Below are 115343 nucleotides of genomic sequence, written 5' to 3'. Positions count from 1 at the left end.
ACGAAGGAGTTGACCTTTAATGGTCAAACCTATACTGTACCAAAGGATCCACAAAAAATTGCTGTATTATCTAATTCTGTTTTATCTATGCTTTATGCTGTCGATGGTAAAGCCATTAGCCGTGCCAATACAACGGATAAATTAGCCCCAGAATTAGAAGCTCTACCCGCTCTTGGTCAAACTGCAAATATCAACATGGAACAACTATTAGGCTTGAAGCCAGATGTGGTATTGGGTTTAGTAAATCAACATAAAAAATATGAATCCCAATTACAAGCTAATAATATTCCAACCGTACTTTTTGATTACGATGGTATTAAAGATAATGTACCAATGTTAACATTCCTTGGCGAGTTAACCAATCATCAAGATAAGGCTAAATCTGTTATTAATACCTATGAAAGCAATATTACCAAGGTAAAAGATGCTGTTAAGAATCAACAGCCTGCACGTGTTGCCGTATTACGTGCCACAGGAAAAGGTGTAACTGCCGAAACTGATGAAGCAGTTACTGCATCTATGGTAAAAGAACTAGGCATGACAAATGTTGTTGCCTCCCACTTAGAAGGCACAACTAAGGATAAAACTGTCCCTTACTCTCTTGAAACATTGACTGCAGATAACCCTGATATTATCTTTGTTGTTACAATGGGTAAAGAAGAAGAAATTACAAAAGCTATGAAACAAGCTATGACAGATAATCCTGCATGGGCTAATTTAAAAGCCGTACAAAATAACCGCGTAATATACTTACCATCTAAACTATTCCTATTAAACCCAGGACTACAAACACCTGAAGCTATGGCACGTTTAGTTAAAGAAGCATACGGTATTAATGTTACATTCTAACATATTGTATCATGCGAAAGAGGGCATCCCCCAAATAGGGAATGCCCTCTTTTTCTATTAGTATCAAGCTACTCAACTAATCCTTTTACGCGCACATATTTTTTATTATCAAATGTATCAAGTTGTACATCTACAGAGAATACATCTCTAAACAACTCATCCGATATAATTTTACTTGTCTCTCCTGATACTACTAAATGGCCTTCTTTTATAACAGCCATATAATGTGAATATTGAACCGCCTGTGTTAGTTCGTGAAGTACCATGAGAACGGTTAAATCTTGTTCCTTATTTAATCGTTTCAATAACTCCATAATTTCTAATTGGTGATTAATATCTAAATATGTTGTTGGTTCGTCTAAGACTAATAATTTTGGTTGCTGTGCTAGCGCCATAGCAATCCAAACGCGTTGCCGTTCACCACCAGATAGGAATGGGATTAATTGTTCTCGCAAATGATTCGTTTTCGTGATATGTAACGCATAGTCAACAATCTCACGATCTTCTTTAGCCGTGTTTTTCCACCATGTTTGGTATGGATACCGTCCACAATATACCAATTCTTCTACAGTCATATCCTTTGGCATATTCGGTACTTGTGGCAAAAATGCCATTTGCCGTGCCAGATTGTTTTGAGAATATGATTGTAACGGTTTATCAAATATGGTAATACATTCATGAGGGCTATGAATATATCCGATCATAGATCGTAAAAGCGTACTTTTACCACAGCCATTAGGCCCTATTAATGTCGTAATTTTACCGATAGGAACCGATACATTAATGTCATGTAGAATATGACGATTGCCAAGAGTTACGGATAACTGTTTTACATCAATAGCGGTATTCATTAGTTATCCCTCCTCAATAGATACAAGAAGAACGGCGCTCCAAAGAATGCCATAATAATGCCCACTGGTACCTCTATAGGGCTCCACATAACACGTCCTATTGTATCACTAACAACAAGAACTAGAGCGCCTAATAATGCGGATCCAGGCAGTAAATATGCATAGTCATTACCGATTATAAGACGTAACATATGGGGAATAACCAAACCTACAAATCCGATAAGCCCAGCTATACTTACAGCACCAGCCGCTAAAAGAGCAGCCACTGCAGTCATAATAAACCGTGTTTGTTCTACCTTAAGGCCTAATCCCTTTGCAGTTTCATCACCCAAACTTAAAATGGTAAGTCGTTTAGCTCCTAAACAGGCAAAAATAAGGCCAACTATAGCATATGGAAACAGCACTTCTACCTGAGGCCAACTGCGTGCAGCGAGTCCTCCTACCATCCAAAGCAATGCCCCTTGTACACGATCACCGAAGAATACAAGTAGTGCTGAAATACCTGAGCCTAAAAAGGCTGCGACCGCAACACCAGCTAAGATAATACGACTAGGTCGCACTCCATTTTTCCATGCTAGTGCATACACCATGAGTGCTGCAGCCATAGCACCTAAAAAGGCTACCAACGGAACTATATGATCATACCCAGGGAATAAAATAAATATGATAACACCAGCCAGCCCTGCACCAGAGGATACCCCTACAATCTGTGGATCTGCTAGAGGATTTTTCATAACTGCTTGCAAAATTGCACCAGATACAGCTAGACAAGCCCCCACTAACGCAGCTACAATATTGCGAGGCAATCGAATATTCCAAATAATTTGTGAAGATGTATCAGTTAGCTCACTAGACCATAATGTATGCCAAATCTCAGCTAATGATACGGGTGTTGATCCCCAAATAAGAGATATAATCATGCTCATAATAACGGCGATGATTAAGATACAAATCACTGATACACGAAATAATTTTCGTTCATTACTAGATGCCATATGAACCCCCTCTCAAAACCTACCTAATGTAATATAAGTCTCTTATAAAATGAACTCTATTTTACAGATACTACATTATAAGAAATTTAATATAGCATAATTACTGTGTTTATCTAATTTATGTTTAGCAATTATTGTGAAAAATATATACAGTAAAACCCGAATCGCAAAACTACTAAAACACGATTCGGGTTTTGTACTATTTAGATTCTTTGCCTTCTACGAAGAGCATGTCATTGCGTTTTACGTCTGTGTAAAGCAATGCATTACATACGGAGGCAGCGATTGGGCTACCACCTTTGTTGCCTTTTACAGTGATGTAAGGAACCGGAGATACTTCCATCAGATAGTCTTTGGATTCTGCAGCACCTACGAAGCCTACAGGAATACCAATGATAAGAGCTGGTTTAATGCCTTCTTCTAAAGCAAGGCGCAATACTTCGTACAATGCAGTTGGCGCATTACCAATAGCTACGATTTGGCCTTCTAATTGTTTGCCAAATGTACGCATAGCTGCGATGGAGCGAGTCACGCCTAACTCTTTAGCCATTTTAGCTACGTTTTCGTCTTTAATTAAGCAGTGCACTTCATTACCGCGAATTTTAAGAGCTGGCTTAGAAATACCTGTGCGAACCATTTCTACATCTGTATAAATATCTGCACCATTATCCAATGCTTCAATACCTTTTTGAACAGCATCAGGGCTCATTTTTACGAGTTGAGCATATTCGACATCACCAGACGCATGTACTGTACGAGATACAACGCGCACTTCATCATCTGTTAAACCTAAATCCTTTACATAATCGTAAATGATTTCCATGCTTTTATCTTCAATAGCTTTAGGATTTTTAACGTAATCCATTAGTGTCCTCCCATAATTTAAAAAATTCATCATTTGACGATACCACGTGGCTTTCAAGTTTAACACGCGGACGATCGATAACTATAACATGGATACCAAGATCCATAGCTGCTTGTAATTTTGTATCAGCACCACCTACAAGTCCAGAGTTCTTCATAACTACAACACTAGCCTTTGTATCGTGGAACATGATACGATTCATATCATAAGAGAATGGACCTTGAACAGCAACGATACGCTTAGGACTCACGTTGAGGTCTTCCATCATTTGTAACACCTCTGCAGTCGGCAAAATACGTGTCCATACTTCACAATCTTGTAAAGCATCAGATTTAGCAAAGATGTGCATTGTCTTACTACCTGTGGTCAAATACACATGTTTATTGTTTTCCTTTGCCAATTTGCCAGCTAAATTAGCGGCTTCTACCTCATCCACTACAATATGTAATTTATCATAGTCTGGCAATGGCACCTCTTTACGTTCAAAGCGAACAAAAGGAATACCTTCAGCTTTTGCTGCATCTTGGGCCGTAGCTGTAACAATAGCCGCATACGGATGGCTTGCATCGATTAATAAACGTACGTTGTGTTTCTTAATCAAATTTTGCATAGCCTCTTGATCAAGACGGCCCGTATGAACAGTAATGCCTTTATGGGCAGCAAGCTCTGCCCCATATTGACTCACAACAGTAACGAGAACCTCTTCACCTGTCCGTTCTTGGATGTCTACCGCTAAGGTACGACCATCTAAGGTACCAGCGATGACCCAAATCATAATTTGTAGCCTCGAGGTGTAATCATGCGACCATTTTCAACATAGGTTTGACTATTGCCGATAATAACAAGTGTTTGCATATCCACTTCTTCGTTTGTGAAATTCTCAAGGTCAGAAATTACCATGTGTTGCCCTGGACGACCTGCTTTTTGCACAATGCCAACAGGTGTTTTAGGGTCGCGGTATTTAAGAACGATTTCACGAACTTCATCTAGATGTGTTACGCGTTTTTTACTGCGTGGGTTATATAAAGAAATAACCATATCCCCTTGCGCACAAAGATCAGCACGTTTTTTAATTAAATCCCATGGAGTCATCAAGTCACTAAGAGAAATAACTGCAAAGTCATGCATCAACGGAGCGCCTAAAACAGAAGCCGCTACGTTTACAGCACTTAGGCCAGGTACGATATCTACGGAAGGACGTTTTTCTGCTGGTACTTTATTAGCAAGTTCCAACACAAGACCTGCCATGCCGTATACGCCAGAGTCACCAGATGATACAACTACGACTTGATGGCCTTCTACCGCTAAATCAACAGCTTGTTGGCAACGATCTACCTCTTGCATCATGGCAGTGCCTACAGTTTCTTTACCTTCAATAAGGTCTTTAATCAAGTCAAGATAAGTCAAATAACCTACAACACGGTCAGCCGCTAAGATGGCTTCGCGCGCTTGAGGTGTCATGAACTCTTCATCGCCAGGGCCAATGCCAATTACTTTGATGTTACCTGTGCAATGGCTACCGTTGTTTTGGGATAAATTGTTTTGTGCTGTATTAGTGTTCGGCTCTTGGCCGCTAGTAATGCTGTTGTCTCGCATACGTTTCCTACTCCTATAGTTCCTTTTACAAAATTAGATTCTTTTAATTTTTCTTCTTCAATGAGTGGTGCCATCTCGTCCTGTGTATAGAACACGATAGGCCACCCCATAATTTGCATAGCCTCTAACAGGCCTACTTCATCTTGTTTAACGATGACCGATGCCGCCGTTACAATGCTCTTTGGTGAAAGCTTATGCTCTGCCAAGGATTGTTGAATGGCGTCAAGGATCAATTCCTTTGGCGTATCTCTACGACAACCAATGCCCACCGTATATGTACGAGGGCGTAAAATCAATTGATGCCCATGCTCAGTAATCACCTTATCGGTAATTACAACCCGAGATGAACCCGCTTTAGCACTATCATTTTTACATGGGATAGACTCTAGTTGCTCCAAAGAAACAACGTGAACTATGCCATGTTCACCAATATGAGCTTTCGCAGCTTGTTCTAGTTCCTTTGCATTCGGTAAGCTTTCATCGATATAATAATCAATACGCTCTCCCCCAACAATGGCAGAGTTCACATTGATTAAGGTTTGAAAATCATCTACCAACAGATGCTCGTGGCGCGCCAACACGTCAGGCGCAGGCAATCCGTTTACATCCGTTGCAGTTGTAATAACAGGGTCCGCATCGATGGCCAGTGAAATGGACTGTGTCCATTCGTTGGCACCCCCAAGGTGACCAGATAATAAACTGATTACATGGTGCCCTACTTCGTCCATTACGACTACCGCAGGATCCTTAGATTTATGCTCAATATACGGTGCAATCATGCGCACTACAATACCGAGTGCCATGATGCATAATACTTGATCGTAATCCTTAAAAATCTGTCCGATATGGCTTTTGAGGGAATCAAAATAAATAGCCTCACCACCAGAGGGACGGGTTTCCTTTTCAAAGCAATCTGCATGAGGTGCCACCAAAGACTTGATACGTTGACCTAGCTTTGCACCTCGTTCAGATACAGAAAGAATAGCCGTTCTATTCTTCTTAGTTCCCGTCATAGGCACAACAGTTTCTAGTTCTTTCATCATATTAGTCCTTAGCACTGCGGTACATGTGAGCGAAGCCTTTGTCATAGAGTTTAGATAATTCATATTCACTATCTAACACATGGCTTACTACGATCATAGCTTGGCGCAATACACCTTCTTTAGCTACGATGTCCGCAATGGTCTCCAATGTGCCACGAATAATGCGTTGGTCTGGCCAAGAAGCTTTTACCACGATAGCCACTGGAGTCGTTTTGTCATAACCGCCCTCGATGAGTTCGGCTACAACCTTATCTAACATTTGAACGCTAAGGAAAATACACATTGTCGCTTCGTGGGATGCTAACATGCGCAATTTTTCCTTTGGAGGCATCGGTGTACGGCCTTCCATACGCGTAATAATAACTGTTTGAGATACATTAGGCAATGTATACTCTTGTTTCAAAGCAGCAGCTGTAGCAAGGAAAGAGCTTACACCTGGCACAACTTCATAAGAAATACCCATGCCAGCCAATGCATCCATTTGCTCTTGAATAGCACCATAAATAGCAGGATCACCTGTATGAAGGCGAACTACACGTTTACCAGCCTCAACGGCAGCTTTCATAACAGCTAAAACCTCATCAAGGTTCATCGTAGCACTGTTATGAATTTCACAGCCTGGTTTACAAGCCTCTAAAATGGCAGGGTTTACCAAGGAGCCAGCGTAAATAACAATGTCTGCCTCTTGCACTAAACGATACCCTTTGCGAGTAATTAACTCGGGATCTCCAGGGCCTGCGCCTACAATATATACGTCAACCATATTACTCTCCTTCTGCGATACGCGTTGCAGATACAATGAAAATTGGACTCAATGGGTCTAACAAATGATAAGGCCCAGCCTTGCGGTAACGACTGATGGACATTTGGTAACCTTCATACGTGAAAGGACGACCTTTCAACTCTTTAAGGATTGTATAGCCAGTTTCCATTGTTACAGCAGTTACAACTAGACGGCCACCTACTTTTAACAGACGTTGCGCCTCGTCCATGATGCCTGTCATGCCACCAGCGCTACCACCGATGATAACCGCATCAAGCTCAGGCAATTCTTCCATGCCTTCAGGAGCTTTAGACTTGATGACAGTCATATTATTAACATTGAATTTCTTCATATTCTCATTGATAAGATCGATGCCTTTATCAAATCGCTCAATCGCATATACATGCCCTTTAGGAGCTGCCAAGGCTGCTTCAATAGAAATAGAGCCCGTACCAGCACCTACGTCAAGGACAATGCTATCTTCCTCGATGCGTGCCTCGTTCATAACGGCTTTGCGAATCTCGCATTTCGTCATCGGCACGTCGCCGCGGATAAATTCCTCATCAGGAATTCCGAAAAAATGTCTCATCCTAGTACCACCATTACAGAGTGACCAAATCCTTCGAGCTCCGTTAACACCTCTAACGTAGAGTCTACAATTTTTTCATCATCATAACTCAAACGCTCTAGCGCTGCCGCTCTCGTTTCTTTTGGCCAACCTGCATCTATTAAAATACGCGCAATATGCGCTGGATTATATTCAGGATCCGTTAAGAATCCCATCTTTTTACCTGCTTCATATACGAGTTTTTCGGGCGCCGGTTGACGACCGTGAAAGCTCATTAAATCCGCATCATGCCATACCTCATTAAGACGGGCAAAGGCAAAGGTCATAGAGCTAATGCCTGGCACCACCTCAATAGGGTTAGCAGTAAATTTTTTCTTTAAATAGGGCAATAAGCTATAATAGCCTGTATCGCCACTAACCATAACTACAACGTCATGGTCGTTGAGTTCACGCTCAATTTGCTCCGCTAATACGCCAAGCTTACCTGTTACAGGATATGTAGTTTGGCCAGGCTCTTGAAAGTCCTCTAAGGACCGTTCACTGCCTACCAATACTGTAGCATGTTTAATTAAATTAAGGCCTCTAGGCACCACATAATCAGGATTACCCGGACCAATGCCTACGATATACAAGGTATGTGCCAATGTTCAAGTTCTCCTATCTCTTTTGCATGCTTATCCATTGCTAAAATCTCGCCTTTTAAGGTCGTTATAATGATGCCTACCTCTGCTTCGTTAGCAATATAGCGCTCACTACGTAGAGATGCACGATCTACAACACGTTGGTACACACCAGTCAATCCTTCTCGCTTCAAGATAGGGAATGTAGACTCTGTGGTTTGGCAATTAAATAACTCTTCACACACCGCTTGGGATGCCCCTTCTAGAGCGGCATAGGCCACGATACTTTCCATACGGCCATCACTCATGCGATTATGAGTATGGAAGCTACCACTAGCTAGTTTGATTAATTTACCGATATGACCGATGATTAATATTCGTTTGAATCCAATCTGTACAGCCTTTTCTAGCATAAATCCAATAAAATTACTCGTTTCTGCCATTTGGTTCTTATGGATACCCAATACTTGCTCTGCCAGATCTTGACCGATACGCCCAGGTACGAGAACAGCTGTTTCACATCCGTTAGCCTTCATAACTTTCAACTGTGGCACCAACGAGTTCTTAAACCCTTCTTCACTCATAGGCTTAACAATACCGGTAGTACCAATAATGGAAATGCCACCTTCGATACCAAGTGTATGATTTAATGTTTTCTTGGCTAATACCTTACCATTAGGAACACTAACGGTTACCGTTACACCTTGACCATGGACACAATGTTCTTCAAAAACTATTTTCATCATTGCCCGGGGCCCTGGATTGATAGCCGGTTCTCCAGGCGGCATAGCAAGACCCGGTTTTGTTACGGTACCTACGCCAAAGCCGGCTCGGAATCGCAGTTCACCAGTATTATCAAGGGTCACTGTCGTTTCCACATCATTACCATGGGTTACATCAGGATCATCGCCGCCGTCTTTCATAACGGTCACCTTCGCCTCTGTATCGGATATAACCTCTACCGCTTTAATAGGAACCTCAATATACTGACCTTGAGGGTTCTCAATGACCACTTGGTCCACAATATTCTTATCTAAGAGAGCCAATAAACCAGCTTTCATACCTGCCGTAGCACATGAACCTGTGGTATAGCCACCCTTCATGTCCTCCACTTTCATAAGGCCTCCTACACTGATAGTATTAGCGACTCAAACGAGTCTAACTAACCCTATCCTATGAACATATGTTATTAGGAACGGAAGTTAACGAATTGCAATTCTACAGGGATATCCAATTGTTTTAACATTTGGATTACTGCTTGCAAATCATCTTTATCCTTACCAGATACGCGCACTTGATCCTCTTGGATAGATGCTTGTACCTTAATTTTCATGTTTTTAATTGCTTTTACTACTTCTTTAGCATTTTCTTTAGTAATGCCTTTTTTAATAGTAATGATTTGGCGAACTGTTGCACCTGCTGCTGGTTCAACCTTACCGTAATCAAGATTTTTAATCGCTACATTACGTTTAACCATCTTGCCTTTTAATACATCGATAATGGCATTCAATTTGTATTCATCATCACCGATGATTTTGATAGTGTCGCCTTCAAGACTAATTTCTGCTTTAGAGCCACGAAAATCATAGCGCGTACCAATTTCTTTTTTTGCTTGGTTTACAGCATTATCTACTTCCTGCATATCCACTTCAGACACAACGTCAAAGGAACAATCTTTAGCCATTTTATACCTCCTACACCTGAACCTGTTGGGCATAAGGTTCATAGCATTACTTTCATCATCCTCATATTCCAAGTGAAAGTGTAAAACTACACCAAATCGGAATACATCTCTATAATTATACCTTAAAATAGGCTTATTTTCTAGGTAAATCGATTTTCTTAATTATAATTGTTAGCTATGTATTAATGAAGCTTTTATAAGTATAGTGAAAGTTCTCTAATACGGTTATGCAACGCAATACATAAGACAAATAATATAAAAAACTAGCAACATACATAATATATGTACATTGCTAGTTCTATATAACGCTATTCTGTTGTATTTAGTCTATAGCTAAGAACTATAACTAAAAAAAACTAATTAAGCCAGAACTAAAGGCAATACAAATTCAAAAGAATTCTACAACCAATTATATTATAAAACGTTTACCGCATCATATGTAGGTTGTACAAGCCATTCGCCTTTGGAGTTCATGATTCCCCATTTGCCTTTAGACTTAACAGAGCTGAAACCATGGTTAAAGGACTTAGCGTCTTCAATAAGTTTGTTTGTATCTCTAAATAAAATATGACCATTATTATCTATGATTGTATAGCCCTCTTTACCAGTATGAACCCATGTTACAGTATCGTTGTTGAATGGTTCAATAGTTGCTTCTGTTTGAGCAGAATACAAGGATTTACCACTATTCATATCGATAAGGTTTTTAACATGATCTTTCACAACTACTAAACGATCAGTCCCTGCAAAGGAAATAGAATCATATTTGAAGGTTACTACTTGCTTACCTGTTGATACATCGAAAATGCCCCATTTCTCAGTCTTATTGTCTCTTAACGCTAATAGACCATTTAATTTATCCATTTCACCTGTATCGTAATCGCCTGGTTGAATAACAACTTCACCTTTACGGTTCACAAAGTATAAGTTACCAGCATCTTTAATTACTGTGCCATAGGCTGTGATAGGCCATACTTTATCTTTTTTGCTGTCGATTACAATATTACCAGAGCGATCGATATAGCCACGTTTTGCACCATCATAAGCAAAACCACCTACGTGATAATGTTGACCACCTAAAAGCGCACCTCCAAGGATACCGCCCACGATGAAGCCACCTACAAGGCCACCTAAATTAAAGCCACTCACGGAGCGGCGGTATTCAGCAAGACCATTACGGTATCTATATACCTCTTTAGATGGAGCATTAAATAATTCTTTACCAGTACCATCAATAGCTACAATTTTACCTTTAGCATTCTTAACAAAAGCACGGTCTTCGCTAAAACCAGTCACAATTTGACGGAATTGTGGAGCAATCACTACTTTGTCGTCAGTAGTCTTAAAGCCGTATTTTCCTTTTTCTTTAAACTCTACATAGGAATCGCTTGGATACTCTTGAGTTGCTTCTTGTTTAACACGTTCTTTTAAAGCTTCCTCTTCAGAGATTTCCACACCCTTAGGTGTAACCCAAGTTTCTGTTTTCTTATCTACTTGAGCTAACACATTGCCTGTTTTATAATCAACATCTTTAATTTCTTTGTACTTAGGTTCAATAGCAACAGTACCATCTGGACGAATAATACCCCATTTACCTCCTTGTTTCATAGATGCTAATACACCATGCTCAAGAACTTCATCATTTTTGAAAGTAGTACCTTTACCAGATTTCAAAGATTTTGGTGCATCACGATAAGGGTTTAATGCACTTGATACATCAGCCGCGATATAACCAGAAAGTGCACTACGTTCTTCAAGTTTTTGAGGAGTCATTACGCCTACACTAGCTTTAGTTCTTTTAGTGGAGCTAGAGCTTTCTGTGCGCACAGTAGAAGTTGATGTAGTTGTTGTATGTTGCTCACGGGTTACACGTGTACTAGTCGATGTTGGTGTATCGTGGTTTGTTACCGTTGTACTACTAGTAGATGTTGTAGTAGATGCCGCGAAAGTTGTTGTAGACATAGCCGCTAACACACATGCAACTAATAAAGATTTCTTGTTAATATTCATAAACCTCTCCTTTTATAGAATAAGCTATAACCATACAGTCATTAACATACATATATAGTTCATAAAATATACTGTTAGAACTAAACACACAGTATTATAGTAAAAAGTTCACACATAAATAATGTATAAAATTCAGCAATTCAAATTATACTATATCGACCTTCACAAATACAACGAATTATGAAAAATTCTTCATTTTTATTTTATTTGCTATAATAATACGTATGAAAACAGCAACAATAATCGACTTAATTGTAGATTCTGATGTACACACACAATCTATAAATCATATTATAAAACAACAGCATATCTCCCAGCGCATGAGACGCCGTTTACGAAATGAAGGCATCATAACAGTTAATGGTAAATTTGCTACCTGGAATACGCTCATTCACGGTGGCGATCATCTCGTTATGAAGTTAACTCCAGAGCAAGAGTTTAGCCTAAGCCCTATGAGTTTAGATATCATATATGAGGACGAATATATTTTAGTCATTAATAAAGCGGCTGGTATTCTTATGCACCCTACTTCTATCGTCCGAGATCATACGCTGGCAAATGGTGTACTTCATTACTACCAAGAAACAAATCAGCATTATGATTTCCATCCTGTACACCGATTAGATAAGGATACCTCAGGTATTGTCATCATTGCTAAAACATCGGTGGTCCAACATGCTTTTGATAAAAAACACACCCATTTTTACAAAATCTACGACGCCATTGTAGAAGGGCATCTCCCTTCTATGCGTATAAGCATTAACTGGCCTATAGGTCGTAAACCAGGCAGTATCATTGAGCGCTGTTGTACAGTCCAAGGAAAGCCGGCTCGCACGGATATAACTATTATTAGTAAAAATACAAGCAAAATCAGTAGTGGTAAGATTAATTCTGATGATGTAATTACGATGAATAATAATAGTAATGTATGTTCAACTGACAGCTCGCTTACATCTTATAATCAGTTTACCCATGTACGGTGCTTATTGCACACAGGACGCACCCATCAGATTCGAGTTCATTTATCTCAACTAGGGTATCCACTAGCTGGTGATGACTTATACGGTGGTCATCTAGAATCTATTCAACGTCAAGCACTGCATGCATCGCGCATAAGCTTTTATCATCCCATAACAAATGAATGGCTCGAACTGCATGCAGAAATGCCAGAAGATATGAACGTATTGCTAAACGATTGAGCTGATATAATACCCTAAATAAATGCTCCTACACAGAAATAACCCACATGGGTCACAAAACAAGACGAAATTTATGCATAAGTTATACAAAAAATATTGGCCCTTTATAGTGTTTCTTGATATACTTAACTTGAATTGATATATGATTGCAATAACACTAGTTTTTTTATCTAGCTCATATGCGCTAGAAATACTAGCAGTCACAGTATTAATAACATGATATGACAGGCTCTAGAGCCAAGGAGGACAACATGCCATTAGTTACTACTACAGAAATGTTCAAAAAAGCCTATGAAGGCGGCTATGCTGTTGGCGCTTTCAATGTAAACAACATGGAAATCGTACAAGGTATCGTAGATGCAGCGAAAGAGGAACAATCCCCTCTTATCTTGCAAGTATCTGCAGGTGCTCGTAAATATGCTAAACATATTTACCTTGTTAAACTCGTAGAAGCAGCTCTTGAAGACAGCAACTTACCAATCGCTCTTCACCTTGATCACGGCGATTCCTTTGAAATCTGTAAAGACTGTGTAGATGGTGGCTTCACATCCGTTATGATCGACGCATCTCACTATGATTTCGATGAAAACGTAAAAATCACTAAACAAGTTGTTGAATATGCTCACGCTCATGGCGTTGTAGTAGAAGCAGAATTAGGCCGTTTGGCTGGTGTTGAAGATGATGTAAACGTATCCGATGCAGATGCTCGCTTTACAGACCCAGAACAAGCTGCTGAATTCGTACACCTAACTGGCGTAGACTCCTTAGCAATCGCTATTGGCACTAGCCATGGTGCTTACAAATTCAAAGGCGACCCTTACCTCGACTTCAATCGTTTGAAAAAAGTTGGCGAATTATTGCCTAACTTCCCTATCGTATTGCATGGGGCATCCTCCGTATTGCCTGAATTCGTAGCAAAATGTAATGAATTCGGTGGCAACATTCCTGGTGCTCAAGGAGTTCCTGAAGAAATGCTTCGCAAAGCAGCTCAAATGGCGGTTTGCAAAATCAACATCGATACAGACCTTCGTCTTGCTATGACCGCATCTGTACGTGAATACTTGGCTCAAAACCCATCCGAATTTGACCCTCGTAAATACTTAGGACCTGCTCGTGATGCTATTAAAGGCATGGTAGCTCACAAAATTAAAAATGTATTGGGTTCTTCCAACAAACTATAATCAATGGCTAGTGGATTTTTAAAAGGAACCTTAATTTTAACCATTGCCGGTTTCGTAGTAAAAGCCATCGGTAGTATCAACTGGATTCTTTTATCCCGCATCTTGGGCGGTGAAGGAATCGGCATCTACCAGATGGCCTTTCCTATCTACTTGTTACTATTGCAAATTTCGAGCGCAGGTGTGCCGATTGCCATCTCTATTTTGACGGCAGAACGATTAGCCTTACACGACTTTAGTGGTGCTAAGAGAGTATTCAATATTTCTTTTACAATGTTGACTATTACAGGTTTTATCGCCAGTCTTGCCATGTACTTTGGTGCAGATTGGTTAATCTCTAGTGGTCTCATTGCTGAAAGCCGTGCCTACTACTCTATCATCGCGCTCGCTCCGGCAGTATTCTTTGTAACATGGATTTCCTGTTTCCGCGGGTATATCCAAGGCTATGAAATGATGACGCCTACAGCGATTAGCCAAATTGTAGAACAATTGCTACGGGTTATCGTTATGCTTGGTGCTGCTGCTATTTTATTACCTTACGGCTTACCGGCCGCGGCAGGTGGAGCTAGCTTAGGTGCTGGCGTAGGTGCCTTTGGTGCCTTCCTAGTGCTCTTGTACTACTACTATAAATTACCTAAGGCAAGTAGTACTGGTGAAAGCTACGATGGGCCTCGTGAATCAGCTAAAGAAATTTTGTCACGACTCTTAACCTTGTCCATTCCAATTTCCTTAGCAAGTATCATGTTACCGTTGACGGCGAATCTCGACTTACTTATCGTACCACGTCGCTTATTAGATGCTGGGTTCCCAATGAACGAAGTAACAGAACTCTTCGGTTACCTTACTGGGATGGCGGTACCGCTCATCAACTTGGCTACCATCATTACCGCAGCCCTTGCGACAAGCATTGTACCAGCTATCTCTCATGCCTTTGCAAAACGCGATCATCAAGGTATATATGATCGCACTGCTGGCTCTATGCGTTTAACATTTATGGCAACCGTACCATTTACAGTGCTATTATATGTACTTGCTGCCCCAACTGTTACACTGATTTACAATGCGCCTAAGGCAGAACTAGCAACGCAAATCACGGCATTCTCTATATTCTTCCTAGGTGTACATCAAGTAACAACAGGTATTCTACAAGGTCTCAACAGACCACGTATTCCAGTCATAAATATGGGGATTTCCCTCATAATCAAGGTCATCCTTAACTGGACACTGACTGCTATTCCTTGGCTTGGCATCGGCGGTGCCGCTTGGGCAACCGTTGCTGATATTGGCTTTGCCGCATTACTTAACTTGATTTATATCAAAAAATACACAGGCTACTTCCTTGATATTTCCCTGCTTTGGAAAAACGTGGTCAGTGCCGGTGTTATGGGTATACTTATTTTCATGAGTTACCATTACTTAATAGACATCCTACCAATGTGGGCTAACTTTATACTCACAGGTATTGAAGGATTACTACTATACGTAATTATCATGGTTCTTTTAAAAGGCCTTAATAAAAACGATGGTGCTAGCATGCCACTCGTTGGTAGATTCTTTAGATAAGCTGTATATACTTACATAAAAATAGGTTCCTAATAGTCACCTATATGACCATTAGGAACCTATTTTTTATTTACTTATTTTAATCTTTTTCTTATTTTAAGCTTGTATACCTATCATTGTTAAAATTTCCATTATGATTGGAATTACTACAACAAATAATATGGTACTAATCATAACTAGACCTGTAGCAAATGGCAAATCAGCTTTTGATTCATTAGCTACGATTGGCAATACTGCAATGACAGGTCCTGCTGATTGTACAACAAAGGTAATGATTGCAATTGGTTCTAGAACTATGCCTGCTCCATATTGTAAAGCCATAATCAAACAGAACATGATAATCGGGGAAATGACAAATCGTCCTACAATCCCACCGATGGAGTCTTTATTTAAACGCATGCTTTTTAAGCCCGCATCATGAAGTACAATACCTATATAAATCAAGGATAATGGGGTTACCATATCACCTAAGTAATTCAAGGTAGTATGCAAAATTGGAAGTAAAGGAATTTCAAAAAACAAGAAGATTAAGGCCACAAAAAAACCTATCAATGGTGGTGGTAATAACTTCTTCCAATCAAATTTAGGTTTCTTGCTTTTACCTTCAGTAGATTCTGAACTATTATTTATACTATCAATCTTATAGGAGCCATTATTAAAATCTACTTCAGAATTTGGCAGTGGATCTAATTCTATAAGGAATACTCCCACCATCCATACGGAAATAGTGTTACCGATGTAATATAACAGGAAATACGGCAGCGCATCTTGACCAAATAGTGCAATTTGCACTGGTAACCCAATAAACAAGCAGTTATCATTTACTACCATATTGATAAAAATACCACGTCGCCCTTTAGGAACTTTCAACACTTTCATCATAATGAACGCTACGATATATGCAATAACATATGTTAGGACAACCACTAACATGCCATATCGTAAATTCCATATATCTGAAGTATGTAGGTGATGTAATACAGATATAAATACTCCCGCTGGTAATGCAACAGACATAATAAATCGCGATAAGTTACCGCTAAAGGTAGGATTAAACATACCCCGACCTTTTAATATATATCCTAACAAAATAAGTAGCACAATAGGGATGATACTTTGTAAGGATGTTAGAAAAACCATAGTAAACCTCCCGCACAGTTCATTCGTAGTCTATCATACCATGATTCGCAATAAACATATACAACTATATCTTGAAAGAAAATATAAAAAAATGTATCAACTTTAACATATTTTCTCTATATTAAGTCTTATAATTATATCTATTAGTAATGTTTTTATCCATAAAGATTTGATACACTAACATCAGGTTGTACAGATTTTTACACATATGAGGTGATATTATGACGAAACCATTTATTGGCATATCTGGCAATATCTTACGAGACAATGGTGGTCCTTACGTAGATTTATTGCGTTCTTACGTAAACCAAGACTATCCTCGTTCTATTGAGGAGACTGGTGGCATTCCTGTTATAATTCCATTTACCCAAAATCTTGATGTAGCTCGCGAAACGGTAGCAAAGCTTGACGGCTTATTATTATCCGGCGGTCATGATGTATATCCTCTCCACTATGGAGAAGAACCTTTGCAAGGTCTTGGCGATGTATTTCCGGAGCGAGATCAATTCGACTTTGCTTTAATCAAAGCAGCAGAAGAAAGACAAATTCCTATCTTTTGCATCTGTCGTGGCTTACAAATCTTAAATGTATATCGTGGCGGCTCTTTATTCCAAGACTTAAAATATGATCAAAACTGTACAATAAAACACTCTCAGAATCAAACACCTTCTCTTGGTACCCATACTGTAGAGATTGAGACCAACTCAAAACTAGCTAGTGCTATAGGTTACAATACTTGGATTACGAATTCCCATCATCACCAAACAGTTAAAAACGTCGGTAAAGGATTACAAGTTGTAGCAAGAGCTAAGGATGGTACTGTAGAAGGTTTAGAGGACCCATCCTATCCTTGGTTAGTCGCCTGTCAATTCCACCCAGAAATGATGTCTACAAATGACGAAAATGCAAAACGTTTATTTACTGCATTCGTAAAAGCAGTTCGAGAAAATATAACTAAATAGTAGGAAGATTATATCATGAAAGAAACAGGAAAATTTGACTTTTGGAGTATTGTACTCCTTGGCATCAATGGTATTGTAGGGACAGGTATTTTCCTACTACCAAACAAAGCATATTCTATAATTGGTTCCGCTAGCTTAGGCGTCCTGTTATTTGACGCCATTATCGCAGGTTGTATCGCCCTTTGCTTTGCAGAGGCAGCCAGCCTATTTACACGTAATGGAGGTCCTTATCTATATGCAAAACATGCATTAGGTGATTTCTGGGCCTTTGAAGTGGGCGTTTTAAAATGGATCGTAACCGTTATTGCCTGGGCGGCTATGGCCGTTGGCTTTGCTACAGCATTAGGTGCTGCAGTACCGGCGTTAAGTGGTGATTTTGCAAAGGATGTCATTTCATTTATCTTAATTGTAGGTCTTACCATTGTAAATATTTTTGATGTTAACGTATCAAAATTCGTTAACAACTTAATCACTATTTCTAAGTTAGTTCCTCTTGCCCTATTCATTGCAATTGGCATTTTCTTTATAAATGGAGCTAACTTTACGCCAGTCTTCCCGCAAGATACTTATGTGGATGGATCATTTGCACAAGCAGCAGTACTTCTATTCTTTGCGTATACAGGATTTGAAGTTATTGCCATTGCTGCAGAAGATATGAAAAATCCAAAAAAGAATTTACCACGTGCTATTATCATGTGTATGCTTCTCGTATCCGTTCTGTATATGGCAATCCTCGCCGTATCTATTGGTGTACTCGGTACTGACTTGGCAAATACCAAGGCTCCAGTACAAGATGCATTCAACGTAATTGTTGGACCTATTGGTATGTATATCGTATTAATAGGCACATTGATCTCTATGGGTGGTATCAACTTTGCCGAAGCTTACTATGCTCCTCGTGTGGCAACATCCATGGCAGCGGATGGTATGTTACCAAGTGCTTTGGCAAAACGTAATCGTTACAATGCACCATATGTAGCAGCTATCGTTACTGCCATTGCCAGTGTATTACTTGCCTGGTCTGGTTCCTTTACAACACTAGCAGCAATCAGCGCGGTATCTCGTTTTACACAATACCTACCAACATGTTTGGCTGTTATTATCTTCCGTCGTAAATGGGCAGACAAAGCTCGCTCCTACACAATCCCTGGTGGCTACTTAATCCCAGTCATCGCTATCGGCACATCCCTTTGGATGTTGGCACAAGCACAAACAAACCAATTATTATGGGGTCTAGGCGGTTGTATTGTAATCTTGCCATTCTACTATTCCTACTGGAAAAAGAAAAAAGCTGGTCTCATTAAAGACCATGACGAAATGTAAATAATACAAAAAAACTACCAGTTATTCATAATATCTAGTGGCTTATCCTTCCATAGTAGAAGGTCTGTTTAAAAGATATATGTTTAATTGGTAGTTTTTGTTTTATATATTAATCCTAATTAGATTAGATATATTAAATGAGTAGTATCGACTAATATAGATCCTCTTCAATAATAGTTTCCTTCGTTAAGTCCTCTTCAATATAACCAACCTCATCAGTCGCTTCATCTTCATCGCGTATATCGATATAGATACTGATAAGTGCTAGTGCTCCCTCTTCATTGAGGGTAGCAATGGCACTCATAGGGCCGTAGGTTAAGATTAATCCATCTTCTTCATCTCGAATGATATGAGGCACCGCATCAAAGTGTTGGTTCATTAATTGATCAAAGTAATCCTCTACATCAAGACCGCTTTCAAGGGTAATGGATTCAGCATCCCCCTTTTGGAATACAACACGTGTGTCTTCATCGATGTATTGATAAAAATCATCGACATCAATATTCGCGGTTTCAAGCCAAATGCTGAGGGCTGTAATCCAGTCTTTCACAGTGGTTGGTGCAGAAATAAAAGCATATTCGCTTTCATCAGTGCCAAAACGAAGATCATCATACTCAATACTATAATTTTCTTGGCTTGAAATGATACGATCTACAAGGCCTTCATCATTTACATCTACAAAAATCATGTACACATAGTTATCGCCACTTTCATAAGAAACGGTTAAACCATGACGACCCTCGTGAAATAGCGCATCCTCCTCATACACATCGGTAATATGCATGACCTTGCACGTAACAGGCACATTATCAGCCTTGATGGACTCAGTCATAGAGGACAAAAACTCAACAGTTTCATTGCGGTTTCGCCCAATAATACCACGACCTGTAGACATATATTCACAATCGTCAGCCAAGATAGATTCGATGCCGTGAATATCAGCGGCTTCTAGGGTAGCTTTTATTAATAAAAGAGCTTGTATTTCAGTCATAAATTACCTCGCATAATACAACAGCCAACTACATTACATTATTGTAACATAGTCGGCTGTGTATAAATACAGAAAGCTATATTAAAGATCTAATTTAGCCATCATTTTATTAATTTGTTCTTGCATGGTGTTAATTTTTTCGTCTTGTTGCTTAAGCTTTTCATCTTGGTCGTTAATGACCTTAATAAGCCCTGCCTTGGAATACTCCGCATAAGGATTACCTTTGCCAAATTTCAGACTAACACCTAGATTAAGGAGATCTTCGCCTCCGCCAAAGCTTCCACCAACAGAGAATAAAGCTTTACTATTAGGGCGATAGAAAACACCAAGAGCCATCGCGTTAGCACCACGATAATTGCCATAACCGGCAGCAATATTCCATTTATCATAAGGATCAAACTCTTGCGGATGTAATGCAGCCAATGCTGCCGCACCTGCCCCTACACGCTTAACTCGACTATCCACCTGATTAATATGAGTATCCACTTGACTGAATCGGTGTTCCATAGTAGATGCAGATTCTGTGGCAATCCGTTTTAATTGAGCTACATTGACCGCATCTGTATCTTCAGTACCGGCTGCAACATTCGTAATTTGACGTGTCAAAACCGTATTCCCTGTTGAATCTCCTACCGAAAGGGCTGCTGCTGTGGACTTCCAAGTTGGGGAACCTTCTGTAGAGGTAGCATTTCTAGAAGGATCATAGCCAGCAATCCCTTTACCTCTAGAAGCTACCGAATCACTACCTAACGCTACACCACCATTATTTTTAACATCCGTATTATATCCGAGCATAACAGCATTTTCAATATTAGCCGTATTGCGTCTCGTAGGAACTATTTCTTTAACAGTATATTTAGTTTCACTACCATCCCAAGAATTTTTAAGTGTCTTTGTTACTTCTTTTTCCTCTGAAGCCATAGAGCCTAGCACGATATTATGTTTGCCACCATCAAGCTTATGAAAGTCACCGATAACCACATTGTCTTCGCCATTTTTTAGACTATTACCTGTACCAACTACTGTAGTTCGGCTGATGTTACTACCTTCATTGCCATATCCACTCATGTTATTATAAACATTCATGTGCCCGTCTTGGCCTTTTAACGCATTATTAGTACCCGATATTTGGGAACGCATCGTATAATCAACGCTATTACTATTCCCTAAAATAGATACGGCTCCGGCATGACCCGCCATATAGGCCTTCATGTTTTTACGACCAGCCTCTACGGTGGTTCTCTCATGATTTCCATTTATCTTATCCATACCGGCTATTTCAGTACTTTCAAGATGAAAGTTTCCCAAAGTAGTCCCTAATTCAGGAAGAGGTATCACAGAGGCCTTAGAATTCGTTACTTCATTCCCAGAACCTACAATCATGGTTCCCGTTGATCCGGAGGCTCTATTCAAACTACCAGTTATCGTATTACCGATACTATCAGCTTCATCATTTTCAGTTGAAGTACTTTCAATACTATTAAAACTACCATATGATGATGAAAATGCGCCCGATGAACGACTCATTTCCGTTCCGCCCTCTATAACGGAACCATGACCGGTTAGGGTTTGAAAAATACTATTTGCCTTTGAGTAATTACCAATGACTACACTGCCTCCTGAAGAATTGGCTGAGTGATACCCAATAATAGTACTACTTCTACCTACTGTATATTTTTTATCCCTCGGATCACTTTCTGATTTTTCGGCCTGTTCCGCCGGAGACATACTGCCTATAACAACAGAATCTCTGATGGTATCAAGATTTTGATTGTCTCCGATAACAATACCTGCTGCAGGACCACCAGCAGACTCTACACTATACTCAGCTTTGTTATTATTCCCAATAACGGTCAATGAATCCCATTCATTCCGATAAGTATCATTACCCCGAAGGAAATTGCCTCGACCGATTGTCAGATCGGAGGTATTAGGTTCTCTTCCTGTTTTATGCTTATAATCCGTAACAGTCCCCTTATCACGAGCAATTAATGTATTATTGTCACCAATAACATGCTGTCTGCGACTACCTTGAACGGTATTGTTTGAACCTACAATTCGCACATCTTCACTGCCCATGGAGTTAACTGGTTTCCCTTTCTCATTAGGAAAGGTCTTACTGATCGTATTATTATCGCCTACAATAGTAGCATTTTTACCACTAGTTACCGTATTCTTTTTACCGGTAATATTGGTATTATCACTAGCTAAATACTCATTACCATTACCATCAGTAACAGGAGTTTCGCCATAAACAGGACTACCCCATAAACAACCGCACGTACTTGTTACTAAAACAGCAGTCAAGAGAGCTTTATATCTGCTTGGCTGTTGATCCATTTTCTTTTCCATGTTCTACGCCCCTTTTACATAACAACACAAAAAATACATCACATAATAACAAACGTTTCTAATTAAAGGGTACGCCTATTACATAGGGCTTGTCAAAATGTTAAAAATTATGCGCTAAGCCTTTTGATTTTCTCAGCGTACATCATATATCAACACATCATTTATCACTAATTCTAATAAATGATTATGTGAATATAATTTCATAATTGAACTCAACTAGGAAATACCTAACATCTATGAGCTAAATACATCGACATGTACCGGATAGTAACCTAAATATTATTATGAGCCTTAATCTATAACAAATTCATATACATTAGATACAAAATCTAATAAAAGCGTAGAAATATATAAGATTAAAATATTATTCCTCATTATTTCTACGCTTTTTATATTTTTTTAGCATATTTCTTTATATGTGTTTTAGGCATATACCTATGACTCCCTCTATCGTCTTAAAACTGTGATATATGTTACATTTATGGGGCAGTACTTTCACAATGGTTATCTGTCAATTCAATACACACAGTATTTAATAGGAGATGACAATAGTTGTAATCATGTGAAGATTTGGCTGTGTAGTTGTAGTTAGTTGACGGAGAAATGAGGAACAAATGGAAAACGAAGTAAGAAAAGTTGAAATGAGCGAAAATGTAGCGGATCCTACTGGTCTTGGTCTACTCGGTCTCGCTGTAGTATGTTTTGTGGTATCCACGTCCCGCGTAGGCTGGTCTGGTCCAACAACATCCGTTATTATACCTTGGGCAGTTTTATTAGGTTCATTAGCCCAATTAATGGCAAGTTATTTTGATTTCAAAAAAAACAATCCATTCGGCTCCGTTGTATTCGGTGCGTACGGTTTATTCTGGTCTGCTATGGCTGGTGTTTGGTTGATTCAAATGGGCGCCTTCGGTCCTGAAATTCAAAAAGATTTCGATGTAACACAATTAGCATTCGCTTTTGTGGGCTTCTTAATCTTCTCTATTTTCGGTACCATCGTATCTTTGAAAACAAACAGAGTTGTATTTGCTATTATGGTTCTTATCTGCTTCCTATTCTTTAGTCTTTCAACAGATCTATTCTTGGGTGGTCGCACAGACTTCTTTGCTCTTGCAGCATGGTCTGAATTATTCATCTCCCTATTGGGATTCTACGATTCCGGTGCTGTACTTGTTAACAAAGTATTCGGTAAAACTGTATTCCCTTTAGGTAAAAGCATTCTATAATAGTTTAATAACTATATAAATTACTTGCACAATAAAAGAGGTTCCTATAAGTCACTACTGTGACCATTAGGAATCTCTTTTATTATTGTCTTTAGACTGGTTCACGACGTAGTCGCGAATCATTAAACCACCCGCTATGCAGGTACGACAACGAAAGTTATACAAAAAAATCACCTTGCTTAAGTATAATGTAGCTGTTCAAGCCGCATTATATGCAAAAGAAAGGTGATTTACTTTTACGTTTGACATCGCTATATTGAACTTAAGGCCTATAAAATGGGGCCAGTCTTAGCTAATCTTATAGAGATTGGCGGTGAGGTTTCCATCAACTGAATCATCAGTATGATATAATATTAAATGTTTACTAAGTTATGTATTTGGAAGGAGAAATATATAATGCACCAATCATGGAAAATTGCATTTGCCTACATAGGTGTTATTGTAGGTGCAGGACTCTCGAGTGGACAAGATCTTCTACAATATTTTATAAGTTTTGGCCAAATAGGTCTCATTGGTGTTCTATTACTAGGTCTATTAAATGCCGCATTTGGTAAAATCATGCTTACTTTGGGGAGCTACTATCGTGCAGACAATCATGAAGAAGTTTTTACACAGATTTCCCATCCTATTATTACAAGAATACTTGATTTTGTACTAATCTCTGGTAGCTTTATTATGGGATTTGTTATGATTGCTGGCGCAGGCTCAAACTTAGAACAACAATTTGGATTTCCTTTTTGGATTGGTGGATTAATTTGCTCACTTTTAATCATAACCGTATCATTTATGAACTTTGACAAAATAACCAATATTTTAGGTGTTTTTACTCCTATCATGATTGTTATGATATTCATTATTACAGGCTACTCTTTTATTGGTAAAAGTCATGATTGGACTACATTAGAGGCTATAGCCCACACAATCAAACCAGCCACAAGCAATGTATGGTTTTCTGTCATTAATTATTATGCTCTATGTGCTATGACAGCTGTTTCTATGGCCTTTATTTTAGGTGGTTCTGTTGTTCGTATTGGTATTGCTGAAAAAGGTGGCACTCGTGGCGGCCTATTAGTCGGATTAGTTGTTTTTATAGCTGCTATCTCTATTTTTGCAAATCTAGATACAGTAAAAGATGCAGATTTGCCGATTCTTGCTATTGCCAATCAAATTCATCCTTGGCTAGCATATATATATGCAATCACAGTCTTTTCACTTATTTTTAATACAGCATTTTCTCTTTTTTATTCTATTGCTAGACGTTTTGCCAACGGCAGCACAAAAAGAATGAGAATTATTATTATTTCTGTAGTAATCATAGGATATATATGTAGCTTCTTTGGTTTTAAAGATTTGATTAGTATCCTCTACCCAATTCTCGGTTATATGGGACTATTACTCCTAATTATTCTTATTTATGGCTGGCTCCGTGATCGTAAAGATATCATTATGGAAAAACTCTTCCGAAGAAAGATGCTCCATTTATCATTAAAAAAACATAGTCCTCACAAAAATCTTTCAGAAAAAGAACGTGAACTATTCCATACATTAGGTGATATTAGTCAAGCAGATACAAAATCTCTTAAAGAAGATATTCATAATGAAGCAAAAGAAATACTTTCAAATACGGAAACAGTTCAAGAGCTAAAAGACTATGTGGAAGAGCATCTCTTAATAGACGAAGAGGTTATACATCAAAATATCAATATTCTACAAGAACAAAAGGAAGAATCAAAATCAACTGAATCTTCTAAAGATAGACCTATCAAAAAGTCCAATATAAATAACAATGAAGTAAAATGAATAACGAGGAAATAATGACAGATGTGGAATTAGAAATTATACTAAAAGCTGGAAAAATATTACTTAGTAGTGGCGCCGAAATCAGTCGTACAGAGGATACTATGAATTACATAGCAAGAGCTATGAATTTTAAAGATTTAGAAGCCTACGTATCAAATAGAGGCATTTTTGCAACTGCTAAGAAAGATGATAATACTGAAATTACTCGTATTTATAATGTTCCTGAAGTCGATATTAACCTCAGCAAAATTGAATCAGTTAACGCGCTCTCTCGACGCATTACACAGAAGAGCATTACTATTGAAGAGGTTATAAATGAACTTGAAAAAATTGATACTATGCCTGACTATTTAATTTTTTGGAGATTAGTAGCTTATACAATAGGAGCTTCTGGCTTTAGCTATGCAATTGGTAGTTCAATAACAGACTCTATAATTGCAGGTATTATAGGCTTAATATTAGGCGCCTATATGTGCACGATTAAAAGAATACTTAACTCAGATGTATTAATCACTATTTTAGGTAGTATTCTTATCGCCTTATTTGGGAATCTTTTCATACACTTTAATATAGGATCTAATCTTTCTGTAATACTACTAGGAGCTATGATTGACATTGTTCCTGGAGTTCCATTTGTTAATGCTATCAGGGAGTATAGTCAAAATAATTATAATACTGGAATAACACTCATGATGGGAGCTTTACTTACCTGTATCTCCATGGCTGTAGGGGTCGCAGTAGTACAATCACTACTCTTCAACACACAAATAATTCCCCTTTATACATCTAATTTAGATTCTAATTCATTCACTTCTATGTTCATGAGAAGTATAATGGCTGGCATTGGTACGACAGCATTTGCAATCCTATTTCGTGTACGAAAACAACATATTCTAGATACTTCAATATTAGGATTTATTTCATGGTTCTTATTCTTAACTTTATCTGAACTACAATTTAATGTTATGCTTTCAATATTTATCAGTGGTTTTATCATCGCCATAGCATCAAGAATATTGGCTGTTAAACGGAAATGCCCTGCTATAGTTTTCCTAATGACTAGCTTATTCCCTTTACTACCAGGCCTCAGCTTTTATCGATCCATTTATTATATGCTAATGGGACAAGAAACTATTGCCATTAGCTTCGCAAAAGAATCCTTTTTGATAGCTTTTACAATTGCTATATCTATCGCAATTGTAAAATATATAAAACCACCACTAATCCAAAAAAACACTTATAAATAATATAACCCTATAACAAATTCATGTAAATTAAAGCATTTACAACGTAATTTCCAAATCTATTACCTGTAAAAATATGATATATGTTACGTTTATGAGGCGGTACTTTCACATAGATGCGGCATCAAAACTGTATTCCCTTTGGGTAAAAGCATTCTGTAATAGTTTACTAACTATATAAATTATTTGCACAATAAAAAAGGTTCCTATAAGTCACTACTGTGACCATTAGAAACCTCTTTTATTTATAACTATATTGTGCTAATTAGATATCACTTATTTATAACTAAACTGCGCATCCATAATCATTTGGCGCAACTGCTCCATACGAACACCTTCAGGTAACTTATGTCGATAAAACTGTAAATTATAGTAGTATCGAGTATCTTCATAATCTGTCACCAATACCATATCCGTGCGATACTCTAATGGCCACCCATACATAAATTCAGCTAGTAAACTACGCACACCATCATTGTTGACCTCTATTACATGATGCTTAATAGGCAATACCATCTTTACGGTAGGTTCAGGAACTGTTCTGTCCTTGATAAGCTTATTAACCTCATTATCAAGAGTAGGGCTAGTACTATCGATAGATCTAGCCTTTACATGCATAAAAACACCATCAGAGGTTCTAAAGGCTCTGCCATCTATATCTTTAGTTTCCCCTTTAGTCTCCACAGAGTCCTTTAATACACGGAACTGATACGGACCCAAAAACTTGATTTCTGTAATAGCATCTAAGGCCTCATCAAATTGTCCATTATGTACATTCGTAACATGTATGATAGGTTTCATATCTACTGCTTGTGAAAGAATTGGTGCTACTAAACATAAACCTAGAGTTAATAGCATAATATAACGTTTCATATAAGTCTCCCTCTCCCTAAAAACTATTATCTTATTTGTATTGTAACATAATTTATCTATCCTATAATAATAATTACAAAACGAAAGAGGTTCCTATTGGTCACCTAGGTGACTATTAGGAACCTCTCATCTATTTACTTTTATAATTGACAACACTATATTGAACTTGAGGCCTCTAAATGGGTCCAGCCTTTGCTAATCTTCTAGAGATTGGCGGTGATCAATATGAGTACATTCAAAGTGTTATCACTCATGATTTCCTTTGGCATACTTGTAGCGACCATTATCATGGCAGCAAAGTGATTGACCTCTAGCTGAAAGCTAGCTTTCTAATCGTGGTATGAAAAAAGGCCCGACATAGAAGTCAGACCGTTTCTTCAATTCAATAAATCTAGAAGCGAAGTCTGGCGTCGAAACCATTTATGCCTCACTTTGATATAAATTATATCATATTTAAATAAGGAAAGGAATCTAAGGATTTCTTTCCTTGTTTTCTTTTATAAATCCTCATAGTGCATACGATAGTGACTTATATCACCGACAAGATGTCCTTTCAATTGCTATATTTATAATATATTCCTACTGGGCTGACGGATACGTAGAATTAACTACATGCACAGTAGCACACATTGTGTGATAGCCGACCGTCTGGGCAAGCTTTTGTTCAGATGGTCTTTTTTATTGCCTTCCCGTAACAAATGCTTCTTTATCTATATCTGAATATCTCACCTATATGAAAGGAGTTTTCTTATGAGAAATCGTTGGTTAATTGCATTAGCAGCCATTGGTCTGCACATATCCATTGGTAGCGTATACGCATGGAGCGTACTCACACGTCCCATTATGGCAGATATGGGTTTTACCTTATCGCAAACAACATGGACATTCTCATTAGCTATTTTAATGCTCGGACTATCTGCGGGCTTTCTTGGATCCTTTGCAGAAAAAATTGGCCCTAAGAAAAGTGGACTTCTCGCTATGTTATTCTGGGTAACCGGATTATTGGGTACGGCCTATGCACTTAGCATACACAATCTTACCTTACTCTATCTCTTCTACGGCATCATTGGTGGTATTGGACTAGGCATTGGTTATATAACACCAGTGTCTACGCTCGTAAAGTACTTTCCAAATCGCCCAGGATTTGCTACCGGCTTAGCCATTATGGGTTTTGGATTGGCTTCACTCATTGCGGGGCCTCTTATGCAATACCTTGTAGCTCAGGTTGGATTGGTGGATACTTTCATTATCCTCGGTGTAATCTATCTTGTAATTATGGGCGCCTCTTCTCTCTATTTGAAAGCACCCCAACCAAAACATCCAACTCGCCCTACGAAAGATAAATCCACCATGTACGTTCATAACCATGGCATGCTAGCCAATGATGCCATGAAAACTTGGCAATTCGGTGCCCTTTGGTGGGTATTCTTTATTAATATTACCTGTGGTATAGGTCTTCTATCCTTAGCATCCCCTATGGCACAAGAAACCATTGGTATGACACCTGCAGCAGCTGCATCACTAGTTGGTATCATCGGTATCTTCAATGGTGGAGGTCGCATTGCGTGGTCTACTATCTCCGACTACTTTGGCCGTGCACAAACGTATATGCTATTCTTTATCATACAAATCATCGCATTCTATCTACTTGCCGAAACCAATAATGCTCTAATATTCCAAATTTTAATTCTTCTCATTATCACCTGCTATGGCGGCGGATTCGCCTGTATGCCAGCATATCTTGCGGATCTCTACGGTATACGTCAACTTTCTACTATTCATGGCCGTATTCTAACTGCTTGGGGATTAGCGGGCATCGTTGGTCCTATGCTCGTATCATACTTTCACGAAGCAGGATATGGCTATACTACTGCTTTAGAATGTTTTGCCGCTCTATTTGTGTTAAATACAATTATTGCTATAGTCCTGAAATTATACGGAAAACGAGAGTTACACAACTAATAACTCCATTTAAACATGAAGAAACGGCCTGACATGATGTCAGACCGTTTCTTCAATTTTAAATACTAGAAGCGAAGTCTGGCGACCAAACCATTTATGCCTCACTTGGGTATAAATTATATCATATCTAAACAGGGAAAGAAATCTAAGGATTTCTTTCCCTATTTTGCTTTATAACCTAAAGGTTTTCCAATCAAAAGATATAACTACCTCTTTAAGCTTATTATCAATAGCTCTAACTAAACCTATAAAAGGTTCTCCATTATTATCATCCCAAGAATCTAATACTCTATCAATGCCAATATGAATCAACGTGTTTTCATAATAATTTCCATGCCGAGGACAAGCGACACAGTTTTCATAAGTAATATTTAATCGATCTAACTCATCAGTGACAGTATCATTAATCAAAGTATTAAGTTGACTATATATTCTTTTGCGTATTATCTTTCCCTGATTAGTAGAATCATTATTATAATATCGTAAAGATAAATACGCTCCTTTTGAATCATGATCTATCCGCCAAAATATCCTGGGATTAAAGCTTCTAGGTGGCTCGGACCAAATAGCATCTGACTCTGTTCGAGTCCAAAAACGGCGATTAGTCCATGGACTACCACCCTGATTTGTACCAGTACTATATGGATTCGGATAGATACTCATATCCTTCCATAACCAGGAACCATCTATATTTTCATTATCAAATATAATCTGTAATAAGCCATGCTGTGTGACACGTTCCCATTTTATATAGTGACATCCATCATCATATTGTCCATTTATTGTAGATACAATTTGATACCAATCTAGTTGCTTTTTTAAATGCTCACAATAACTTCTTAAAATATCACTTTCACAGTCATCATAATTTTTTAGAATATCCCAAAACATAGGTCCAGTTAGATAATTATGTACTGATTCACTATGAGCTACTTGCCAATCATAATCAAAGTAATAACCCGTCTTGAAGTATACGGTATGGATATGATAATTAGCTAAGTCGGCATTCTCTATATTAAGATCTACTAACTTAAAAGCTTTTTCCAATTTAGTATAGGCATTCCAAGGTTTATGGCATTTAAACACAACTTCTAAAGAATCTTTATAAAAGCTAATTTGATTACCATGTTCACTAGTGCTTGTTTTGTCTTCAATAATAATAGCTAACCTATATTTAGGAATTATAGCTAACACATCAATATTTAAAACCTGCTGCACCAAGATTACTTTATCTATTGATTTGATGTCTACCTTTAAAAGTTTATCACAATTTGATGGCTTATCTATTAACTTTGCTAGTAAATCTAAACCAAGTTGACGATATCTATGTGTAGCTACAGTATCTGGCTCATTAATCCAATTTAAACACCAACAAATAAAAGCATCTTGAGATAACTCACCGGTAGCAAAAGAAAAAATATTGTTCATAATAACCTCTAACATTATAGCCAAGAATCATTTAGAAACTTTGGCTATACATGTTACTAAAAATAATTAAAATGGATCATTAACAGCTAACAAACTATCAACATAATTAGTCAAAATAGGATTATCAACATTCTGTACAATTTGCTCTACAGATGATTTAACACTAGGAATAATATATTCATCAGCAAAATCAAAGCCACTTAATTGATTAAATTCAAAATATTGTTCTAATGCAGTATCTAACATAGTATTTTCAACTAATAATTGTTGATGTAAAGATAAAATAGCTTCAATTGAAAGATCTAATGCTTTTAGTGCATTATCTACTTCATTATAGGAAAGCCCCTCTTCTAGTTCATTTTCAATAGTATCCTCATCATCGTTAGATTCACCCGGATTAATGGCCTCCTCTACAGCTGAAATCATATTTGCTAGACATTCAACAACCCTATTAACATCCCCTAGAGTTTGATTAATTTGTAATGCTTCATACTGGAATTTGAGTTGCAATACAAGTTGACTTAATTCTGGAATCTCATAAATAGATTCTTCCCCAAAAATATCTACGAGTTCTGATAAATCAACCTCTTCAAGTTCATCAATATAATTTGCAATACACTCACATATATCATCTATTTTAGTTTCTGCATATTCATTGTTTTTCATTAAATAATAAGCAGGTACATATAATTTTAATCCTTCAATAATATCAGAATCTTCTATTTCCTCATCAGATTCATAATCTGATAAAAGTGACTCTGCCTGATTAATTAGTTTTTCAGCAGTAATAAATCTAGAAAATTGATCCTCTCCATTATATGAAAATAATTCAAGATTACTCTTATCTAAACACTTTTCATTTTCTTTATTTTCTAATTCATCTATCTTAAGAGTTAGTTCATCGGATAATAATTTAGATGCATATTTTAAAAGATTTCTAGCCTCATGATACTCGCTATATTCCAAACAAATATCTACTGCTAATCTAATATATTTATTACAATCTACAAGTTTCTTAAAATCATTAATTTTTAATAATATTCCATCAACCAATTTTACTACAAACAGATTATTTCCTAAGGCTTTGATTGTTTCTTCTAATGAATGAACAACTAAATCTGCTAAACCACTACTTGGTTTTAGTTCATAATAGTCACGCCACGCAGCTATATTAATTTCATACCGACTTATATTAGATACTATTTCAGTTGAATTCATAGACTCTATAAATAAATATTCTATATGTTTACTATCAATATACTCAGGCCAGCTAGTTAAAAAGTATCGCAATATGGAGTCCCTTTCTTCTATATATAGTCCACTTTTAATCTGATTATAAAACCAGTTATAAATAGCCTGTAAATCAATATTATGCTTATTAACTTCTAAAATATTAATCGCTTGTGATTGTAACTCTAGAGCGCGGCCTTTATAAACCGATTGAATATATTCATCATCCGTATGATTTTGAATAGCAACATTCGGCTTTAATCTTAAAAAACTATAAAGCCATGATAAAAGTGCCAATGCCTCCTCTACAGTGATAGACATTGAGTCCTCATCTAATGATTTAATTTCTTTTAACAAGATTGGTAAAAATAAGTTACATACATTCAAGCCCCATTGATAATCTTTTTTTAGTTTATAATTATATTGAGCATTCCAATCATCAGCTAAAAGCTCTAACTGTTCATCAACATCTTTTGGAATCTTATATAAACATAATGTACATATTTGAGTGCCTAAATAATGGGCCCAGTTTATATCTGAATGTGTGCTTTCTATTTGTATTATTAATTCTTTGGCTCTCTCAAGATCATTATGACGCAAATAAAATTCAAGCTCTGCAAACTGTGCATCAATAATACATTCAGACTTTAGTGTAATAGCAACTGAAGTCATTTTAGATATATATTTGGCCTGTAAGGAGGAATCAATACTAATTAGTAATAATAGATCCTCAATTATATCGTCATATTGTGATGGCTCCCAAGAATTCCCATACTCCTTTAAATAGTCTAAAAGCCTTCCTATTATCTGTCCTGCTTTTGTAAAATTACCACTATCAATATTAATCTCTGCAACAGCTAACATTAACTCTGCGTCATCTATCTCTGACTCAGTAAAGCTGGTTAACATAAGAGCCGTATTTAAATATTGACTAGCTTTAGAATATTGACCAAAGCAGCCATAAAATTGAGCATAGATTTTTAATGCACGTATTTTGAGATGTTGAATTAATTCATTATCGTTATGTTTAACTAAAATCAATTCATCTATCACCTTATCAAAAAGAGTATCATATAAAGAAATCTGAGACTCAATAGTCTTATATAATCCATCCAACTCTAAAGGCGACGGTGTTTGTTCTTTAGTTTCTTTATATCGCTCTACTAGTCGTTCAATGCCAAATAAACCATGTTCTATCGCTTTTAGTGAGTTTTTACCTTTCATATAATGATAAGAAGCCATTTTATGATAGAAATCTCTAACTTTATTAATCTTACTATACTTATCAGAGATAACTGGTTTAGCAACTATATCAGATAAGTCTAAGCTATCAACAGTCTCTTCCATATAGTCAATATCTTTTATTTTAGAAGAATAATACTCACCTAAAGAATCCTCATAATAAGTAATTTGATGAACAGACATATCATTTCGAAGTGCTTCAATTAAGGCTTTAGATTTAATTTGGTAGCGATTTTGGACTTCTAATCCATTATCTACTTCATCTTGTTCAACAATAAAGCCCATTTTAATTAATCTATTAATTGGCCAGTATAAATCTGATTCAATAATCTTACAAACATGAGCTAAGCTTTCAATAGTAAAATATTCCTTAAAAATAGAGGCTACATATAGAATCTTCAATTCTGTATCTGTTAAGTTGCGCAATGCCTCAAGAGCGACTACAGACTTACTTCTAAAGGCTCCTTGCTTTTCAAGACGTAACATTCTACCTTTTAATACAGGACCATCAGATACATAACTAACTTCATTAAAATCGATCCATCCAGTGGACGTACTTTCAACTGCACCATTTTCGCGTAATACATCTATAAGATTGGACAATAACAACGGATTACCATTACTAGACTCACATAACCAACGTTTCAATCCGTCAGAAAGTTTTTCATCATTATCAAAATTATAGGTAATAAGAGCTTGAACTGATGCAGCATCTAGTTCTTGGACCTCATGTTGAATCATCAATTTTTGAGTTCGGCCAAAATTGTAACGATCCATAAAGCTAAACATTTCATTAATACCATTATGAAGTGAATCAGCCTTAGCTTCTGAACCTCGTAATGAACCAATTAATAACAAATTAAATTTTTTATTATTTAATCCTTGTCGAGCCTCCAACATAATTTGAAATATATGTTTAAACACATTGATAGTCCCTCGATCTGCCCAATGAAGATCATCAAAAACTACAACTAACGGTTTCTCCATACTAAGGCCCAATATAATATCTGAATAGAGCTTAACTTTATCATTTTTATAGGTCTCGGCTAACACCTCCGGATTTGTATCCCCTGCATAGGCAGAGATAGCTAGGTCAATAATTGCACTCGGTAATTCCAATCCAGGAATAAATCCCAGAATCTTACCACCTACATCAAAAACTTTTTCCATATTAAAAGAGCCAAAGAACTTTTTCACTTTAGATTGTTCTTGCCATTTAATCGACTCTATACTATTCAAAAGATCCGAACAAGGCTTATACAAATCATCTGCATCAGTCAAAGCTGAACATTGTACATACAGGGTTTGTACTTCTGGATGTAGGGTAGCAAACTTATTTATTATTGCACTTTTACCAATTCCAGCATCACCATGTAATAAATCAATGCAACCTTTCCCTTTTAAGGCAATCTCAAGACGGTTTGATAAAGAATCTAATATACTCTCTCTACCAAATAATTCCCCTACATAACTAACACTCATAATAAATCCCCTTTCAGGAAAACTATATATAATGATATTTATATTATACGTCTTTACTATAATAAATGAAAATAAAATGAAGTCAAAATTTATATAAAATAAAATAGAGATAATTACTATGGTTAATCCATCCGTAATCATCTCTATTTATTATTGACTATTTATTTTCTAGAGCTTCAATGAGCTCATCTAAAACTATTAAACGAGCATCATAGTCTATTATTTTATGGTAAATAAAGTATGCAATCGGTAAAAGAAAAGATAATAAACTAAAGATAAAAATTAGAATAGCAACTAGCGCATTACTCGTTTCTATTCCAATAGCTAAAAGTAGTACTACTACCGACAAGAAAAAATAAGGTACAAGATAATAAATTTTATGTTTTTTCAACTTATAATCGAACCACATTGTTATCGAATATAAAATAATCATGGCTCCAACTAATACAATTGTTGTTACCGTTATATAATTTTGAAAATTTATACCTATAACTCCATTCGTAATACTAGGATTAACATTAGAGGTCACCGTGGTAAGGAAGACCATCAATATTGTAAATAAGCCACCAGCTTTAAAATAATTTCTTCTTAATTCAACTACACGCTTTTCCATTTTTGCATCACCTAAAGAAAGCTCAACTGCCTTATAGCATTTTTTATAATTATTTTTCTGTTCTAATATCCATCCATTACTTTGGCATAGTGAATTACCAAGATTTTCCATAACTTAGTGCATTCCTTTCAGGTAATATTAATCTATAAATTAAACACCTAGGAGATTTATTTTTTTAATCATATATTATTTTTATTTCTAAATATGATGCTTCCAATAATCTTGAATTACACCACTATATATATCACTGTGTTTAATCATCTTTAAGTTAAAATCAAGTTGATCTTTATCAATTATTCTACTTATTGGATATCTACTTATTTCAGGAATTAATCCTAGAGAATAATCTAATTCTATCCATGGAATATTAACGTAATATGGAATAAAATCGCTTTTATTAGTAACAAGTAATTTTCGTCCAGCTTCAACACTATCAATTTTATTATATTCCATTTTCTGCTTTCTATAACCTTCTAATTTAGAGATATGCACTTTATTAGTAAAAAACTCAAAATTATTGCCAATCAGTAATTGATTAGCATTTATATATTGATATGAATTAATGCTATTAATTTCTTCCTTATTAATAATTCTATAATTCATAAGCTTCAGATTTACCGATTTTCTATCATAAAGTAATAGTAAACGCTTTGGAGAAATTGGGATAAAAATAATAGTTCCGATTAATTTAAGACCAATAGCAATATTGGTAAAAATATTTGTGCATATACATGGATTATCAGATATAATAAAGTCAACATCAGTTGTATTATCAATAATTACCGAATTTAAATCTCTTATTGCTTCATATACTTCATCAGGCATACTAAGTAGAATCTTAATATCTTTCTTTAAAGGTTGTAATTTTATTCCTTTATATCTTAAAAGATCTTCTAATCCTGTTATACTGTCATCTAAGTATTTCTTTGCACTTAAAGTCCTTAGTAATTGATAAGCTATAAATTTATATATGGATACTTTTATCTTAGGTAAAAGAGTATGTCTTCTTCCATCTATAACCCTCCTAAAATTACTAGCCCATTCAGTCTCTAATTTAGCTAAATCAGTCTCGATTATACCATCTTCTCCATAAAAATATTCTTCTCGACAAATATCTTCAACGCATACATTCTCATGATTTATTAAATTCTGTATGTTATATATATTAATAAGATATTTTTTCTTGCCCTTCCAACCAAAAAATCTTAAAAAAAACTGTGGCACATAATGTTGCTTAATAACCGGCATCAAACTACTCCTTATATAAATAAAAAAAAATACAAAAAGCGGTAGAAAAGTCCTATTTGGTCTTTTCTACCGCTTTTCCTTACATTTTGACGCCTAATAGGGCTAATTGTTCGGCTATTTCTTTTTCAAGTTGTGCAATTTCTTGGTTATCTTGTTCAATCATACGATTGATTTCATCAAGATCAAGTTCTTCTTCTTCCTCAAATGTGTCTACATATCTAGGAATATTTAGATTATAGTCATTCTCTTTAATCTCTTCGATAGATGCAACGTGTGCATATTTATCAACATCTTGTCTATTTTGATATGTTTCAATAATTTTAGTGATATTTTTTTCGCTTAAATTATTTTGATTTTTACCTTTTTCAAATTCATTGCTGGCATCGATAAATAGTACATCTCGAGTCGTACGATTTTTCTTAAACACAAGAATTGTTGTAGGAATACTTGTGCCATAGAACAAGTTCGTAGGCAAACCAATCACCGTATCAAGGTAATTCTTTTCTATAATAGTTTGGCGAATCTTACCTTCTGCTGCGCCACGGAATAAAACACCATGAGGTAAAACGATTGCCATTGTACCTTCATTATTTAGATGATATAAGCTATGTAATATAAAAGCATAATCTGCTTTAGAGGCTGGTGCTAATTTACCATATTCACTAAAGCGTGGATCTTTAAGTTTACTTTCATTATTATCCCATTTAGCAGAATATGGAGGATTCGCAACAACCGCATCAAAGGAACGTGGTCTATCGATACCATCACGATCAGGACCATCTGGCCAATCACTTTCAAGAGTATCAGCATTATTTAGTGTCATATTATTATACGTAACACCATGCATCATCAAGTTCATACGAGCCAAGTTATATGTTACCGTATTTAATTCTTGCCCATAAAAGCTAACCGCACCTTGACGAGATCCATCAGGCAATTCATTTCGAACCGTCAATAGTAATGATCCAGAACCCATTGTTGGGTCATAGACTGTGAAAGTATCATTTTGAGATTGTATATTACCAGTAACAATTTTAGCCAAGATTTGACTAACTTCATGAGGTGTATAGAACTCCCCACCTTTTTTACCAGCATTAGCTGCAAACTTACCAATTAAATACTCATAAATCTCACCAAGTATATCCTTACCATTTTCATCTTTATACTCGATTTCATCAATTTTAGTAACAACTGCATTTAAAGTCTTGGTTCTACCTGCTGTTGTTGATCCAAGTCCAGAGTCACCAAGGTTAATATAGTTAAAAATACCTCTAAAATCTGCTGCAGCTTCTTTATTAATTTCAGCATTCTTATTAAAGTTTTCAAATAATCGTTGGTAATCACTAGGAATAACGGAACCATTATGAATACTTTCAGTTAAAGAAGCCCATGTATCCTCAGGATTAATGGCATACCCTAATGTGCCAGCAATATCAATTAAACAAGCCTCTAAACCTGCATCTTCGACAAGTTCCTTATATGCCTCATTAACAGATTTGCCGTCTGAAATATCAACCAAATCATTATTAACTAAATACTCTTCTTGATGAATGGAAAGATATTTATAAAATAAAAATGGAAGAATGTAATCTTTGAAAGAACCTGCATCCATTGTGCCACGCAAATCATTGGCAATAGCCCATAATTGGCTTGAAATATTCTGTGCTTTTGATTCTGCCATACAAAATCTCCTTTATTAATTTATTACTTTTGTAGTACTAGCAATCATTTTATCGTCTGTTAATGGATTAATATAATAACGCCCCAATGCTAACTTAAGGAATTGCGACAAATCAGATTCATTACGAATTATAAATCTATTATTATCAACTTGGAGAGTAATCGATTCGAAAGAGTTAGCCTGATTGATCATGCTACTAATATAATCAGAATCATCTAGTCTAATTTTCGGATTATCTTTTATTAATGCAATCATTTTTAAATTGCGGATTCCAATATCGCTTGTATAACCTGATAAATCTAAACAAGTATTATTTTTGAATTCTTCTACTTCTTCTTTATTTGCTTCACGATAAAATATATCAAGACCCATAAAGATTTTATGTATCTTACTAAAATCCTTAAAATATAATTTCCCCTCCCCATCATAGTAAGCATCAATAGTACCATCTAATTGAATCCCATTAGGAATATTAAGTACTTTTAATTTTCTCGGGCCTACTTGATTACCATTAATCTGTAAAATTGACATATTCTCAACACGTTTAGAATTTGTAATTTTTTTCAAAATAAACTCATTAGTTTCACTAGGTTTACTGAGTAAAAACTCCACAGTTTTAAAGCTATCATTATCAAATATATTTAAATTTGCTGTTGAATCAAATAGCCTTATAAAAGGAGTAATAATTTCATCTTTATAATTTGAAAGATTGATAAACAACCATTCATCATTTTCACATTTTGATTCTGCATTAAACTCAATTAAGTGCATTTCATTTGTTATAGGCGAAATATATAAATGATCAACATCTGATTTCTTTAAATTTAATACTTTATATTCCCTCTTACATTTTGCTATTATCATACTACTCCTCAATTTCTATAAACGAAAAATTATTAATACGAACTAAGTTAAATTTCTCCTCAGGTTTGACTCTTGTAAGCTTTAGATCTTTTCTTTTCGTATAAACACTATAGATATTTCCTTCTAAATCTTTAACTTTATATAATCGATATTTAGTTAACCAAAAAATATTAAAATAGTAAGACTGTTCTAAAAGTTTCCACCAAATAGTAAATAAAACCAAAATCAATAAAACTTGTAAGTCAATTGAAAGGTTTCCAATACTAAGCATTATAACAAATAAGCCTATATAAATTGGTATAATATCTTGCTCCATTGGTTGAATTTCTTGAACTATTAATGTGTCATTTTCATCTTGATAAAAGATACGATAACAAGACTCTAAACAAAGTGCAACTAAAAGGAACATAAAAAATGCTAATAATACTATCAACCAATAATATTCCAATGATAAATTTAATGGATTGGTAAACAGATACAATATGCCTCCAGCTGAAAAAGAGCTTAAGCTAAGTAAGAATCGATACATCTAGTCGCTCCTAAATTTAAACAAATAATTGCTGCAATAAAGCTTTCTTCTGAAGTTGTAAGTGTTCTAACTTACGCTGATGAAGGGTAATCATTAATTCAAATTTATTTAATACTCTCCCAATACAAATTTGCTCTTGAAGGGAAGGTATACATATATTCCACTCCGTAAACATAGGCAATCTTAATGACGGAACAGTACCTTGGGCATTTAAACGTAATGCGTGTTCTTTAAATCTGCAGTGAAATAAATATAATAAGTAAAATGCATCTACCCCTTTGAAATTATCTACCTTATATACACGTTGATGAAGAGCAAACTTACCATTATAATAGTGAAAAATTTCACCAATTCGACCATCACCAGGAACAAGTATTGCTTCAGTATTAAAATCATATGTATCGAGTTTCTCAATTTTTTCAGATCTTATAAAAAATGGAAATTGACCATTTGTGACAGAATCTTGTTGATTTCGAGACCCAGTTTTTATATTTGCAACATCCCCCAACTTACACTGTTCCCAATCTTCAGTAAATTCAGGAAAACGAAGCTCAGGATATCGCTCTCCATTTTTAGGAAAAAGTTTCTGAAGCAACGCTTTTTTCTTCATATTTAGATGATCAAGCTTACGCTGATAAAGGGTAATAGTTCGATCTAATGCATAAATTAACTCGCCTATTTTCTCCTGTTCAGGAATTGAAGGTTTATTTACTATCACTTTACTAATTTCATTCTTATTAATCTTTTTAGGAAATGCAATATGTAAAGTTCTTCTCCAAATCTCTGATTGCACTGAAGATGAAGCTAATAATGCTAATAGAAATAAAGAATTTATATCTTTCGGTTTTAACAATGCAAGACTTACATAATAGGCACGTTTTATATTATCTAAAATTATATTAGCACTACCAACATCACCAATACGAGTTAGTAGAATATCACCATACTCCGGAAAAATTTTAAATTCACTCTTAAAATCCTCCTCAGAAATATATTTATCTGATTCTAATGTTTTAATATTTTCCACACTAACAAACATCACACCACTATTCGTATATCTTGGAGTTTGATGTGTGCCATCATAAACATTACAAAGTTCTTCTAACTCACACTGTTCCCAATCTTCAGTAAATCCTGGAAATCGTAATTTAGGTACTCTCCGTTTTTCTTTACTCATTACAATCTCGCTTCCCTTTTATCATAACAACACTACCTTTCATTAACATAAGAATCTGCAAATTTATATAAAGCTTCCACAAGTTCATTACCATATTTGATTTTATTAAGGCTTACAATATCTGCATCTTGTGCTTTTACTTTATATTCCGCACGAGCATCTTTTTTTAGTTTACTAATTCTACCCGTACTATCTAAATCCTGTTTTCCAGCTGTATGTCGAGAAAATAGATCTAATATTTCGTCATTACTAATAACATCAATAATCCCCCATTTTAAGCGGAAATCAAAAATATCATCCTTCATAATCATTGTATTTACATCTTCAATGACTTCTAAACTAGTTAACTTTACAGGATATTGGATTTCCTTTCCTTCTGGTGGGTACGTACCTTTATAAATTGCATCAACTGCATTATTAATTTGTTTTGCATATTGACGATCATCTAAAGCCATTGCAAAATCATTAATTTTTTCACGATAATCCGCAGCTGCATCCATACGTTTTTCATGAACAGCATTCATTAACGCTTCGATTAATTCAGTAAGATAATCATAGTTAACACTAATTTGCTTTACATGTATCATACGTAGTTCAATTTGAGCAACTGGTACATCATGATTTTCAGCAATACGTTCTTTCAAGTCGTTATACAGAGATGTGGTTAACATTTCTTCTTGTTCAGGTGTCATCCCGAGCAATGTAACAAGTTCATCTGGATTATCATAGTCAAATCCGATGTCTTCTCCATTAACAACATCTGGATCATATTGTTTTAGCTTTGACATTCCAGCGCTATATATACGCATAAGATTAAACATTTCTTCTTGCTTAGCTTCACTAGCAGGAACCTCTGTAAAGTTATCCGTCATATCTGCAAGACGATCTACCATTTGTTTTACTTCTTCAAATTGTTCTTTGAACGGTTTGGCTAAAACACCACTATCAACTAAAACTTTTGTATCTACTAATGTGTCTTGTACATCAGCAGAGTGTTTATTCGCATAAATACTCAAAGCTCGGTTCATGAGCTCTTCGTTCTTAGTTGGCCATCTGTAATTGACTACACGACCCCATGGCTTGTCTTGATTATCGGCAATACGATTTGTTCTTGAGTAAGCCTGAATTAGCATTGCATCCTTTAATGTACGATCCACGTAAAGTGTATTTAGCTGCGGTGCATCAAAACCAGTTAATAGTTGATCCACAACAATAACTATATCTAAATACTGCCCATCTTGTGCTGTACGATTTAAACGTGTTGTTAAATCTTGAGTATAACCAGATACATCATCTAGGCCAAAACTAGTACCAAACATTTTATTGTAATGTTTCATAGCACGTAACAGACCATCATTTGTAGTTAATTGGTTATCGCTATTGTTAGTACTCATGCTGAAAGTAATACCAACTTTTAACGTAGGAAGCCCTTGCTCTTTGCGTTCTTGATTCACTCGTTCAAATTCTTCAAAGTACATTAGTGCCATTGGTGTGCTTGGTCTATTCCCACCTACATGAGTAGTGAGCATAGCGTTATAGGCACCATCATTAGAACGGTTTCGCCAATTTTTAAATATATCTTCCACTACCAATCGTACATGATTAGGATTATTATCATAGAAACTTGGTTCAATCATATCATCCATATCATTGTCGGTAAGGTTAGCGATTTTACGTTCAATATCTTGTTCATTCCAATCAGGATATTGTGCCTTATAAAATTTGGGTAAGTACTCTTGTTTCATTTGATCTTCGGCAATAGTCGTTTCAAAATCCACTTTAAAACCTAATACATTTTTATCTGCAATAGCTTCGCGAATAGTATACGCATGTAACAACTTACCAAAGACCTCATGTGTCTTAGTGCCTTTTTTACCGACCACCTTATCAAACATAGGTGTTCCTGTATAGCCAACCCAAGCAGCACCTTTGAATACTTTTTGTAAGTCCTCAAAGCTTTCACCACCGGTAGACCTATGTGCCTCATCGACAATAAACACAAAGTTCTTATTAGGTACTACAAAGTCTTTACGATTAATGAGAGTATTTAGTTTTTGTACAGAGGTAACAATGATGCCATACCCTTTTTCATTTAATTTTTTCTTTAACGCTGAAGTATTTTCTGTTCCACCAACAGTATCAAATTGTTTACCATCAATATCAATAGAACCTTCAGGGTCATATGCCTTATAATTTGCTTCAGTTTGTTTCGTTAACGCTATACGGTCAACTACGAATACTACCTTATCAACATTTGGCATGCGACTCGCCAACCAGGCAGTTTTGAAACTAGTAATCGTTTTACCTGATCCTGTTGTATGCCAGACATAACCTAATTTATTAATTGGCAAATCGAAATCAGCCCGTTTTAATTCATTTAAAACTGCTTTTGTTGCATATACTTGATAAGGACGCATAACCTTAAGCATTTGTTTATTCTTAGTACCGTCAAGAATAGTAAACAATGTAGACATTTGATGTGCCATTGGTATGCTAAGGAACATATCTGCAAAGGTGGTCCAATTGCGAACAACCTTGTTATCATTAGGATTTTGCCATTCAAAAGCAAAGTCTTTATTAAATAAATCCGCCGTAGTATTCGCCATATATTTAATTCTATTTGGCGTCATTGCAACTAGAATTTGAACTGTTGAGAAAATATCACTGTATTGTTTCTCTTGAATATATTGATGCATTTGATTTAATGCTTCATCTACATGATGTTTAACAGATTTTTCCTCAATTTGAATAATAGGTAAACCATTAATAAGTAGCGTTGTGTCAAAACGGCGTTCTGGACGACCTGCAATTAGCGGCTCTCGCTTAATTTGACTAACTACTTGATAGACAGTATTACCTGCCCCAATTTGTTTTTGATCAAATACTGTTAAAAATACATGACGGCCATCATCTAGGTCAACCTCTACTTGGGATACGCCATTGATACCATATAGAAACTGCCCTGCTTGATATGGTGTATACAGTTCATTAATCACCTTTTGAACTTGTTTAAATTCCGTATCACTTAATGGTTGTGTCAGTTGATTTTGATTCAATTGGTACAAAATTTTGCGGAAGTTATCCCAAAGTGCCTCTGTTGTTTTTATAGTTGGCTCATACTTCCAGAGTTTGCTTTTATAAACCTTCATATTTCCATAAGCATCTATTGTATCGCCTATTTGATTAGACTTAGCTGCATTAGTAACAATCCCCGTCGATAATTGCTCAATTAATTTATTTTCAAATTCTAGCTCTGTCATATTATTTTACTCCCTGTAACATAGTAATTGCTTTACGATATGTATTATCTGCCACACGCTGTTTTAATGATCTCAGTCGTAATTGTTTAAAATAAATATCCCCCATAATACGTTGTGTTTCAATAGATGGTAATTTTGGTAACTGGATTTCTTTTAATAAGCTAAGACTATATCGTACAACCTGACTCCCTTGTAAGTTCTGTTTGAACTGCTTTTTAATTTTAGGATTTTCATTAATTAAATAAGCCATAAACTTTTTATCTATAGGCGTATTTAACGGCTCCATCCTAACATAGTTTTGAGTAAAAAGATAACCTTCGTGATCACTGGTAACAAGGGTAGCCATGCCAGATATTGTACTAAATATTAAATCTCCTGCTTTAAGAGTAGAGCCTTTATATTCTGTACGAATTTGTTTTCTATCACTCATAGCGCCAGGTACACCAGTTAAATCTTCATATAATTCGTTCTGCCCATACAAGGTATATAGCACTGCATCTTTACTAGTGCTTTCCTCTAATCGATATTGTGATACCCCTGTATTACTATGAAACATATCTTTAATATACACTATGTCACCTCTTTCTCAAAAATAGTTTTCATTTTATATTTATTTTTGCATGTAAAAAAATTACACTGTATAACTTTTAACTTAAGTATACAGTGTAATTCATATAAAAGCAATGATAAATTTGTAATTTTTAAAAATGCAGGATAGTTTTTTTTAATTCTAAATAATTAACTAAACTATTTTATATTCTTAATATCATAAGTAACCATTTCTTTTGGCATCTTAGCCCCCAGTCCACTTTGGAATGTATGATAGTAGTCCTTATTGTTATTAGTATCCACATATTGCACAATATCACGATAGTCTTTTACCAATAGATTACTATTATTAGACATAATAAAATGCGTATATACAAATTGTTTGTCATGAGATATTAACATATACAAAGTTGTTTTAGGGCGCTTAATTTGTAAGTATACTGATGGCATAGCATCATTCCATACAGTAGCAAATTGAATTGGTTGTCGCATCGAATATTTGTCAGACATAATGATACTTCGTACAACTTTTGGGAATATATTCTCTAGATGCTGCATATCAGTATCTGCTATTGGCATCACCATAATCCCCTCTTTATAATGATCGCTATCATGTATGTACATATACGAATCGCTTTTATCTACCCGTACCATTTTACTTGTTTTTAGTGTTAAAAATATAAAATCATTAATTTTTAATGTCTTACTTTTAGAAAGGATATCCTTAGCTGGCTCAATAGATGGTAGAACATAGTTTACCAAAGGTGACATTATAATTTCTTTAGTCTTATCTACACCTTGTTTCTCCAATGAATTCAACTGTTTTTTAGGTGTCAAATTGTAACCGATATGATAGGAAATTGTAGGTGTATCCTTCATTGTAAAATTGATACTCCCTACCATCGGAGTCCCCTTAGCATATGTTACATCCCATGTGGCTTTTTCTATAGTAGGATACATAAATTTATCAGCATATAAAGAAGGATTAGGCGCTTTATACACTCCAGCTGTTTTCTCTGCAATAGCTTTCATATCATCAATAGTCAACTTGTTATATGGAATCTTACTATCTTCCCAATTATTTCCAGCTGGTTGATGTCGTAATTCATAGGCCATAATTCCATTAGGACTCATAATTATTGCCTGTTCGAAAGCAGAGGTGCCATCTGAAATTTTTTCAGTATTACCATACCTACTTGGATATGGCATAGTAAATTTTATATTTGCTCCACCCTCCTTTAAAATAAATACTGTTGAAGAAAAATTTAACGAATGGTTTAACTCACGATTTGAATAAATTACCTTATCTAAATCTATATCACCATTACCTACCACAGCTTTGGGCATATAATCTTTTATTTCTGCTTCAACCTCACGTTCCATCTTGTGTACATCTAAATCAGTCTTGCGATAATTTTGATATGCATCCTTTGATATTGTAGGATCCGCACCTGGTATATTAATATCAATCGCATGACTTCCTAACGTAACACAGCTAAAACATAGTGTAGCCATCAATATACGTTTCATAATAGACTCTCATCCTTTCACATAATGCCTCTCAAATAGTATATATGTATAGAATATCATATTTTAGTTGACATTTAGTAGTACAATATAAGTATAGAAATGAGGAGGTGATACCTATGAAGTTTACAAAACGTATGATTGTCATGACTCTTTTAGCCGTGACAGCGGCTGTATCTACAGGATTTGCTTATGATTATGTATGCAATGGATCACAAGCAAATTGCAATACCAATGCTCAGTATAAATGTAATGCAGATACTCAATACAATTGTAATACAAACGCTCAATACAACTGTAATAATAACAATACAGTTTGTAACAATACTAGCCAAGGTTACTGTGGTCAAAACTCTAATACTAGAGGATGTGGCGGATATAGAAGATAATATGATAAGTACACTAAAAGCCTATAGTACTGTATATGTACTATAGGCTTTTATAGAGTTTATAACAAGAATACTATTTAATGCATCAATGTACTGATAAGACACAATTTAAAGCTACACTTGTATTAGGAGTTCATGCGGTTAAAGTATTCAATGGCTTTTGGTGTAAAACCAATATAAGTATTACCAGCTGCGTACGGTCCTAGTTCATATGGTTGGTAAACTAGATCAATGTTCCCCTTACCACGTAAGCAATAGTTATCGGTTACATATTTTACACTCCATCCACTTGGAATATAGCTCTTTGTATGATTACCTGTATAATAACTTAATACATGGGATCGTAAGCCGTTATCCAATTGTGCTGCATTCGCAATTTTTATATAGTTATATAATGGAATGCGTTGACCTGTTACTTTATTATATACAAGACCTCTTGTATTATACATACCATGAGCAGCTCCGGCGTAGTAATAATAGGTAGTTAGTAGGATTGAAACAACTTGACTATCCTCATAGGTAACCTTATAGTTTTGAGAAACTTGATAAATATGTTGGTTGTAATACATATCCTTTGCTTCGAGTACATAATTTGCAATATCTGTATTAATAACTCTTTGAGCATAAGCATGATCTGTATAAACTAAAGGATACTTTAAATCTAAATTTACATCTGATTGACTGCCTGTAACAACAGTTGCATACGTTGGTACAGTTAACATAACACCTAACATAGAGGTCATACATAGCTTTTTAAAGATTCCCATAATAATGTCTCCTTTTACAAGCACCTTAAATAGGTTTATTACTATGTTAGTTCTACAAGCTATAATAAAACTCCTCTTTTATATTTTACTTTTTTGATAGTTTATTTCACTTTATAAAACAGCTAAAATGATTTAGTATTTTACACTAAAATATAAATGTAGCTATATCATACTTTCACCATACAAAAAGGACCCTCCAAAGAGAGTCCTTAATCTGTATTATTATGCTATTAAGCGTTTTTAGCTACTTCCATAAACTCATTTATCTTATTTCTTATGAAGAGTCATATTTTCAAAAGCTGTACCATAAGCTTCTTTAAAGATATAGTTACCTACAACATATTTAGGATCACGCAAAGCTACATCAACGTATTGTTGTTGAATATTACCGAAATTCCCCAAAGCCACACCTTCATAATTAAAATCTTCCACACTATTTATCGTTAATTTCATACCAGAGCTAGCTTGTTTAGCATATATGAGGAGTGAATAGTCTTGTGCATACTGTGGAGTACGTAATACGCTGGCTACAGAATGGTTTATATCATAACGATAAGTAACTAAAACCTTGTGAATATATGAGTTATTTCTACTACTATTATTATTTTCAACCTCATATACAACTGCCTGTACTTTATAAATAAACTGGTTCTCTTCTATTCTTTTAATAGAACTCTTGTCTACAAAATACGTAATGGCATTTTTCCCTGTAAGAATAGGAATATTATTCTTATCATTTTTAATAGCTTCCATCGATATAGCTTGGATTTGTAATGGTATTACTATACATGCTAACAATAACATAGAAAATAACTTTTTCATTAATTTAAATCCTCTCTTTTAATATTATCACACACATTATATGTATAGGATATCATATTATAAAAGTATTGATAATCTATTACTTTCACCACATAAAAAAGGACCCTCCAAAGAGAGTCCTCAATGTATATTGTTATGTTATTAAGCGTTTTTAGCTACTTCAACAAGTTTAGCGAATGCTGCTGCATCGTTAACTGCCAACTCAGCCAACATTTTACGGTTAACTTCAACGCCTGCTTTAGCTAAACCAGCGATGAAACGGCTGTAAGTTGTACCGTTGATGCGAGCCGCTGCGTTGATACGAGCAATCCACAATTGACGGAATTCGCGTTTTTTCGCACGACGGTCACGACGAGCGTAGTATAACGCTTTCATTACTGTTTCGTTAGCTTTTTTGAACAAACGGGAACGTGTACCACGGTAACCTTTAGCTAATTTTAAAATCTTTTTATGACGTGCATGAGCTGTAACGCCCTTTTTCACTCTTGCCATTGTATATTCCTCCTAAATTACGATGTATCGATCTAATAGTTAACGATTAAGCGTATGGTAAGCATTTAGCTACGCGTTTATGGTCAGCTTTTGCAACCAATGTAGCTTTACGTAAATTACGTTTACGAGCTGGAGATTTTTTCTCAAGAATGTGGCTTTTGAAAGCTTTCGCACGCTTGAATTCACCAGTACCAGTTACTGCGAAACGTTTAGCCGCTGCGCGACGAGTTTTAATTTTTGGCATAATATAATCCTCCCAATACCTTATTTACTTACTAAAATCATGGTCATGTTACGACCTTCTAACTTAGCTGCTTTTTCAATAGACGCCGTTTCTTTGAGTTCATCAGCAAAACGTGTCAATACCGCCATGCCGAGTTCAGGGTGTGAAAGCTCACGACCGCGGAACATGATGGTTACTTTTACCTTATTGCCTTCCGCCAAGAATTTGGATGCGTTTTTCATTTTTACGTAAAAGTCATGGTCTTCAATATGTGGACGTAATTTGACTTCTTTCAAAGTTACGATTTTTTGTTTTTTCTTCGCTTCTTTCTCGCGTTTTTGTTGTTCATAACGATATTTACCGTAGTTCATAATGCGAGCTACTGGTGGTTTAGCGTTAGGTGCAATTTCCACAAGATCAAGATGCTGTTCTTCAGCCAATGCCAAAGCCTCACGGCCAGACATAATACCGATTTGTTCGTTTTCAGGACCTACGACACGAAGTTCACGAGCACGAATCTCTTCATTAATGCGTGGTGTATCCTTGCTAATAGCGTTCACCTCCAAGAGAATAAAAAAAACGGACGGCAAACACCATCCGAATAGAATTCTCTATATTAACCTCATACTTCTTGGTATTAGGTGAGTGGCGGATGGCCTCTGCTTCATAAATTACTTAATTATAATAACAAATTAGATAGTGAAAGTCAACAACAATCTTAGGTTGCTCTCAGCAATTTATTATTACAACTCTTACAGTATAACAGAGATTATAAGTTCTGTATATAGGTATACTTACTGACACCTATCCACCCTTTATGTATACAATATTGCTATAATATAATTTATAATATAGTTATTAATTCTATAGAAAAATACGATACAATAATATATATAACATATTCTATCTAACTGAGTATTATCTAACTGAGTATTATCTAACTAAACATTATCTAACTAAGTATTATACAGTAATAGGTATTATACAGTAATAGGTATTACACAAACTGAAAGGGGTTTTATTATGAGTGTAACAACTAGTTCGCCTCCTCAAAAGGCGCGTACAACAGTTCAAAATATAGGTCTTATTCTTGCCTTTATTGTGTTAGTTGGCATTTTATTATTACCAACACCAGAAACATTATCTACTGGGGGCCATCGCATGATTGGGGTCCTCGCCTTTGCTATCATCTTGTGGATGACATCAGCTGTATCTTACCCTGTAAGTGCCACTATGATTACAGCCCTCACAGCTTTACTGTTAGGCTTCTCTCCAAATCCTGAGGCACCAGCAAAAGCTATGGGTACGGCTAACGCCTTAAAGCTTATCATTTCAGGTTATTCTTCCCCTGCGATGATTCTCGTAGGTGCCGCTATGTTTATTTCCGTAGCCATGCGTAAAACAGGTCTCGATCGTCGCATAGCCATGCTCGTATTGTCTAGTGTAGGTACAAAGGTAAGCCGCATCTATTTAGGTGTTATTATTACAGGCCTTATTCTCGCCTTCTTTGTACCGAGTGCAACGGCTCGTATCGCTTGTTTGGCTCCAATTATTATCGGTATCGTCGAAAACTTAGGTATTGAACGTAAAAGCCGTGTAGCCGCTCTACTCATGGTAGGTGCCGTACAAGCAGATACATTTTGGAATATTATGATTCAAACAGCTGCCGCTCAAAACCTCGTAGCTGTTGGGTTTATGCAAACACAGATGAACACATCTGTAAGTTGGATTGATTGGCTCACAGCAGCTGCACCGTTCTCCATAATTATGGCTATTATTACTTACTTTGTAACGCAAGCTTTTATTAAACCTGAGTTTAAAGAACTCGTTGGCGGTGATGTACAACTCGCAAAAATGCGTAAAGAAATTGGTCCAATGACATTTGATGAAAAGAAACTATTATGCATCTCTATTGGTTTATTAGCATTGTGGGCAACGGGAGGTAAATTACATACCATCGATACTACAACAACTACAATTATAGCAATTGCCTTATTCTTCTTCCCTAAAATTGGCATTATGGACTGGAAATTTGCACAGCCAAACATCGACTGGGGATCGATTGTTATGTTTGGGGCTGGTATCGGTCTTGGTTCCGTATTACTTAAAACGAAAGCGGCCACCTGGCTCGCTCAAGTATTCGTAAATGCCTTTTCTCTTGAAACGGCAAGCGTATTCCTTTTGATTGCTATTATGGCTGCCTTTCTGATTTTAATCCACCTTGGATTTGCATCAGCTACAGCCCTCTCTTCTGCCATGATTCCTATCGTAATCTCTATCGTTATGGGACATTCCGCAGAAGGACTTAATCCACTTGGCGTAACAATGCTCATGCAATATTCAATCTGCTTCGGTTTAGTATTACCAGTAAACTCACCACAAGGCATGGTAGCTTACGGTACAGATACATTCGACGTAAAAACATTTATGACTACAGGTATTCCATTAACAATTATTGGATATGTAATGATGCTCGTATTTGCACTTACATACTGGCGCTGGATCGGAATTGCTTAAGTCTAAATATTCTAAATAGACCAAATATTCTAGATAATTCTAATATTTTAAATTAAACATACTATAAAAGGCTCTGTCTTATGACAGAGCCTCTTGATTTTTATATGCGTTTCAATATAAAACGTCTATATTCTTTTCAATGTAAAGCTTTCACAGATATTTATTTATTCTAATTCCTTACCTTTTAGTTCAGGAATTAAGAATACGGTTGCTAAAATATCGATTACATAGATAATCGCGAGGAAAGCGATTGCCACTTGATAAGAGTACAATGAGATAATCATACCTACTACCATTGGGCTAAAGCCACCTACGGCACGACCGATGTTAAATAATACGTTTTGAGCCGTTGCGCGAGCACTTGTTGGGTATGCTTCCGCCATCAAGGCACCGTAGCCACCCATCATACCATTTACGGAGGCCCCTAATATAGCACCGGCAAATAGCATAGCTGTTGGATCAGATAGTTGAGAGTAAATCAAGATAGATGCCACAGCACATACTTGGAACAAAATAAATGTCGGTTTACGACCAATTTTATCAGCCAATCGTCCGAATAACCAAATGCCGACCATCATACCACATACAGTTACGGCAGTCCACAAACCCGATTTTGTAAGAGAAAACCCTAATTGCTTACTCAAGAAGTTAGGCAACCAAATCATAATACCGTAGTAACCAAAGTTTTGAACAGATGTTAAAATAGCAACACCTATAGATGTCTTTGTAGTTCTTACATCTTTTACTAATAACTTGAATGAGTTCGTATGGGAATGTTCCTTAATTTCTTTACTTTGAACAAAGATTTCTGGTTCATGTAATTTCGCACGAAAGAACCAGGCTACAAAGGCAGGAATAATGCCAACCATGAACATACCACGCCAGCCAATATAAGGGAGTAATACGGGCGTTAACAGTGCTGCGGCCAATACGCCTAACTGCCAACCAATGGCAACATAGCTCGTCGCTTTTGCACGGTGTTGTGCAGGCCATGCTTCAGCTGCTAAGGCCATACCAATACCGAATTCACCGCCTAAGCCGATACCGGCAATTGTACGATATATGAGAAGATCCCAATACCCTTGTGCAAAAGCACATAGGCCAGTGAATACAGCAAATAATACAATAGTCCATGTCAACACACGAACACGACCAAACTTATCTGACAAGGTACCAAAGATAAAACCACCAATTACAGCACCTACCAAGGTCCACGTCACAAGGGAACCTGCTTGACCTGTGGTCAAACCTAAGTCCCCTGAAATTAAGGTCAGCATAAAGCCGAGAATCAAGAGATCAAAACCATCCATGGCATAGCCAATAGAGGAACCAATAACAGCTTTCCAGCCGTATGAATTTACTTCTTTCATAGTCATTTCCTTTCGCTACTCACAGGTAACAATTAAAGCGAATATAATACAAAATCCCCCTCTTATAATCTCATCACTATTAAATTATACAGACTAATTTAAATTGTGCAAGATGTGAGGGGGATTTATAACATTATAATTACTAGGAGAGTAAATAATTAGTTGCGTTCTTTAATTTCAGTTTTAATAGAATTGAAGAATTCTTCGAATGGTACGGAGCCCAATTCGTCACCACCGTGTTTACGAACGTTAACTGTGCCTTCTTCGACCTCTTTATCACCCACAACAAGCATGTATGGAACCTTTGCCATTTGTGCTTGGCGGATTTTATAACCGATTTTTTCGCTGCGATCGTCTACTTCCACACGTACATAGTCACGGTGCATTTGTTTTGCCAAGTCCTTAGCATATTCAACGTGTTTTTCAGAGATAGGCAAGATTTTAACTTGTACAGGAGCCATCCATGTTGGGAATGCACCTGCATAGTGTTCAGTTAAGATACCGATAAAACGTTCCATGGATCCGAAGCATGCACGGTGAATCATAATAGGGCGATGTTTTTGACCATCTTCGCCAACATATTCAATTTGGAAACGTTCTGGCAAGTTCATATCCAATTGGATAGTACCACATTGCCATGTACGTCCCAAGGAGTCTTCAATATGGTAGTCAAGTTTAGGACCGTAGAATGCACCATCACCAGGGTTAATTACGTATGGAATGCCTTTTGCTTCGATAGCATTACGCAATGCTTCTGTAGCGGCTTCCCAAATCGCATCATCACCCATTGCATTGTCAGGTTTAGTGGATAATTCCACATGGTATTTCAAGCCAAATTGACTATAAATGCGGTCGAATAATTCGATAACTTTCATCAACTCAGATTGCATTTGAGATGGCAACATAAATACGTGAGCATCGTCTTGTGTGAAAGCACGTACCCGGAACAAGCCGTGTAATGCACCAGATAATTCATGACGGTGAACTAGACCAAGTTCAGCGTAACGCAATGGGAAGTCACGGTAAGAATGCATTTCGTTTTGATAAACCAAGATACCGCCTGGGCAGTTCATTGGTTTAATTGCATATTCTTCTTCGTCAATAATTGTAGTGTACATATTTTCGCGGTAATGGAACCAGTGACCAGATGTTTCCCACAATTGTTTGTTCAAGATGATTGGTGTACGAATTTCTTCGTATTCAAATTCATGGTGAACTTCGCGCCAGAAGTTTTCTAATTCGTTGCGAAGAGCCATGCCTTTTGGCAAGAAGAATGGGAAGCCAGGACCTTCTTCTTTGATAACGAACAAACCAAGTTCTTTACCAAGTTTACGGTGGTCGCGTTTAGCTGCTTCTTCAAGCAAGTGAAGGTATGCATCAAGTTCTTCTTTTTTCTCGAATGCTGTACCGTAAATACGTTGCAACATTTTGTTCTTTTCATCGCCGCGCCAGTATGCACCTGCAATGCTTTGTAATTTGAAAGCTTTTACCTTACCAGTGGATGCCACGTGAGGTCCTGCACAAAGATCGATGAAATCGCCTTGAGAGTAGCAAGAGATTACAGCATCTTCAGGAAGATCTTGAATCAATTCTACCTTGTAATCTTCATTTTTAGCTTTAAAGAATTCGATAGCTTCTTGACGAGGCATAACGGATTTAGTAATCGGTAAATTTTCTTTTACAATACGGCTCATTTCCTTTTCAATTTTACCCAAATCTTCAGGAGTCAAAGTATGTTCCATATCGATATCATAGTAAAAGCCCTTATCGATAGCAGGACCGATAGCCAATTTAGCTTCAGGCCATAAACGTTTAACCGCTTGTGCCAAGATATGAGAAGCTGTATGGCGCAAAGTATGTTTGCCCCCTTCATCTTCGAATGTTAAGAACGCAACTTCAGAGCCATCTACAAGTTCTTCGCGAAGGTCTGTTAATTCGCCATTTACGTTTGCAGCTAGTACTTTTTTAGCCAAGCTGTTAGATAGTTGTTTTACTGCTTCCCCAAGAGTAGTGCCAGCAGCGTATTCCTTTGCACTACCATCAGGTAAAATGATTTTTACATCTGCCATTTTTCTTTCCTCCAATTTATAAACTAGGATAGCTTTGATTTTCTACTTTCACCAATATACCTACTTACCACACAATACATAAACATTGAGTAATTAGCTTGTAGAAATTGGGTAATAAAAAAAGACCTTCTATCCCTACAAACAAGGGACGAAGATCATTCGCGGTTCCACCCTAGTTAACTACCTATACCAATATATGTGTATAGTTAATTCACTTCATTAAGCCCGATAACGGTGGCGACCGTATTTGCCTACTTAGGTTCGACAAATCAGTTTAAAGGGGGTAACTCTAATATATGTGTAAGGCATTTCCAGCATCTGCCTCTCTCTGGCACACAGGGATAAAAGAATCATGTCCTTTGCATCACTTTTACTAGATTATAGTATCATAGAGAATTAAAAAATTCAATACAGTTTAACTGGAAATTTTATAAATTCTATACATTAAAAATAACGGCCCGAATGTATCGAGCCGTTTTGTAAGATCTATTAACCTTTGAAAATTTTGCTAGCTCTATTAACGTTTGAAGTTTGTAGACAGCATAGCACCAATTACTTTTTCCAATTTGCTAGTGGAAAGATCTGGACCTTTATAGAGTGTTAAGAGCACGTCATTAGAGTTATCTTGTTTAGATACCATCATAACGCCACTACCGCGAGCCCCGTTATCATCATAATCTTTCGCTACGATAACAAGGTTCAAATAATGGTCCTTCATGTATGTATACACCTTGCTTGTACGCGCAGAAGAGCCGATCATTTTTGCCATATTCATACCACGGTTAAATACGATTGCATTTGCATTATGAGGATTTGCCGCTAATTGTTGCTTCTCTTCTTCATTTAGAGGCATGAGGTTTACCATGAGGGAGTCACCCATCTTGCCGCGGAACATGGCTGGCATCGTTTCGCGCACGTCATCAGGAATACCTGTGTCAGCAGTCAATTTCAATTCCTTAGGAACGGTCATGTATAAAACGCCCTTGCTATTGCGTCCCACCTCTGTCGTACTGAGGTCTACAGCGCTAAGCATAATGGAATCTTTAATGGTCGCCACTTGATTAGCCAACGGTTTTTCAGGAACGCCACGGCTCGCCAATTGTACATCGCCAGATTTAGTTTTCTTCAATGTTTCCACATTCCAGCTTGCACCTTTTTTATCTGCATCGCTTGCTTCAGTGAAAGCATTCGCCCCATCCTTTGTACCTACATATACATAGGTTTGAGCCGGGATGATGGTATCTGGTGCACCAGATTTATTGAATGCCGCACCGTATACTACATTAGGAATCACAGTAGAGCCAATTTGTAAATTGTTGTTAGTTTGGCTTTCCACATCAAAATTGATATTCCCTGTAAACGTCATATCAGGACCGTGGTTGATAACAACCACATCCCCTGCTTGAGGAATGATTACAGGACCTACAGGGCCCGCCATAGCTACACCTGCCATAGATACTCCAAGGCAAGCTGTTAATAATGTGCGTTTCAAAATAGATTGTTTCATAGATATACTCTCATTTCTCTACAATTCGTATACATTTGATGTAATTGTAAATCTAGTATAGTCATAAAATTCCCTCATATGATTTACAATCAAAATTACACTTAATCTTCTATAGTGACATAGTCAGATAAGCTACTCAATACTGCAAGCGCCAAGGTCCTTGTAGATGGTGTGCAACGCAACATGCACCGCCCACTCGTATCTACCGAGGTCATAACGCCCAAATATTCATAGCCCTCCATGATGCGATTGATGAAATTCGTATGCTTAGGATCAATGTGAAAGTACACATACGCTTCTTCTCCAGAGGTGGTTAAGTCAGGTACATCTGGAAATGCGCCGATTGATTTACTCGGCTCTAAGGCTGTACCGCTCATAAACTATTCATCCTCTTTAGGTTTGCACTCACGACGCATCATGGAGTAAGGTTCAAGAGGTGTATCCATATAGATGCGAACTTTCATTTGTGCATGAGGTGCTACATCGATAGGATTGCCATCTTCATCTGTCATTTTTTCAATTACCGTTTCAACGAGTTCCCCTTTTGGCTGGCAGAACTCTACCTTATCGCCCACCTTAAAGTTATTACGTTGTTCAAGATCAACGTATTTTTCTTCTTCGTTGTAGCCCATAACTAAACCGATGAAGTCATGACTTTGAGTATTCGTAGATTTACCATAGTTTTGCGCCGTTTCATCAGGACGACCTTCAGCAAAGCCGTCTGTATAAGGGCGATGGGAAATCTTTTCTAATTCTGCAATCCATTCTGGACGAACGTACCAATCTTTACCTTCTTTAAGGTATGTATCAATCGCTGTGCGATATACTTTTGCCACTGTGGCACAGTAGTGAACGGATTTCATGCGACCTTCGATTTTAAGGCTATCAATACCAGCTTCATATAGATCTGGAATGCGGTGAATTAAACACAAGTCTTTAGAGTTAAAGATATACGTGCCATGTTCATCTTCTTCGATTGGGTAATATTCACCAGGTCGATTAGATTCCACAAGAGAATATTTCCATCGACAAGATTGAGAACATTGACCACGGTTCGCATCGCGATTACCTGTCATATAGTTAGACAATAAGCAGCGACCAGAGTAAGAAATACACATAGAACCATGTACGAAGGACTCAATTTCAATATCTACATGATCCTTCATTTCTTTAAGATCTGCTAAGGATACTTCACGAGCCGCTACAACACGTGTGGCACCAAGCTCTTTCCACATCTGAACTGTATGCCAATTCGTAGTAGAAGCTTGTGTACTTACATGAAGCTCTAAACCTGGAGCCACGCGCTTAGCAAGGCTAAAAATCCCCATGTCTGCAACGATGATAGCATCAACACCGATGCTTTCAAGAAATTTCAAATAGTCCTCTAAACCTTCGAAGTCCTCGTTATGAGGAATGATATTACATGTAACATGAATCTTTTTGCCATTTGCATGTACAAATTCTACAGCTTCCTTTAATTCCTCGTCGGAGAAATTAGAGTTACCTGCGCGCAAGCCAAAACGTTTGCCTGCGCAATATACGGCATCCGCCCCATAGCGGATAGCCATTTTAAGCTTGTCCATATTACCTGCAGGACAAAGCAATTCCATAAAATGTTCTGCCATTATTTGTTGTGCCCTTTCCACACACTCACACTCATACCATCACCCATTGGATAAATAGTAGTGTTAAACAATTCTTTATTTTCAACATATGTTAAGTATTCTTGTAACCGTTTTACGATGGTTTTGAACCGTTTTGGTGGTTCCTTATCGCCCCTTACATAGCCTCTAAAGAGTACATTATCTGCAAGAATGACGCCCCCTTCTTTCACATGTGGCAGAATAAGTTCAAGTTGTTTTAAATATTGCCCCTTTGGACCATCTAAAAACACTAGATCATATTCGCCTGTGAGTTCCGTTAAGACTTGAGACGCATCGCCTTTCAGCAATGTAATGTTATCGGCATAATCGGATTGGTTAATATAATATTTCGCCATTTCGTGACGCACATCATCCAGTTCAATGGATGTAATATGCCCCTCTTCCTCGTCGAGTAGCGGAGCCATCAACAAAGCCGAGTAACCAATGGCTGTGCCCACCTCTAACACAGAGGTGGGCCGGTACAAACCTATTAATTCTTCAAATAGATGAACCTCAGATTCTCGTAAAATCGGCACATCATTAATCATCGCGTAAATACGCTGTTCATTTAAAATATCATTTAATGTCATGAAAGTAGATTAAATCTCCTACATTATCTATTGTTAGTACCACTAGGAACTACCAACGTAGAGCGTTCAGCAGGATTTGCAGGTTCTACCTGAATTTGTGGTACTTGTTGTGCATTAGGAATCACATTCTGCATCGATTCAGGTACAGGTGTCGTCGTTGGTACATACGTATTGTTATTTGTATTATTTCCATAGGATGGAGTAGCCGGCGTGACTTGCGTCGATGATTGATTTTGTGTTGAACCTGGTATAGGATCTGGAATCTCAGCTGCTGGAACTGTAGTTGGTGTGTATTTATAACTAGGTTCTACGTCAACATATTGAGAATCTGCTTCCACCGCTTCTGCAGAACTATAATTATAATTAGGCTCTGTAGTCGCTACTGCTACGTCATAGTTAGGGCCAGCTTGTGCAGCTACTTCAGTATTAGCAGAAGAATTTTTAACTGTATCAGCACCATAAATTTTATTAACCGCTGCTAAATGTTCTTCGTATGATTTAGAGAAGTGATTATGCCCCTCTTTATCTGCTACGAAGTATAAATAATCTGTATTTTCAGAATGTAATACTGCATCTAGAGCTTTTTTACCAGGATTTGCAATTGGACCTGGTGGTAAACCTTTAGATACATATGTATTATATGGGCTTTGCAATTGTGTATCCCCAATCGTTACATTTTCCTTTGCATAACCAAGCACATAGGAAATAGTCGCATCAGATTGCAATGGAATACCATGAGCTAGACGCTTTTTGAATACCCCTGCAATAGTTGGACGGTCTGCATCAAATAAAGATTCTCGTTCAACAATAGACGCCAAGGTTACAAAGTCATGAATACTCATATGTTGAGCTTGAATTTGTTTCTTCACAGCTGGTGTAAGGTAACGATTCATTTCGTCAGCCATCATTTGAATAACATCACGAGGCGTAGCACCTACGGGGATTTCATACGTGCTTGGGAACAAGAAGCCTTCTACAGGATATGTAGCAGGTTTTGTACCTTTCATATAAGGGTATGGTACATAGGTCTTAGCTTCAGCTAAGAAGTCCTTCGCCTTCATAATTTGATTCTTTTCAAGAACGATAGCAATATCACCAACTGTATATCCTTCTGGAATTGTAACACGAATAGATTCTACATGACCTTCTTGTAACAAAGAAATGAGTTCGCGCACAGTTACTTTATTAGGTATTTGATAATGGCCAGTTTGAAGCTTATCATTGGTACCGCTCAAATATAACCAGAGCTTAAAGCCTTGAGTTGAGCGAATAAGCCCTCTTTCAAAAAGCATATCTGCAATTTCAGTACCCGTTTGACCTTTTTCAATAACGACTACTTGTGTTCCATCATCTTGAGCAAAGGTATTCGGTACAAAGTACAATGCACCTAGGCCTCCACCAATAATTAATATACCTACAATAACTAGGATCAAAATATATCTTAAGGCTTTTCTCACGTTGTTGAGTTCCTTTCTGTAACATAACAGTATATCAATTCATTATACCATAAACTCTATATTTCCCCTATATAAAAGGGCAATGATTCCACTTATTCCATTTTATGCAATATATTAATTTTATATATTTGTTATGCCCTTAGCATGAATGAAGTCCCTTCTTTGTACAACAATGATAAGGTATAACAAAATAAAAATAGCGCATTGTCCACTGACAACACGCTAAATTTATGCTAAAAACAATTATTCGTCTTCATCCATGTCTTCATACAGTTTTACTAGAGTTTCAAAGTTTTCATCTTCTTCATCCAAAGGTACGTATTCTTCTACACCTTCTTCATTTGTTTCGATGCGAGCCAAGATCATGTACGTGTCATCTTGACCTTCATGGTCGGCATCTTCATCTTGTACATGTACAAGAACGGCATACTCTTGACCTTCATGGCTCAAGATAACATCTTCTGTGAAGTATTGTTTATTACCATGTTCGTCTTCGAATTCCAAATAATACACTTCACCTTCAAAATTTTGGTCAACCATTGGAAACCCTCCTTAAGGAAAAATACTTATTTATTAAACTGCAAGCGATCTAGATATCCTTGCAAAATTACAACCGCTGCCATTTTATCGATAACGGATTTACGCTTTTTACGGCTCACATCAGCTGCGATGAGTTGACGTTCAGCCATAACAGTAGATAACCGCTCATCCCAATATGTAACAGGTAAATCGATGACTTCCTTCATTTTTGCAACGAATTCTTCAGTCTTTTCAGCCCGTTCACCTTTTGTACCATTCATATTTTTCGGCATACCTACCACAAGTTCATGTACTTCATATTCAGAAATGAGTTCTTGTAAGCGATTAAAGTCTTTTTCTAGAGATGTTCTACGAATGGTTTCAATACCTTGTGCAGTCATGAGCAGTGCATCGCTACAGGCAATACCAATAGTACGGCTGCCTACATCTAATGACATAATTCTCATTATAGTTGTTTAGCCTTTGCGTATTCTTTCAACAATTCTTCAATCAAGTCATCACGCTCTAAACGGCGGATATCGGAACGCGCATTATTATAACTTGTTATATACGCAGGATCTCCAGAGATTAGATACCCTAAGATTTGATTAATTGGATTGTAACCTTTTTCTTGAATAGATTGATAAACGCGAGTGAGCACCTCTTCAGCGGTCATCGGTTCATCGTCTACTTTACGGAATAACATGGTTTCATCTGAAACGTTCATCGTATCCCTCCTTTTTATTACATCGGCAGATTTCACCATACAAGTGAAATCTCACCTACTATTATACTTGAATTAAAGCTACAAAGTCAGTAACTTTTTATGCATTATAAAAAATTTCTATAACAGATACAAGTATAATTATAAAATTATATGCCTATTGTAACATAGATTTTAAGGCTTCACCACCAGCTTTTAAGGCTTCCATTAATTTAGCTGGCTCTTTGCCACCTGCTTGTGCCATATCCGGACGGCCACCGCCATTACCTCCAGCTACTTGAGCTGCTGCTTTAACAATATTACCTGCTTTTGCACCTTTAGCAACGACATCTTTAGATACTTTACATACAAAGTTTACCTTATCATCGCCCATAGCAGCGCCTACAAGAACCACACCAGAGCCATTCAATTTATCAAGGCCCAAATCAGCTAAATCACGCAATTCATCAACGGAGGACGCCTTTACAGCTGCGGCAACAAATTCAACATCACCTATCACAACTTTACCAGCAACGATGTCAGCTGCACCCGCTGCCGAAACTTCTTTACGAATTTGTTCTAATTCCTTAGCAGTTTCTTTTGCTTCTGCCAATACTTGATGTAAGCGTTCTTCTACTTGAGGAGCTTTAGTTTTAAGTTCCCCTGCCATGCGTTCGATAGTTAAACGATCATGTTTGGCTGCATCGAGAGCTGCACGACCTGTAATCGCTTCAATACGACGTACACCAGAACCGATACCAGCTTCAGATGTTAAACGGAAGGAACTGATGAAAGCTGTATTGCCTACATGAGAGCCACCACATAATTCAACGGAGAAGCCAGGAACCTCTACAACGCGAACTACATCGCCATATTTATCTCCAAAGAGTGCCATCGCACCTTTCGCTTTTGCTTCGTCCATTGACATTTCAGCGATAGCTAGGTCCGTAGCTTTTAAAATTTCTTCATTTACAAGTACTTCGATTTGATCAAGTTCCTCTTGTGTTACAGGGGAGAAATGAGTGAAGTCAAAACGCAAGTAATCAGGAGTTACTAGAGAACCCGCTTGGTTAACATGCTCGCCAAGAACCTTTTTCAATGCTGCATGTAACAAGTGTGTTGCTGTATGGTTGCGAGCCATTGCTGCACGACGAGCTGTATCTACTTCAAGTGTTACATCATCGCCTTCAGAAATAGAACCTTCTACAACAGTACCGATATGGTATACAGTGCCTTCTGGTAAACGTTTTGTATTATGAACCTCTACCTTACCCATTGGGCCCACGATAAAGCCTGTATCACCTAATTGACCGCCCCCTTCCGCATGGAAAGGAGTAGTGCGTACGATAACAGTAATTTCATCGCCATCAGCTGCTGTTTGTAAGCGTTCAGAACCTTTACCAAGCATCAATACGGAGGATGTAGTTTCTGCTTCATCTTCAACAAGTTCTTCATCTTTCAAGAATGTAATGTCTGGTGTTGCTACCTTCGCATCTTCTTTTACACAAGCTTCACGAGCGCGTTCGCGTTGTTCTTTCATAGCAGCTTCAAAACCTTCATGGTCGATTGTAAAGCCGCGTTCAGAAGCTATTTCCTCTGTTAATTCCCAAGGGAATCCATATGTATCATATAGTTTAAATACTTCTGTACCAGGAACAACAGTTGCTTTTTCAGCTGCAAGTGTATCAATCAAGGAGTTTAATAACTCAAGACCTTGTTCCAATGTTTGGTTGAAGCGTTCTTCTTCATTTTGTACAACACGCTTAACGAAGTCTTGTTTTTCAGCGATGGATTTAATACCAGGGCCAAGAATGTCTACGACTACATCAATAAGTGGTGTTAGGAAGATACCTTCAATACCAAGCAAACGGCCATGACGTACAGCACGGCGTAAAATACGACGCAATACGTAGCCGCGACCTTCGTTGGATGGCAATACGCCATCGGAGATCAATGCAGTGACAGCACGAGCATGGTCAGCAATAACCTTCAAAGAAACATCTGTATTTGGATCTTCGTTATATTTCACACCGGCCCGTTTTGCAGTGGCTTCAATAATTGGGAAAATCAAATCGGTTTCAAAATTTGTTTTACAACCTTGTAATACGGAAGCCAATCGTTCAAGACCGGCGCCTGTATCAATATTTTTGTGTTGTAATGGTTCATAAGACCCATCTGGCATTTTATTGAATTGTGTAAATACTAAGTTCCAGATTTCAAGATAGCGATCACAGTCACAACCTGGTGCGCAATTAGGGTCATCACAACCATGTTCAGGACCTTGGTCGAAGAAAATTTCACTGTCAGGACCACATGGGCCTTCACCAATTTCCCAGAAGTTATCTTCAAGGCGTGTAATATGGCTTTCCTCTACACCACAATCATTATGCCATGTATCATACGCTTCTTGGTCATCTGGATATACAGTGACATATAGTCTATTTTTATCGAGTTTAATAACTTCAGTTAAGAACTCCCATGCCCAGTGAATAGCTTCTTTTTTGAAGTAATCACCGAAGGAGAAGTTACCAAGCATTTCAAAGAATGTATGGTGACGAGCCGTACGACCTACGTTTTCAAGGTCACCGGTACGCATACACTTTTGGCTTGTTGTAATACGATGACAAGGAGGTACCAACTTACCTGTAAAGAACGGCTTCAATGGCGCCATACCTGCCCCAATCAATAACAAAGACGGATCGTTTTCTGGTATAAGAGAAAAACTATCTAATTTTAAATGTCCTTTACTTTCAAAAAACTGCAAGTATGCTTGACGCAGTTCATTACCCTTCATGTGTATATTCCTCCTAAAATTATTTACTCTTCATTATAACTCAAAAACGATATAAAATCTATTAAAAACATTGAGATTATGCGGAATTTACGCACTTTCACACCAATTCAAGCAAACCGCAAAAAATATAATTTTAAATCCATATTTTTTAAAATAAAAGTAAAAATCAAATTTAATCAATGCTAGTTAAATCATAAATAATGAACATAAAAAGAGGTTATACAAATCAACAAAACAAAATTGATTCGTATAGCCTCTTTTATAGCTAGTTATTAAATTAGCGTACAACGCGTTTTGCGCCGATGTAACGTTCACCCCAATAGCCAGTATCAAGGTCTGCTACTGCAACACCACGACTGGAAGTGGCGCTGATGAACTTGCCATCGCCAATATAAATACCGGAGTGAGATGGACCTGGTTCATAAGTTTCGAAGAATACCAAATCCCCTGCTTTCAAGTTCGCACGAGAAACTTCAACACCTACATTATACTGTTCATCTGCCAAACGCGGTAAAGAAATACCTTGTTTTTCAAATACATATTTAACATAACCGGAGCAGTCAAAGCCACTTGGAGTTGTACCGCCAAATACATATGGTACGCCACGGTATTTGTCAGCTTCTGCCAAGATTGCGTGAATGCTGCTAGGTGTTTCATTTTTCGTAATATTGTTTAATTTAACGTTCTTGCCATTAATGGAATGACCAGCGATACGACGGGATGTCGCATTACTGTTTGTAAAAGCGGATTTCGTTGCTACTGCTTTAGTCGCTGCATTTTGGGTCAATACTGCCTTCGTAGAACGAGGAGCACCCATCAATGCATTATACGTAGCAGGGCCTACGATACCATCCACCGGAAGGCCACGATCTTGTTGGAACAGACGAACTGCCCACTTCGTTTCCTTACCATATACACCATTTTTATCTGTAGCATTATAGCCGTGTTTAATTAGTTGTTGTTGAACCGCTGTAACACTTTTGCCCTTATCACCATATTGTAATGTTGTTGCGCCAACCATGGCTGTTGTGGCACACACAAAAGTTAATGTTAATGCCGTTATTTTAACCTTACTATATTTTGACTTCATATGCTTCCTTTCCAAAAAACTTTTAAAGTAAGTTATTTATTCAAAATATACTAACCGTCTATTTATTTGCATTCACAAATACAGCTAGTCTTCTTTGCTTTTGTTAGTATAAGCCTCTGGTGCCATAAAAACATCTGCACTGCTTGGTCCGAGTAACGGAGCCTCTTCATGCTCTTCAAAATTTATAGCTGACTTAACCCAATACAAAGGCCGTTGCTTCACCTCTTCAAAAATACGACCTACATACTCGCCAATAATTCCCAGTCCGACGAGTTGAATTCCACCAATAAACAAGATTGATACACCCAAGGTTGTCCACCCATTCAAAGCTTGTCCTGTAAGATATACATACAAAAGATGTAAGATGAGCAAAAAGCTCATTCCACCACAAAGTACACCTACATACAAGGCGGCCCGTAAAGGCACCCTTGAAAAAGCGGTTACACCATCGAGAGCAAATCGAATCATTTTACGCACACTAAACTTTGAGACACCTGCAAATCGAGGTGGTGCCACAAAGTGCAACTCTGCTTGTCTGTACCCTAAGGCGCCGACAATACCACGCAAAAATCGACCATGTTCTCTGAATCGTTTCAACGTGCCCAATGCTTTACTATTCATGAGGCGAAAATCGGACCCGCCTTCAACAATAGGAACATCGGCCATTTTGTTCATCAGTTTGTAATAATACTTAGACGTGAAAGATTTAGCCCAACTAGCGTCATCAGTTGAATCGCGTATGGTACGCACCACATCATACCCTGATTCCCACAATCGAACTAGTTCAGGAATCAATGCCGGTGGATGCTGCATATCACCGTCCATTGTAATGACTGCATCGCCATGAGCATAATCAAGCCCACATGTAAGTGCCGTTTGATGCCCAAAGTTACGAGCTAGCAATAACACTTTAACATGTTTATCATTGAATGCAATTTCACGCAGTATCATAGCTGACGAATCACTAGATCCATCATCCACGAAGATTAATTCATAATCATACGTGAGACCTGACATAACATCAGTTACAGCTTTATAAAAGTTCGCTATATTTTCCTCTTCGTTATATACAGGCACTACAATAGAAAGTAACATAAATCCTCCAAAGTATTTTACTCACATATTTTATGTTAATTAGTAAATTAAGGCAAATGCTAAAGGTTAACAATAGGCCTAATAATGTTTATAAAGCCAGTAAATAAGCTATTTCTCTGTAAAACGCCAATGAAGCACTTCATTTATCCTTTATATAAGCTAAACGAATTAATTTTATATTTATTTATTTGCAAGACTACTCAATAAAGCAATTTATAAAAAATATTTATTTTAATAATATATAAATAAATTTGATTATTTCTGGCTCAATTAACTATTAATCAAAAATTTATATGAATTTTTATCATAAAATTATCAAAAACGCCTAATTTCATCTATCTTTCATGAAAAAGAGACCCGTTAAGGGTCTCCTTTACTATAATCCAGCAGCATCAATCCAAGATTGTAAATCTTCCTCCGCCAGTTCCATATCTTCTATATAAGCACCAGCTACAACTGGATATTTAGCGACCTCTACTGTATGTAAAATGGAATCATCGCGACCATTTTTATAAGTTCCAATCCAGATTCCAGAAAATTGTGATTCATACCATTCTACAGGTTGATCAGTTTCATTAAAGTTAATCGTAATATGACCGCGTCCAAGTGTTTCTAATACTTCAACTTGTTCTTCCTCTGTTAAACCTGTTTTTTCAATATAAATCGAATATGTCTCACCATTTTCACGCAAATTCTTTAGAGCCAAACGCAACTCATTTAAAACGGCGCAAACATTACCATAATTTTCAATCATAAATACTCCTATACAGAAACTATCTTTACATTCTATAAGCTATCTATACATTATATGAAATTTCCACTTTATGCTTTAGGCTCAACTGTTACGCCCCATTCTCGTAGGACATGCAAAATACGTTTTTTAACCTCAGGCAAGGCACATTGTACCGGCTCGCTAGGTTCAAAACCAATTTCCAATGATTCCGGTTCTACACCAATAACCACTGCATCTTCTAATGGATCTTCTTGAATAGCACGGATGCGTAAAATATCTTGCATTCCTACTTCATGTACAGAAATATGTTCCGTAAAATATTGTTCCAATTCCTTATGAGGAAATTCATATATAGTTCCTGGAGCATCTCCACCATTAATAGCATCTACAAGAAGAATTTTCTTCATACCACGCATATACGTGAGTAATTCCATCCCCATAGTGCCACCATCAATAATGGAAATTGCAGGTGTAAATGTGAAAGATTCTTTCAATTCTTTTACTACATGAACACCTAATCCCTCATCGGTAAGCAAAATATTACCGACTCCAAGTAGGACAATTTCATTATCTCCATCATCATAAAGGCTGTTTAAATCAATACGCGGACCCTCTGAGTCCGCGTATTGTTTCAAGCCACTGATGATATCAGTACTTGTATTAGTCATTTTCTTGTAATTCTCTTTCTCTAGGATCATTAGGATCACTTGGACGATATGTAGTACCAGATGGTTTATCAATACGTTCCCCACGACGGCGTTTACCATTGAGATCTTCAATATCAATTGGGTCATGAGCGTAATATTTCATACCCGAAACCATAGCAGATACTTCGCCGGATTCCTCCATAACGTCTTCTCGGAATGCCATATACACGTGAACAATAGTAAAGAACAAGAATCCCCACGCAATGTAGTGATGGATAACATGGACTTTATATTCACCACCAAATAATGTAATCACTGGTGCAAATAAAGTTCCTAGAATACCATTAGGATTAACCATCGAATACATTGCAAAACCCGTTAAGATTTCAAAGAAGAACATAATGTATACCATCATATACGCAGTTCTAGCTAAGGAATTACGAAGCCAATGATGTTCATGTTTTTGAGGAATCATTAAATAGTGCAATGTTGTTTCTTTAAGACCGTACCAATACCGTTTTTGACGGAATTTAGGTAATAATCTATCCCCTCGGTTCCAAAGAGCGCCTGCAAAACGGAAGATAAAGGAGAATGTTAAGATAACACCTGCAATGAAATGAACACGTCGCATAGTTTCCATAGAGAACCAGCCATCAATAGCAAAAGTTGGTTCAGGGTTACCCGTAATCGCAGCAAAGCCTGGATCACCGATATATAGTCCTGTCCAGAATAAAGCCGTTACACTAAGCACCATAGTCCAGTGGAATATGCGCAGCCATAGACTAAATACGACATACGCCTTTTTGTCAGTATGTATTAACATAAGCCCACCACCCTTTATTTACACAATGCATCTGTATTGACGGAAACAATTTTTTCGCCTTTTCTATTGTATAAATGGGTTGCACATGCGAGGCATGGATCAAAGGAGTGAATTACCTTCAAAATTTCAAGTGGTTTATCTGCAATTTTTACATGTGTATCAATCATGGAATCTTCATAGGCACCATGTTCATTAGCTGCAGTTTTAGGGCACGCATTCCATGTAGATGGTACGATACATTGATAGTTTGCAGAGCGTCCATCTTTAATGTGTATCCAGTGCCCCAAACCACCACGAGGCGCATCTACTAGGCCAACACCTTTAGCATCTTTATCCCATGTGTTTGGCTCAAACTTAGTCATATCCGCTACTGTAGTATCACCATTTTTGATATTAGATACAAGTTTGTTAAAGAAGTATTGGCTAATATTTACCGCTACTTGTGCATCAAGACCACGACATGCCGTACGTCCCACCATAGTAGTCATCCATACATGAGCTGGTACACCCAATACTTGTGATACTGTATCTATTTGACGAACAATCATAGATTCAGCCCAAGTTGGGTCTTTGATTATGCCTTGTTTTACCTTTGTATACACAACAATATATTTTGCTAATGGACCGACCTCCGCGGTTTTCCCTTTGAAAGTTGGAGATTTAATCCAAGAGTATTTTTTATCTTCATCAAGGAATTCCCATTTTTCTTTTGTACCAGATTTAGGACCCGTAAATTTAGGATCAGTAACACCTTCAATAGGATGAAGTGTTTTTGTTCCATCTGGGTATGTAAACCAGGAATGATCAACCTCTTCACTAAGGTATTGAGGATCCATAAAATCCTTACCTTCTAATGGGATGAAAGTTGCTTTATCTACACCTAACGCAAAGTTTTCAACAACGCCATTGGAACGAACAATACATTTCTTATGATAGTCACCATTAGAAGTGCCTGTGTAAGTATCATCTGGATAATCACCATAAGACATAACGCGTTTCTTCGCAAGGCCACCACCATCGATCATACCTTTTTCTACATAGATTTTGCCAATAGCTAGTAAATCTGGTAAATAAAAATTATCTACTAAGTCTTTAGCTAATGCAATAGATTGTTCAACAGCTCCAAGGCGTTGTGTATTGATAGGTGCATTCATATCATTCATCGATATAGAACATGGCATACCACCTACAATGTAATGAGGATGAGGGTTTTTACCACCAAATACAACGTGAGGAATTACAATATCCCGTTGACGGTCAAGAATATTCAAGTAATGGGATACAGCCATCAAATGAACCTCTGGTGGCAACAAATTATAATCAGGATGATCCCACCATTGCGCAGAGAAAATACCCAACTGACCAGATTCAACTATTTTCTTAACCTTTTGCTGTACAGCCGTAAAGTAGGCTGTAGTAGCCTTAGGAAACTCTTTAGGATAAGCAGAGTCTTTGGATGCTGTTTCAGCAGGTGCTAAACCGCTTACATTATATGTAGCCAATACATCATTTTGTAATTGTGCGGTTTTAGCAGGGTCGGCACTAAGAGCTGCTACCGGGCTAACCCAGTCAAGGGCATGTAAATGATAGAAATGCACAATATGATCATGCACATCTAGACTACTATGCATAATATTACGTATATAGTTTGCATTTTTAGGAATTGTAATACCAAGCGCATCTTCAACAGCTCTTAACGAAGCCAAGGCATGTGTTGTAGTACATACACCACAAATACGTTGTACGAACGCCCAAAGGTCACGAGGATCGCGGTCTTTAGCAACAAGTTCGATACCGCGCCAAGCAGTACCAGAAGACAATGCATCCTCTACTTTACCACTCGCTTCATCAACTTTTATTTCAACCCGTAAATGACCTTCAATACGGGAAATCGGATCTACTACTACGCGTTTCATTAGTGACCTCCTCCATTATTATGTTTCTTTTCATCCCATAAGCCTTGTTCTTTTAAGCGTTTTTCTTCTTTCATATCAAGAATTTTATTACGCGTAAGAGTTGCAGCACCATGAACGATAACTGCTGCAGTAGCACCAACAGCAGCTACTGTACCGATTGTATCAGCAGTCGTGATGGTATTAGCCAATGGAATATCTGGTAAACGTTTATAGAATACGTCATTATCCCAGAAGCCCTTTTCAGAGCAACCAATACAACCGTGACCGGATTGAATTGGATAGGATAAACCATTCCACCAACGTAAGTTACCACAAGAATTATATGTTTGAGGTCCACGACAACCTACTTTATACAAACACCAACCAGATTTGGATGCATCGTCGTCGAATTTTTCAACAAAAAGTCCAGAGTCAAAGAAGGCACGACGGTAGCATGTGTCGTGAATGCGATTGCCATAAAATTGTTTAGGACGGCCTTGAGAATCAAGAGGTGGAATTTGACCGAATAATGCATAGTGCATGATTACGCCAGTCATAACCTCTGGAATTGGAGGACAACCAGGGACCTTAATAATTGGCTTGCCAGATACAACGGAAGATACAGAAACTGTATTTGTTGGATTTGGTTTTGCCGCCTGTATACCGCCCCAAGAAGCACAAGAACCATATTCTATGATTGCTGCAGCTCCTTTAGCTGCTTCTAATAGGGATTCTTTAAATGTACGTCCACCTACTGTGCAATAAACACCATCTTCATCAAGTGGTACGCCACCTTCAACAGCCAAGATATATTTACCGGCTTTTTCTTTGATGATTTTTTCTAAATGTTCCTCTAATGGTGCACCAGACGCTGCCGCCAAAGTATCATCATATTCTAAAGAGATCATGTTTAAAATAACATCAGAAGTAAAGGGAGAGGATGAACGGATAAAAGATTCACTACAACCAGTACATTCATGACCATGCAACCAAATCACTGTAGGTAATTCAGTTGTTTCGGCGGCCTTAACAACGGTGTCTAACATCGTTGGAGGTAGTCCTAAAATAGCAGTGAGTGCTACACAGGATTTCATAAATGTTCGTCGACTCAAACGGCGTTCTTGGAAGAGTGTCCACAAACTATTTATACGATTCTTCATGGAATATAGCCTCCTTACAACAACTTTGCGCAATATAATTATATTACTTAATAAACTACAACGTTTATGACGGAAATCATTTTATTAGCGTCCTCTATCACTTTGAAGAAGTTCAACCAACATGATGACAATCATATTTTTACTATTTTATTATATCACTTAACATTCTTGAAAACTATGAAATTTAACAAAAAAGCTGTATATAAGAAATTAACTTTCCTTATATACAGCCTCATGTTATTCATTTCCTAAGAATTCCTAGTTATTAATTAATCAGATAACTTCCTTTATTAGAGACTCAAGCATATCTGCTTTTTTATAGCCCACAAGGGAATCGAGCATTTTGCCATCGCGGAAGAATACTAAGGATGGAATACCATCAACATCTTCTTTTAACAAAATACCGCGAAGATTTTTATCTTCTGCATTAACACTAAAGAATTCTACTTGACCTTTTAAACGCTCTGCTACGTCTTCAATCTCTGGGCGCATAACAGTGCATGGTTCGCACCAACCAGCCCAAAAATCAACAATAGCTAAACCTTTAGCGCCAAGCACTTTCTCATCAAATTCTTGTACACTAGTAATTGCTGTAATTGCCATGAATTTCTCCTAACAAAGATCTACAATCTTATATACTATCAATTATATGTTAAATATAGAAGCAAGCAATCAATAAGCCGAGTTCTGTTCCGCTTGCGCGGTGACGATTATCTTTCTAGGCGTACAGTCGCCTGCACGCTCGAGCGACACAACCCGGAAGGTAGGCGGGACCACCCTTAACCCTTCCCTATTCGGTCTTGCTCCGGATGGGGTTTACCGAGCCAGCCTGTTACCAGACTGCTGGTGAGCTCTTACCTCACCTTTCCACCCTTACCACTTACGTGGCGGTTTCCTTTTCTATGGCACTTTCCCTAAGGTTACCCTCGCCAGACGTTATCTGGCATCCTGCCCTATGGAGCTCGGACTTTCCTCGAGTCTTATAGACTCGCAACCGTCTTTCATACTTGCTTCAATTCAGTTTATCATAGCTAACAATTTGTTGCAAGAAAATGCATCATTACACAAAGAAGAAATCATTTTGTTCTGTGAAAGCTTTCACAGGAACAGTAAGCCCTGCAGAGATTAAATAGTCACGTAAACCATGTGCCACTATAGACTCAGTTCCAAAATGCCCCGCATCAACTACGAGTAAGCCTAATTCCTTAGCCATTTGCGCCTCATGATACTTTACATCACCTGTAATATAGGCATCTACATGTAACCGGGCAGCATCCTTAATAAATTCTGCACCTGCACCAGAGCATAGAGCAATGGATTGAATCGCTTTCGGCACAATACCAGCAAAACGAATGTTAGCATCAGGCAACGCTTCTTGTACCCACTCACGGAAAGAATCTAAGTTTAATGCATTAGGCAAGCGACCTACCCGTCCTAGATATTGAGTTGAACTAGTAGGCTCGACTATATTCAAAACCTCATAAGCAACTTCTTCATATGGATGAACAGCTTTCATAGCCGCTACGACTTTGCTTAAATACGTACCATCAACGATAGCATTCACTTGTACCTCAGGAACCACGGTCAAAGCGCCAGCTGCCCCAATGACAGGATGAGAATCTTCATTACCAACAAAGCGTCCTTCCCCATGGATACTGAAACTACAATGCTCGTAATTGCCAATTCGGCCTGCCCCTGCATCGCCCATCGCCAAGCGAACCGCATCAGCCGAGCTTTCAGGTACAAAGGTGGTCACCTTATAAAGCGCCTCTTCACCAGTTTTAATGAAGCCCTTTATATCTATGAGTCCCAATTGCTTCGCCAACATATCATTGAGACCGCCTGGAGCGATATCAAGATTTGTATGAGCACTATATACGGCAATCTTATGTTGAATCAGCTTATTAATCGTACGCCCTTGAGCAGTATCACATGATATCTGTTTCAACCCTTTAAAGATTAATGGGTGGTGGCTAACAATTAAATTACAATTTTGTTCAATAGCATATTCTACGGTTTCTTCTGTTACGTCTAACGTAGTCACTACACCTGTAACAACTACATTCCGATCGCCCACCATTAAACCTACATTATCCCAAGACTCTGCATAGGAGCGCGGTGCTAATTGTTCCATCAAGGTAATAACTTGTTGAACTGTTATCATACAACTCACTTCTTTCTATTTATTCTCTAAAAGATTACGAAGAAAATTAACTTCCTGCTCTAAATCCTGATATTTATCAGTATGATTTAATTTCTCTGTCATATCATCTAATGCACATTGTCGTTGATATATTAAATACTCTATATATTTCATCCAAAGTGGTGGTCTATCTTGTTCCAATAAAGCCCCTACAGACCACAACAAGGAGTCTTCCGGTAACGATTGATAAACATCTACATATTCAGTCATACCTGTATAAGCTTCCACGCAGTCATTGCGCACGGCTAAAAATGCTGTATAGAGCTTACCAGCATCTTCTACGATGATTTCTAGAACGATAACATATCCCTTTTGAACCATATATTGACGTAATTCTTTTTGTCCATTCTGTGGTTGGAGTACATAGAACTCTAATGGTTCTGGGCCTGCATCTACAATATCCCGCATTAAAAATCCACCCATACCACAACAAATGGCGCCGTTCAACTCGCCCTTTTCTGTCACTTTAAGACCATCGCCTAAACGACAATCTACTTTATCGGCTAGTCCACAAGACTCAACATATGATCTTGCAGACTCTAACGGACCTTTATGTACATCACCGGCAATGACATATTCAGCGCGTTGACGATTGATGAGCTCTACCGCTAAATAGCCATGATCGGTACCGATATCAGCAATGGCATGAGCCTTTGGTACGATTGAGAATACCGCTTCTAGGCGGTCCATCATAGGTCTAGGTTCCATAACATCCTCTACTATTACTAATTATATATTACTAACTATTCATTCTTAATTCTTAATTCTTAATTATTTATTCTTGATTATTTTTTGCTTATTTTATGCTTATTTATTTACATATTTGTTCTCGTTTATTTATTTCTAAACATAATACTATTCAAAAATAAGCTTTGTTAAGTTACACAAATAAATAATTTACATATAAAAATAACCGCCCTTGAATTCTCAAGGACGGTAGATGTCAACATAATGGTGGGCCCACCTGGGTTCGAACCAGGGACCGACCGGTTATGAGCCGGTTGCTCTACCCCTGAGCTATAGGCCCTCAGTTAGTTTCTAGCTTATTAATTATACCGAATAGACTATCATTTAGTCAAGGCAACTCAAACGCTAAGACTATTTCATTAGCATAAAACGGTGAATCATATGATCTTCGTTAAATACGCCTTTAGTAGTTAGTGTAGTCGTTTGGCTATCTGTAGATTTAATGCCTCGTGCACTCATGCAGCTGTGAGACGATGTAATGTGCACAATAACATCATCAGACCCTGTCGCTAAGGAAATTACTTCCGCAATATCTTCACCAATTTTTTCTTGCAATTGTAAACGCTTGCAGCACATTTCAGCTATGCGGGGAATCTTAGATAAACCTATGACACGACCTTTTGGGATGTACCCAATACTGATACTCATATCATACATCAATGCCATATGATGTTCACAATGAGAGAAGCAAGTAATATCCTTTACTACTACCATTTGGTTTGTATCTACAGCGAAGGTCTTACCATACATTTCTGCAATCTCAGCATTTGTATACTGAATGCCTTCATATACCTCTTCCATCATTTGAGCCACCCGTTTCGGTGTTTCTAACAAACCGTCCCGATTAGGATCCTCACCTAATGCTTCTAACAACTGATATATAAGCGATTCTATTTTTTTTGTATCCATATTTACCCCTTTATATCAAGATTTCATCAGACCTCATATCATACCATAGAAAAGATACTGATACTACACAGCCTAACAATACTATACACCCTTTGCATCTGGATCCCAGACAAATTTATGGATTTGCAGTTGGAATCGTACATTCTGCAAATTATATGTTTTCATATAATCGATAATCGATGCCGCCTCAATCTGTCCCCATACAGGCGATACATATATTTGAGCCACTGTAGGATATTTACTAATTATGCGACGCATACAATCCAAATCTTCTGGAGAACCAACGACAAACTTAATCAAATCACGTTCTGTAGCCACCTTGAATATATCTATATTCATAGACTCTTCGGCTAAAGAGGACGGCGTTTTATAATCGTAGGTAAACCACACATTATCTCTATGAAAGCTCGGTATAATCGTGCCATTTGTTTCAATATTGAAATCATAAGGACTATTATTAGGCCTCTCTCGTTTATCTACATCTTTATCTACATCATTAATACGAGTTAAATCACTTTGACTTGATGAACTGTCTTGTATCTTTAAAGCCTTCCGACGATTTAATTCATCAATTAACTCTACAACAGCAGCTTCTTGTAATAGAGGCTCCCCACCAGTAATAGTAATGCGATGATTGCCTAAGCTTTCAATAACATCAGCCACCTCAGCTACAGTCATCTCTGTGAATACACTATCAATGCCGTAGCTATAAGTCGTGTCGCAATAGGAACAGCGAATATTGCAATCATGGAGGCGTAAAAATGTAGTCAGCAAACCTTGCCGACTACCTTCCCCATCAATAGAGTCAAAAATCTCAATCACGTTCATAAATAGCTGTGTTCCCTTCAGATTCTTGAACCTCTACTTTAAAGCATTTTGGGCCCAATTCATCAGCAATCCATTTTGCCATATTCTCCGCAGTAGGATTAATATTGCCTAGTACATCGTTGATATGGCGATGGTCCAAGCGACCATAAATTTTTTCTTTAATAATCGTAAAGTCGATAACCATCCCATTATGATCTAACTCTTCAGAGCGAGCATGAACTGTAATAATCCAGTTATGCCCATGAAGATTTTGACATTTACTTGGATAATCTAGTTTCAATTGATGAGATGCACTCACCTCTAACCGTTTAGTAACTGTAAACATTATATCTCCTATCTATTACATAAGCGTTTAACTTATATCTATTACATAAGACTTATCGCTATTACATGAAACCCTTGTCTATTACGTAAGTCTTATCATAAAATGCTTTTTATTGTAAGATATTACCATTTTTTATTATAACACAAAAGGGTTGTAATACAGTGCTATACAACACTGCATTACAACCCTTAAGAGATTCAAAATCTTATAAGAAGTCTTTGATTTTATCACGTTTACCGCGGTTGCGCAATTTAGTAAGCGCTTTACCTTCAATCTGACGAATACGTTCTCTTGTTACATTGAAATGTTGACCAACTTCTTCCAATGTACGAGGCTTACCATCCTTCAAACCAAAACGTAAAATCAAGACTTGTTGCTCACGATCAGTCAAGCATGTAAATACATCTTCAATCTGCTCTTGCAATAAAATGTAGCTAGCTGCATCATCTGGAGCAATTGCATCTTGGTCCTCGATGAAGTCCCCTAAATGGGAATCTTCCTCTTCACCAATCGGAGTTTCCAAAGATACTGGCTCTTGGGCGATTTTCTGAATTTCACGCACCCGCTCTACAGTAATTCCCATACCTTCAGCAATTTCTTCTGGCAATGGCTCACGACCCTTGTCTTGCAACAATTGTCTAGAAATACGAATCAATTTATTAATTGTTTCTACCATATGTACAGGAATACGAATCGTACGAGCTTGGTCTGCAATAGCACGCGTAATCGCTTGACGAATCCACCATGTAGCATACGTAGAAAATTTATAACCTTTAGTATAATCGAATTTATCTACCGCTTTAATCAGACCTAGGTTACCTTCTTGGATTAGATCCAAGAACAACATACCACGACCTACATAACGTTTCGCGATACTTACAACTAATCGCAAGTTAGCATCTACCAATTTTTTCTTAGCCTTTTTGCTAAGTTGAATATCTTTATATGTAGCATCCTCTTGTGCACCAGCTTCGATTTGCTTAGCTAATACGATTTCTTCGTCAGCTGAAAGCAATGGTACGCGACCAATCTCTTTTAGGTACATTCGTACAGGGTCATCAATATTAACACCAGAATCAACACTTAAATCGATAGAAATTTTCTTCTCGCTAGAAACTTCGTCTTCATCTTCATCCGTTTCAATTGTATGACTATCTGTATCATCAGCATCAATATCTGCCACAATCTCTACATTCAATTTACCCAAAGTCGTATAAATATCATCTAATTGTTCCGCAGTAATTTCCGTCTGCTCATGAAGAGCATCTGAAATCTCGGATTGTGTCAACACACCGCTCTTACGGCCTTTTTCAAGAAGTTGCTCAACAATCTCCTCTATTTGACTTTTTTGTACTTTCTTAGCCACAGCGCTCTCCTTTTTAACCATTAATGATTTACTTAGACCATTCTCTAATTAAATTCTGTATTTCCTGACACTTATGTAATTCGCTAATAAACGTCGAATCTCCTGCTCGTTTTAATTGATCCGCCATAATTGAATGCGCTTTATACTGTTCACGCAATGAATGGAGCCTTATCTTGCGGATTAATGCAGGCACTTGTACCTTATATTCATCGTCACTCATGACGACCAACCTAGAGTAAATATCGTATTCTTGAGAAGATAAAACAGATTGAATTGCAGTTTCATCTAGACGACCTTCGGACTTATACAAGGTGAATAGCTTTTCTATTATACCTCGATATTCAATTTTTTCAAAGTCCTCTAATGGCAAATAGCTCATCATATGTTGTAATACTTCGCCATCTGTGAAAGCTAAGGACAATAATTTTTCCGCATCCCCCTTTGGTAAGTCCTGTATTGGCAAAGGTGTTGATGCAGTATCCACTAATTCAATTTGTCCTTTTTTCACATAATCTCTAAAGTATCTAAAAATAGTACTATTATCAAGCCATAATGGCAATGCCAATGTTTTTAAAGCATCATCTCTCTGTGTTTGACTATCTATATTTGCAATATATGGGAAAACATCTGCCATAACAGCCTGCTTCCCTTCTGTATCATTTGTATCGTGTTTAATCAAAGACTCACTTAATAGATAATCAAGAGGTTTAACAGCTTTAGCAACTAACTCCTTAAATGCCTGTCCCCCATGATTACGCACATAATCATCTGGATCTTTGCCGTCTGGCATAGCAAGGACACGCACCTTAAAATCCGTATTTTGCAATAACTCAATAGCCCTAGCAGCCGCTTGACGACCAGCACCATCCATATCATAAGCTAACACGATTTCTTCAGCTTGCCTCATCAAGATATGCCCATGATCTCTTGTATAAGCAGTCCCCAATGATGCGACTACATTAGTAACACCATGATTATGAGCGGATATAACATCCATATAGCCTTCTACAAGAATAGCTTGTTTTTCCTCACGAATAGATTTATAAGCCTTATCAAAGGCAAATAAGAGTTTACCTTTTTCAAAGATTGATGACTCTGGAGAGTTTAAATATTTTGGTGTACTATCATCCATAACGCGCCCACCAAAAGCAACTACTCGCCCTTTACCATCCATAATGGGGAACATAATTCTATTTCTGAAGAAGTCATAAAATTGACCCTTTTGGTTCTTTCGGACAAGATTCAACTCTAAAAGAATGGAATCATCAATGCCACGCTCATGAAAGGCACGATATAACTTATCCCAACCATCAGGAGCAAAACCAAGCTTAAATGTTTCTATGGTCTCTTGTGTGAGCCCTCGCTTTTTCAAATAATCTAATCCCACTTTACCAATAGACGTTTGAGTGAGACAGTTATGGAAAAAGGTAGCCGCTAAATCAGAAGCTTCATACAGTTTTTTGCGCCTTTCATCTCTAGCTCTTTGTTCAGGTGAAAGTTTCGCCTCTGGCAATGGAATATTAGCTCGATTAGCTAGCCGCTCTAGGGCTTCTACAAAAGTTAAATGCTCTAATTCCATAAGAAATTTAATAGCATTTCCTGATGCATGGCACCCAAAGCAATAATAAAAACCCTTTTCAGGGGCTACACTAAAGGATGGCGTTTTTTCATTATGAAATGGACAACAACCCCAATAGTTCTTGCCGCGTTTCTTTAAGGCTACATGCTCGGATACAACTGACACGATATCATTAGCATCTTTGATTTGTTCAATCAACTCATTTTCAAAATATCGGCTCATAGCCAACGCCTCCTTCCCCATATATATATTAATTCTATATACAAATAAAAAATCCTCTATTTGTAAAGCATTTTAATCAATTAAATTATTAAAAAAGTATAAATAACTTGATACGAATCATAGGAATCATCATCTACAACACAATGTAAATGATGATTCCTATACGCCGTATATAGCAATATATAATTACCGAAACTTTGATAACAATAGGCTGCAATGAAAACATTGCAGCCTATACTTATCGCTTATAGCATATTATTTTGCGTAATCCACAACGCGAGTTTCACGAATAATTACGACCTTAATTTGGCCTGGATATTCAAGTTCTGACTCGATGCGTTTTACGATATTCCGAACAAGTAATGTAGACTCAGCTTCATCAATCTTATCCGGTTTTACTACAACGCGAATCTCACGACCGGCTTGAATAGCAAAACATTTTTCAACGCCTTCGAAGGATTCAGCGATTTCTTCCAATTTAGATAAACGTTTTAAGTAGTTTTCTAATGTTTCTCGACGTGCTCCTGGACGGGCAGCGGAGATAGCATCAGCGGCAGCTACTAATACAGCTTCTACAGTTTGGAACTCTTCATCACCATGATGAGCACCAATACAGTTAATTACTGCTGCACTTTCACGATATTTACGAGCCACATCAACACCGATTTGAACATGAGAACCTTCAAGTTCACGGTCTAATGCTTTACCAATATCATGAATCAAACCACCTCGTTTAGCCAAAGTTACATCACAGCCTAGTTCAGCTGCCATTAAACCTGCTAAATGAGATACTTCAATGGAATGTTTCAATACGTTTTGACCATAACTAGTACGATATTTCAAACGGCCTAAAATCTTAACAATTTCAGGATGTAAGCCATGAACATCAGCTTCAAATGTCGCTTGTTCACCAGCCTCTTTAATAGTTTGGTCCACCTCTTTACGAGCTTTACCAACCATTTCTTCAATACGAGCTGGATGGATACGACCATCTACAATCAATTTTTCCAGCGCAATACGAGCCACTTCACGACGAATTGGATCGAAGCCGGAAAGAATAACTGCTTCTGGTGTGTCATCGATAATCAAATCAATACCTGTTAATGTTTCGAGTGCACGAATGTTACGGCCCTCACGACCGATAATGCGCCCCTTCATTTCATCATTAGGCAATGCCACTACGGATACGGTAGTTTCCGCTACATGGTCAGCTGCACAACGTTGGATAGCAGAGGAGATAATTTCTTTCGCTTTTTTCTCCGCTTCATCCTTAGCTTGCTGCTCCATTTCCTTAACCATAATCGCCGTTTCATGACGGATTTCTTGTTCCACATTCGTTAACAAGATATTTTTTGCTTCTTCGAACGTCATGCCAGAAATACGTTCCAATTCTGCCATTTGTTTTTCATACAAAGCTTCTACCTTTTCACGGCTTTGGGCTAAGTCAGCTTCTTTGCGATGTAAAGCTTCCTCTTTGTGCTCAATATTGTCTAATTTTTTATCCAAAGATTCTTCTTTCTGAAGAATACGACGTTCCATACGTTGAAGTTCAGAACGACGATCTTTATTTTCTCGTTCTACATCAGAACGGAGCTTATGAATTTCTTCTTTCGCTTCTAATAAAGCTTCTTTCTTTTTAGACTCAGCTGTGCGTTCACCATTTGCAATGATGCGAGCAGCCTCTTGTTCAGCTTGATTCAGTTTTCCTTCAGCAATATTTTTTCTTAAAAAATAGCCTACCCCTAGTCCAATCAGTACCATTACCACTGCAATTAGACTATACTCTAAAATTTCTTTCACCTCCTTTTTATTTCTCAAAATTGAGCTTTCATGATCCTTTTTATGCCCTTTATGCATTAAATTATCAATTAGCCATATCATCATATAAATAAATAAGGCTATTATTAATTTTAGACTTCAAAGCCCTTTCTGTCAAGATTTTACAAGCCTACCAAGGCCTCTCAAAAAGCAGAATTTATTCATAAAAATCATTGCATACAACTTGAATTGTGCTTGTTGAGAACCCCCTGTATTTGAGAAAACTAAAAACTTTTACCCGAGGAGTCTTCTCTTCATTGAGAATAGATCCAAATTTTTTTTCTACCACCCGATAAGCAGCTTTTACCTCATCATAAGCAGAAATTTCTTGAGGAATCGCAAGTCCTCGAAGTTTCATTTTTTGCTTAATCATATAAGCACCGTATTTCTGTTCTTTCATCAAATAGGCTAATACCTGCTCAGATAAACGTTCATCATTAATGTAATCATAATCTTTAAGGCGCTCAAGGACCCTCTCAATGATAGGGTCCTCGAATTGTTTACGTCTCATTTTTTGCGTCAGCTCATAAGAACTAAGGAAGCGCTGAGCTAGGAAGCGATACGCTTGATCCATAGCAGCTTGCATCGTTTCGTCACTCATGATTATACTTCTTCAGTTACTTCTTCACCAATTACATCGATTTCTTCAGTGCCAACAGCCAATGTATCACGAATAATGCGATCGATTTCATCAGCTATTTGTGGATTCTCTAACAAGTATTGTTTAGCCGCTTCCTTACCTTGCCCCATACGTTCCCCATTATAGGAGTACCAAGCACCAGATTTATTAATAATTTCCATATTTGTACCAATATCAATAAGTGTGCCAGTTTTAGAGATACCTTCGCCATACATCAAATCAAATTCAGCTGTCTTAAATGGAGGTGCCACCTTATTTTTGACAACTTTGACTTTTGTTCGAGCGCCAACATTTTCGTTGTTTGCTTTAATTAATTCCCCTTTACGAACATCAAGTCGTACGGAAGAATAGAATTTCAACGCACGACCACCAGTCGTTGTTTCAGGATTACCGAACATAACACCTACTTTTTCACGCAATTGGTTGATGAAGATAACAACTGTTTTGGATTTACTGATGATACCAGTCAATTTGCGCAAAGCTTTACTCATCAAACGAGCTTGTAAGCCTACGTGAGCATCGCCCATTTCGCCATCGATTTCCGCTTTAGGAACCAAAGCCGCTACGGAGTCAACTACAACAATATCTACTGCACCACTGCGAACAAGAGCTTCTGTAATTTCTAGAGCTTGTTCTCCATTATCTGGTTGAGAAATCAACAAATTATTGATGTCTACCCCCAAGTTGCGAGCATATACAGGATCCATCGCATGTTCCGCATCAATAAATGCTGCAATACCACCTTGTTTTTGAGCTTCTGCTACAGCGTGAAGAGCGACTGTTGTTTTACCAGAAGATTCTGGACCGTAGATTTCAATTACACGACCACGAGGGAATCCACCTACACCAACAGCAATATCGATAGCAAGAGAACCAGAGGAAATCACCTCTACATTCATGCGATCTGCCGCTTCACCAAGACGCATAATAGCACCTTTACCAAAATCTTTTTCAATTTGTTTTAACGCGTTATCCAACGCTGCTTGTCTGCCATCTACAGCCATTATTTTATTTCCCCTTTTCTGTTATATAAGTATAAACATAGTATAGTGCTAGTTCTGCCGCACTTTGTCTAATATCTTCTCGATTGCCAATTAAATTAGCTTTATGGGCCACTGTGCCATATGGACCAGTAACACCAAACCATACAAGACCAACAGGCTTTTCTCGAGTACCACCTCCAGGACCAGCTATGCCTGTCGTAGAAACAGCATATGTTGTTTGGCCAACAGTTCGTGCCCCCTCTGCCATAGCCTTAGCCACTTGTTCACTAACAGCGCCATATGTATCTAACATATCTTGTGGTACACCTAAAACACGATGTTTCACATCATTACTATACGAAATGACACCACCCATATAGTACTCACTACTACCACTGACATTAGTAAGAAGCTTACCAACCAATCCTGATGTACATGATTCAGCAGTACTAATAGTACTATGTTCCTCTAACAAGGTTCGACCTAATGTTTCCTCCATAGAAATTGTTAAGTTGCGCCCTATGCGAGAGCCTAAGCGTTCTCGTATGATTGCATCCCAAGGATTAAGTAGGTCTTGTGCCGCTTCTAATGTTTCAGCCTTAGCAGTGATACGAACCTCAATGTAGCCTTTTTTAATGAGTAAAGCAATGGTCGGATTAGATTGCTTCTTAATTAGATCCATCAAGGTGCTTTCTAAATCAATTTCACGAATATCATATACGCCATAACGATAGGATGTAACAACACCTTGAGAACCAAATCGGCCATTTAAATAAGGAACTACGCTCTCTTGGAACACGCCCTTCATTTCTCCAGGAGGTCCAGGTAAAAGTATGTACGTAGTGTCGCCATCTTCAACGACTACACCTGGAGCAACTCCAACAGGGTTATATAATACCTTTGCCCCTTTTGGTAATTGTGCTTCTCGCCGACTCGCATCGGGTATAGTACGGTTTACACTTTTAAAGAATCTTTCAAGCTCGTTCATGGCCTCTTGATTAAACACAATAGGTCTGCCAATTGAATCGGCAAGTACATTACGTGTAATGTCGCCCTGCGTTGGTCCTAGCCCACCAGTACTAATAACGATATCAGCCCTTGTACTAGCGAGCTGAAAAACTTCAGCCATTCGTTTCGGATTATCACCTACCACCGATTGATGGGCAATGGTATATCCTAATTTATTTAACTCTTGTGCTAGCCAAGATACATTCGTATTTACTGTATCACCTAGCAATAATTCTGAACCTGTAGAAATAAGTTCTACAATCATCAGATCACCTCCACAATCGAATGTATCGAACTGTGTATTATTCTACAACCGTAGCTACTACATCATAAGCAAAGCCTTGCTCTACTTGTACCTTAAGAATATCACCAGGTTGAATGTCTTCACCGCAGTCTTCAATGTACATATTACCATCTACATCAGGTGCTTGAGATTTCAATCGACCTTTTGCAAGCAATGTGTTATTCTCGCCTTCTTCGATTTCCTCTACCATAGCATAATCAATGGTACCTTCTAAATTGCGATTGTTCTCTTCAGAGATAGCAGCTTGGATGGACATAAGAACGTGATAACGCTCTTCTTTGACCTCTTCTGGTATTTGGTCTTCACGAGCACCAGCTGGTGTACCATCTTCTTGAGAATACGTAAATACGCCCATATTATCGAATTTGATTTCTTTTACAAAGTCACAAAGTTCCTCAAATTGTTCATCTGTTTCACCAGGAAATCCAACGATGATAGAGGTGCGCAATGTAATATGAGTCGGTGCATTTCTAATCTTCTTAAGCAAGCGCTCAATATCATTGCGATCGTCTCGGCGATTCATTTGTTTCAAAATATCGTTATTAACATGTTGCAATGGAATATCTACATATTTACAAAGCTTTGGCTCATTAACAATAATATCTAACAATTCATCAGAGAAAAATGTCGGATATAGGTATAGCATGCGAATCCATTCTATGCCTTCTACAGTTGTTAATTCTTTTAACAATGTCGTCAATAATGGTTTGCCAGCATTAAGGTCGATACCATAGCTCGTTGTATCTTGAGCGATAAGGACAACTTCCTTAACCCCGGTCGCAGCCAATCGTTCCACTTCAGCCTTAATAGACTCAATAGTACGACTACGGAATGCACCGCGTACCTTAGGAATAATACAGAATGTACACCCGTTATTACAGCCTTCTGCAATTTTTACATATGCACTATAACGAGGTGTTGTTTGAATACGAGGCATGCGCTCATCATAGATATTCGTAATATTTTCCATGATACAACTGCGATTGCCGTGCTCAATAGCATCAACGGCTACCATAACTTGATCCCATGCACCGGTACCGATTAATGCATCAATTTCAGGAATTTCTTGGAATAATTCATCCTGATATTGTTGGCTAAGACAACCTGCTACGATAAGGCCCTTACAAGTACCATCCTCCTTATATTGGGCAACCTCAAGGATGGTATTTATAGACTCAGCCTTAGCTTTTTCAATAAAAGTACAGGTATTTACAACGATAAGATCTGCTTCGCTTAAGTCTTCTGTAATCGAATAGCCATTATCTCTCAATAAGCCTAACATTACCTCTGTATCTACTAAATTTTTAGCACAACCTAGGCTAACATATCCTAATTTTTTCCCCATTCTATATCCTTTCGTCACTAGATTCTTTTTTATTTATTTCATTTATACAACTGACTTAGTCCTTACGGAATCGTACTTGACTAACCCAATGATTTAATAGTAACTTTTTACCTTCTAGAGTATAGCCACCATTCACAGGCCATAATACTAAATCATGCCCCATAGAATCTTTTGGCTCATCCATCTCAGGATTAGTAAATATATAAGTAAAATTCTTTTCTACCATATATTTCGCCGTTTTAGAAGATAGTAACCAATTAATAAACTCTACACTATCTGCTTTATGTTTTGAATTTTTTAAAACGGCAGCACCAGTCACATAATAAGACGTACCATCTTTAGGATAAATGATCTTAATTGGATACCCATGATGACTATATTGCGCCGCATCAGACAAGTTACCAATACCAATATTTGTCTCCCCTAGCGCAGTTAGGCGTATTGGAGTAGACAAAAATTTAGCATGTTGAACCACATGGGGCTTCAAACTATATAAGTATTCAAGAGCCTCTGGTTCCCCTTTATACTCTACCATATTATATAGCAAATTGGCCGCATTCTGAGATGCTACAAAATCGGTCATAACGATAGACCAATCACCTTGTTTTCCCAATGTATCCCATGTAGTAATATATTTACCAATGCCATTATGGAAGGTATCATTCTGAACAAATACGATGGGATCATACCAAATACCAACCCAATAGCCATTTGGATCCTTTAGATTATCACGTACCTCGTCAATACGTTCATTGACGATGGGCATATATTTACCTGCATTGGCACCAATTACGAGATTATCTTCAGAAGTTAGCACCAAATCACCAGAAGTATCAGCCACTGTAGAAGCCGACCGTTGTGACATTTGTTCCTCTGTAAGAGGCATTACAGTGACTTTTACCTTTTGTTCCTCTTCATAACGCTCAGCAAGCATAGCTGTCAAAGTATTAGGTAAGTCCGTATAGACTATAATTTCACCACGAATAGGCTCTTTGGCCTGTTCTATTTGTTCTTGTTGGTAAAAGTTTATGCCATAGATCAACATTCCTACCACAAATAATGCTAAGATGCTCGGAGCAATCCATCGTTTCATATATGCCTCCCATAAGACATAAAGTATCTTAAAATGAGAGTAGCTAGAGCTACTCCCTACATGTAACGACCACCAAAACTTTTATTAGATGTACGAACTTTAGTCACATCTCTACTACGCCTTTTTCCAGTCTGGCATCGATTCCTAGATTCGCAACCTCGTTTGCCATTACGAGATTTACTAGATTGGCTAATACGCTTAGAATTTCCACCAATTGGTCGGGGTGGAATTAAACATTCTGGGCCAAAGCCAATTAAATCACGTCGATTGGCTTCTATGAGAGCCTCTTTAACAAGGTCATAGTTTTCAATATTTTTAAACTGCATCAATGCGCGCTGTTTTGCTTTATCTCTACCCTTTTTAGCAACATATACAGGTTTTCCATCTAGTGGATTAATGCCCGTATAATACATACAAGTAGAAAGGCTACCCGGCGTAGGAATAAAATCCTGTACTTGCTCTGGGTACATATGGTGATCTCGTAAAAATTCCGCTAATTCAATAGCATCCTCTAGGGCACAACCGGGATGAGAGCTCATAAAGTACGGTACTAAGTATTGTTTCTTACCAAGCTTTTTATTTGCCTCTTCAAACCAAGACTTAAAGGTTAGGAATTCTTCTTTACCAGCTTTCCCCATCATATTGGTAACCCGTTTAGATACATGTTCTGGAGCTACCTTTAGCTGCCCACTTACGTGAAACTCACAAAGTTCCCGCACAAAGTCTTTATTGTTATCGGCCAGTACATAGTCATAACGCAAACCAGAACGAACAAATACCTTTTTTACACCTTTTAGTTTACGTAATTTACGTAGTAAAGCAATATAGTCATCATGATTTGTATTCAAGTTTTCACAAGGCTCTGGAGCCGCACAAGTACGACCTTTACACGCACCATAGACAGCTTGTTTATCGCAAGCTAGATGGCGGAAGTTTGCCGTAGGGCCCCCTACATCATGAATATACCCTTTAAAGTTGTCCATCTTGATCATCATGTGAGCTTCTTCAATCAAAGACTCATGACTACGATTCTGGATGATACGCCCTTGGTGATTAGTAATAGCACAGAAAGAACAACTGCCAAAGCAACCTCGTTGGCTCACAAGGCTAAATTGAACTTCGCTTAATGCTGGCACACCACCCTTATCATCGTATTTAGGATGCCACTTTCGAGTATATGGCAAGTTATAGACACCGTCCATTTCCTCCTGTGTCAATGGCAAGGCAGGCGTGTTCTGAATGAGATATCTATCACCATGCTTTTGGACTACAATACGTCCATAGAACGGATCTTGTTCATCGTATTGAATGCGGAATGCATCGGCAAAATCCATCTTATCCGCCTTAATAGCTTCATACGATGGGCACTCTACATAGTCAATAGTTGGAATTTCCTTTGCCATGTAGCAAATGCCACGTATAGATGGCAAAGACTCTTTAAATCGCCCCTGATCTAAGGCATCAGCTAGTTCAACAATTTGAAGTTCTCCCATGCCATAGACGAGTACATCGGCCTTAGAATCTACTAAGATGGATCGACGCACCGTATCTGACCAATAGTCATAATGACCAAAGCGACGCAAAGACGCTTCTATACCACCAATGATAAGAGGTACATCACTGTAAGCCTCCTTCATACGGTTAGCATATACCAAGGTAGCACGATCTGGACGATGACCTGACTCACCACCTGGAGAATAATCATCTTGACGGCGAACTTTCTTTGCTGCCGTAAATTTATTAAGCATTGAATCTAAATTCCCTGCCGTAACAAGGGATGCTAGACGTGGTTTACCTAGTTTTTTAAAAGCCTCTACATCATTCCAATCTGGTTGATCTATAATGCCTACACGATAACCTTTGGATTCCAAGTATCTACCGATAACTGCAGGCGCAAAGGATGGATGGTCCACATAAGCGTCCCCACTGATGAGAACGAAATCTAATTCAGCCCAACCACGTTCCTTCATATCCGAAGGTTCTGTTACTAAAAATCTATCCATTGATTGTGTAAATGCCTTTCTATCATGCCTAATCAGATACTAGAACAGGAATAACCATAGTAAAAATAATGCCATGCAAACTAAAATAATCCCTAAAATAATGCGTTCTTGTACAATAGAGCGTTGACGTTTTCGTTGACGCGTTTCTAAGGACATACGCTTTTTAGATGTTTGATATTCAACAAACTCACTTTGTACCAAATTAGGAGTTGCTTGAGCCTTCCGTCTTGTAACAGAACGTAAAGAAAAGGTATCTATGTCTCCTACTTGGCCCTGATATACTTTCACCAAGCGATCCCCATCAAGATCTAAGTAGTTACCATAGTTTCGAATAAAACCTTTTACGTAGACTTGACCAGGAATGATATCATAGTTACCATCTTCGATAGCCTCTAAATAGGTTGTTTTAATGTGCAGCACTTGCTCCACATCTTTAAAGGTTAGATTACGTCTTACCCGTTCACGTCGTAATTCTTCGCCTAATTCAGCCATTTTCGTTCCTTTCTAAATCTACGTAATATTCATATAGTAATTAGCTAATTATTGCTCATCATTAGAATCGGAGAAATATCTAGCCTTAGCTTGTTCAGGGCTCATTAAAATTTCTCGAGCCTTACTGCCCATGCTAGGGCCAACGATTTTAAGGTCTTCCATTGTATCTACAAGACGTGCCGCACGGGTGTAACCTATACGGAAACGACGTTGCAACATCGATACGGAAGCTTGACCAGATTCCATAACGAGATTGACAGCTCGCTCTAATAATTCATCGCGGTAAACATCATTATTATCAGAAGATTCTTTTTCAGCTTCCTTTTCCACTTCTTGAGTTACCGTATTATCATATTCTGGTTCTCGTTGAGCTTTCACAAACTCTACAAGTTTTTCTACCTCATCATCAGAAATGAAGGCCCCTTGTACACGAATAGGTTTATTAGCACCAATCGGAGCAAATAACATATCCCCTTTACCCAATAGTTTCTCTGCTCCTGCCATATCAAGAATGGTACGAGAGTCAATTTGAGAGCCTACAGCAAAGGAAATACGACTTGGCACATTGGCCTTGATAGAACCGGTAATAACGTTAACAGATGGCCGCTGCGTAGCAAGAACCATGTGAATACCTGCAGCACGAGCCATTTGTGCTAAACGACTAATAGATTCTTCAATATCATCAGGAGCCGTCATCATAAGATCAGCTAACTCGTCGATAATCAACACGATTAGCGGCATAGCAGCCTTAGGATGCGCTTCATTATAGCTCTTGATATCACGTTTACCAGATGCAGCAAACGCCTTATAACGAGCCTCCATTTCACGAACGGCCCAACGCAATACAGCTGCTGCTTTTTTCATATCCGTTACAACTGGAGCCATCAAGTGCGGAATCCCATTGTAAATAGACAATTCAACCATCTTAGGGTCGATTAATAATAACTTAACCTCTTCCGGTTTGCGGCTAAAGAGAATACTAGAAATTAATGTATTTACACATACGGATTTACCAGAGCCAGTTGTACCAGCTACGAGCAAGTGAGGCATCTTCGCAAGGTCTGTAATAACAGGCTTTCCTGCAATATCCTTACCAAGGCCGACAGGAATACCTCCACGAGCATCTTTAAAGTCACTGCAATCAAGTACATCGCGTAAATGAACGGCTTCTGTCGTTTTATTAGGGACCTCAATACCGATGGCAGATTTCCCTGGAATCGGAGCCTCCATACGAATATGTTGTGCTGCCAAATTGAGGGCAATATCATCTGTTAAATTAACGATACGACTCACTTTCACGCCTGGTGCAGGTTCAATTTCATAACGTGTAACAGTTGGGCCTTGTGTAGCATTAACAACCTTTGCAGTAATACCAAAGTCACTCAATACATGTTCAAGCATCATCGCATTTTGTGCTACTTCTTCACCATTGTTTTGACTCCCCTTCCCTTTCGCCAAAATATCTAGGCTTGGGAAATGGTAAGGTCTATCATAGGACCGATGAATCTGTCCATCTTTAGATACAGCTACTTGCGCCGTATCTTCTGTAGTACTAATAATGGACGGTACTTGTAACCCCATACCTGCCATACCAGCTCCAGCACTTACAGAACTTGCCGCTGCACCCGTTCCTGGCACAGCGGAGGCAATAGCACCGTGATTCGTTTCCAATGGTCCTATTGTTGTATTTTGATAAGAGAATTCTGGTTCTTCATCATCAGAGTTTTCTACAGTTCCACCCTCATCTGAATACTCTTCATCTGGTGTATATGAATAGTCCTCATCTGGAACATATACATAATCATCACTCGTAGATCTATGCGTATCAGAGAATTGTTCAAAATTATCAGCTTCATAAGACTTAGCATCACCAGATGCTTCAGATATATTAGCCAATTGCTCAGCCGCACGATTACGTGCTTCTATCTCAGCCAATTCCTTCCAAGATGTAGGAGTTCTTTGTGACTCCATAGTAGTAACTGTATCTTCAATAGGATCAACATCTACAGCTGTGGTAGAGTCAAAAAGGTCTCTTCCAGTAGCAATGCCTTGTTTTTCTAGGGCATCTAATGCTTGATCTGCCGCATCAGCAAAGCGTGTATCTTTTTCCCTGTTATAAGCTTTACGCTGTTCTGCCGCTTCTTTACGTTGTTCATTCCAATCTTCAAAGACTTCTTTTGCAACAGCAACCTTCTCGGCAGCTACCTCTTTTGCAACATCAAGGCCAACCTGTGTTTTGTCCGCGGCCTTCTGTAATCCACTGCGCAAAGACAAACGTGTCACCAGTAATCCAAAAGCTATGAGTAAGAATACATCAAGAATAATAGCCCCTAGGTTACCTAATAGTGTACGAAGGAATGTAGCAATTGCACCACCTACGAAACCACCTTGATTAGCTAGTTGTGTAGTAATGAGTTCCTGCCCCTCAGGAACGCGCCACAAGGGAACAAGAGCTAACAAAAATAGGAAAAACAAGGTCATTACAACCCCTCGTTTTGTAATGGAAATAAATGTATCCTTATATAATAATCTCCAACCTAACCAGAAAACACATAAACAAGGAATAATCCCCCCTAAGCCAAAGCCATAACGGAATATACCTGTTAAAATCTGTCCTACAAGGCCGAGTTCAAAGCCGAAAAAGCCCAGAAAGGAAATCACAGCAAAGGCAATGACAATAAGGCCTTTCACTTCGCTGCGCAAAGAAAAACTTTGAGACTTTGATTGCTGTTTTGTACTTGTTCGCTTACGGCGTGTGTTGCGTCTTTTGGTGGAAGTATTTTCTTCTGCCATAAATCTATACAAACCCCTTACTTATATAACATTACAGTAAATTAACTTATCATTATATTATAGCATATATCGTAATATTAAGTTAATTTTTACAACGTTTCTCCCAGTCGTGAAGTAACTGTTCCTCAGTCCCTCTCTTTATGCCCTTATAGTAGGTTGCATCGACTAGAGGCGTTGGTAAATACTGCTGTTTTACAAATCCATTAGGATAATTATGAGCATACTTATAAGCTTTCCCATGGCCTAATTTACTAGCCCCGCTATAGTGACTATCTTTCAAATGATCCGGTACTTGTCCACAATCCTTATGTCGCACATCAGATATCGCGGCATCAATAGCTACATAAGCAGAATTACTTTTAGGTGCGAGAGCAACATAGCACGCAGCCTCAGATAATATAATGCGCGCCTCCGGAAAACCTACCATATGAGCCGCTTGAGCTGCTGCATTTGCGAGTATGAGAGCTTGTGGATCCGCAAGACCTACATCCTCTGCTGCACAAATAACAATACGACGAGCAATGAAGTTAGGATCCTCTCCGGCTTCAATCATACGCGCTAAATAATGTACTGTTGCCTGCACATCGGAGCCACGCATACTTTTAATAAAAGCTGAAATTGTATCGTAATGACTATCACCTTTTTTATCGTATGTATATATGCGACGACCTACGACCTTTTCGAGAACTTCAATAGTAATCATCCCCTCATCAGGAACCATAGCTGCTGCTTGTTCAAGAATATTGAGAGCCATACGCCCATCGCCATTGACGAAAATCCCCACATCCTCCAGAACTTCATCGGTTACCTGTAGATGGCGTTTGCCAAGGCCTACCTCTTCATCGGTAATGGCGCGACGTAAAATTTGACCGATAGCCTTTGGTGTAAGTGCTTCTAATGTAATAAGACGCAAACGAGATAAAAGTGGTCTATTAACTTCAAAGAACGGATTCTCTGTAGTAGCGCCAATAAGAATGATAGTACCATCCTCTACACAGGGTAACAACACATCTTGTTGGCTTTTATTAAAGCGATGGATTTCATCAAGGAATAGAATTGTTCGTTGCTGTAAAGAACGAACCCGTTTTCGCGCGTCTTCAATGATAGTACGCAACTCACCAATACCAGCGTTAGTAGCATTCAGATTTACAAAATAACTATTGCTCACCTTAGCTATGATTCCGGCTAATGTAGTCTTACCCGTTCCACAAGGCCCATAAAAAAGCATAGATGGTATTGTATCCTTCTCTACCATAGCTCTCAAGAAAGTCCCCTTACCTACGGCCTTCTCTTGACCATATAAATGATCTAGTTTAGTAGGACGCATTCGTACAGGAAGCGGCTCGTATGTATTTGTAGGTGTCATATCAAACAAACTATCCATTCTATCACCTCAATTCTCACTCAGTTTAACTGTCGTATTTTCATATCTATAACTATTCAATCAAAAAACAATTACTTCCCCGTCATAAAAGCCTAATAACATCAGTAACTCGGTAACACTGATAATATTGGCAAGACATTTATGACGTTTATGACATTTAGGACTCTTAAGATTTTAAAAAGTTTAAATTCTTACCAAAGATATATTTATAGTATATGATATTTCAGTCTATTTTTACACGCAAAAAAGCCCCACCATGCCGTAATGTACCGCGTTTTGATCCTGCAAGGGCAGGTGGGTGTCCTCCTCATCCTGCAGTTGTCCCGTAAGGGCGTAACGTTCAGACGAGAGTTCAGACTCCCAAAGTAAATGTGTTGGCTCAAAACTGCGATATCACACGCACATGGCAGGGATATCTTATACATAAATAGTATCAGAAAGATTAGCAATTAACAAGTCTTGACATTTCAAATTTAATCAATTCTTGCCTATGTTTTTACACTAAAGATTGCTCTTGTTCTTCTTCTACATCTGGTTTAATATGCAACTCTTTTAATTGCTTAGGTTCTACTTCAGATGGAGCTTGGCTCATGATATCAGAAGCAGATTGAGTTTTAGGGAATGCGATTACGTCGCGGATAGATTGACGTTTTGCCATCAACATAACAAGACGATCAAGGCCAAATGCACAGCCTGCATGAGGAGGTGCACCGTATTGGAATGCATCAAGCATGAAGCCGAATTTAGATCTTGCTTCTTCAATAGACAAACCAATTGCTTTGAATACTTTTTCTTGTACGTCAGCTTGGTAGATACGCAAGGAACCGCCACCGATTTCTACGCCATTCAATACCATGTCGTAAGCAATCGCTTTTACACTGCCAGGATCGGATTCTAATTTATCAAGATCCGCATGGCGTGGCATTGTGAACGGATGATGCATTGCAACATAACGTTTTTCGTCTTCGTTATATTCGAACATAGGGAAATCAGTTACCCATGTGAATGCCAATTTATCTTGGTCAATCATGTTCATACGGCGTGCCATTTCAAGGCGTAACTCGCCTAATGCACGTGCCACAGTTGCAGGTTTATCAGCAATCATCAATACAAGGTCGCCACCTTTAGCGCCCATTTTTTCACCAATATTGCGGATTGTATCTTCACCTAAGAACTTCATGATTTGAGACTTAATAGAACCATCTTCATTGAAGCAAGCCCACGCAAGGCCTTTAGCGCCGTAACGGTTTACATACTCAACAAGATCATCAAGTTCACGGCGAGGAATGCCAGCGTCACCAGGCACAACGATACCTTTAACTACGCCACCATTGTCGATAACAGAGCGGAAGACTTTGAATTCTGTATCTTTTACAAGATCAGTTACATCAGTAAACGCCATATCAAAACGAAGATCCGGCTTATCAGAGCCGTATTTATCCATTGCTTCGTCCCATGTAATACGAGGCATAGGCAAAGAAATTTCTTTACCTAATGCAGTTTTAAATACATGAGCAATCATCTCTTCAAGCAATGCATAAATATCTTCTTCATCAACGAAGGACATTTCTAAGTCAAGCTGAGTGAACTCAGGTTGACGGTCTGCACGCAAATCTTCATCGCGGAAGCAACGAACGATTTGGAAATATTTTTCGTAACCAGCAACCATCAAGATTTGTTTGAAAATTTGTGGAGATTGTGGCAACGCATAGAATGTACCAGCATTTACACGGGACGGCACTAGATAGTCACGAGCGCCCTCTGGCGTAGATTTAGTAAGCATTGGAGTTTCAATTTCCAAGAAATCGCGGCTATCAAAAAAGTCGCGCATTGCTTTTGTTACCTTGTGACGTAAAATCAAGTTACGTTGCATTTCAGGACGACGCAAGTCAAGGTAACGATATTTCAAACGAATATTTTCATCTACATCGATATCATCTTGAATATAGAAAGGAGGAGTTTTAGCGGAGTTCAATACGCGCAACTCTTCACAGAACATTTCGTATGCACCTGTAGGAAGGTTAGGATTAATAGCAGAATCATCACGTTTTGTAATAGTTCCACGCACGCAAAGCACATATTCATTACGAACATCCTCTGCTTTGTGGAACGATTCTACGTTGTGATCTGGGGATGCCACTACTTGTACTACGCCAGAACGATCGCGTAAATCTAAGAATATCAAACCACCATGGTCACGACGGCGTTCAACCCAACCACATAATACGACCTCTTTACCTACCTCTTGTTCAGAGATGGTGCCACAACCGTGCGTACGGTGTAAGCCTTGCATTGTTTCCATTCTAATTGTCATCCTTTCACCAAAGAAGTTATACGTTCAGCCACTGTATCAAGAGATACAGTCTCTTGTTCACTAGTATCCATGAATCGAATTATGGCTTCTTTACGAACCAATTCATCATCACCCAATATAATAACATATTTCGCATTAATTTTGTTAGCGTATTTTAATTGTGCCTTCATACTTTTGCCCTGCCCGTCCATTTCAACAGGAATATCAAGACTGCGAAGTTTTTGGCAAATTTTGAAAGCCTCTACCTTAGCCGCATCACCAAGAGCTACTACGAATGCAGATGGTTCTACAGTTGGTTCAGGCAATAGGTTTTGTTTTTCAAGAGCTAATAATAAGCGCTCCATGCCCATAGCAAAACCGATAGCTGGGGTATGCGGTCCATCGAGCTCTTCTACGAGACCATCGTAACGACCACCACCGGCTACGGCACTTTGAGCACCTAAAGGAGTATATTGTACCTCAAAGGCTGTCTTTGTATAGTAATCAAGGCCACGTACGAGACGAGGATTTAAAGTATATTGCACATTAGCTGCAGTTAAATAGGTTTTCAATTCTTCAAAATGATCATGACACTCTTCACATAAATGTTCGTGAATTTCAGGAGCACCTACGGACAAGGATTTGCATGTTTCATTTTTGCAGTCCAAGATACGCAAAGGATTTTTGTACAAACGCTCTTGGCAATCGCTACATAATTGTTCCTTTTTAGGTTCAAAGAAAGCGATTAATTTTTCTCGGTATACAGGACGACATGTTGGGCAACCTACGGAGTTTACTTCTACATTGAGGTCTTTAAGGCCAAAGTCTTTTAATAACTGTACAACCATACAGATAACTTCACTATCTACCACTGGAGATTGCGAACCTAGTACCTCTGCACCAAACTGGTGGAATTGACGATAACGACCCGCTTGCGGTTTATCATGACGGAACATAGGGCCCATGTAATACCATTTTGTGAGACCTTCTTTACCATATACTTTATTTTCTAAGTATGCGCGCACAGCAGACGCCGTATTTTCAGGGCGTAAGGTAAAGCTAGAACCACCGTCATCACCAGTGGTAAAGGTGTACATCTCTTTTTGTACTACATCTGTAGTCTCACCGATACCGCGTAAGAATAATTTAGTTTCTTCAAAGGCAGGTGTGCGAATTTCATTGAACCCATATACTTTACAAATTTCGCGCATACGTTGTTCAATATAATGCCAATGTATCATCTGTTCTGGCAAAAAGTCTTGTGTACCTCTTGGTTTTCTTATAGCCATTACACAACCTCCCAAAATCTTTCACAAATTCTATGTCGTTTCTCTAAAAGTGCATCTATCGTTTCGTGATAAACATCTACGTCTTTTGGCATATGCTGTTTAAGTTGACGATATTCAGGGGCGCGCATCCACTTGGATGAACTGCCAGGCCCCATAGATAGAATACTCTGCCGTTCTTCCATAATCTGGATATTATATTCACACGCTTTGCCAGGCAAGGTATAGCCAATATTCTCTAACTGCCCTCTCATATATTGTTGGCGATATAAATAATATGGCACATAACCAGCCGCTTCAAGACGCTCTTTACCATCTTGTACCATTTCCGCCACAAGATGTTCTTCAGGAATATCATCTTCCATATGTAAATCGTACAACGGGCTACCACGTTTTAATGCTAACGTATGAATTGTAACATTTTCCGGCAGATTTTGACATACATAATCCATATTCTCTATCATGTTTAACATCGTTTGATTAGGCAAGCCTGCAATAAAATCCATATTTACGGCTAATGATGTATTGTTTTTTACATATTGTAAAAGTTCATCAATATCCCGTACACTATGGCCGCGTCCAATACGACGCAAAATATCATCTTGCATTGTTTGCGGGTTAATGCTAATACGATTCACACCTAGCGCAAGCATGGAACGTAGCTTTGTAGGATTAACAGAATCAGGTCGTCCTGCCTCTACAGTAAATTCATGACCTTCTGGTACGAGTAGAGACAACTGTTTTAGAACCTGGTGAAAGTCTTCATCCTTTAGCACTGTCGGAGTACCACCGCCCATATAGAGGGTATCTACGGTTAGATTATAAGATTGGATAATAGCTTTCATATCTTCTATATCACGGGTTAAAGCCCTTAGAAATTGACTTTTACCAGCATAATCCTGATAGAGACCATATGGAAACGAGCAATATACGCAACGCGTGTCACAGAAAGGAATACCACAATAGAGGCTTACCTTTTTATCATCTGTATCAGATAGAAATGGACGTTGATACTCGCCAATGGCCCCCAAAGTAGCAAGCTTTTCTATAGACACAGAAAACTCGTCCCGAATGTGACGAGTTGCTGCGTGGACAGAGCCATATGTATCTATATATTTATGTAGTAGCTTTGTAGGGCGCACACCTACCATGGTTCCCCACGGAGCCTCAGCAGGTAAGCCTTGATATTCACGCAAATAGCGCAACAAGGCTTGTCCAATTTGACGACGCCCCATAGAGGAAACAGGTCCTTCAAAAATCTGAACCGAATCACCAATAGTAACAGTTAATGTGTACATCCCTTCCATTTCATGCGCTTCAAGGATAACCTCTGGATGTACCTTATCAGAAAAGAGTCCTGCCGCGCCACAGTTATGAGCTACTACGGAGCCAAGTGGTAATGGCCCCGTATATAGATAACCATTAACCATGATGGGACATACGCTCAAGCTTTTCTAATTCTGCTTCAGTCATATGATTTTGGCAATCGCTACAGTAACCATATACTTTCAATTGATGATCAATGGTACGGAAGTTTAATTTCTTAGCGATAATAGACTCCAATGTTTCAAGCATGTCGTCTTCAAACTCAGATACTTTACCACATTTTACGCAAATCAAATGATGATGGAAATGAGCGAATTCTTCGTCATTTAATTCATAGCGATTACGGCCATCACCAAAATCAAGACGTTTTAACAAATCAAGTTCTGTGAAGAGATCAAGAGTTCTGTAAATTGTTGCCAACCCGATATCAGGTGCCACCTCTTTTACAAGAACATATACATCTTCAGCACTCAAGTGATTTTCATCAGCATCGATGAATGCTTGCAAAATTGTTTGACGTTGAGTTGTCAATTTGTACTTTTTGTCTTTAATGCGTTCTTTTAATTTTTCTAATGTTGTGTTCATAATAAATTTCCCCTCGACTGTAAAAAATAATTCGTTTAAACCTACTGACCAACGAATGGGTTGTATTGTTTTTCATACCCTATATTTGTTTCCGGTCCATGACCAGGATAAACCATTGTATTATCAGGCAATGTATAAAGCTGAGTCTTAATAGATGATATCAGGGTCTCATAAGAACCATTTGGAAAATCTGTACGGCCTACGGAATCTCTGAATAGAGTATCCCCTACAAATACAAGACCTTCCATATAATAACACACCCCTCCTGGCGTATGACCTGGTGTTTCAAGCACCTCAAGATCGATATCACCACATGTAATGTGATCACCTTGTTTAACCTCGATAATTTCCGCTTTTACCTTAATTGGCGTTGGATTGCTATAAGCACTAAGATTAAGTTCAGGATCAGATAAATACGGTACATCGCCTTTATGAATATATACAGGCACATGATAGATGTTTACAATCTCTTGAATGCCACCAATATGATCTCCATGACCATGTGTCAGTACAATCGCCTTCGGCTTTAAGTCATGTTTTTTTAGCGCATCTAGTACTTCAGCTGTTGCAGGATCGATAATGAAAGCTTCACCTATCGCTTTATCACCGATAACATAGCAATTTGTTCCTAGTGGACCTAAAGGCATGCGCATAAGCACTAATTGTTGTTCGCTCATTAAGCCCCTCCTTTACTACGTTGAACAGTATACACTTCACGAATACGACGCAATTTAGTCATTACGAAATCTAGTTGCGAAATATCCCGAATATCAACCACCAAATTGATGCTTACATTTTTTGTATCTTCTTGAACCTTAGCATTGATGTTAGTAATGGTGATTTTCAATTCTGAAAGCACCGCCATAACCTCCATGAGAATGCCAGCTCGATCATAAGCTTGAATATCAATGCCTACGTGGAAAGATTCGCCAGAAGAACCGTCCCAAGAGACTTCTATCATCCGCTCTAAATCTTCAGGTGAATGGCCCATGCTAGGGCAATCACAACGGTGAATAGAAACGCCACGACCACGGGTTATGTAACCTATAATATCATCACCAGGTACAGGATTACAGCATTTTGCCATACGCACCATCACACCAGCTTCACCTTTTACGAGAACACCAGTGCCATTTTTAGTTTTCTTTTGTCCTTGAGATTTTAACTTCTCAATAATTTGCTCTGTACTGCGCTTAGATTCCTCTACCTCTTTAGACTTTTTATAAAGTTCAATTAAACGCAAGAGAACCGTGCTTACAGGAATACCGCCATAGCCACAGGCTGCAAACATTTCCTCTTCTGTACCGGCTTTAAGTTGTTTCGTTACATGTTGTAAACGGTTGTCTGCACATAATTCTTTCCAATTATGATTCAATCGTTTTGCTTCTTTTTCAAGAGCTTCTAAGCCTTTTTCAATATTTTCAGCTTTATTTTCACGCTTGAACCAATTGCGAATTTTGCTCTTACTTTCAGAAGAACCTACGATATTCAACCAATCAAGGCTAGGACGACCTGTTTTGGATGTGATGATATCAACAATATCACCATTTTGCAAGGTGTAATCCAGCGGTACAATTTTACCGTTTACCTTAGCACCTACACAATGATGACCTACATCGGTATGAACTCGATAGGCAAAATCAAGAGGTACAGAGCCTATTGGCAACTTAACAACGTCACCCTTTGGCGTAAATACAAATACCTCACCAGAGAAAACGTCTAATTTCAAAGCATTAACGAGTTCCGTTGGATTACTAGTATCTTGCCATTCAAGAACCTGGCGCAGCCATGCAACCTTTTGATCAAATTCTTTATCGCCGTTTTTATTTCCTTCTTTATATCGCCAGTGAGCGGCCACACCATATTCAGATACACGGTGCATTTCCCAAGTACGGATTTGAATCTCTACCGGTTGCCCCATCGTGCCGATAACGGTTGTATGCAAGGATTGATACATATTAGACTTCGGCATGGAAATATAATCTTTGAAGCGATAAGGCAATGGCTTCCACAAGCTATGTGCAATGCCAAGTACTGCATAACAATCAGGGATGCTATCAACGATCACACGAACGGCAAGCAAATCATAAATTTGGGATAAATCACGATTATCCTTTTTCATCTTCTTATAAATACTGTAGAAGTGTTTTGGACGACCTTTGATATCCGCCTTGATATGGGCTTCACTTAAGGCCTTTGTAAGTTGCCTCATCGTATCATTAACGATGTCTTCCCGGACTTGGCGTTTTTGTTTCATTTGATCGACTAGATCATAGTATTTTTCCGGCTCTAAATAACGGAAGGATAAATCTTCCAACTCCCATTTCACATTGAAGATACCAAGACGATGTGCCAAAGGTGCAAAGATTTCTAGGGTTTCCTTAGCAATACGCTTTTGTTTGTCACTACGCATATGCTTTAAGGTGCGCATATTATGTAAGCGATCACCCAATTTAATAACTACGACACGTACGTCCTTCGCCATAGCTAAAATCATCTTTCGATAGTTTTCCATTTGGCGATCTTCTTTGGTTTCATACTGGAATTGGTTTAATTTTGTTACCCCATCAACGAGGAATGCTACTTCAGAGCCAAACATCTCCTCTAGGTCTTCCTTCGAGTAAGATGTATCTTCAACCACATCATGCATTAGAGCTGCCATGAGTGTAATATGGTCGATTTGTAAATGTGCCAAAATATCAGCTACAGCTAGAGGATGCATGATATACGGTTCACCGGAAGCTCTAAACTGACCTTCATGAGCCTTATCAGCAAGCTCAAAAGCTTTCAATACTTGGTCACACTCATCATCTGTTAAATACGTATGGATATACTCCATAAACTCAGCTAAGGCTTTACTTTTATCAAATGTACTTTGTTCTACCAAAGCTTTGCCTTCTTCATTTACAGTTGTCATGATGTCACCTCCTATACACTATAAGTAAGGAATGTTACGGATGTGACAAGATCTAATTTTCCTTCAATGGCGTTCCATCTAAGCATTAATTGACCATCATCACTTGTATATTCTTCAACAATGCCCAATTCTTTAAATACATCAATAGATGTTAGAGCACTGCGATTATTCTGATCTGCCGGCTTACGGCGCAATATATCTTGTTCTACATTATAAACCGATTGACTACGACCTCGCATGGACTGTTTTATTATGACATACATTTGTCTAAGCCCTTCTGTAGAAAGCTTAATCGGCTCTTCAGTCAATGGTTCAATAGCTTGAATCATGAGTTGCGGAGAAACCATGCCTTGCCATTCATTCTTTTGCAAAGAAAATGCCACTTTTACCACAGTTCCCACAAAGATAAATTTAAATAAGTCTGGACGATTCCAAGCTATAGCATCTAATGTACCATTCGAAGTTTCAAATATTATCTTACAATGATTTTTTAATTGGCCCATGAGCATAATATCTTGCACGGTAGCTTCCATAATAGCAAAGACTGGCGTGCTATTGGCCATTCCATAAGGTTCAAGGTCTGATACGCGGTCAATGATATCGACATCGATATCATCAACAGGTAGTTCCGCATCAATAGCAACCACAGGAATATATTCCTCATCTGTAATAACTGCTTTGCAATACTTGGTTAACCGTTCTCGTAACTCATCAATACGATTTGCATCGATGCTAAAGCCTGCTGCCGCAGCATGCCCGCCAAACTGTAGCAAGATATCCTCACAAGATTTTAATGCATCATATATGTTAAAGCCATCTATACTACGGCACGAGCCTTTACCAACGCCATCATGAATACTGATGACTAAGGTTGGCTTGTAAAACTCCTCTACTAGACGAGAAGCAACAATACCAATGACTCCTGGATGCCACTCTTCGCCGGCCACAATAGTTACATAATCAGCTTTATGTCCTTGATTAGCTACATCAACACGAGCCAACTCATGAATATTTCGTTCTAACTCTTGTCGTTCACGGTTCGTTTCATTTAGTTCCTCCGCAATTGCCTCTACTATATCCTCGTCATCGGTCACAAGTAATTCAACTGCACGCGTTGCATGCGTTACGCGACCCGCTGCATTAAGACGAGGTGCTAAGGTAAAACCAATATGTCCAGATGTAATAGTTCGTTCATGAAGCCCAGCTACATCAATAAGCTTTTTAATCCCCAAGTTAGGTTCCCTATTCATCTTCTCAAGGCCTGATTTTACAATGATACGGTTCTCACCGACCAAAGGCACTACATCTGCCACAGTGCCAAGTGCAACGATATCTAAATCATCTAAGTACCATTCTCCGTGCTTTGTAAGCCACAAGGCTTGGCATAACTTAAAAGCAACACCTACTCCAGATAAGTTTTTATCCTTATATGGACAGTCCTTTTGCTTATGATTTATAACGGCCTTGGCTCGTGGAATCATATCAGGAGCCGTATGGTGATCCGTAATAATCATATCGATGCGGTCTCGTACAGCCTCTACAATATCGTAAGAACTAATGCCGCAGTCTACAGTAATGACTAAAGCCGTTCCCCGTTCAATAAGGTGCTCTAAAGCCTCTAAATTGAGGCCATACCCTTCACTTTGACGTTCTGGTATGTAATAGGTAACATCGGCACCTAATTTCTTTAAAAATCGATAAAGTACTGATGTTGCAGTAATACCATCTACATCATAATCACCATAAATGACGATTGGTTTGTGACTTTCAATTGTTTCCAGAACTAGTGAAACAGCCACATCCATATCTTTTAATGTAAATGGATCTAACAAATCTGACAAAGTACCTTGTAAATACTGACGACCTTCGTCTACATCAATGTGACGATTCACCATTAATTTAGCCACAATAGGGTTTACACCAAGTTCACGGATTAAGATATTCTCTTTCTCTTGATCACCTTTACAAAGGCGCCAACGTTTTTTCTTAATCATCATATCCCTCAGTAGTTTATAATCAATATTATTCTTGAATTCAACGTATTATCATTATCATTTTTATTTATTATACCTTAAAATGCAAATAAAATAAACTATTTTATATATTTTATTCTCATTTAAAGCTTGCTATTTTCTCAACAAGAAAGAGCCTCCTATTATCAATAGGAGGCTCCATATCAGTGAATTCCTTAGAACCGGAAGTCCCGTTCGCCGTCTTTCATCTGTGCAATATAAGCTTTAGCTTTATCTTTAACTAAATCATTTTTGATATTTTCTAACTGTTGTTCAATAACCTTAGAACCATGAGCCTTAGTTTCATCATTGCCGTAATCCATGATATATTCGTTCAATGTCATCAACGCATTTGGTTGACAACAGTTGTGAATTTGACCGGATTTTGCAAGAGCCATGAATCGATCCCCAGTTCTACCTGCACGATAACAAGCAGTACAGAAGCTTGGAACATACCCAAGGTCTAGCAACCAGTTAACGATTTCATCTAATGTACGCGTATCACTACGATCGAATTGTGCCGTATTATCTTCTGGCTTTTCTTCTTCTTTGTAACCACCTACACTAGTACGAGATCCACCACTAATTTGGGAGATACCTAATGCCAAGCCACGTTCACGCATGGATTGACTTTCACGAGTGGACATAATCATACCTGTATACGGTGTGGAGACGCGGATAAGAGCAACAATTTTTTCAAATACATCATCAGGTACAGCATTACTGAAATCATCTACATCGATATCATCCGCTGGACAAATACGAGGTACAGAAATAGTATGTGGACCTACCCCATACACAGCCTCTAAATGTTCTGCGTGCATCAACAAACCAACGAAATCGTATTTATAATGTTCCAAACCATAAAGAACTCCGATGCCTACATCATCAATACCACCTTGCATAGCGCGGTCCATCGCCTCTGTATGGTAGGCGTAGTCGCTCTTAGGGCCTGTAGGATGTAAAGCTTCATAGTTTTCTTTATTATATGTTTCTTGGAATAATGTATACGTGCCAATACCAGCTTCATGTAATTTTTTGTAGTCCTCAACGGAACAAGCTGCAATATTTACGTTTACACGGCGGATTTCACCATTTTTATTTTTGATACTGTAAATCGTCTTGATGGATTCCAAAATATATTCCAGTGGATTATTAAGAGGATCTTCACCAGACTCAATTACAATACGCTTATGGCCCATCGCTTCTAACGCAATAACCTCTTCTCTGATTTGGTCTTGCGTTAATTTTTTACGTTTAATATCGCGGTTTTTGGAGTGGTACGGACAATACACACATCCATTGATACAATAGTTAGACAAGTATAACGGTGCAAATAGAACAATACGATCGCCGTAGATAGCCTTCTTGATTTCCTTTGCTAAAGCAAAAAGCTTTTCCTTATATTCAGGTAACGGACATTCTAAGAGAACTGCTGCTTCTCGGTGGTTTAATCCCTTAAATGTAGCAGCTTTCGCTAAAATAGCATCTAACAACTCCCTATTTTCCTTGTTTTCCTCTGCATAGGCAAGTGTGTCAAGGATTTCCTGATGGGAAATAAATTCCTCCGCCTTTGGAGATTTTACATCATACATAGTACTTACCTCAAATCTTTCTAGTGGCAATGCCACCCCTCTTTAGGTTTATGAAAGTATATGACAACCAGTCTTCTGGTATTTCACTGATACTGTACATAGTATACCACTATTCCTACTAAAAAGCACAGGAATTTGATACATGCAAAAAGGTTGCCACCTCATAAGAGGAAGCAACCTTTATATCATGGGAGTTTCTAATCTATATCGATTATCTATATCGAACATGACTAAAATGTATGTATGTATTTTTACACGAGATAAACCCTTACATAATAGTACTAACTATATATTACAAATGTATTTAGTCCTATTCTCCCCATGTATCATACAGCTCTTTCATAGCACGTTCTTTCGCAATAATACCATGGGCCATCCACAAAGTACTATCCACTTGCAATACATGATCGGCTTTTACAGCAGGCAAATTTTTCCACAACTCATCTTTTTTAAGATTTGCCAATCGTTGGTCTGCTACACCTTGATTATTAGCACTAGAAGCACCGTAACCAGCAGAAACGATTAAATAGCCTGCATCAAGATCGGGTAATCGCTCTAAAGAAATCGCATTGTTCGTAGGGTTAAGTTCTGTTTCTAATACCATATCAGGCGGTTTAATATTAAGTAATTCAGCCATAAAGACATTCAAATCGCTTTTCATATACGGATACAATCGTATTTCTTTATTTAAAATTCTTAGAAAAGCTACGGTTTCCCCTTGCATATGTTCAGCTAAAGCTATCCGTGTTTTCTTAGCCTGTGAATAATATTCTTTCAAACGAGCTTCCCCTTTTTCAGGGACCCCAAGTGCTTTAGCAATAGTTAGTAGTGCAACTTCTTCCTTATTTACGTTGACAGAAATGGTTGGAGCAATTTTAGAAAGTGCATTATATGCCGCTTTGCCATAAGAGTCACGCATAATAATCAAATCCGGTTTTAAAGCCTGAATCTGCTCATAGTTGATAGTCTTTGTTTCATCATTAATACTAAAATTTTGAACATTACGATTACTTAATTCATTATAAAGATAGCTTTTTTCATTAAAATTTGCCCCTATAAAAGATTCATCTAATGCAATCATAGGATCTTCTGTCCGAACAACCACGATACGTTTATGTTCTTTGGGCATAACTGTTGTCCCGAGCTTATGAGTGACAATAATCTTATCTCCTTCAACAGTAACAATTTTATCTGCTGCCTTTTGGATAGCCGTTAATCGCTTCTTAAACTCTTTATCAATGTCTTTCGGATCATTTGACCGTTCAAGGGCTGTTTTTACCTTATCATCAAGATTAGCATAGATAGCTTCATGAGTCATACCATTTTCCTGTGGACCACATCCTGCAATTCCCATGAGCATACAAGCCCCCAAAAGACCAGAAATTAACAAACGCTTCATACTACACCTCACGTGCCGTATGGCCATAATTTTTCATAGAATAAGGAATACAGAACGGACGATCTGTCTTAGGGTCATTCATGATTGTAGAATCTACACCAAATACATCCTTCAACATTTCATTATGGAAGATAGTATGAGGCGTACCTTCGTATTGAATTTTTCCATCCTTCATGGCAACTAAATTATCAGCAAAACGAGCGGCTTCATTAAGTTCGTGAATAACCATAACAATCGTTTTGTTATAAGCTTTATTCAAATGCTCTACTAAATGTAATACATCCATTTGGTGAGATACATCAAGGAAGCTAGTAGGCTCGTCAAGGAATAGAATGTCTGTATTTTGAGCGATAGCCATGGCAATCCATGCGCGTTGCCGTTGCCCCCCAGACATATTTGTAATGCCACGATCTGCAAACTGAAGTAATTCAGTCTCCTTCAAAGCCCACTCTACAATTTCTTTATCCTCTTTTGTAGTACGGGCAAATAAGCTGCCTTGATGCGGTGCACGACCGTACATAACAAGTTCACGAACTGTAATTTCACCAGGTGCCGTTGGATTTTGAGGCAAAATAGCAACCTTTTTTGCTAGTTCTCTACTACCATAAGAACCGATAGATTTACCATCTAGTAAGACATCGCCATCCATTGGTCGAATAATACGACAAATAGTTTTTAGTAAAGTAGATTTACCACAACCATTAGCACCAATTAATGCTGTTACCTTGCCTTCTGGAATCGTAAGATTTAAGTTCTCTATAATTTTTGTATCACCGTAACCAGTAGTTAGGTTTTTAACTTCTAATTTCATTTATATTTCCCCTTTTACGCTTTTGTTTTTGCTAGAATATACAAGAAGTATGGTGCCCCGATTAAAGCTACAATAATCCCTAAGAGGATTTCATCAGGCGCAATAATGGATCGGCCAATCCAGTCAGCAGTGACCACTAAAATAGCTCCAATTAGACCTGTTAATGGCAAGAAATAGGCATGATCGGCACCGACTAAGCGGCGTGCAATATGCGGGGAAATAAGCCCTACAAAACCAATGCTGCCACCGATAGCTACACAGAACCCAGATAAAAGAACTGCAATAATAAGGTATACAAATCTAGAGCGATTTATATGTACACCAAGCCCAATCGCTGTTTCATCAGCTAGGCTCAATAAATTTAGCTCCATATAACGGGCATAGAGAATGAGTGATAATACAATGACAACTGGCGCAAGCACCCATACATGCTCCCATGTATTACCCGAAATAGTGCCGATGGTCCAAGTATTAACTAAATAAAATTTATTAGGGTCCAAACGCGTTACGAGTAAGACTTGCAATGCATGGAGTCCTGCACTCATAGAGATACCTGTTAAGATTAAACGATATGGAGAAATAATATCTCTACCGCGACAAGATAGAAGATAAATTAAAATCGCTGCCACAACAGCCCCAGCTACGGCAACAGTAGGTAATGTCCAAATCCCCCACGCCGTTGTAGAACCTGCAAAATATACTAAAAGAACTACACCTAAACCAGCACCAGCATTTACGCCTAACAAGCTTGGACTAGCCAATTCATTCCGAGATATAGTTTGAAAAATTGCACCAGACATAGCAAGGCCCATACCAATAAATACAGCCAAGATGGTGCGAACTAAACGGAAATCAAAAACTGTGAGTTTTTCTACATCATTACCACCGCCAAAGAGAATGCGAATAAGATCAGATGTAGACATATCACTAAAGCCTGTATGAAGATGTCCATACATGGCACCTAACAACATGAGCGTCATAACGAAAGAGTAGGCAAAAAAGCGTTTTTTCATCTTATTTTCCTCCCTTACGATTTGCTAGATAAATAAAGAATGGAACACCTACAAGAGCAGTAATGGCACCTAATGGTGTTTCGAATGGAGGATTTACGATACGAGCTACAACGTCAGCAATCATAACAAGTACTGCACCAAAGAGTGCAGAGAATGGAATTACAAGACGATAATCGATGCCTACCAGTTTACGTGTTATATGTGGAATAACGAGACCTACAAAGCCGATCGGACCGGCTAGAGCAACAGCAGAACCGCTAAGAATAAGTACAGTCAAACCAGATAATACACGTACACGATTTAAATTACTGCCAAGACCAATAGCTACCTCTTCGCCAAAGCTTAAGAGCGTAACAGATTTAGATACGTACATGGCAATAAGAATACCAATGAGTGTCCAAGGTAATACGAGTAATACTTGTTCCATACGAATACCACTAATACCGCCTGCAGTCCAAAAGCTTAACTCTTGTGCCACTTGGAAGTACACAACAAGCATATGTGTAACAGCCACAAATACTGCACTAATAGCCGTACCTGCAAGTGCAAGATATACAGGAGTAGCTTTACCACCTACGCGTTTAGCAAGAGCTAAAATGAACAGTGTTGCCAATGCGGCCCCACCGAAGGAAAACAAAATACTTCCATTTAAGGTTAAATAAGGAAATAAAATCATCCCAACAGCTAAACCAAAACTGGCACCTGCGTTAATCCCCAAAATAGAAGGACTTGCCATAGGATTGTTGGTAACACCTTGCATCAGTGCACCTGATACGGCAAAGCTGATACCTACAACGATACCTGCTATCATACGTGGCAAGCGCAATGTTTGAACGATCATCTGACCTATACTATTAGGATCATAGTTAGTAAAGGATAAAATAATATCATCTAGGCTGATATAGCGTATCCCAATGAAGAGTGAACCAAGAGATGTGGCAATTAAAATAGCTAAAGCCAGTATACCTAGTAGCGTAGTTTTAGCTGCGCGCCCTCCCCTTGTTTCTACGTCATAATTGCTCATAAGAACTCCTTACAATACGAAATACTATAGAATTTACTGATACATTATATCAACAATGCTCTATCTATTTCAATAATAAATCTCAGTATCATTTATAGCAATAATGCAATGTTAAAAACAAAATAAGTAAATCTTTATAACTATACAGAATTATATCCAACAATTTTTATTCCTATAATCATATATAAACATTATTTCTATAAAAAAAGAGCAGTAACCTTAAGGCTACTACTCTAAGTTATGAGTAAATATTCTGATTTGATGTACAATAAAATATATTTAAAGTACTAAATTTACCTATTTAATTGATTCCTATTATTAAAAAATGCTCTATACGCTAATTGACAAGTAATAAAGCAAGCAATCGATATAGTAGATAAACTCATAAATGTCACGATCATTTGATATTTTACAGCTTCAAGTGGAGGCATTCCCGCTAAGATTAGACCTGTCATCATTCCTGGTAAAGCCACGATTCCTAAAGTCTTAGCGCTATCTACAGTAGGTTGCAATCCAGTCTTTATAACATCTCGCACGATGGCTTTTGACGCTTGCTTAGGCGTACTTCCTAACGCTAGTTTAATTTCCACCTCTTGTTGGCGTAACTCAAAATTTGATAGCATTTGTCGATAACAAAGGCCAATTGCCACCATAGCTCCACTAATAACCATCCCTCCAACAGGAATCACCTGATAAGCAGTAAAGTTAAGCACACCTGTTAGAAGCAAAATCGATAATGTAATGCTTGCACCTACGGTTATGGCAAACCAAGAAATCCACAATGCATATGGTATTCCCTTACCGCGTTTAGAAGAATTATAGGCTGCATTAATAGCCATAAAACCTAATAATCCGATTATGAATATAGGACTTTCAGTACTAAAAATATAAGCTAAAATAAAGCCTATGGCAAATAACTGTATGGTAGCTCGTAAAGCACTTATAAAAATATCTTTCTCTAACTTCAACTCCTGCCGATAGGACATAAACATACTTATAATAACTAATATAGATGCAAGACATAATGACATGGCTGAAATAGCATGAAATTGACTCACCGTAATACCTCCTCTTTAGCTAATGATCCATCTACAATTGTAATGCGGCGATTAGCCTTACGTAAGCTTTGTTCCTCACTATGTGTTATTGCTATGATGGTCATCCCATTATTATGAAGTTCATCGATTACCTGTTCCACGATAGCCGTGTTAACAGCATCTAATGCAGAGGTAACCTCATCTAAAAGCAATACTTTAGGTTCAAAGATAAGGCTTCGAATGAGACAAATCCGTTGCATTTCTCCACCAGATAGTTCATCATTATGGCGCTCAAGATATTCAATAGGCATATGAAGTAAATCGAAAAGATATTTGATACGAATCATATCAGGTTCCATACCTCGAATATCATAAGGGAACAAAATATTACGACGCACCGTTTTTGCAAACAAGTAAGGTCTTTGAAAGCAATAACCTACCTCTTTTCGATAACTTTCTGGATCTATAGTGGTTAAATCACGTCCATTATAAGTAATAATCCCTGAGGTAGGACTAATCAAATCACTGCATAATTTTAAAAGTGTACTTTTACCACTACCAGAAGGGCCTACAACAGTGAGATACTCTCCTTCATGTACAGATAGAGACACATCACGGATAATAGACTTTTCGTTTACAACATAGGATATATTAGATAACTCTAATAGTGCCATAATGCCTCCGATCATATTTCAAGACTCTATGATATATTTAATAATCACTTTAAATTATATTATATTATACCAATACAACTTACACCATAATAAACAATAAAAAATCCCTAGTGGAAACCACTAGGGATTAATAGTCTTGTAAAATTAAGCTTCTACAGGGTATACGCTAACTTTACGGTTATAACGACCAGCACGTTCAAATGCTACTTTACCAGGCACAAGTGCGAATAAAGTGTCATCTTTACCGATACCTACATTAGTACCAGGGTGGAAGTGAGTACCACGTTGACGAACGATGATGTTACCGCTCTTTACGATGGAACCATCATGGCATTTAACACCAAGACGTTTAGATTCACTATCACGACCATTACGAGTACTGGACACACCTTTTTTATGTGCGAACAATTGCAAATCAAAAGTAAACATTAAGTTCACCTCCTATATTTCGTGAATTTGGACAAACTCTGGATATTGACGGCTAATTTCCTCTAAACCGAGAAGCATAGTCCCCAGAATATCCTGTCCACTCTGATTAATCGTACCAGAGAGAACTATATCACATTGACCTTCGCTATTCGTATACTCACCTTCTTGTTGAGCAATTTGGGTGAGGCCTAACATCGCCGTTGCCGATAAGGCAGACACTGCAGCACATACGATATCGAAGCCATGTTCATCATATCCTGCATGACCGGACATATGACAACCAATAACTTGACCATCACTATTCCGCTGGATTCCAATGGAAACCATAATTAAGCTTGGATAGATTCAATACGAACTTTTGTGAACGGTTGACGATGGCCTTGACGACGACGGTAGTTGGATTTAGCTTTGTATTTGAATACTAAAATCTTTTTACCTTTACCATGCTCAAGAACTGTACCTGTAACTTTTGCACCGTTTACAAGAGGAGCGCCAACTTTAACGTCGCCGTCATTCACTACAGTCAAAACTTCTTCGAATGTAACGGAATCGTTAGCAGCTGCTTCCAATTTTTCGATAGTAATTACATCGCCTTCAGCAACGCGATATTGTTTACCACCAGTTTTAATAATTGCGTACATGAGAACACCTCCTTGTTATCGAACTCGCTGAATTCGGTATCCCGACCCGAACTTCGGTCGGGCGTTTAAACCTGCTTCACGCGGATTGCAAAGTTCAGAAAACCGAACTAATACTGATATAGTATATACTATTTACACTATCATGTCAAACCAAAAACTACAGAATTCGCCTAGTTTTTAACACTTATATATACAGAGCTTTAAAATTCTCCGATAATTCCAAGGTGCTGTAAGAGTATCTTTGTACCGATGAGAATTAATACACCTCCACCAACTATATCTGCATATTTTCCAACAAATTGGCCCATAAATTTACCTAAGTACACACCAATTAAAGAAATGCCAAAGGTAATAATACCAATCATGGTAGAAGCTTCCCATACATTAATAGGTAAGAACGCAAAGGTCAACCCTACAGCCATCGCATCGAGACTGGTTGCTACGGAGAGCATCACCATCTCCCAGACACCTAAAAATTGCTTATCATCGTCCTCTTCATCATCATCGCTAAGCCCTTCTCGAATCATAGCGATACCTAAATAGCCAAGAAGACCAAAGATAATCCAGTGATCCCAATCAGATATGACATCGATAAATTGACGTCCTATGAGCCAACCGATGAGGGGCATTAGGAACTGAAACAAGCCAAAGAGAAAGGCCAAAGTGACCTTCCGACTATTCTCACCTACAGGCATTGTCAGCCCCTTACCAATAGATACGCCAAAAGCATCCATGGCAAGACCAATACTAATTAATACAATTTCAAATATAGACACTATACTCACCTATAAACAAACTACTTACTTATTCGGCTATAGCCATCAAGGAATATCCTTCTCGACTAATTTGTGGATTTACTACAATAGAAATCTTGCGACCTATAGACCCACCTAAATCCTCGACAATAGCTTTTGTTAAATACTGAGCCACCTCCGGATGAACTTCGATTTCTAGATTCGTTTTAATACGTCCTGATTTAAATAACTCGCGGATGCGACGCACAATCTGCATATATACAGTACGACCCGACAACATATAGCCCGTACCACCGCATTGAGGGCATGTATCAAACATCAAGGTTTGCAAGCCTTGGCGAGCTCGTTTTCGCGTCATCTCTACGAGGCCAAGCGAACTAATGCCGCATACAACGGTTTTCATTTTATCTAACTTAGCTTGTGCCCCCAACAATTTTAATAACTCTTGTTGATGTTCTTTATCTTTCATATCAATAAAATCGATGACGATAATACCACCGATATCACGCAAGCGCAATTGACGACAGATCTCTTTTGCCGCCTCTTTATTGACTGTAAAAGCTAAATCTTCTAGTTTATTAGATTTACCAGTATAATGAGCAGAATTTACATCAAATACGGTGAGAGCCTCCGTATGATCAATACGGATTGACCCTCCAGAAGGAAGATTAATATCGCGAGAGATAAGATCTTCTAATTGCGGTTCAATATGGTTTGCTTTAAAGATAGGTGTGCTATCGCGATGACGTGTTACTTTAATTTGTTGCGATGTAGGGCCATGACCTAAGAGATCCATCAATCGATCTTCACCCATATCGGAATCGACGATGATTTCTTCTACATTGCGATGAGCATAGTCCCGCACAAGACGGAACCAGAAATCTGCGTCACTATATAAATCTGTACCGCTCTTAGCCACCTTAAAGCGCTTCAACACATGTTGCCATGTACGCCACAAGTAATCCATGTCACGGCCTATTTCATCAGCACTAGCCTTAGCTGCCGCAGTGCGAATAATAAAACCGCAACCTTCTTGTACATAAGGTGCTGCTAATTCTTGCAACTTTGCACGCAAGGCTTCGTCAGTAATCTTTTTAGAAATATGCATGCCTTCAGAATACGGTAAAAGCACCATAAAGCGGCCCGCCAAACTGACATCAGCAGTTACGCGAGCACCTTTACCAAGCATTTCTTCTTTCACTACTTGAACGAGAATTTGTTGCCCCACAGATAAGCGTGGCAAAATTTTCTGTTCCTTCCCTTGTTGTAAGTTCAAGTACGCATTTTGAGAGCCCCCAATATCAACAAAGGCCGCTTGCATACCATTCAATACATTCTTTACTGTGCCTTTGTACATATGATTTGCCATATGAGACTCATCGGTACGCTCCAAGACAAAGTCCACTAGCTGACCTTCTTCGTCTATAACAGCCATCCGAATTTCTTCGCGCATAACATTGACCAAAATTTTATGCATCCTATCCCTCCCTTCTTTGTCATCTAAATTATAATTAGTAATTAATCTCTAAAGGCGTATAACGGCCTTCTTCATTTTCTACCATAATTGCTTTACGGTGAACTTCGTAGCTAGTTGTAATAGGCCAATTATATTGGTCCTTACCTAGATTCCACACTTCGCTAGGTTTAATAGTACCTTGCGGATAAATGCCGATACCCATTGTAAGGGTCACCATACCGTCCTTAACGGAGGC

Annotated in this window: 101 protein-coding genes, 1 tRNA gene, 2 other RNA genes, 1 riboswitch and 1 other annotated feature (2 of these 106 running past the window's edge); of the genes, 13 read left to right on the top strand and 91 right to left on the bottom strand. The window is 37.9% G+C overall.

Annotated elements, in window-relative coordinates; translation table 11 throughout:
* Positions 1-849, top strand: the 3' portion of a protein-coding gene (locus NE668_RS01305) for an ABC transporter substrate-binding protein (RefSeq protein WP_227037054.1). 93 nt of this gene lie to the left of the window's left edge; only the last 849 of its 942 coding nucleotides appear in the window; its start codon lies beyond the left edge, outside the window; it ends in the stop codon at positions 847-849.
* Between the two features lie 68 nt (positions 850-917).
* Here NE668_RS01305 and NE668_RS01300 read toward each other — a convergent pair whose 3' ends face one another.
* The 12 genes from NE668_RS01300 to NE668_RS01245 all read right to left on the bottom strand — a co-directional run bounded on the left by NE668_RS01300 (position 918) and on the right by NE668_RS01245 (position 11844).
* Positions 918-1700: an ABC transporter ATP-binding protein gene (locus tag NE668_RS01300; protein ID WP_008601260.1), complete on the bottom strand. Its 783-nt coding sequence runs from the start codon at positions 1698-1700 to the stop codon at positions 918-920.
* A complete protein-coding gene (locus NE668_RS01295) occupies positions 1700-2695 on the bottom strand; it encodes a FecCD family ABC transporter permease (protein WP_004697143.1) in 996 nt (331 codons plus the stop codon). Before NE668_RS01295 ends, NE668_RS01300 begins: the two co-directional genes overlap by 1 nt.
* 199 nt (positions 2696-2894) lie before the next feature.
* Positions 2895-3560 carry a precorrin-8X methylmutase gene (locus NE668_RS01290; RefSeq protein WP_004696261.1) on the bottom strand — a complete coding sequence of 222 codons (666 nt, stop codon included), beginning with the start codon at positions 3558-3560 and terminating at the stop codon, positions 2895-2897.
* Positions 3547-4335, bottom strand: coding sequence for a precorrin-6A reductase (gene cobK, locus NE668_RS01285; protein WP_227037055.1), 789 nt, complete (start codon positions 4333-4335; stop codon positions 3547-3549). Before cobK ends, NE668_RS01290 begins: the two co-directional genes overlap by 14 nt.
* Positions 4332-5021: a precorrin-3B C(17)-methyltransferase gene (gene cobJ, locus NE668_RS01280; protein ID WP_004696265.1), complete on the bottom strand. Its 690-nt coding sequence runs from the start codon at positions 5019-5021 to the stop codon at positions 4332-4334. The genes cobK and cobJ overlap by 4 nt, the downstream gene beginning before the upstream one ends.
* A gap of 29 nt (positions 5022-5050) precedes the next feature.
* Positions 5051-6196: a cobalt-precorrin 5A hydrolase gene (locus NE668_RS01275; RefSeq protein ID WP_227037056.1), complete on the bottom strand. Its 1146-nt coding sequence runs from the start codon at positions 6194-6196 to the stop codon at positions 5051-5053.
* Positions 6197-6200: 4 nt separating this feature from the next.
* A complete protein-coding gene (cobM, locus tag NE668_RS01270) occupies positions 6201-6962 on the bottom strand; it encodes a precorrin-4 C(11)-methyltransferase (RefSeq protein WP_227037057.1) in 762 nt (253 codons plus the stop codon).
* A gap of 1 nt (position 6963) precedes the next feature.
* A complete protein-coding gene (gene cbiT / locus NE668_RS01265) occupies positions 6964-7551 on the bottom strand; it encodes a precorrin-6Y C5,15-methyltransferase (decarboxylating) subunit CbiT (protein ID WP_009351736.1) in 588 nt (195 codons plus the stop codon).
* On the bottom strand, positions 7548-8174 hold the full coding sequence (gene cbiE, locus NE668_RS01260; protein ID WP_227037058.1) for a precorrin-6y C5,15-methyltransferase (decarboxylating) subunit CbiE: 627 nt from the start codon (positions 8172-8174) through the stop codon (positions 7548-7550). Before cbiE ends, cbiT begins: the two co-directional genes overlap by 4 nt.
* Positions 8150-9268 (bottom strand): cobalt-precorrin-5B (C(1))-methyltransferase CbiD, encoded by a 1119-nt coding sequence (gene cbiD / locus NE668_RS01255; RefSeq protein WP_227037059.1) that lies wholly within the window; start codon positions 9266-9268, stop codon positions 8150-8152. The genes cbiE and cbiD overlap by 25 nt, the downstream gene beginning before the upstream one ends.
* 71 nt (positions 9269-9339) lie before the next feature.
* The gene (locus NE668_RS01250; protein ID WP_004696277.1) at positions 9340-9834 is read right to left on the bottom strand and encodes a YajQ family cyclic di-GMP-binding protein; all 495 of its coding nucleotides are present in this window, start codon (positions 9832-9834) and stop codon (positions 9340-9342) included.
* Between the two features lie 414 nt (positions 9835-10248).
* The gene (locus NE668_RS01245; RefSeq protein WP_227037060.1) at positions 10249-11844 is read right to left on the bottom strand and encodes a WG repeat-containing protein; all 1596 of its coding nucleotides are present in this window, start codon (positions 11842-11844) and stop codon (positions 10249-10251) included.
* A 224-nt stretch (positions 11845-12068) separates the two neighbouring features.
* On the opposite strand from NE668_RS01245, the gene NE668_RS01240 reads away from it, so the two are divergent.
* The 3 genes from NE668_RS01240 to NE668_RS01230 all read left to right on the top strand — a co-directional run bounded on the left by NE668_RS01240 (position 12069) and on the right by NE668_RS01230 (position 15784).
* Complete coding sequence (locus NE668_RS01240; protein ID WP_195394677.1) at positions 12069-13043, top strand: RluA family pseudouridine synthase; 975 nt, start codon at positions 12069-12071, stop codon at positions 13041-13043.
* A 251-nt stretch (positions 13044-13294) separates the two neighbouring features.
* Positions 13295-14224, top strand: coding sequence for a class II fructose-1,6-bisphosphate aldolase (fba, locus tag NE668_RS01235; protein WP_195394676.1), 930 nt, complete (start codon positions 13295-13297; stop codon positions 14222-14224).
* Between the two features lie 3 nt (positions 14225-14227).
* Complete coding sequence (locus tag NE668_RS01230; RefSeq protein WP_105086621.1) at positions 14228-15784, top strand: putative polysaccharide biosynthesis protein; 1557 nt, start codon at positions 14228-14230, stop codon at positions 15782-15784.
* Positions 15785-15880: 96 nt separating this feature from the next.
* Here the strand turns inward: NE668_RS01230 and NE668_RS01225 are convergent, their stop codons facing one another.
* Positions 15881-16924: an AEC family transporter gene (locus tag NE668_RS01225; RefSeq protein WP_227037061.1), complete on the bottom strand. Its 1044-nt coding sequence runs from the start codon at positions 16922-16924 to the stop codon at positions 15881-15883.
* A 221-nt stretch (positions 16925-17145) separates the two neighbouring features.
* Between NE668_RS01225 and NE668_RS01220 the strand changes: the two genes are divergently transcribed.
* Positions 17146-17886: a gamma-glutamyl-gamma-aminobutyrate hydrolase family protein gene (locus NE668_RS01220; RefSeq protein ID WP_227037062.1), complete on the top strand. Its 741-nt coding sequence runs from the start codon at positions 17146-17148 to the stop codon at positions 17884-17886.
* 15 nt (positions 17887-17901) lie between these two features.
* Positions 17902-19209 (top strand): APC family permease, encoded by a 1308-nt coding sequence (locus NE668_RS01215; protein WP_227037063.1) that lies wholly within the window; start codon positions 17902-17904, stop codon positions 19207-19209.
* A gap of 151 nt (positions 19210-19360) precedes the next feature.
* Here NE668_RS01215 and NE668_RS01210 read toward each other — a convergent pair whose 3' ends face one another.
* Positions 19361-20200: a hypothetical protein gene (locus NE668_RS01210; protein WP_227037064.1), complete on the bottom strand. Its 840-nt coding sequence runs from the start codon at positions 20198-20200 to the stop codon at positions 19361-19363.
* A gap of 81 nt (positions 20201-20281) precedes the next feature.
* Positions 20282-22552: a YadA-like family protein gene (locus tag NE668_RS01205; protein WP_227037065.1), complete on the bottom strand. Its 2271-nt coding sequence runs from the start codon at positions 22550-22552 to the stop codon at positions 20282-20284.
* Between the two features lie 614 nt (positions 22553-23166).
* On the opposite strand from NE668_RS01205, the gene NE668_RS01200 reads away from it, so the two are divergent.
* From NE668_RS01200 to NE668_RS01190, 3 genes are all read left to right on the top strand, one after another.
* The gene (locus tag NE668_RS01200) at positions 23167-23778 is read left to right on the top strand and encodes an acetate uptake transporter (protein WP_227037066.1); all 612 of its coding nucleotides are present in this window, start codon (positions 23167-23169) and stop codon (positions 23776-23778) included.
* 396 nt (positions 23779-24174) lie between these two features.
* The gene (locus NE668_RS01195) at positions 24175-25578 is read left to right on the top strand and encodes a YkvI family membrane protein (RefSeq protein ID WP_227037067.1); all 1404 of its coding nucleotides are present in this window, start codon (positions 24175-24177) and stop codon (positions 25576-25578) included.
* A 14-nt stretch (positions 25579-25592) separates the two neighbouring features.
* Positions 25593-26825 carry a threonine/serine exporter family protein gene (locus tag NE668_RS01190; protein ID WP_105091391.1) on the top strand — a complete coding sequence of 411 codons (1233 nt, stop codon included), beginning with the start codon at positions 25593-25595 and terminating at the stop codon, positions 26823-26825.
* A 273-nt stretch (positions 26826-27098) separates the two neighbouring features.
* Here NE668_RS01190 and NE668_RS01185 read toward each other — a convergent pair whose 3' ends face one another.
* Positions 27099-27695, bottom strand: a complete 597-nt coding sequence (locus tag NE668_RS01185; RefSeq protein WP_227037068.1) for a hypothetical protein — start codon at positions 27693-27695, stop codon at positions 27099-27101.
* Positions 27696-27874: 179 nt separating this feature from the next.
* Between NE668_RS01185 and NE668_RS10515 the strand changes: the two genes are divergently transcribed.
* Complete coding sequence (locus NE668_RS10515) at positions 27875-28009, top strand: hypothetical protein (protein ID WP_256195453.1); 135 nt, start codon at positions 27875-27877, stop codon at positions 28007-28009.
* Between the two features lie 259 nt (positions 28010-28268).
* Positions 28269-28356: riboswitch (ZMP/ZTP riboswitch) on the top strand.
* An 89-nt stretch (positions 28357-28445) separates the two neighbouring features.
* The gene (locus tag NE668_RS01175; RefSeq protein WP_227037069.1) at positions 28446-29657 is read left to right on the top strand and encodes an L-lactate MFS transporter; all 1212 of its coding nucleotides are present in this window, start codon (positions 28446-28448) and stop codon (positions 29655-29657) included.
* A 171-nt stretch (positions 29658-29828) separates the two neighbouring features.
* Here NE668_RS01175 and NE668_RS01170 read toward each other — a convergent pair whose 3' ends face one another.
* From NE668_RS01170 to NE668_RS01120, 11 genes are all read right to left on the bottom strand, one after another.
* Positions 29829-31085 (bottom strand): PD-(D/E)XK nuclease family protein, encoded by a 1257-nt coding sequence (locus tag NE668_RS01170; protein ID WP_227037070.1) that lies wholly within the window; start codon positions 31083-31085, stop codon positions 29829-29831.
* Positions 31086-31151: 66 nt separating this feature from the next.
* Complete coding sequence (locus NE668_RS01165; RefSeq protein WP_256195449.1) at positions 31152-35039, bottom strand: AAA family ATPase; 3888 nt, start codon at positions 35037-35039, stop codon at positions 31152-31154.
* A gap of 157 nt (positions 35040-35196) precedes the next feature.
* Positions 35197-35763 carry a hypothetical protein gene (locus tag NE668_RS01160; protein WP_227037072.1) on the bottom strand — a complete coding sequence of 189 codons (567 nt, stop codon included), beginning with the start codon at positions 35761-35763 and terminating at the stop codon, positions 35197-35199.
* Positions 35764-35850: 87 nt separating this feature from the next.
* Positions 35851-36900 carry a DUF4238 domain-containing protein gene (locus NE668_RS01155; protein ID WP_227037073.1) on the bottom strand — a complete coding sequence of 350 codons (1050 nt, stop codon included), beginning with the start codon at positions 36898-36900 and terminating at the stop codon, positions 35851-35853.
* 79 nt (positions 36901-36979) lie between these two features.
* Positions 36980-38581, bottom strand: a complete 1602-nt coding sequence (locus tag NE668_RS01150; RefSeq protein ID WP_227037074.1) for a type I restriction-modification system subunit M — start codon at positions 38579-38581, stop codon at positions 36980-36982.
* A gap of 15 nt (positions 38582-38596) precedes the next feature.
* Positions 38597-39445: a hypothetical protein gene (locus tag NE668_RS01145; protein ID WP_227037075.1), complete on the bottom strand. Its 849-nt coding sequence runs from the start codon at positions 39443-39445 to the stop codon at positions 38597-38599.
* Position 39446: 1 nt separating this feature from the next.
* Positions 39447-39974, bottom strand: coding sequence for a KwaA family protein (locus tag NE668_RS01140; protein ID WP_227037076.1), 528 nt, complete (start codon positions 39972-39974; stop codon positions 39447-39449).
* A gap of 16 nt (positions 39975-39990) precedes the next feature.
* Positions 39991-41151, bottom strand: coding sequence for a restriction endonuclease subunit S (locus tag NE668_RS01135; RefSeq protein WP_227037077.1), 1161 nt, complete (start codon positions 41149-41151; stop codon positions 39991-39993).
* 32 nt (positions 41152-41183) lie between these two features.
* Positions 41184-44411 (bottom strand): type I restriction endonuclease subunit R, encoded by a 3228-nt coding sequence (locus NE668_RS01130; protein WP_227037078.1) that lies wholly within the window; start codon positions 44409-44411, stop codon positions 41184-41186.
* A gap of 1 nt (position 44412) precedes the next feature.
* Positions 44413-44982 carry a restriction endonuclease subunit S gene (locus tag NE668_RS01125; protein ID WP_227037079.1) on the bottom strand — a complete coding sequence of 190 codons (570 nt, stop codon included), beginning with the start codon at positions 44980-44982 and terminating at the stop codon, positions 44413-44415.
* A gap of 176 nt (positions 44983-45158) precedes the next feature.
* Positions 45159-46490 (bottom strand): hypothetical protein, encoded by a 1332-nt coding sequence (locus tag NE668_RS01120; protein WP_227037080.1) that lies wholly within the window; start codon positions 46488-46490, stop codon positions 45159-45161.
* A gap of 116 nt (positions 46491-46606) precedes the next feature.
* On the opposite strand from NE668_RS01120, the gene NE668_RS01115 reads away from it, so the two are divergent.
* On the top strand, positions 46607-46876 hold the full coding sequence (locus NE668_RS01115) for a hypothetical protein (RefSeq protein ID WP_227037081.1): 270 nt from the start codon (positions 46607-46609) through the stop codon (positions 46874-46876).
* Positions 46877-47001: 125 nt separating this feature from the next.
* On the opposite strand, the gene NE668_RS01110 is transcribed toward NE668_RS01115, so the two are convergent.
* The 5 genes from NE668_RS01110 to infC all read right to left on the bottom strand — a co-directional run bounded on the left by NE668_RS01110 (position 47002) and on the right by infC (position 49740).
* Positions 47002-47643, bottom strand: coding sequence for a PdaC/SigV domain-containing protein (locus NE668_RS01110; protein ID WP_227037082.1), 642 nt, complete (start codon positions 47641-47643; stop codon positions 47002-47004).
* Positions 47644-47910: 267 nt separating this feature from the next.
* Entirely contained in the window at positions 47911-48465 is a 555-nt protein-coding gene (locus tag NE668_RS01105; RefSeq protein ID WP_227037083.1) for a hypothetical protein, read from the bottom strand.
* A gap of 141 nt (positions 48466-48606) precedes the next feature.
* Complete coding sequence (gene rplT, locus NE668_RS01100) at positions 48607-48957, bottom strand: 50S ribosomal protein L20 (RefSeq protein WP_227037084.1); 351 nt, start codon at positions 48955-48957, stop codon at positions 48607-48609.
* 46 nt (positions 48958-49003) lie between these two features.
* Positions 49004-49201, bottom strand: a complete 198-nt coding sequence (gene rpmI / locus NE668_RS01095; RefSeq protein ID WP_004696338.1) for a 50S ribosomal protein L35 — start codon at positions 49199-49201, stop codon at positions 49004-49006.
* Between the two features lie 20 nt (positions 49202-49221).
* Entirely contained in the window at positions 49222-49740 is a 519-nt protein-coding gene (gene infC, locus NE668_RS01090; protein ID WP_008601314.1) for a translation initiation factor IF-3, read from the bottom strand.
* A 463-nt stretch (positions 49741-50203) separates the two neighbouring features.
* On the opposite strand from infC, the gene NE668_RS01085 reads away from it, so the two are divergent.
* A complete protein-coding gene (locus NE668_RS01085) occupies positions 50204-51697 on the top strand; it encodes a DASS family sodium-coupled anion symporter (RefSeq protein WP_227037085.1) in 1494 nt (497 codons plus the stop codon).
* A 164-nt stretch (positions 51698-51861) separates the two neighbouring features.
* Here NE668_RS01085 and NE668_RS01080 read toward each other — a convergent pair whose 3' ends face one another.
* From NE668_RS01080 to NE668_RS00790, 59 genes are all read right to left on the bottom strand, one after another.
* On the bottom strand, positions 51862-53067 hold the full coding sequence (locus tag NE668_RS01080) for an MFS transporter (RefSeq protein WP_123137842.1): 1206 nt from the start codon (positions 53065-53067) through the stop codon (positions 51862-51864).
* A gap of 158 nt (positions 53068-53225) precedes the next feature.
* Positions 53226-55136, bottom strand: a complete 1911-nt coding sequence (thrS, locus tag NE668_RS01075; protein ID WP_227037086.1) for a threonine--tRNA ligase — start codon at positions 55134-55136, stop codon at positions 53226-53228.
* 141 nt (positions 55137-55277) lie between these two features.
* Positions 55278-55510 (bottom strand) — a binding site (T-box leader).
* Between the two features lie 143 nt (positions 55511-55653).
* Positions 55654-56643, bottom strand: a complete 990-nt coding sequence (locus tag NE668_RS01070; protein WP_077708549.1) for a hypothetical protein — start codon at positions 56641-56643, stop codon at positions 55654-55656.
* Positions 56644-56744: 101 nt separating this feature from the next.
* Positions 56745-57020, bottom strand: coding sequence for a DUF4911 domain-containing protein (locus tag NE668_RS01065; protein ID WP_227037087.1), 276 nt, complete (start codon positions 57018-57020; stop codon positions 56745-56747).
* A 3-nt stretch (positions 57021-57023) separates the two neighbouring features.
* Positions 57024-58268 carry a peptidase U32 family protein gene (locus tag NE668_RS01060; protein WP_227037088.1) on the bottom strand — a complete coding sequence of 415 codons (1245 nt, stop codon included), beginning with the start codon at positions 58266-58268 and terminating at the stop codon, positions 57024-57026.
* Positions 58268-58876, bottom strand: a complete 609-nt coding sequence (locus NE668_RS01055; RefSeq protein WP_004697053.1) for an O-methyltransferase — start codon at positions 58874-58876, stop codon at positions 58268-58270. Before NE668_RS01055 ends, NE668_RS01060 begins: the two co-directional genes overlap by 1 nt.
* Before the next feature lie 23 nt (positions 58877-58899).
* Positions 58900-60333 (bottom strand): endolytic transglycosylase MltG, encoded by a 1434-nt coding sequence (gene mltG / locus NE668_RS01050; RefSeq protein WP_004696358.1) that lies wholly within the window; start codon positions 60331-60333, stop codon positions 58900-58902.
* Between the two features lie 243 nt (positions 60334-60576).
* Positions 60577-60873: a DUF1292 domain-containing protein gene (locus tag NE668_RS01045; RefSeq protein ID WP_008601328.1), complete on the bottom strand. Its 297-nt coding sequence runs from the start codon at positions 60871-60873 to the stop codon at positions 60577-60579.
* Between the two features lie 26 nt (positions 60874-60899).
* A complete protein-coding gene (gene ruvX / locus NE668_RS01040; RefSeq protein ID WP_004696363.1) occupies positions 60900-61319 on the bottom strand; it encodes a Holliday junction resolvase RuvX in 420 nt (139 codons plus the stop codon).
* Complete coding sequence (locus tag NE668_RS01035) at positions 61319-61579, bottom strand: IreB family regulatory phosphoprotein (RefSeq protein WP_004696366.1); 261 nt, start codon at positions 61577-61579, stop codon at positions 61319-61321. The genes ruvX and NE668_RS01035 overlap by 1 nt, the downstream gene beginning before the upstream one ends.
* A 154-nt stretch (positions 61580-61733) precedes the next feature.
* Positions 61734-64349 carry an alanine--tRNA ligase gene (alaS, locus tag NE668_RS01030; protein WP_227037089.1) on the bottom strand — a complete coding sequence of 872 codons (2616 nt, stop codon included), beginning with the start codon at positions 64347-64349 and terminating at the stop codon, positions 61734-61736.
* Positions 64350-64626: 277 nt separating this feature from the next.
* Positions 64627-65439 (bottom strand): C40 family peptidase, encoded by an 813-nt coding sequence (locus tag NE668_RS01025; RefSeq protein ID WP_004696370.1) that lies wholly within the window; start codon positions 65437-65439, stop codon positions 64627-64629.
* Positions 65440-65523: 84 nt separating this feature from the next.
* On the bottom strand, positions 65524-66534 hold the full coding sequence (locus NE668_RS01020; protein WP_004696372.1) for a glycosyltransferase family 2 protein: 1011 nt from the start codon (positions 66532-66534) through the stop codon (positions 65524-65526).
* A gap of 376 nt (positions 66535-66910) precedes the next feature.
* Positions 66911-67288 (bottom strand): hydrogenase expression/formation C-terminal domain-containing protein, encoded by a 378-nt coding sequence (locus NE668_RS01015; RefSeq protein WP_021148320.1) that lies wholly within the window; start codon positions 67286-67288, stop codon positions 66911-66913.
* Between the two features lie 68 nt (positions 67289-67356).
* The gene (locus NE668_RS01010) at positions 67357-67935 is read right to left on the bottom strand and encodes a HyaD/HybD family hydrogenase maturation endopeptidase (protein ID WP_021148321.1); all 579 of its coding nucleotides are present in this window, start codon (positions 67933-67935) and stop codon (positions 67357-67359) included.
* Positions 67928-68737: a Ni/Fe-hydrogenase, b-type cytochrome subunit gene (gene cybH / locus NE668_RS01005; protein ID WP_118091347.1), complete on the bottom strand. Its 810-nt coding sequence runs from the start codon at positions 68735-68737 to the stop codon at positions 67928-67930. Before cybH ends, NE668_RS01010 begins: the two co-directional genes overlap by 8 nt.
* 14 nt (positions 68738-68751) lie before the next feature.
* A complete protein-coding gene (locus NE668_RS01000) occupies positions 68752-70653 on the bottom strand; it encodes a nickel-dependent hydrogenase large subunit (protein ID WP_227037090.1) in 1902 nt (633 codons plus the stop codon).
* Positions 70653-71792: a hydrogenase small subunit gene (locus tag NE668_RS00995; RefSeq protein WP_004696383.1), complete on the bottom strand. Its 1140-nt coding sequence runs from the start codon at positions 71790-71792 to the stop codon at positions 70653-70655. Before NE668_RS00995 ends, NE668_RS01000 begins: the two co-directional genes overlap by 1 nt.
* Before the next feature lie 273 nt (positions 71793-72065).
* Positions 72066-72395, bottom strand: coding sequence for a thioredoxin family protein (locus NE668_RS00990; protein WP_004698670.1), 330 nt, complete (start codon positions 72393-72395; stop codon positions 72066-72068).
* 57 nt (positions 72396-72452) lie between these two features.
* An RNA gene (gene rnpB / locus NE668_RS00985) (RNase P RNA component class A) lies at positions 72453-72803 on the bottom strand.
* Positions 72804-72852: 49 nt separating this feature from the next.
* A complete protein-coding gene (locus NE668_RS00980) occupies positions 72853-73956 on the bottom strand; it encodes a Nif3-like dinuclear metal center hexameric protein (protein ID WP_227037091.1) in 1104 nt (367 codons plus the stop codon).
* A gap of 15 nt (positions 73957-73971) precedes the next feature.
* Positions 73972-74703 (bottom strand): tRNA (adenine(22)-N(1))-methyltransferase, encoded by a 732-nt coding sequence (locus tag NE668_RS00975; protein WP_077708558.1) that lies wholly within the window; start codon positions 74701-74703, stop codon positions 73972-73974.
* A gap of 244 nt (positions 74704-74947) precedes the next feature.
* A tRNA-Ile gene (locus NE668_RS00970) sits at positions 74948-75022 on the bottom strand.
* Positions 75023-75093: 71 nt separating this feature from the next.
* Entirely contained in the window at positions 75094-75651 is a 558-nt protein-coding gene (folE, locus tag NE668_RS00965; RefSeq protein ID WP_008601351.1) for a GTP cyclohydrolase I FolE, read from the bottom strand.
* Between the two features lie 81 nt (positions 75652-75732).
* Positions 75733-76479: a 4Fe-4S cluster-binding domain-containing protein gene (locus NE668_RS00960; protein WP_227037092.1), complete on the bottom strand. Its 747-nt coding sequence runs from the start codon at positions 76477-76479 to the stop codon at positions 75733-75735.
* On the bottom strand, positions 76466-76804 hold the full coding sequence (gene queD, locus NE668_RS00955) for a 6-carboxytetrahydropterin synthase QueD (protein WP_227037093.1): 339 nt from the start codon (positions 76802-76804) through the stop codon (positions 76466-76468). The genes NE668_RS00960 and queD overlap by 14 nt, the downstream gene beginning before the upstream one ends.
* 205 nt (positions 76805-77009) lie before the next feature.
* Positions 77010-78170: an RNA polymerase sigma factor RpoD gene (rpoD, locus tag NE668_RS00950; protein ID WP_004696398.1), complete on the bottom strand. Its 1161-nt coding sequence runs from the start codon at positions 78168-78170 to the stop codon at positions 77010-77012.
* A 28-nt stretch (positions 78171-78198) separates the two neighbouring features.
* Complete coding sequence (gene dnaG, locus NE668_RS00945; RefSeq protein WP_227037094.1) at positions 78199-79971, bottom strand: DNA primase; 1773 nt, start codon at positions 79969-79971, stop codon at positions 78199-78201.
* Between the two features lie 255 nt (positions 79972-80226).
* Positions 80227-81828 carry a ribonuclease Y gene (rny, locus tag NE668_RS00940; RefSeq protein ID WP_256195410.1) on the bottom strand — a complete coding sequence of 534 codons (1602 nt, stop codon included), beginning with the start codon at positions 81826-81828 and terminating at the stop codon, positions 80227-80229.
* Between the two features lie 118 nt (positions 81829-81946).
* The gene (locus NE668_RS00935) at positions 81947-82390 is read right to left on the bottom strand and encodes a regulatory protein RecX (RefSeq protein WP_004696402.1); all 444 of its coding nucleotides are present in this window, start codon (positions 82388-82390) and stop codon (positions 81947-81949) included.
* Between the two features lie 2 nt (positions 82391-82392).
* Positions 82393-83433, bottom strand: coding sequence for a recombinase RecA (gene recA / locus NE668_RS00930; RefSeq protein ID WP_004696404.1), 1041 nt, complete (start codon positions 83431-83433; stop codon positions 82393-82395).
* Between the two features lie 4 nt (positions 83434-83437).
* Positions 83438-84685 carry a competence/damage-inducible protein A gene (locus NE668_RS00925; protein ID WP_008714256.1) on the bottom strand — a complete coding sequence of 416 codons (1248 nt, stop codon included), beginning with the start codon at positions 84683-84685 and terminating at the stop codon, positions 83438-83440.
* A 37-nt stretch (positions 84686-84722) separates the two neighbouring features.
* Positions 84723-86069 (bottom strand): 30S ribosomal protein S12 methylthiotransferase RimO, encoded by a 1347-nt coding sequence (rimO, locus tag NE668_RS00920; protein ID WP_004696407.1) that lies wholly within the window; start codon positions 86067-86069, stop codon positions 84723-84725.
* A 55-nt stretch (positions 86070-86124) separates the two neighbouring features.
* On the bottom strand, positions 86125-87162 hold the full coding sequence (locus NE668_RS00915) for an ABC transporter substrate-binding protein (RefSeq protein ID WP_008601367.1): 1038 nt from the start codon (positions 87160-87162) through the stop codon (positions 86125-86127).
* A gap of 56 nt (positions 87163-87218) precedes the next feature.
* Positions 87219-89165, bottom strand: coding sequence for a YgiQ family radical SAM protein (locus tag NE668_RS00910; protein ID WP_004698698.1), 1947 nt, complete (start codon positions 89163-89165; stop codon positions 87219-87221).
* 39 nt (positions 89166-89204) lie between these two features.
* Positions 89205-89657 (bottom strand): helix-turn-helix domain-containing protein, encoded by a 453-nt coding sequence (locus NE668_RS00905; protein ID WP_004698676.1) that lies wholly within the window; start codon positions 89655-89657, stop codon positions 89205-89207.
* A 48-nt stretch (positions 89658-89705) separates the two neighbouring features.
* Positions 89706-92450 carry an FtsK/SpoIIIE family DNA translocase gene (locus NE668_RS00900; protein ID WP_038125475.1) on the bottom strand — a complete coding sequence of 915 codons (2745 nt, stop codon included), beginning with the start codon at positions 92448-92450 and terminating at the stop codon, positions 89706-89708.
* Between the two features lie 82 nt (positions 92451-92532).
* Positions 92533-93834, bottom strand: a complete 1302-nt coding sequence (locus NE668_RS00895) for a replication-associated recombination protein A (RefSeq protein WP_004698739.1) — start codon at positions 93832-93834, stop codon at positions 92533-92535.
* Positions 93835-94078: 244 nt separating this feature from the next.
* Positions 94079-94250, bottom strand: a non-coding RNA gene (gene ssrS, locus NE668_RS00890) — 6S RNA.
* Between the two features lie 80 nt (positions 94251-94330).
* Entirely contained in the window at positions 94331-96136 is a 1806-nt protein-coding gene (aspS, locus tag NE668_RS00885; protein WP_012864577.1) for an aspartate--tRNA ligase, read from the bottom strand.
* An 8-nt stretch (positions 96137-96144) separates the two neighbouring features.
* Complete coding sequence (gene hisS, locus NE668_RS00880; protein ID WP_156697631.1) at positions 96145-97416, bottom strand: histidine--tRNA ligase; 1272 nt, start codon at positions 97414-97416, stop codon at positions 96145-96147.
* Positions 97416-98843 (bottom strand): coproporphyrinogen dehydrogenase HemZ, encoded by a 1428-nt coding sequence (gene hemZ / locus NE668_RS00875; protein ID WP_227037095.1) that lies wholly within the window; start codon positions 98841-98843, stop codon positions 97416-97418. Before hemZ ends, hisS begins: the two co-directional genes overlap by 1 nt.
* Positions 98836-99324: a Fur family transcriptional regulator gene (locus NE668_RS00870; RefSeq protein ID WP_004696420.1), complete on the bottom strand. Its 489-nt coding sequence runs from the start codon at positions 99322-99324 to the stop codon at positions 98836-98838. The genes hemZ and NE668_RS00870 overlap by 8 nt, the downstream gene beginning before the upstream one ends.
* Positions 99325-99365: 41 nt before the next feature.
* Positions 99366-100001 (bottom strand): MBL fold metallo-hydrolase, encoded by a 636-nt coding sequence (locus NE668_RS00865; protein WP_120055413.1) that lies wholly within the window; start codon positions 99999-100001, stop codon positions 99366-99368.
* A complete protein-coding gene (locus tag NE668_RS00860; protein WP_004696424.1) occupies positions 100001-102241 on the bottom strand; it encodes a RelA/SpoT family protein in 2241 nt (746 codons plus the stop codon). Before NE668_RS00860 ends, NE668_RS00865 begins: the two co-directional genes overlap by 1 nt.
* An 11-nt stretch (positions 102242-102252) precedes the next feature.
* Positions 102253-104235, bottom strand: a complete 1983-nt coding sequence (recJ, locus tag NE668_RS00855; RefSeq protein ID WP_227037096.1) for a single-stranded-DNA-specific exonuclease RecJ — start codon at positions 104233-104235, stop codon at positions 102253-102255.
* A gap of 194 nt (positions 104236-104429) precedes the next feature.
* Positions 104430-105848: a [FeFe] hydrogenase H-cluster radical SAM maturase HydG gene (gene hydG / locus NE668_RS00850; protein ID WP_077708570.1), complete on the bottom strand. Its 1419-nt coding sequence runs from the start codon at positions 105846-105848 to the stop codon at positions 104430-104432.
* 310 nt (positions 105849-106158) lie between these two features.
* Positions 106159-107247 carry an ABC transporter substrate-binding protein gene (locus NE668_RS00845; protein WP_024061977.1) on the bottom strand — a complete coding sequence of 363 codons (1089 nt, stop codon included), beginning with the start codon at positions 107245-107247 and terminating at the stop codon, positions 106159-106161.
* Position 107248: 1 nt separating this feature from the next.
* Positions 107249-108058 (bottom strand): ABC transporter ATP-binding protein, encoded by an 810-nt coding sequence (locus NE668_RS00840; RefSeq protein WP_120055415.1) that lies wholly within the window; start codon positions 108056-108058, stop codon positions 107249-107251.
* A 14-nt stretch (positions 108059-108072) separates the two neighbouring features.
* A complete protein-coding gene (locus NE668_RS00835; protein ID WP_120055417.1) occupies positions 108073-109071 on the bottom strand; it encodes a FecCD family ABC transporter permease in 999 nt (332 codons plus the stop codon).
* A gap of 1 nt (position 109072) precedes the next feature.
* Positions 109073-110095 (bottom strand): FecCD family ABC transporter permease, encoded by a 1023-nt coding sequence (locus NE668_RS00830; RefSeq protein ID WP_120055419.1) that lies wholly within the window; start codon positions 110093-110095, stop codon positions 109073-109075.
* Positions 110096-110388: 293 nt separating this feature from the next.
* Positions 110389-111153, bottom strand: a complete 765-nt coding sequence (locus NE668_RS00825) for an ABC transporter permease (protein WP_004698663.1) — start codon at positions 111151-111153, stop codon at positions 110389-110391.
* Positions 111150-111806, bottom strand: a complete 657-nt coding sequence (locus tag NE668_RS00820) for an ABC transporter ATP-binding protein (protein ID WP_119563216.1) — start codon at positions 111804-111806, stop codon at positions 111150-111152. The genes NE668_RS00825 and NE668_RS00820 overlap by 4 nt, the downstream gene beginning before the upstream one ends.
* A 144-nt stretch (positions 111807-111950) precedes the next feature.
* Positions 111951-112235 carry a 50S ribosomal protein L27 gene (gene rpmA, locus NE668_RS00815; RefSeq protein ID WP_004696430.1) on the bottom strand — a complete coding sequence of 95 codons (285 nt, stop codon included), beginning with the start codon at positions 112233-112235 and terminating at the stop codon, positions 111951-111953.
* A 12-nt stretch (positions 112236-112247) separates the two neighbouring features.
* Positions 112248-112562, bottom strand: a complete 315-nt coding sequence (locus tag NE668_RS00810; RefSeq protein WP_004698521.1) for a ribosomal-processing cysteine protease Prp — start codon at positions 112560-112562, stop codon at positions 112248-112250.
* Between the two features lie 2 nt (positions 112563-112564).
* Entirely contained in the window at positions 112565-112876 is a 312-nt protein-coding gene (gene rplU / locus NE668_RS00805; protein ID WP_105086659.1) for a 50S ribosomal protein L21, read from the bottom strand.
* A 200-nt stretch (positions 112877-113076) separates the two neighbouring features.
* Positions 113077-113652 (bottom strand): manganese efflux pump MntP, encoded by a 576-nt coding sequence (locus NE668_RS00800; protein ID WP_105086660.1) that lies wholly within the window; start codon positions 113650-113652, stop codon positions 113077-113079.
* Positions 113653-113680: 28 nt separating this feature from the next.
* Positions 113681-115108, bottom strand: a complete 1428-nt coding sequence (locus NE668_RS00795; RefSeq protein WP_105086661.1) for an Rne/Rng family ribonuclease — start codon at positions 115106-115108, stop codon at positions 113681-113683.
* 34 nt (positions 115109-115142) lie between these two features.
* Positions 115143-115343: the end of a TIGR03936 family radical SAM-associated protein gene (locus NE668_RS00790; RefSeq protein ID WP_120055423.1), read on the bottom strand. 495 nt of this gene lie beyond the right edge of the window; only the last 201 of its 696 coding nucleotides appear in the window; the start codon falls outside the window, past its right edge — the gene reads right to left on this strand; its stop codon occupies positions 115143-115145.

Origin of the sequence: Veillonella parvula (assembly GCF_024461875.1) — a bacterium.
Classification (GTDB): Bacteria; Bacillota; Negativicutes; order Veillonellales; family Veillonellaceae; genus Veillonella; species Veillonella parvula_I.
The sequence above is the reverse complement of the archived record's forward strand: the minus strand, read 5'-3'. Positions and strand labels throughout refer to the sequence as shown.

Excerpts from the sequence above, each read along its gene's own strand:
- NE668_RS01220 (WP_227037062.1), top strand. The coding sequence starts at position 17,146 with ATGACGAAACCATTTATTGGCATATCTGGCAATATCTTACGAGACAAT.
- NE668_RS01035 (WP_004696366.1), bottom strand. The coding sequence starts at position 61,579 with ATGAACGTTTCAGATGAAACCATGTTATTCCGTAAAGTAGACGATGAA.
- NE668_RS00865 (WP_120055413.1), bottom strand. The coding sequence starts at position 100,001 with ATGAGCGAACAACAATTAGTGCTTATGCGCATGCCTTTAGGTCCACTA.
- NE668_RS00795 (WP_105086661.1), bottom strand. The coding sequence starts at position 115,108 with ATGCATAAAATTTTGGTCAATGTTATGCGCGAAGAAATTCGGATGGCT.
- NE668_RS01160 (WP_227037072.1), bottom strand. The coding sequence starts at position 35,763 with ATGGAAAATCTTGGTAATTCACTATGCCAAAGTAATGGATGGATATTA.
- ruvX (WP_004696363.1), bottom strand. The coding sequence starts at position 61,319 with ATGAGAATTATGTCATTAGATGTAGGCAGCCGTACTATTGGTATTGCC.
- NE668_RS01295 (WP_004697143.1), bottom strand. The coding sequence starts at position 2,695 with ATGGCATCTAGTAATGAACGAAAATTATTTCGTGTATCAGTGATTTGT.
- NE668_RS01200 (WP_227037066.1), top strand. The coding sequence starts at position 23,167 with ATGGAAAACGAAGTAAGAAAAGTTGAAATGAGCGAAAATGTAGCGGAT.
- NE668_RS01080 (WP_123137842.1), bottom strand. The coding sequence starts at position 53,067 with ATGAAAGAAGTAAATTCATACGGCTGGAAAGCTGTTATTGGTTCCTCT.
- fba (WP_195394676.1), top strand. The coding sequence starts at position 13,295 with ATGCCATTAGTTACTACTACAGAAATGTTCAAAAAAGCCTATGAAGGC.
- cbiD (WP_227037059.1), bottom strand. The coding sequence starts at position 9,268 with ATGAAAGTGGAGGACATGAAGGGTGGCTATACCACAGGTTCATGTGCT.
- NE668_RS01210 (WP_227037064.1), bottom strand. The coding sequence starts at position 20,200 with ATGACTGAAATACAAGCTCTTTTATTAATAAAAGCTACCCTAGAAGCC.
- NE668_RS01055 (WP_004697053.1), bottom strand. The coding sequence starts at position 58,876 with ATGACATTAAATGATATTTTAAATGAACAGCGTATTTACGCGATGATT.
- cbiT (WP_009351736.1), bottom strand. The coding sequence starts at position 7,551 with ATGAGACATTTTTTCGGAATTCCTGATGAGGAATTTATCCGCGGCGAC.
- cybH (WP_118091347.1), bottom strand. The coding sequence starts at position 68,737 with ATGTTAATACATACTGACAAAAAGGCGTATGTCGTATTTAGTCTATGG.
- rpmA (WP_004696430.1), bottom strand. The coding sequence starts at position 112,235 with ATGTTTACTTTTGATTTGCAATTGTTCGCACATAAAAAAGGTGTGTCC.
- folE (WP_008601351.1), bottom strand. The coding sequence starts at position 75,651 with ATGGATACAAAAAAAATAGAATCGCTTATATATCAGTTGTTAGAAGCA.
- rny (WP_256195410.1), bottom strand. The coding sequence starts at position 81,828 with ATGCATAAAGGGCATAAAAAGGATCATGAAAGCTCAATTTTGAGAAAT.
- NE668_RS01130 (WP_227037078.1), bottom strand. The coding sequence starts at position 44,411 with ATGACAGAGCTAGAATTTGAAAATAAATTAATTGAGCAATTATCGACG.
- rpmI (WP_004696338.1), bottom strand. The coding sequence starts at position 49,201 with ATGCCAAAAATTAAAACTCGTCGCGCAGCGGCTAAACGTTTCGCAGTA.
- NE668_RS01045 (WP_008601328.1), bottom strand. The coding sequence starts at position 60,873 with ATGGTTGACCAAAATTTTGAAGGTGAAGTGTATTATTTGGAATTCGAA.
- NE668_RS00860 (WP_004696424.1), bottom strand. The coding sequence starts at position 102,241 with ATGACAACTGTAAATGAAGAAGGCAAAGCTTTGGTAGAACAAAGTACA.
- NE668_RS01105 (WP_227037083.1), bottom strand. The coding sequence starts at position 48,465 with ATGAAAAAGTTATTTTCTATGTTATTGTTAGCATGTATAGTAATACCA.
- NE668_RS10515 (WP_256195453.1), top strand. The coding sequence starts at position 27,875 with ATGGGTCCAGCCTTTGCTAATCTTCTAGAGATTGGCGGTGATCAATAT.
- NE668_RS01000 (WP_227037090.1), bottom strand. The coding sequence starts at position 70,653 with ATGAAACGCGTAGTAGTAGATCCGATTTCCCGTATTGAAGGTCATTTA.
- NE668_RS00840 (WP_120055415.1), bottom strand. The coding sequence starts at position 108,058 with ATGAAATTAGAAGTTAAAAACCTAACTACTGGTTACGGTGATACAAAA.
- NE668_RS01245 (WP_227037060.1), bottom strand. The coding sequence starts at position 11,844 with ATGAATATTAACAAGAAATCTTTATTAGTTGCATGTGTGTTAGCGGCT.
- NE668_RS01195 (WP_227037067.1), top strand. The coding sequence starts at position 24,175 with ATGCACCAATCATGGAAAATTGCATTTGCCTACATAGGTGTTATTGTA.
- NE668_RS00915 (WP_008601367.1), bottom strand. The coding sequence starts at position 87,162 with ATGAAACGATGGATTGCTCCGAGCATCTTAGCATTATTTGTGGTAGGA.
- queD (WP_227037093.1), bottom strand. The coding sequence starts at position 76,804 with ATGTTTACAGTTACTAAACGGTTAGAGGTGAGTGCATCTCATCAATTG.
- NE668_RS00995 (WP_004696383.1), bottom strand. The coding sequence starts at position 71,792 with ATGAAGAATCGTATAAATAGTTTGTGGACACTCTTCCAAGAACGCCGT.
- rimO (WP_004696407.1), bottom strand. The coding sequence starts at position 86,069 with ATGGGGAAAAAATTAGGATATGTTAGCCTAGGTTGTGCTAAAAATTTA.
- NE668_RS01145 (WP_227037075.1), bottom strand. The coding sequence starts at position 39,445 with ATGATAATAGCAAAATGTAAGAGGGAATATAAAGTATTAAATTTAAAG.
- NE668_RS00910 (WP_004698698.1), bottom strand. The coding sequence starts at position 89,165 with ATGGATAGATTTTTAGTAACAGAACCTTCGGATATGAAGGAACGTGGT.
- NE668_RS00925 (WP_008714256.1), bottom strand. The coding sequence starts at position 84,685 with ATGATTGTAGAACTTATTTCTACAGGTTCAGAATTATTGCTAGGTGAT.
- NE668_RS01205 (WP_227037065.1), bottom strand. The coding sequence starts at position 22,552 with ATGGAAAAGAAAATGGATCAACAGCCAAGCAGATATAAAGCTCTCTTG.
- NE668_RS00980 (WP_227037091.1), bottom strand. The coding sequence starts at position 73,956 with ATGATAACAGTTCAACAAGTTATTACCTTGATGGAACAATTAGCACCG.
- dnaG (WP_227037094.1), bottom strand. The coding sequence starts at position 79,971 with ATGAGCCGATATTTTGAAAATGAGTTGATTGAACAAATCAAAGATGCT.
- NE668_RS01225 (WP_227037061.1), bottom strand. The coding sequence starts at position 16,924 with ATGGTTTTTCTAACATCCTTACAAAGTATCATCCCTATTGTGCTACTT.
- NE668_RS00820 (WP_119563216.1), bottom strand. The coding sequence starts at position 111,806 with ATGGCACTATTAGAGTTATCTAATATATCCTATGTTGTAAACGAAAAG.
- NE668_RS01020 (WP_004696372.1), bottom strand. The coding sequence starts at position 66,534 with ATGTTACTTTCTATTGTAGTGCCTGTATATAACGAAGAGGAAAATATA.
- NE668_RS01060 (WP_227037088.1), bottom strand. The coding sequence starts at position 58,268 with ATGGCAGAACATTTTATGGAATTGCTTTGTCCTGCAGGTAATATGGAC.
- NE668_RS01025 (WP_004696370.1), bottom strand. The coding sequence starts at position 65,439 with ATGAAGTCAAAATATAGTAAGGTTAAAATAACGGCATTAACATTAACT.
- NE668_RS00895 (WP_004698739.1), bottom strand. The coding sequence starts at position 93,834 with ATGGATAGTTTGTTTGATATGACACCTACAAATACATACGAGCCGCTT.
- NE668_RS01185 (WP_227037068.1), bottom strand. The coding sequence starts at position 27,695 with ATGAAACGTTATATTATGCTATTAACTCTAGGTTTATGTTTAGTAGCA.
- NE668_RS01165 (WP_256195449.1), bottom strand. The coding sequence starts at position 35,039 with ATGAGTGTTAGTTATGTAGGGGAATTATTTGGTAGAGAGAGTATATTA.
- NE668_RS01250 (WP_004696277.1), bottom strand. The coding sequence starts at position 9,834 with ATGGCTAAAGATTGTTCCTTTGACGTTGTGTCTGAAGTGGATATGCAG.
- rplU (WP_105086659.1), bottom strand. The coding sequence starts at position 112,876 with ATGTACGCAATTATTAAAACTGGTGGTAAACAATATCGCGTTGCTGAA.
- alaS (WP_227037089.1), bottom strand. The coding sequence starts at position 64,349 with ATGAAGGGTAATGAACTGCGTCAAGCATACTTGCAGTTTTTTGAAAGT.
- NE668_RS00905 (WP_004698676.1), bottom strand. The coding sequence starts at position 89,657 with ATGGCTGAATTAGGCGAAGAATTACGACGTGAACGGGTAAGACGTAAT.
- NE668_RS01170 (WP_227037070.1), bottom strand. The coding sequence starts at position 31,085 with ATGAACAATATTTTTTCTTTTGCTACCGGTGAGTTATCTCAAGATGCT.
- NE668_RS01240 (WP_195394677.1), top strand. The coding sequence starts at position 12,069 with ATGAAAACAGCAACAATAATCGACTTAATTGTAGATTCTGATGTACAC.
- hydG (WP_077708570.1), bottom strand. The coding sequence starts at position 105,848 with ATGTATGATGTAAAATCTCCAAAGGCGGAGGAATTTATTTCCCATCAG.
- hemZ (WP_227037095.1), bottom strand. The coding sequence starts at position 98,843 with ATGGTTAATGGTTATCTATATACGGGGCCATTACCACTTGGCTCCGTA.
- hisS (WP_156697631.1), bottom strand. The coding sequence starts at position 97,416 with ATGGCTATAAGAAAACCAAGAGGTACACAAGACTTTTTGCCAGAACAG.
- NE668_RS01290 (WP_004696261.1), bottom strand. The coding sequence starts at position 3,560 with ATGGATTACGTTAAAAATCCTAAAGCTATTGAAGATAAAAGCATGGAA.
- NE668_RS01155 (WP_227037073.1), bottom strand. The coding sequence starts at position 36,900 with ATGCCGGTTATTAAGCAACATTATGTGCCACAGTTTTTTTTAAGATTT.
- NE668_RS01120 (WP_227037080.1), bottom strand. The coding sequence starts at position 46,490 with ATGAAACGTATATTGATGGCTACACTATGTTTTAGCTGTGTTACGTTA.
- NE668_RS01070 (WP_077708549.1), bottom strand. The coding sequence starts at position 56,643 with ATGAAACAATCTATTTTGAAACGCACATTATTAACAGCTTGCCTTGGA.
- cobM (WP_227037057.1), bottom strand. The coding sequence starts at position 6,962 with ATGGTTGACGTATATATTGTAGGCGCAGGCCCTGGAGATCCCGAGTTA.
- NE668_RS00975 (WP_077708558.1), bottom strand. The coding sequence starts at position 74,703 with ATGGAACCTAGACCTATGATGGACCGCCTAGAAGCGGTATTCTCAATC.
- NE668_RS01300 (WP_008601260.1), bottom strand. The coding sequence starts at position 1,700 with ATGAATACCGCTATTGATGTAAAACAGTTATCCGTAACTCTTGGCAAT.
- thrS (WP_227037086.1), bottom strand. The coding sequence starts at position 55,136 with ATGGCAGATGTAAAAATCATTTTACCTGATGGTAGTGCAAAGGAATAC.
- NE668_RS00935 (WP_004696402.1), bottom strand. The coding sequence starts at position 82,390 with ATGAGTGACGAAACGATGCAAGCTGCTATGGATCAAGCGTATCGCTTC.
- NE668_RS00810 (WP_004698521.1), bottom strand. The coding sequence starts at position 112,562 with ATGGTTTCCATTGGAATCCAGCGGAATAGTGATGGTCAAGTTATTGGT.
- NE668_RS01065 (WP_227037087.1), bottom strand. The coding sequence starts at position 57,020 with ATGAGCGGTACAGCCTTAGAGCCGAGTAAATCAATCGGCGCATTTCCA.
- NE668_RS01015 (WP_021148320.1), bottom strand. The coding sequence starts at position 67,288 with ATGATTGAAAATTATGGTAATGTTTGCGCCGTTTTAAATGAGTTGCGT.
- NE668_RS01140 (WP_227037076.1), bottom strand. The coding sequence starts at position 39,974 with ATGTATCGATTCTTACTTAGCTTAAGCTCTTTTTCAGCTGGAGGCATA.
- NE668_RS01150 (WP_227037074.1), bottom strand. The coding sequence starts at position 38,581 with ATGGCAGAATCAAAAGCACAGAATATTTCAAGCCAATTATGGGCTATT.
- NE668_RS01175 (WP_227037069.1), top strand. The coding sequence starts at position 28,446 with ATGAGAAATCGTTGGTTAATTGCATTAGCAGCCATTGGTCTGCACATA.
- NE668_RS00870 (WP_004696420.1), bottom strand. The coding sequence starts at position 99,324 with ATGAACACAACATTAGAAAAATTAAAAGAACGCATTAAAGACAAAAAG.
- NE668_RS01215 (WP_227037063.1), top strand. The coding sequence starts at position 17,902 with ATGAAAGAAACAGGAAAATTTGACTTTTGGAGTATTGTACTCCTTGGC.
- NE668_RS00835 (WP_120055417.1), bottom strand. The coding sequence starts at position 109,071 with ATGAAAAAACGCTTTTTTGCCTACTCTTTCGTTATGACGCTCATGTTG.
- NE668_RS01190 (WP_105091391.1), top strand. The coding sequence starts at position 25,593 with ATGACAGATGTGGAATTAGAAATTATACTAAAAGCTGGAAAAATATTA.
- NE668_RS01115 (WP_227037081.1), top strand. The coding sequence starts at position 46,607 with ATGAAGTTTACAAAACGTATGATTGTCATGACTCTTTTAGCCGTGACA.
- recA (WP_004696404.1), bottom strand. The coding sequence starts at position 83,433 with ATGGCTGTAGATGGCAGACAAGCAGCGTTGGATAACGCGTTAAAACAA.
- aspS (WP_012864577.1), bottom strand. The coding sequence starts at position 96,136 with ATGGAAACAATGCAAGGCTTACACCGTACGCACGGTTGTGGCACCATC.
- recJ (WP_227037096.1), bottom strand. The coding sequence starts at position 104,235 with ATGATTAAGAAAAAACGTTGGCGCCTTTGTAAAGGTGATCAAGAGAAA.
- cobJ (WP_004696265.1), bottom strand. The coding sequence starts at position 5,021 with ATGACACCTCAAGCGCGCGAAGCCATCTTAGCGGCTGACCGTGTTGTA.
- NE668_RS01135 (WP_227037077.1), bottom strand. The coding sequence starts at position 41,151 with ATGAGTAAAGAAAAACGGAGAGTACCTAAATTACGATTTCCAGGATTT.
- NE668_RS01275 (WP_227037056.1), bottom strand. The coding sequence starts at position 6,196 with ATGAAAGAACTAGAAACTGTTGTGCCTATGACGGGAACTAAGAAGAAT.
- NE668_RS01085 (WP_227037085.1), top strand. The coding sequence starts at position 50,204 with ATGAGTGTAACAACTAGTTCGCCTCCTCAAAAGGCGCGTACAACAGTT.
- NE668_RS00845 (WP_024061977.1), bottom strand. The coding sequence starts at position 107,247 with ATGAAGCGTTTGTTAATTTCTGGTCTTTTGGGGGCTTGTATGCTCATG.
- NE668_RS00900 (WP_038125475.1), bottom strand. The coding sequence starts at position 92,450 with ATGGCAGAAGAAAATACTTCCACCAAAAGACGCAACACACGCCGTAAG.
- NE668_RS01110 (WP_227037082.1), bottom strand. The coding sequence starts at position 47,643 with ATGGGAATCTTTAAAAAGCTATGTATGACCTCTATGTTAGGTGTTATG.
- NE668_RS01230 (WP_105086621.1), top strand. The coding sequence starts at position 14,228 with ATGGCTAGTGGATTTTTAAAAGGAACCTTAATTTTAACCATTGCCGGT.
- rplT (WP_227037084.1), bottom strand. The coding sequence starts at position 48,957 with ATGGCAAGAGTGAAAAAGGGCGTTACAGCTCATGCACGTCATAAAAAG.
- NE668_RS00990 (WP_004698670.1), bottom strand. The coding sequence starts at position 72,395 with ATGGCAATTACAGCAATTACTAGTGTACAAGAATTTGATGAGAAAGTG.
- NE668_RS00960 (WP_227037092.1), bottom strand. The coding sequence starts at position 76,479 with ATGAACGTGATTGAGATTTTTGACTCTATTGATGGGGAAGGTAGTCGG.
- NE668_RS01010 (WP_021148321.1), bottom strand. The coding sequence starts at position 67,935 with ATGACTAATACAAGTACTGATATCATCAGTGGCTTGAAACAATACGCG.
- cobK (WP_227037055.1), bottom strand. The coding sequence starts at position 4,335 with ATGATTTGGGTCATCGCTGGTACCTTAGATGGTCGTACCTTAGCGGTA.
- NE668_RS00830 (WP_120055419.1), bottom strand. The coding sequence starts at position 110,095 with ATGAGCAATTATGACGTAGAAACAAGGGGAGGGCGCGCAGCTAAAACT.